The following is a 113,598-nucleotide window of genomic DNA, read 5'->3' on the forward strand; positions in this document are numbered from 1 at the left end:
CCTCGATGTCAGGCAACGCCCGCTACCGCCTCTTCTTCCGCGTGCCAGGCCGGCGCTGCGCGCCGCCGGTGACCCGCTGCTGCCTGGTGACGGCGCGCGGCGTGGAGTCGCTCTGCCTGCCGGCGGCGGCGGACACCGCCACATCGTCGTCCGTCTTCTGGTCCTCGGCGCTGTCCTCGGCCTCGGTGGGCTCGGCGGCTAGGTCGTCCGGCTCGCCTGGCCCGTTGACCACGCTGGCCGTCACGGGACCGCTCGCCGTGGGGGCCGGGCGCTTGGCGGCCGGGGCCGTGGCGCTCGCCGCCCCGGTGCTCGCCGACTCAGCCGGGCTCGCCGTTCCGCCCGCGCGCTGCGCCGAGCGGCCGCCGGCCACCCGGCGGGCCACCTTGGCGGCCAGGTCGCGGTACTCCGGCTGCCGCTCCTTGAGGTCGGCGAGAACCGGGGTGGCGATGAAGATCGAGGAGTACGTGCCGGACAGCATGCCGACGAACAGCACGAGCGACAGGTCCTTGAGCGTTCCCGCGCCGAGCAGGCCGGCGCCGACGAACAGGATCGACGCGACGGGCAGCAGCGCGGTCAGCGACGTGTTGATCGATCTGACCAGGGTCTGGTTGAGCGCCATGTTGGCCGCGTCGCTGTAGGTGGATTTCTGGGTGGTGAGCAGGCCCGCGGTATTCTCCCGCACCTTGTCGAACACCACCACGGTGTCGTACAGCGAATAGCCGAGGATGGTGAGCAGTCCGATGACGGACGTCGGGCTGACCGTGAAGCCGGTCAGCGCGTACACGCCGGTGGTGATCACGATGTCGTGGATCAGCGCGATGAACGCCGCGACGGCCATCCGCCACTCGAACGCGATCGACAGGTAGATCACGATCACGATGAGGAAGATGATCAGGGCCTCGACGGCCTTGGAGGTGATCTGGCCGCCCCACGTCGGCCCGACGACCTGGATCGACATGTTGCTCTGCGCGATGCCGAACGCGTGCTCGAGCGCCGCCGCCACCTTCGAGCTGGCCTGCGCGGTCAGCGTCGAGGTCTGCACCGTCCACTGGTGCAGCCCCGAGATGAACTGCACGGAGGAGTCGCCGCCGCCCGCCTTGGTCACCTGCTGGGAGATGGCGCCCTGGGTGACGTTGCCGGTCGCCGGGAAGGTGAAGCTCGACCCGCCCTTGAACTCAAGCGAGAAGTTCAGCCCGCGTACCCACAGCGCGACCGCGCTGACCAGCACGATGACGCCGGAGATGGCGTACCAGAGCCGCTGCCGGCCGACGAAGTTGATCGAGACATCGCCGCGGTACAGCCGCCCGGCGATCCCGCCGCCTGCCATCATGCCTCCCTCGAGGTCGAGGAGTTGGTGGTGGATCGTGCGGATGACGTCCGCTGCGTGCGGACCGTGCGCTTCGTTGAGGAGCGCCAGCGCGCATGGGCGCCCAGCCGCTCGGGATCGAGTCCTGACCACTTGTTGCCGCTCGAGAAGAACTTGGTCCCGGCGAGCAGCGTCACCATCGGCTTGGTGAACAGGAAGACCACAATCACGTCGATGAGCGTGGTCAGGCCGAGGGTGTAGGCGAAGCCCTGCACGTCGCTGACCGCGAAGTGGTAGAGCAGCAGCGCCGCGAGGAACGACACAGTGTCCGACACCAGGATCGTGCGCCGCGCCCGCTTCCAGCCGGCCTCCACCGCGGGGCGGAGCGTCTTGCCGTCCCGCACCTCGTCACGGAGCCGTTCGAAGTAGACGATGAACGAGTCCGCGGTGATACCGATCGCCACCACGAGTCCGGCGATCGCCGACAGCGACATGGTGAAGTTCTGGTACCTGCTGAGGATGACAACCGCCAGGTAGGCGAGCAGCGCCGCCATCAGCAGGCTGGACACCGACACCAGGCCGAGGCCGCGATAGTAGTAGAAGAGGTAGATGATCACCAGGGCCAGGCCGAGGATGGCCGCGATCAGGCCCGCGTCGAGCGAGCTGTGACCGAGCTGCGGCGAGATCGACGACACGGTCTGGGGAGTGAAGTTCAGCGGCAGCGAGCCGTACTTGAGGATGTTGGTGAGCTGGTTCGCCTCGGCCTCGGTGAAGCCGTTCGGCTGCGGGCCGCTGATGGTGAACTGGCCGGAGGTGAGCGCGCCCTCGGTCATCGGTGCGGACTGCACGTTGCCGTCGAGGACGATCGCCGTGGAGTCCAGGGCCACCGAGGTCTGGTCGCCTGCGACCGCCTTTGTGTAGTACGTGCTGTACTGGTTCGTGGTCAGCGTGCCGAACGCCTTGGCGGCCGCGCTGTTCAGCGTCAGGTTGACGACCCACTGCGTGGAATTCTGCTGCAGGCCTGGCGACACCGCGGTGAGCTGGGTGCCCTCGAAGACGGACGGGGCGAGCACGTACTTGGTGCCGTTGGCGTCACAGGAGACGATCTGGCCCGTGTTGTTGTCCCACTGGTCGCCCGACTCGGTGTAGCCGACGGTCTTCTTCCAGCTCTCGTCGACGGTGTTGGCGTTCGGGCCCGGCTTGCAGACCATCTTGTTGAACAGCTTGAGCGTGGCCGCGTTCACCTTCGACGCGTCGCCGTAGGTCAGGGTCGACGACCCGGTCGGGGTGGGGGTGGCGGTCGCCGACGCGGTGCTGCTCGTGGTCGGCGTGGCGGTGGCGCTGGCACTCGTGGTGGGCGTGGCCTTGGCCGTGCTGCTCGCCTTGGCGGTGGAGCTCGCCGTGGCGAGCGGGCTCGCGGCGACCGCCTGGCCAGAGGCCTTGGGGGTGGCGCTGGTGCTCGCGCTCGTGGTCGGCGTCGCGCTTGACGAGGCCGAGGGGCTCGCGGAGCCGCTGGCCTTGGCCGACGGAGTGGCGGACGGCGTGGTGGCGGGCCCCGTGTACGGGGCCTCAAGCAGCACCGCGCGGAATGCCAGCTTGGCGGTGGAGCTGACCAGGGCGACGGTGTCCTGCGCGGCCTTGCCTGGCACGGTCACCGTGATCAGGTCGGCGCCGGTCTGCTGAACCTGGGCGCCGGAGTTACCGGTGCCGTTCACCCGGGATTCCAGGACCGAGATGGCCTGCGTCATCGCGCCGGGCGACGGCGTGCCCTTCGCCGTCTGCGCCTTCAGCACGACCTCGGTGCCGCTTGACAGGTCGAGCCCGAGGCCCACCTTGAACTGTTTGTGCCAGTTGCCCGGGCTGAACGTTTCCTTGCCGGTGATCGAGATCAGCATGATCAGGATCAGGACGGCCAGCGCGGCCAGCGCGCGGCCCGGCCGCGAGCCGCTTCTGCTTGGGGGTGCCACTTGTCGCCTGCCTCTTAGCGTGCGTTATAGCGTGCGTTATCCGCGGAGCTAGTCGCCCGTTAGTCCTTCTTGGTGCCGGTCGCCCGCTCGTACGCCGTCTCCTCGGCGTCATCCGAGCTGGCGGCGTCCGGGTGGCCCACCGTGTCCTGCGGCTCGGCGTCCTCGTCGTGGCCGTCGTGCTCGGCGGTGAGATCCTCGGTGTCCGTCTCGTCGTCCGGCGCCACGTCTTCGTCCACCGTGTCACCCGGTGAAACCACGTCCATGACGGCGCGCTTCATGTAGCGCACCTCGACACCCGGCGCCACCTCGAGGATCACGTCGTCGCCGTCGACGTCGACGACGGTGGCGTACATGCCGGCGGTGGTCCGTACCCGGGCGCCCGGCTGCACGGAGCTCTGCTTCTGCTGTGCCTGCTGCGCCCGGCGGCGCTGCGGCCTGATCATCAGCATGTAGAAGGCCACCACGACGACCAGAATGAGGATCAGCGTCGAGGGGTTGAAACCGCCCGACTTGGCCGGTGTGGCTGCTAGTACGTCCATCCCCAGCATTGGGGCATCCTTCCAGTTGACTTTCCGCTTGCCGGCTGGCTCCGTCATGAGGATGGCGGGCACGTGCCAACCTGCGCAGTGTAGCGGCGCTATGAAAAACGCATAACCACACTACGGGGTTCCGTCTGCGATCGTTACCTTGCCGGCTCGGCGGAAGGTCCCGGCCCCCAAGAAAGCCGGGAGACGCACGCTGACATGGAAGCCCGCCCTTTCTCATAAGCCCTCGTCAGGCGGGTCCGCTTACAGGGAACGCGATCGCGGCGGGCAGCGTTCCCTCGGGCCTTCTTCGCTACCATTTGGCAACTGATTCGCCACCTCGGGTAGCGGCAGCTGTCCGAAATATTCTTTATCGGATGTTCACCGGGTGTCATGACCGGTCGAAGGCGGTCATGGTCAGTCGAAGAGGGTGCCTGGCAGGTCGAGGGACGCCGGCGGGGTGAGACCAAGGTGCTCCCAGCCCGCCCTGGTGGCGACCCGGCCGCGCGGCGTGCGGGCGAGCATGCCGTGCCTGACCAGGAACGGCTCGGCGACGACCTCGACCGTCTCCGCCTCCTCGCCGACCGCGACGGCCAGGGTGGACAGGCCGACCGGGCCGCCGCCGAAGCGCCTGATCAATGCGTCGAGCACGGCGCGGTCCAACCGGTCCAAGCCGAGCTCGTCGACCTCGTACAGCTCGAGCGCGGTCCTCGTCAGCTCCTTGGTGACCACGCCGTCGGCGCGCACCTCGGCGTAGTCGCGCACCCGGCGCAGCAGCCGGTTGGCGATTCTGGGGGTGCCGCGCGAGCGCCGTGCGAGCTCATCGACGCCGCCATCCTCGATCTTCACGCCGAGCAGGCCAGCCGAGCGGCGGACGATCACGCCGAGTTCTTCCGGCTGGTAGAGGTCCAGGTGCCCGGTGAAGCCGAATCTGTCGCGCAGCGGCGCGGGCAGCAGGCCGGCCCTGGTGGTCGCGCCGACCAGGGTGAACGGCGCGATGTCGAGCGGGATCGCGGTCGCGCCCGGCCCCTTGCCGACAATGATGTCGACGCGGAAGTCCTCCATCGCCAGGTAGAGCATCTCCTCGGCGGGGCGGGCGAGGCGGTGAATCTCGTCAATGAAGAGCACCTCGCCCTCCTGCAGCGTGGAGAGCACGGCGGCCAGGTCTCCCGCGCGCTCGATCGCCGGGCCGCTTGTCGGCCGCAGCGGCGCGCCGAGCTCGGCGGCGATGATCATCGCGATCGTGGTCTTGCCCAGGCCGGGCGGGCCGGAAAGCAGCACGTGGTCCGGCGGCCTGCCGCGCCGCAGCGCGCTGCGCAGCAGCAGGTTGAGCTGCTCGCGGACCCGGGGCTGGCCCACGAAGTCATCGAGACGCTTGGGACGCAGCGCGCCCTCGATCACCCGCTCCTCGCCGTCGGCGAGCGGCGAGACCACGCGGCCGTCCCACGGGTCATCGCGGCCTGCCGCACCGCCGCCCGCGCGGCGGGTGAGCTCGGCCTCTTCCGCCCTGGTCAGGTAGTCGTTGGAGTCACTCACTGGCGAGACAGCTTCCGCAGGGCGGCACGCAGCGCGGTGGCCACGTCGGGCACCTGGCCGTCGGATTCCGCCTCGACGGCGGTGACGGCGGCATCGGCGTCGCGGGCGGACCAGCCGAGGTTGACCAGGCCGGTCGTGACCTGGTCCCGCCACGAGGCGGCCGCCCGGCGCGCGGGAGCGATCCCGTTTGCTATCGCCGTGTCGTTCGGCGCGCCAAGGCGGTCCTTCATCTCAAGGACGATCCGCTGCGCGCCCTTGGTGCCGATACCCGGGACCATGGTGAGCGCCTTGATGTCCTCGGTGGCGACCGCGCGGCGCAGCGCGTCGGGTGAGTGCACGGCCAGCATGGCGAGCGCGATCCGCGGGCCGATGCCGCTCGCGGTCTGCAGCAGCTCGAAGACGTTGCGCTCGTCGTCCGTGCCGAAGCCGAACAGGGTCAGCGAGTCCTCCCTGACCACCAGGGAGGTGGCGACCCTTGCCTGCTCACCGGGCTTGAGATGGGCGAGGGTGTCGGGAGTGCAGTGCACCCGCAGTCCCACGCCGCCGACCTCGATGACGGCGCCGTCCAGGCCGACGGCGGCCACCAGGCCATTCAGGTGCGCGATCATGCTGTACCTCCAGCTACTCGTGCCCGCTGTGCTCCAGCGGCCCTGGCCTGGATCGCGGGCACCCGCCACAGGTGGCAGATCGCCAGGGCCAGGGCGTCGGCGGCGTCCGCCGGACGGGGCGCCTCGGTCAGCCGGAGCAGCCGGCTCACCATCAGGGTCACCTGGTCCTTGTCGGCACGGCCGTTCCCGGTGACCGCCGCCTTGACCTCGCTCGGAGTATGCAGCGCCACGGGCAGGCCACGGCGCGCGGCGCAGACGATGGCGACCGCGCCTGCCTGCGCGGTGCCCATCACGGTGCGCACATTGTGCTGGCTGAACACCCGCTCGACGGCCACCGTGTCGGGCTGGTGCTCGTCAAGCCACCGTTCGATCTCCTGCTCGATCGCCAGCAGGCGGAGGGCTATGTCCGCGGCGGCGTCGGTGCGCACCACCCCGACGGCGACGAGCTTCGGCGGGCGGCCAGGCACGCCCTCAACCACGCCGAGTCCGCACCGGGTGAGGCCGGGATCGATGCCGAGAACGCGGGCGGGCGGCTGCTGTGCGTACGCCGTCACCGTGACTGCCTGGCCATCGCGCGCCCCATGTCCCGAAATCCGTCCGCCAGCGAACACCTGTTCGCCAACCTTACAACGCTGGACACGCGCCGCGCGCGCATCACGGACAGGTGTCGCGCTGTCGCGGCGTCTTCCGGCTCCGGTGCCGGCCCGGCCGACTGTCACCCGGGCCACCCGGCGAGGCGAGCGGCCTGCCCGGCGCGGGCCAGAGTTAGTGGCGGACGCGGCGCAGCGCCAGCAGCCCGGAGACGCTGAAGTCGGCCGACTTCGCCCAGCGGACCACCCGCTGCTCGTCCTCACGGATCAACGCCGCCTTGGCGAGGATGCCCGGCAGCGCCGCGGCCGGAATGCTGAGCACGCCGTGCTCGTCGCCGTGCAGGATGTCACCCGGCTCCACCCGCAGGCCCGCCACGGCGACCGGGCCGCCGACCGCGGTGAGCCGCATGTGCGCGCGGGCCACGCACAAGCCGGCCGCGTACACCGGGTACGGCAGCCGGCGCAGCTCGCCGACGTCCCTGACCCGGCCGTTGGTGACCAGGCCCTGGACGCCGAGCGCCGCGAGCAGGCTGCCGTTGACCTCGCCGAGGAACGCGCCGGCGCCGGCCGGCTGGTCGAGATCCTCGATGACGACCACGACGGGGCCGTCCAGCTCGCTGACCGCCTCGTGCAGGCGCGGCAGCGGGATGCCCTCGTCGCCGGGGTCGCGGGCGACCATGCGGGCGGTGACCGCCCGGCCCGCCATGACAGCACCGCCGGTGATCCGCGCGACCGACCCGTCGGTGTGGCCGGTGTGGAACGGGCGCAGCCGGAGGGCGTCCAGGGCGTTGCTGAGTGCCGGGGTGTCCCAGGCGGCTAGCGCGCCGATGTCGTCCGCGAGCGTCATCGGGCGGTTACCCGAGCGGTTAGCGCGGGCGCCGGAAGGGGGAGGCTGGCGAGCGGCACGTGGTGCTGCCCGGCGTGCATGTCCCTGTCGTGCAGGCCGCCCTGGGGCACCGGGCGCGGGAACGACACCTTAACGACCCTGAGCTGCGGGATGCGGAAGATGCGCAGCGACTCCCGCGGCACCTGGTAAAGCTCGGCGACCACCTCCGGGGTGATCATCGCGTCGGCGATGCGGTAGGCCGCGTCGTCCGGCAGGAAGACGTCGAGAGTCATCCAGAACGGCCCGGCGTTCTTGCACCGCACTTCAAGCGCGAGGTCGTCAAGTGTGCGCGGTTCTTCGCTCGCGTCAGGCATCGGCAGGCTCCGGGAGTTCGAGGCGGAATAGCTCGGCAGGCGCGGCGACATCGACGACGTGGTTGAGCATGAACTCATAGCCGGCTCCCCGGTCAACGTGGGCCGGCGAGGTGGCGAACGCGAAACTCGGCAGGTAGTGCATGCCGGGCAGCGGCAGGTGGAGCAGCAGCGGGTTGGCGATCTTTGAGATCGCCGTCGCGGTGTGCTGGTCAGCCGCGGAGACCACGAGCATTACCCCGACCTCCCTGGGGGTGGGGGGCGCCGGTTCCAGGTCACCGAGGATCGCGTTGTAGCCATAGACCCGCAGGTCGGCGTCCCAGGATTCGGCGGGCAGGCCGAGCACCACATCGACGCGCTCGGCCAGGGCCTTGCGCAGGAACTCGGTCCATTCGTCGAGGGACGCGAGGATGCGCGGGTCGCGGATGCCGACGAAGGAGACAGTCTCGTACCCGGTCAGCGCGGCGCCTTCAAGCTTGACCGTGTACTGGGCGGCGGGCTCGAACCGGGATCCTTCGACGCGGACGACCCGCTCGCTGAGCGCCGTGTAGCGGGCGTCGGACACCTCGATGGTGCCGCCAGGCTCGCGCATGGTGAAGGGGTTGGCGGTCTCGTAGAGCATGTGCGCCGCGACCGAGGTGGGGGTGCAGGCGGTGCCTGGATCCAGCGGCTCGACGGTAAAGCCCTCCCGGTCGATCCTGGCGAAGACCCCGCCGGTCCGCGGGTCGGTCGTGCACTGCCCGCCGCATTCGACGATCTTGGCCGCGTGCCAGGTGGGGCCGGGCGGCATCCCGCACATGAGCGGGAACGCGGCGGACACGGCGGTGTCCGTGGCCCGTCCGGCGAGCACCACGTCGGCGCCCGCGCGCAGCGCCTGCTCGATCGGCTCGTGACCCATCATGGCGACGATGTGCGTGCACCGCTCGAGCGTCGCCGCGTCAAGCGGGCCGCTTGGCGGGAGCGGGTGGATGCGCCCGTCCCGCAGCCGGGGCAGCAGCCCCGTGGCGGACTGCTCGCTGTAGATCCGCGCGACCCGGAGGTTCAGCCCGTCTGCCGCGCAGATCTCCGCCACGATGCCGGCCACCCAGCGGACTCCGGAGTCGGTCCCGCTTGTGCCGCAGGAGCCGACGATCAGCGGGATGCCGGCCTCGCTGACGGCGGTCAGCAGCATCCGCAGGTCCCGGCGTATCGCGTCATCCGCCGTTTTCGCCTCGCCCGCGCCGAGGTAGTAGGGGCCCGAGTCGGTGGATCCCCCGTCCACGGCGATAACATCGGCGCCCAGCGCCAGGCCGCGGGCGATCGTCGCCTGATCGAAGCCCGCGCCGAGCATGCCGGTCGGCACCAGGATCCCGACGCTCTCCGTCGGGGCACTGACCCACCTGCTGCCATTTTCAGGCATGAATGACTCCCTGTGATCCTTGTCGGTGCTGCGTGATGACATCTACGTAGCCGTCGGCGTGGCGGGCGCCCGGTCGTCGGTTTCCCTGGCCGGACGGCGCTGCGGATGCTCAAGGATCCAGCAGGCCTCGGGCGGGATGCGCACGGAAAGCAGCGAGCCGGGAAAGCGCCGCGGGCTCGTCGCGATCAGCGGCAGCCCCCCGGCGTCGAGTTCGTAGACGTAGTGGTCGCCGAGAAATGAGGCCGCGCGTACCACGGCAGGAAGGACGTTCCCGCCGTCAAGCGAACGCTCGCTGAGCTCGATCGCCTCGGGCCTGACCGCCATCTCCACGGTGCCGCCCACCGGAGGATCCTGCGTGACGGCAAGGGGCGTGGCGGCGGGTCCCGCCGCCACCCGCGCCGCGCCATCGGCCGTGGGCGGCAGCACGCGTCCGGTCACGATGTTGCACTGGCCGACGAAGTCGGCGACGAACCGAGAGCCTGGCCTGCGGTAGATCTCCTCCGGGGTTCCGGCCTGCAGGATCCGCCCGCGCTCCATCACGACAATCGTGTCGCTCATGCTGAGCGCCTCATCCTGGTCGTGGGTGACGAAGATCGTGGTGAGCGCCAGTTCCGTTTGCAGGCGCTTGAGCCAGGTACGCGCTCGTTCGCGCAGCTTGGCGTCGAGGTTGGAGAACGGCTCGTCGAGCAGCAGTACCGACGGCGAGTAGACGAGTGCCCGCGCCAGCGCCACGCGCTGCTGCTGACCGCCGGAGAGCTCGTGCGGGTACCTGGCGGCGTAGTCACCCATTTCCACCAGCTCAAGGGTCTCCCTGACGCGCGTCGCTATCTCCCGGCGGCCCGCTTTCCTGACCTTGAGCGGGAAGCCCACGTTCTGGGCGACGGTCATGTGCGGCCAGACCGCGTATGACTGGAACACCATGCCGAGATTGCGCGCCTCCGCGGGACGGCTGAGCCAGGCGGCCCGATCGAAGAAGGGCAGGTCGCCGCAGGTGATGCGGCCAGAGTCCGGCTGCTGGAAGCCGGCGATTGACATCAGGGTCGTGGTCTTGCCACATCCGCTCGGCCCTAGCAGGGTGAGCAGTTCACCGTCGTGGACGGTGAAGGACACATCGGCAAGCGCGGTCTCGTCGCCGAAAGACTTGCCGATCCCTTCAACGGTGATCTCAGGCATTGGCTCTCCTCGCGACGCGTGCGGCGAACAGGCGGCCGCCGATGACGATGGCGGCGATCGTGATGGCCACCTGGATCATGGCCATGGCCGCGACCGGTCCGTTGACGCCCTGTGCCTCGGCGTTGAGCATGGTCACGCCCATGATCGTGTTACCGGGGGTGGCAAGGAACAGGGCTGGGTCGTAGTCGTTGAGTATGGAAATGAACATCAGGATGAAGGCGACGAATAGCGCCGGCCGCAGAATCGGCAGCGTGATACGCGTGATTGTCGTCCACCATCCGGCGCCGGCCGAGCGGGCGGCGTCCTCGAGCGAGGCGGACACCGCCGCGAAGGCTGCGGCAAGCACGAAGTAGGCCAGCGTCAGGGAACGGATGCTCAGCGCCAGCGTCATTCCCCAGGCGCTGTTGAGCAGCGCGTGGCCGGGCGGGTTGACGAGCAGGAACGACCAGAAGAACCCGATCCCGATGATCAGGCCGGGGATGGCGCGCGGGAACAGCAGCAGGAACGGCAGCGAGCGGCGCAGCGCGAACCGTGAGCGGTGGGCCACCGCCGTGGCGAGCGCCACAAGGACCGTGGTGGCGACCGCGCCGGCCAGTGCGATCTCGGCCGAGTTGCGGATCGACTGGATGTATTCGCCGTGGGTGATCGCGGTCCAGTTGGCACTGGTGAGCAGATGCCAGGGGGCGATGAGCGGCGTCAGCTGGGAGACCACCGAGTTCAGCGCGAGGGCGAGCAGCGGCGCGAAGGTCGTCGCGACGAGGTAAAGGGCCATCACGCAGCCCAGCACCACCCGGGTCGGCCAGCCAAGGGCAACGGTGCCGCTCGCGCCGCCGCGGCCGCCGATGGAGACGAAGCGGGCCTCATCGCCGAGCAGCCGGGAGCGCAGGAACAGCAGCGCGCAGGCGGCGGCCAGCAAGACGGTCGCCCCGGCGCTGACCGCGGGCGGGTCGGGCGTGAGCGCGCTTGACCAGGCCGTGTAGAGGTAGCTGGCGATGAAGTCGTGCCCCTGCGGCGACCCGAGGACGAGCGGGATCCCGAGTGACTCTATCGACAGGGTGAAGACCAGCAGCACCGCGTTGATCAGCGCCGGGCGCAGCATCGGCAGCGTGATGCGTGAGAGCACGCGCAGCGGTGGGGCGCCGACGCTGCGCCCCGCGTTCTCAAGCGAGGCGTCCATGCCGCCAAGCGCCGCCTGGCAGACAAGGAACACGACCGGCACGGCGGTAGCGGCGCCGAGCATCGCCATGCCAGGCACGCTGTTGAGGTTGAACGGGATGCGCAGGGTGCCGGTGACGAACGTGCGGGCGTATCCGCCCGGGCCGTACAGCGCGTTCCAGCCCAGGATGACCCCGAGCGGCGGCAGCAGGACCGGAATCGCGAACAAGCGGGCGTAGGCGCGGCCGCCGAGGACGTCAGAGCGCGCGCACAGCACCGCGAACACCGATCCGAGCGCCACCGAGCAGGCCGTGGTGATCGCGGCGAACTCGAGCGTGTTGCGCGCCGCGGCCCAGAACGCCGGATCGGAAAACAGCTGCTGGTAAGCGGACAGCGTGAACGAGCGTCCGGCGTCATAGATCGGCTTGCTCTGTACCGAGGCGTACAGCAGCGGCAGCACCGGCGCCAGCACGCAGGCGAGCACAAGCACCCAGACGAGCGCCTGCACGGGGGTTTCCGCTGCGCCGCTCCGGCGCGCCATGGCGGTGCGCCGGAGCGGGGTACGGGTCGTCGAGATCACGACGGGCTCTCCACTGGCGCGACGGCCGTCACTGGTGGAACGCCTGGCGGAACCGGGCCGTGAACGAGGCCTGCGCGCCGGCCACGGCCGCGCTGAACGGCGTCATGTAGACGTTGGCCTCCGGCACGGCCGCGTACAGGGCCTTGAGCGTGTTAGCGCAGCCGTTGCGCGGCGTGAACGTATTGCTCGTGGCCTCGAACCCCGCGTCGCAGAGCGCCTGCTGGCCGGCGCTCGAGAAGACGAAGTTCAGGTACAGCCTGGCCGAGTCGGGACTGGCCGCGCCGGCCGTGATCCCGATGCCACGCGGGATCAGCGGCGTGAAGTCCTTGGTGTACTCCCAGCCCAAGATCTTGCCGGCGCTTGTCGTCTCGATCGGCCCGCGCGCGAGCCCCGACTCGAAAACCGCGACCCCGAAACCGCCCTGGGCGACGTCCTGGCCGAGCACGTCGCCGTCGCCGGGCGTCGCCGCGGTCTTGCCCATCTGGTCAAGGGCCGCCCAGCCCTTCTGGTGGACGTAGGCGTAGAACGCGGTGTAGCCGAAGTTGTTGGAGATGGTGTAGGTCGCCACCTTGTACTTGCCCGCGATGCCGTTGGCGACGATCTGGCTCACGGTACCCGGGGCGGGGTGTCCCTTGAGCACGAGCTTGTTGTAGATAGTGATCGCCGGGTCGGGCGAGAAGATGTACAGCCCCTTGCCCTGGCTGACGAAGCTCGGGAAATCCGACATGCCCGGCGGCGTGTAGGGCTGGATGAGGCCGTTCGCCACCGCTCCCACCCAGAGGCCGGGCGCGCTGGCGAGCAGCAGGTCAGCGGTCCGGGTGCCGGTGGCGTGCTCGGCTGTGTACTTGGAGAACACCACCGGATCCTCGTCGTCCTCCGCGGTGACGTGGATCCACGGGTACTGCTTCTGGAACGCCTGGTCGACGGCCGTCATCTGGCTCGACAGCGCATTGCTGAAGATCAGCAGGCCCTTTTCCTTCTTCGAGCCAGCGACCAGGGACGCTTGGCTCACCGGCGCGGAACTGCCAGGTCCGCTCGGGCTCACCGAATTCGGTGGCGGGGAAGAGCTGCCGCAGGCAGCGATCAAGAGCGCGGCGGCACTCGCGGCCACCGCCGCCGAGCCTGCCCGAAACAGCGACGTCTTTGTCATCACGATCCTCCGTCTGGCTATTTCATGCCGACTGTAGCCATTGCTATAGCATGTTGCAAGCAGCAAATTTCGGACCAGGAAGAGCCACCCACAGCCTCCAGCGGCCGAGCACGACGGGTTGCGATACGCTATAGCACGTGGAGAAACATGCATCCGCCCAAGTCGGCGCCGCCGGGCACGGTAGCGGTTCACGTCAGGACCGGGCATGACGAGCAGCGATCACTCTGTCGTCACCGTGCCGTCGCTCGGCGATCAGTCCTACCGGATCTTGCGCGGCATGGTGACCTCCGGCGAGCTGGCGCCGGGCGAACGCGTGACCGAGCGCGGCCTGGCCGCCCGCCTGGGCGTGAGCCCCACCCCGATCCGGGAGGCGATCTCCCGGCTGACGCACGAGCGACTGCTGCTCCGGGTGGACGGCCGCACGCTGCAGGTCGCCGCCCCCAGCCTGCGCCGCCTGCGTGAGATGTCACTCATCCACGCGGCGCTTTCCGGCGTCGCCGCCCGGCTGGCCGCGGAGTACGCCAGCAAGGAAGAACTCGACGAGATCGCGCGCGTACACGGTGCCTCGCTGCCCGGTTCTGGCGGTATGGTGCGGGCCGGCGCGATCGACGCGGGGGCCACTGAGGCAGGGGCGCGCCTGCGGCATGAGTTTCACGAGCTCATCATCGCGGCCTCGCGCAATCCGAGCCTGATCGACATGATCGACACGGCCGACGCGTTCGGGCGCCCGCTGCGGGTGGGCGCCCAGCTCAGCGAGGGCGCGGCCGAGAGCATCCAGCACGCCGCCAGGGAACACGAGGACATCATCGCGGCGCTGCGCGAAAGAGACGGGGTACGCGCGGAACAGCTGATGAGCGCGCATGTCACCTGGATCGCTGAGCGCTATCTCAAGTTCGCGGCAGACCGGGGCCTTGTCGCGGCGGATGAGTTAGAAGTCGTCAACCATGAACGGGGTGGCGGCGAACGCGGCGTCGAGCTGCGCGCCGGCCTCCGGCGTGCCGCCCGACGCGAGGCCGGACATGTGCAGCGTCGCAACCGAGACGCCCGCGTACAGGGCCGCAATGCCGCGCGGGCCCAGGGTGAGGGGGTCGGGCGAAGACAGGGAACCGTTCGGGATCATTGTTCCCTTGCCGTCGGCGACGGTCAGCAGCCAGCGGCCGGCGTTGGCTGGGCGCGCCCAGTCATTGGTCCGCATCGGCACGCTGGCGGAGACGCCGGGCGGGAAGCCGCGGGCCGCGATGGCGGCGGGGACGTCGACCACCCGGAGCATCCACATCGCGCGGCGGCTGATGGTGGCGTCGCGCTCGGCGGTGAGCCACCAGAACGGGTCGCCAGGCGCGGTCCAGCCGCGCACGGTGCGGGTTACCGAGGCGTTCGACGCGATCACCGACCACAGGGCGCGCAGCGCCTGCGGCGTCGTGGCGTGCACGCGCTCGACCCACAGTTCGCGAGTGTCGCCGCCGGCCCAGCGGTAGGCGGCGAAGCCATCTCCTTCTTCCACGCCCGCTGCCAGGTAGGCGTACAGGTCGGGACGTTCGAGCCACTGTCTGGCGGGGCCTTCGTCCCAGGTGATCGGGCCCGCGTCGCGGGCTGCCAGGTGTGACCGGCCGATCGCGTTGATCACTCTGCTGACGTCGTCTGGTGTCGCTCTTGTGATTCGCGGGGTCTGCTGTGACTCCGTGGCGGCCTGCGGGTCTGGCGGCTGGAGTTCGCGCAGCGAGCGGGCGGCGATAGTGAACTCGTGCTTGGCGCCGGCCAGTTCCCAGCCGAGCGAGCGGTAGATCGGCACCGTGGCGGGATACAGGGCGGACAGCGGATAGCCGCGATCGGCGATCAGGCCGAGCAGTTCGGTCATCAGCTGGCGGCCGATGCCCATGCCCCGGTGCTCGGGCGCCACCTTGACCGAGGCCACGCCGGCGCAGTCGACCGGGTTGCCGAGCCAGTACTGCCGCATGTCGTGCAGCATGGCGGCGCCCGCGGGCACTCCCCCGGCAAACGCGCCGAGGAACAGGCCCTCGCTGGCCCGGAGCCTGGCCACGCGCAGCCAGCCCTCCTTCTGCTGTGTCGAGTAGACGCCGAAGGCACGCTGTCCCAGGTCTAGCTGCGCGTCGAAGTCGTCGTCCGGGGTGATGGGGCGTATCTCTACGTCAGTCACGGCGCCCAAGCCTATGACACGGCGTTTAAATTGAGCGTTCGTTCATTTTCCGGTGGTACGCTGGGACGATGACCGCTGCCACCTCAGGCACCTCGGGCACGTCGGGCACCTCGGGCACCCCGGGCACGTCAGGGCGCCGGCGCGGGCGGCCGCCGAAGTCGGACGCGGCCGACACCAAGGAACTGCTGCTACAGGCGGCCCTGGCGCTGTTCGCGGAGAAGGGCTTCGAGGGAACGTCGGTCCGCGACATCGCCCGCTCAGTCGGGCTGAGCGAGAGCGTGCTCTACGCGCACTTCGACAGCAAGCGGGCGATCTTCGACGCGGTCTTCGCCAGGCTCGGACCGCTGAGCGCCACCGCGGCGCTCGGCGACCTGCTGGCGGACGCGGACGCCGATCCGCCAGGCTTCCTGCGGTCGCTCATCGAACGCCTCATGACGGAGTGGTCCTCCCCCGCCGCCCGCCAGCTCATCAGCCTGATGTCGCACGACAACATGCTGCACTCGACCCAGCTGCGCGAGGGGATCACGGCCTCGCTCGGCGGTCTCGCCGAGGTCTTCGCGCGCTGGATGGCCGACGGACGGGTGGATCCGGGCCTCGGGTCGCCCGCTGACCTCGCCTACGCGCTGATCGCCCCGGTGGCGCTGGCCCGGGTGCTTTGGCTGCACGACGGGGCGACGCCGCAGGAGATCCAGGCAGCACGCGAACAGGCCGCCCGTCACGGCGACCTGTTCATCAGTGCGGTGTTCCGCTAGGTGCTGTTGCTCGCGTGCTAGGCGCCGCCGGCCATCGTGTCGGCGGTGTCGAGGCGGACCTTAGGCAGCCGGCTGGCCAGGACCAGGGCGAGCGCGAACACGGCCACCTGCCACCACAGGGTGCTGCGCATCGACTGGGTGAAGTCGTCGAGCCTGGCGGCGGGCACCGCGTGGCCGTCGATGGCCTGTGCCACCGCGGTCTTAACCGCGGCGGGGGCGGGGCTTGCCGCGAGCTGCCGCTGCGTCTGCTGGCAGACGGCGGGTGTCGCCGACGGGTCGGTGGAGTGCGCGCGGGCGGAGAAGCAGGCGTCGAACTTCGCCACAATGACCGGCTGCTGCTGCTCGGGCACGCCGGCCACGGTGAGCTCGTTGCGTAGCTGCGGGACGGCGGACGCCGACGAAGTGCTGGCGTTGGTGCCGAGCAGCCCGAAGAAGATCACGCCGACCACCGCGATACCGAGCGCCGCGCCGACCTGCTGCACGGTCGCCAGCGCGCCTGAGGCCGCGCCCGAGTCCTTGGCGGTGATGCCGGCCAGCACCACGCTGGTGACCGGGGCGATAAAGAAGCCGCCGCCGAGCCCGGCCACGAACATCGGGGCGAGCAGCTGCCAGCCCTGCAGGCCGGTGCCCGCCCCGTCCATGACGGCGATGACGCCGAGCTGCCCGATGATCATCAGCGCGCAGCCGACGATGAGCACCCGGGTGCCGAGCCGCCTGGTGACGGCGGCGGAGCGGGCCGAGCCGATGGCGAGCGCGACGGCGAAGCCGAGGGTGACCGCGCCGGCCTTGACCGGGCTGTAGCCGAGCCCGGCCCGCAGGGTGAGCAGCAAGATCATGAAGAACGACGGGATGCCGGTGAAGAACACCAGGCAGACGATGAGCCCGACGGTGAACGGCCGCAGCCGGAACAGCGTGGTGTCGATCAGCGGTCCCGCGTCCTGATCTGTCCGCCGCCGCTCGTAGAGCGCGAACGCCACCAGCACGAACGGGCTGACCGCGAGGCAGGCGAACGACCAGGCGGGCCAGCCCTGGTCGCGGCCGATCACCAGCGGCAGCACGAGCAGGAACAGGCCGGTGCCGAGCAGAGCGGCACCGGGCAGGTCGATGCGGCGGTGGCCGTCCTGCCGCGATTCGGGGATCATGAAAGCGCCGAGGGCGAGCGCGGCGAGGCCGATGGGCACGTTGACGAAGAAGATCGAGCGCCAGCTCCAGCCCGCGATGTTCAGGTCGATCAGGCCGCCGCCGGTGACCGGGCCGAGAATGGTCGCCAGGCCGATGGTGGCGCCGTACAGGCCGATCGCCCTAGTCCGCTGGTCCTTGCGGAACACGACCTGAATGATGCTCAGCACCTGCGGGAACATCAGCCCGGAGCACATGCCCTGCACCACGCGGGCGACGATCAGCGTGAGCGCGTCCGGCGCCGCGCCGCAGGCCGCCGAGGCGATGGTGAAGCCCGCCATGCCCCACAGGAACATCCGCTTGCGGCCGTAGCTGCTGCCGAGGCTGCCGCCGGTGACCAGGACGCACGCGAAGGCGAGCATGTAGCCGGCCACTACCAGCTGAATCTCGCCGAACGAGCTGTGCAGCGACGCCTGGATCGACGGGACGCCGACCATCGTGATCGTCGTGTCAAGCAGCTGCATGAAAACCGCGGTCAGGATGATCGCGAGCACCGCCCACGGGCTCGCGCCGGTCCGCCGCTCGCCGGTGTTCGCGGTCGCCGGGTGGTTCGCCGTCTGGCCCGTCCGCGCCGGCTGGAAGTGAGCGTCCATGGTGTCCTCCATCGCTCCGTAAGCTGCGTAAGCTCTGTGATTTCAAAAATAATCGATCGTTCGATTATTTTCAAGAGCCAAGTGCCCCGAAACCTGGAGGAGCAACAAAACGCCCCTGAGGCGAGGCCTCAGGGGCGTTGAGCAGCGGAAGGGAGTAACGGAAGCTAGCCGAGCTTCTCCATGATGTCGTCGCTGACGTTGTAGTTCGCGTACACGTCCTGCACGTCGTCGGAGTCCTCGAGTGCGTCGATCATCTTGAGAACCTTGCGTGCCTGGTCCTCGTCGAGATCGATCTCGGAGCTGGGCAGGAACGCCATGTCGGCCGACTCGTAGTCGATGCCCGCGTCCTGCAGCGCCTTGCGGACCGCCACCAGGTCGGTCGCCTCGGAGATGACCTCGAAGCTCTCGCCGAGGTCATTGACCTCTTCCGCGCCCGCGTCGAGAACCGCGAGCAGGACGTCGTCCTCGGCCATGTCCTTCGTCTTGCTGACGATGATGACGCCCTTGCGGTTGAACAGGTACGAGACCGAGCCCGGGTCGGCCATCCGGCCGCCGTTGCGGGTGAACGCGACGCGCACGTCGGAGGCGGCGCGATTGCGGTTGTCGGTCAGGCACTCCACCAGCACCGCGACGCCGCCGGGACCGTAGCCCTCGTAGGTGATGTTCTCGTACTGCGCGCCGCCGGCCTCCTGGCCGGAGCCGCGCTTGACCGCGCGGTCGATGTTGTCGTTGGGAACCGACGACTTCTTGGCCTTCTGGATCGCGTCATAGAGCGTCGGATTGCCGGCCGGGTCGCCGCCACCAGTGCGGGCGGCCACCTCGACGTTCTTGATCAGCTTGGCGAACAGCTTGCCGCGCTTAGCGTCGACCACCGCCTTCTTATGCTTGGTGGTGGCCCATTTGGAGTGGCCGCTCATGACGTTCCCTTCACCATCTTGACGAAAAACTCGTGGATCCGCGTGTCCGGGGTCAACTCCGGGTGGAAAGCCGTCGCGAGAAGCGAGCCCTGCCGGACGGCGACGATCCTACCGTTATCCTCGCCGAGGACGGTTACTTCCGCTCCCGCGCGTTCCACCCAGGGCGCGCGGATGAATACCGCGTGGAATGGCGTGCCGTGCTCGCCGTCCCCGCTGTCCTGGCCGTCCCCGCTGTCCTCGCCGTTGAGGCGGAGGGTGACCTCGCGCTCGAAGGAGTCCACCTGTCGGCCGAAGGCGTTGCGGCGGGCGGTCATGTCGATGCCGCCGAACGTCTGCTGGCCCTCGGCCCCGTCCACGAGGCGGTCGGCGAGCATGATCAGGCCCGCGCAGGAGCCGAAGGCGGGCATGCCGCTGGCGATCAGCTTGCGCAGCGGGTCCATCAGCTCGAACGCGGTGGCGAGCTTCCACAGCGTGGTCGACTCACCGCCGGGGATGACCAGGCCGTCCACGGCCTCGATCTCGGCCAGGCGGCGGACCGGCGTGGCGGTCGCGCCCGCCTCACCGAGCGCCCGCATGTGCTCCCGGACATCGCCCTGCAGGGCGAGTACACCAATGACCGGCAAGTCGGATTCCTCCCCATAGCCGCTGCACCGAGGGCGCGCGTCAGCGCCGCCCGGTGCAGAGGATTTGGTTGTTATAACACGCTATCCGCGCGGCATCTTCCCGTGGAATGAGCGTGGACCACCTGCGGCGACATGCGCCGCGGATGGTCCACGATCGGGTAAGGGCGAACGCCTTACCAGCCGCGGGAGGCGTAGTGCTGGTCGGCGGGCAGCGTGTCGATGTTGATGCCCACCATCGCCTCGCCGAGGCCGCGGGAGACCTTGGCGATGACGTCGGGGTCGTCGTGGAACGTGGTCGCCTTGACGATGGCGGCGGCGCGCTTGGCCGGGTCGCCCGACTTGAAGATTCCGGAGCCGACGAAGACGCCCTCGGCACCGAGCTGCATCATCATCGCCGCGTCGGCCGGGGTGGCGATGCCGCCCGCGGTGAACAGGACGACGGGCAGCTTGCCTGCCTTGGCCACCTCGGCGACAAGCTCATACGGCGCCTGGAGTTCCTTGGCAGCGGTGAACAGCTCCTCGGGGGGCAGGCCCTGCAGGCGGCGGATGCCCTGGCTCAGCGAGCGCATGTGCCTCGTGGCCTCGACCACGTTGCCGGTGCCCGCCTCGCCCTTGGAACGGATCATCGCGGCGCCCTCGGCGATCCGGCGCAGCGCCTCGCCCAGGTTGGTCGCGCCGCAGACGAAGGGCACGGTGAACTTCCACTTGTCGATATGGTGCGCCTCGTCGGCGGGGGTGAGCACCTCGGACTCGTCGATGTAGTCGACGCCGAGGGACTGCAGCACCTGGGCCTCGACGAAGTGGCCGATCCTGGCCTTGGCCATGACGGGGATGGACACGGCGCCGATGATGCCCTCGATCATGTCCGGGTCGCTCATCCGGGCGATGCCGCCCTGGGCGCGGATGTCCGCGGGGACCCGCTCGAGCGCCATCACCGCGACGGCGCCGGCGTCCTCGGCTATCTTGGCCTGCTCCGGCGTCACCACGTCCATGATCACGCCGCCCTTGAGCATCTCCGCCATGCCGCGCTTGACCCGCGCGGTGCCCGTTGCGGGCTGGGAGCCGGTGGTCGTGCCGTCAGTCTGGACGTCGGCGGTGGACACTGTGAACCTCCTGGTACGGGATGCACGTCCGCTCGCCACGGTCAGCGGCGACGCTCGCGAGCGTCGCGCGGTGGCGCGGACGGCTTGATCCTCTCCATGGTATGCCGTTACAACGCCGCAGGCTGCGCGCCAGGACCAGCGCGAGCCAATTGGGAAATTGGCTCGTGTGCTTGGGGCGCCCGACGGCAAACCGCCACCGGATCGGGCGCCAAGCACACGTGCACGCCCAGGGGGGCGAGCCCCGTACCCTCGTGGCAGCGCAGGAACCCGTTATGAGTGGCGGTGGTTATCCGTCGCCGTCGGTGAGTGTGTCGTCCATGTCGAAGAACTCGGGCTGCTTCGCGCTACCGGACAGCCGGAGCACGCGGGCGAGCGGGCGGCGGCGGGCGTCGATGGTGCGGCCGGCGACATCGTTGTAGAACTTGCGGGCGATGAAGACCTGGCGCGCGGCCTTCTCCACCTCGTCGAACAGCTCCTCGGCGCCTTCCTCCTCCGGAGGGCCGTCCTCCTGCGGTATGGCACGCACCGGCCCCGCGCTCGCCGCCATGGCGCCCGGCTGAGCGGCGCCGGCCGCGGTGCCGGCGCCCTGCCGGGCGGCGGCGCCCGCGGCGGCCGCCGCCGTGGCTGCCATGGCCGCCGTGCCGTCGCGCGTGCCGTCGCGGTGGCCGGGAGCGCGATCGCCCGCGCCGGGCGAGCCGTCCTCGAGTTCGGCGCTGTCGCGCTGCTCGCCGAGGGTTGCGCGCAGCGCCCGGGTCAGGTCGCTCTCCGCCAGGTCGCGCTCGGCGGGGTTGGCCAGCCTTGCCCGGCGCACCGCGTCGGCGAGCAGCAGCGATGTGGCCGGGTCGACCAGTCCAGACGAGGCGAGGTCAGAGGCCGCCGAGGCGCGCCTGACCAGGGCGAGGTCGAGCGCGGTGCGTGCTGCCTCCACCCGGTTGTGCAGCCGGTCGAGGCGGCTGGCCCGCCAGGAGATGTAGAAGCTCCACAGCACCAGGGCGAGGATGGCGAGGACGATGATGGTCCAGGTCACTGGGGCCCCCTCACTGGGCGATGCCTACCGTGGTGCGGCCGAGTACGACGGTCTCGTAGACGCTGACAACGTTGCCCGCGACGATGCCCCAGTCGTAGTCGGCCACCGCGTCGAGCGCGGCGACGGACAGCTCGGCGCGCCGGGCCGGGTCGTCGAGCAGGCGGCCGGCCGCCTTGGCGAGGTCGTCGGCGTCGCCGGTGGCGAACAGTTCGCCCGCGCGTCCGTCGCGCAGCACGTCGCGGAACGCGGGGATGTCGCTCGCCACGATCGGCACGCCCGCCGCCATCGCCTCCGCGGTGACGATGCCGAAGGACTCGCCGCCGGTGTTCGGCGAGCAGAAGACGTCGACGGAGTGCAACAGGCGGACCTTGTCGTCCTCGGACACCTCGCCGAGGAACACCGCGCGGTCGCGGAGCTCCTCGGGAAGCCGTTCGCGCTGCTCGTCGATGTCACCGTTGCCGGCGATGAGCAGCCGCAGTCCCGGCCGGTCGGCGGCGAGGAGTTCGAAGGCCTGCAGCAGGATCGCCAGGCCCTTGCGCGACTCCTCCATGCGGCCGAGGAAGCCGATGGCGCCGCCGGTGCCCGGCCAGCCGTCGAAGGGCTCGGCGTGCCGGTAGCGGCGGGTCGCGACCCCGTTCGGTATCAGCACCGCGTCGCCGCCCAGGTGCTCGACGAAGGTCGACCGCGCCGCCTCGGACACCGCGATCCGCCCGTCGATCTTCTCAAGCGCGGAGCGAAGCACGGGCTGGCTCGCGAGCAGCCACCGGGATTTGCGCATCGCGGTGTGCACCGTGGCGACGATCGGTCCCGATGCCACCCAGCAGGCCAGCAGCGACAGGGAGGGCACGGAGGGCTCGTGCACGTGCAGCACGTCGAAGGCGCCGTCGCGCAGCCAGCGGCGGACCCGGTTCGCCGACAGCGGGCCGAACGCGAGCCTGGCCACCGAGCCGTTGTACGGGACGGGCATCGCCTTGCCGGCGGGGACCACGTAGGGCGGCAACGGCCGGTCCTCGTCCGCTGGCGCGATCACCGAGACCTCGTGGCCGAGCTCGATCAGCGCCTCGGCCAGGTCCCTGATGTGCTGCTGCACGCCGCCAGGCACGTCCCAGGAGTAGGGACAGGCAATGCCTATCCGCAGCGGCACCGTCTCCGGTGAGCCCATCAGGACGCACCGCGAGCCGTGCTCGCCTCGCTCGCAGCCCCACCGTCGCCGTCGCCGTTGCTGTCGCCGTTGCCGTTACCGTTGCGGCCGTTGCCGTTCACGCCGCGGGTGCGGCTGCGCCCGAGCCGCTCGGGGTCGAGATCGGCGACGAAAAGCTTCTGGAGCATGTGCCAGTCTTCCGGATGCTCCCTGATCCCCTGCTCGAAGGCCCGCGCCATGGCCTGGGTCATCACGGCGGCCTTCTGCTTGCGATCGCCCTCGGCGGGGACCGGGATCTCGTCGTAGATGTGCGCGCCCCACTGGTCCTCGCCGACGAACCAGCAGGACACCGGCATCAGCGCGGCGCCTGTCTGGATGGCTAGCGCCGCCGGACCGGCGGGGAACAGCGCCTTCTCGCCGAAGAAGTCCACCTCGACGCCGGTATCCGACAGGTCTCTGTCGGCGACGATGCAGGCGAGCTTTCCCGCCCGCAGCCGCTGTGCCACCACGCCGAACGGGTGCGGGCCGCCCGTGGTCGGCAACACTTCCATGCCGAGGCCCTGGCGGAAGTTCAGGTACATCTGGAACACCGCCTCCGGCTCGAGCCGCTCGGCGATCGTGGTGAACGAGCCGGCTCCAGCCAGCACAACCCACCGGCCCGCCTGCTCGAAGTCGCCCTGGTGCGGCAGCGCGTAGATGACGCCGCGGCCGTTCCTCATGTACTCCAGTGTCAGGTCGAGCTGCTCCATGTTCACGTGCATGCCGGACAGGATCCGCTCGTCCGGGATGATCTGCAGCCGGAAGGTCTCCAGGTAATAGCGCGCGTATGAGCGCATAACCGCGCGCGACAGCGAACGCAGTTCCTTGCCGTCGACCTCCCCGTCGGCGGACTCCGCACGCAGCACCCGGACGAGGTTGCCCTCGAGGGTGAGCACGCCAGGCCCCTGCCTGCGCCAGGCGATGTCGGCCCCGGTCTCGAACAGCCAGCGCGCCGTCGACTCGGGCAGGCGGCACACCAGGCTCCAGCCCGCGCCGAAAGCCGCGCTCACCAGGCGGTCCTGCAGAGATCCCATCACACGTCCTTTGACTGCGCCGGGGCAGGGTCGTCGGCCGGCGGCAGTACCGCTGAGGAGGGGGCCGCTGAGGAGATGGCCGCTGAGGAGGCGTTTTCCGCGGGCTGGGCCGCCCTCTTGGCCTTGGCGTCCTGGGAGACGCAGCGTATCCGCTGGCCCAGGGTGATCGCGGACCCCGCGGCCACCGCCCACATGCCGATCGGCAGCACGTAGGGGATGCCGAGGCCGGAAAGGCCGATGGCGGTGAGGCCGATAAGCACCCGTTCCGGACGCTCGATGAGGCCGACGTTGGCGTTGAGGCCGAGACCTTCGGCGCGGGCCTTGACGTAGGACACGCTCATCCCGCAGGCCAGGCAGAACAGGCTGACCACGGCGAGCAGATGATCGGACCGCATGAACCAGATGGTGATGCCGCCGAAGATGGCCGCGTCGCCGAGCCGGTCCATCGTCGAGTCGAGGAACGCGCCGAACGGCCCGGAGTCGCCCTTGATCCTGGCGAGCTGGCCGTCGAGCATGTCGGTGAAGATGAACACGGTCGCGGTCGCGGCGCCGGGGAACAGCCAGCCGATCGGGAACATGCCAAGGCACGCCGCGGCCACGCCAAGGGTCCCTCCGACGGTGATCATGTTCGGGGTGACCGGCGTGCGGGCGAGCGCCTGAATCAGTGGACTGAACAGGCGGGCGAAGAAGGGACGGAGAAAGTTCAGCATGGCCGGAAAGAATCTTAATGCGACGTTCCCTGCGAGGCGGACCGCCCCCCGCGTCCCGGTGGCCACAGCCTGCGGATGACATCTTGCTTGATGGCTGTCGCGAGAGTGGTCACGTCCCTACCATCGGTCCATGGGGATCAGTGATGAGAAGTACGTCGCTACGACGACCTTCCGCAGGTCGGGGACGCCCGTTCCGACGCCAACCTGGATAGTCGCGCTCGACGGAGACCGCGTCGGGTTCTGGACATCATCGAAATCAGGCAAATACAAGCGCCTGCGCAATAATCCGCGGATCATGCTCCAGGCGTCGGATGCCCGCGGCCGGGTCAAGGCCGGATCACGGGCAGCGGACGGCACGGTGGAGCTGGTAACGTCCGGCGCCGACTTTGACGCGATACAGCAACGGGTCCGCGCGAAGTACGGCGTGATGGTGCCGATGTCCAAGTTCTTCAACACGCTGGGCCACATCGGCAAGGGAAAGTTCCCTTACGGCGACGTCGGCGTGGTAGTCACCATCAGCGATCCGGCCCAGTGACCGCCAAGTCAGCCGGTTTAGGCCGCTGCTCTTTCGTTGTCATTTCGACGCCATCTCTCGTATTCCGTGAGGGGGTCTTGTGGTAACCGGGCCACCAGGGCCACGCTGAGCATACGGAAGCTCATCGAGCGCGAGGAGGCGACGAGAGTGACGGACGCAGGCAGCTCAGGAGGCATAGGACCGGCAGGCGCGGGCAGGGTATCGGGGGCCGATCAGGCGGCGCGAATGCGCAATGTCGCACTGGTTGGCCATTCCGGGAGCGGTAAGACGACGCTTGCCGAGGCGCTGCTCCTGCACACGGGCACCATCGCCCGGGCGGGACGGGTCGAAGAGGGCACCACGACGAGCGACTTCGACGAGATTGAGATAAAGCAGAAACGATCGGTCAACCTGGCCCTGACGCCGTTCACCTCCGACGGGGTGACCGTGCACATGCTGGACACGCCCGGGTACGCGGACTTCACCGGTGACCTGCGGGCGGGCCTGCGCGCGGCGGACTGCGCGCTCTTCGTGGTATCCGCCACCGACGGGATCGACGGGGTCACGCGGCTGCTGTGGGAGGAATGCGCCGCGGTGAGCATGCCCCGCGCGGTCGTCGTCACCAAGGTCGACCACGGGCGCGCGGACTTCGCCACGGTGCTCGCCGAGTGCCAGGGGGCCTTCGGCGAGGGCGTACTCCCCCTCTACCTGCCGGTAGCCGGTCCGGACGGTACCGGCGTGAGCGGGCTGATCGGGCTGCTGTCCGAGACGTTCTACGACTACTCGTCCGGCAAGCGGGAGGCATCGGCCGTGTCCGAGGCCGACGCGGAACTGATGGGGCCGGCCCGGGACTCGCTCATCGAGGGGATCATCACCGAGAGCGAAGACGAGACGCTGATGGAGCGCTACCTGTCCGGCGAGACGGTGCCGGTGGACGTGCTCATCTCCGACCTGGAGACCGCCGTGGCCCGCGGGTCGTTCTACCCGGTGCTCGCCGCCGCCGCGACGCACGGCATCGGCCTGGCGGAGCTGCTCGAGATCGTCACGCAGGCATTCCCTTCGCCGCTCGAGCACCCGCTGCCGCCCGTCGTGTCCGCCGACTCCGGCAAGCCCGTCACCGGACTGACCTGCGATCCTGACGGCCCGCTGCTCGCCGAGGTGGTGAAGACCACCTCCGATCCGTACGTCGGGCGGATCTCCCTTGTCCGCGTCTTCTCCGGCACGCTGCGGCCGGACATGTCGGTGCACGTCTCCGGGCACGGGCGGGCCGAGCGCGGCCACCCGGACCATGACGACGACGAACGGGTGGGTGCGCTGACCTCGCCGCTCGGCAAACAGCAGCGGCCCATGCAGGCCTGCCCGGCAGGCACCGTCTGCGCTGTGGCGAAGCTGTCCACCGCGGAGACAGGCGACACGCTCTCCTCGCGTGAGCAGCCGCTGCTGATGGAGCCGTGGTCGATGCCCGAGCCGCTGCTTCCGGTGGCGATCGTAGCCAGGTCCAAGGCGGACGAGGACAAGCTGTCCGCGGCCCTCGCCCGGCTGGTCGCGGAGGACCCGACGATGCGCCTGGAGATCAACGCGGAGACGCACCAACTCGTACTGTGGTGCATGGGCGAGGCCCACGCCGACGTGCTGCTCGACCGGCTGTCCTCGCGATACGGGGTGGCGGTGGATACCACGCCGCTGCGGGTGCCGCTGCGCGAAACCGTGTCGCTCGCCGCCCGCGGGCTCGGGCGGAACGTGAAGCAGACCGGCGGGCACGGCGAGTACGGCATCTGCCACATCGAGGTCGAGCCGCTGCCGCCAGGCGAGGGCGACGGCTTCGTGTTCGTCGACAAGATCGTCGGCGGCGTGGTGCCGCGGCAGTTCATCCCGTCGGTAGAGAAGGGCGTCAGGTCTCAGATGGAGGCCGGGGTGCTGGCCGGCTACCCGATGACCAATGTGCGGGTCACATTGTTCGACGGTAAGGCGCACCCGGTCGACTCCTCGGACATGGCGTTCCAGAAGGCGGGACGCGCGGCGCTACGCGACGCCTGCGAGAAAGCGGCGCCGATGCTGCTCGAGCCGGTCGACGAGGTGTCCATCCTGGTGCCCGACGACTATGTCGGCGCCATCATGTCCGACCTGTCGGGACGGCGCGGGCGAGTGATCGGGACCGAGGCGGTCGGCATCGGGCGGACGCTGATCAGGGCCGAGGTGCCCGAGCTCGAGATGACCAGGTACTCGATCGACCTGCGTTCGGTGTCCCACGGGACAGGCTCGTTCACCCGCGGGTACCTGCGTCACGAGCCGCTGCCGTCGCACCTGGCCGCCAGGGTGGCCGGCGAATCCAAACCGTAGCGGATAGAACTCCCGGGGGGTGGCTGCGCCGGCCACTCCCCGGTTTTACGTCCGGGCCGTAGTACGGGAGACATGTACTGACTTTGAGGGAACAAAACATGCGAAATCGGGCGGGATTTTCCCCCAAAGTCAGTACATGTTGTCTTAGCCCGGCGGCCCGGTGAGGGGGGCGGGAGTCGCGGGGGGTGAGCCGGGTTAGGGCTCGGGCCAGGCGTCGGCTAGGAGCTTGCGGGTGTCGGCCAGGAGTTGCGGCAGCACACGGGTGTGGCCGACGACCGGCATGAAGTTCGTGTCGCCGCCCCAGCGAGGGACCACGTGCTGGTGCAGGTGGGCGGCGATGCCCGCGCCGGCGACCGTGCCCAGATTCATCCCGATGTTGAAGCCGTGCGGTCCCGATACCTTGCGCAGCGCGGTGACCGCGCGCGCCGTGTAGTCGCTGAACTCGGCGGTCTCCTCGCCGGTCAGCTCCGTGTAGTCGGCTAGGTGCCGGTACGGGCAGATCAGCACGTGGCCGCTGTTGTACGGGTAGAGGTTCATGATCGCGTAGACCAGGGCCCCGCGGGCGACGATCAGGCCGTCCTCGTCGCTCAGCGTCGGCGCGATGCAGAACGGGCAGCCCTCGTGCGCGCCCGGGCCGGTCGGCTTGCCCTCGCCCTTGATGTAGGCCAACCTGTGCGGCGTCCACAGCCTGCCGAACTCGTCCGGCGTCCCCGCGCCGGGCTGCGGAACCTCGGGGGGATCGCCTCCCATGGCGAGCAGGGCGGGCACCGGCGCCGGTGCCGCGTCGGAAGACGCGGCCTGCGGCGGCTGGTCCGGGCTCGGCTGATCCGCACTGGGCTGGGCGGCGGGCTCGTGCGTTGGCTCGGGCGGGGTGGGCGGCAGGGGCACACCTGCTCCTTTGACGACGGGGAGAGGTCCGTTACCGATGTTATCCGTGCCGCACCTGGGTCAGCGGCGGCCGGCCATGTCCAGCAGGTCGTCGAGGATGTCGCCGATGGCGGTGACCGTCATCGTGAGGTGGCCCGCGCCCGGCTCCAGGTGGACGCGGGCGCCGGGAAGGTGCGCGGCAAGCCAGCGGCCGTGCGCGAACGGGACCATGTTGTCCTGGTCGCCCTGCCAGATCGCCACCCGGCCGCCGAGGTCGGCGAGCGGGAATCCCCAGTCGGCGAGGAACGCCAGGTCGTCGTCGCGCCATCCGGCGATGCCGTTGCGGATCGCGCCGTTCAGGCTCTCGGCCATGTCGTCGGCGTACTCGCCGGTCAGCACCGCCTTGTCGGCGTCGGAGACGAGGCCGCCGAACGCGGCGACGATCTGCTCTCCGGTGACTCCGGCGAGCGCGCTTGCCTCCTTGTCGAGGTACTCCGACAGCGCTTCCCACCCGCGCGCGGCGCTGCCGAACTCCGCGATGTTCTCCGGCCCCATCCCGGCGAGGAAGTCCAGGCCCTCGGCCGTGTACGGGGCGACCCCCGCTACCGACGCGGCGGCCAGGCAGCGGTCGGGGAGCAGCGCGGCGCAGCCGAGCGAGTGCGGGCCACCGCCGGAGAAGCCGACCGCGACGAATTCGCCCGCGCCGATCGCGTCGAGGACAGCGGCCACGTCGGGGATGAGGTCGCCGACCGTGCGGCCGGGTCGCGGCGTGGAATCCTCGTAGCCCGGCCGCGCCGCTTGCAGCACGCGCAGGCCGCGCTCGATGGCCGCCTCCCGCACCTTCGCGTTCAGGACCAGGCCAGACGGCGTGCCCGCGTGCACCACGAGGGTGAGGCCGCCCTCCGGGCCGGTCACAAGAAACTCAACGTCCCGGCCGTCTGCCAGGCTGACCTTCCGTCGCTCGATCGCCATGCTGGCAGCATAGACCGACCCCTGCCGGGCGCCGGGCGAACCTATCTTTGCGGATTTCCGTAGACCCGGTCGGGGTGCACGAAGACGGCGGTGCGGCGCTCTTCGCGCATCACCCGGTCATAGGTCGCGAAGTCGTCGTGCGTGCCGCCCGCCGCGGTGAAGATCTCCCGGAGCAGCAACCGCAGCCGCTCCGCGTCGAAGCCGTCGCGCGGGTCGTCGGGGCCGAGCAGGTCCACCCGGCCCTCGACAGCGGCCCACACCCAGCCGGCCCTGATGACGACGTTCGCGTACGGGCGCTCGCGCCAGTAGGCCAGCTTCTTCGTGCCGCCGCGCACCACCATGCCGACCACGGCGTCGCCGGTGGCCGGATGCGGCAGCACGCCGGCGTTCACCACCGTCGCCGAGATGCTGCCGTCGTCGCGCAGCGCCGATACGGTCACCAGGCCGTGATCGCCGGCGACCAGCCGTCCGAAGTCCTCGATGTCAGCCATGAGGACATTCAACCGCTCCGGCACGCGTCATGGGCGGCCGGAGCCCCGGTTCCGCGTGGCGGAGCCGATGCACCACTTGCCTGCGGGTTAGGGGCGGTCTGAGCGGCGGTCCTGCTTGGCGGAGCCGCCGTCCTTGTCATTGAGCAGGCCGGCGCGGCGCAGCGCGTCGGCCATCGCGCTGTTGGCCGGGGCAGCGGGCGCGGGCCTGCTGCCCTGCTGGCCTCCCCTGCCCCTTCGGTCAGCGGACTGGCCTGGGGCGCCGCCACGACGCTCGCCGGCACCAGCGCGGTCGCCGGGGTTGCCGCCCCTGCGGTCGCCCTGGCCGGCCTGACCGCTGCCGTGACGCTCGCCAGAAGCGGGGCCGCCGCCGCGCTGGCCCTGGTTGTGGCCCTGACCCCGGCCGCCGCCGTCGCGCGGGCCGCGACGCTCACCAGAAGCGGGCGCGCCGCCCTGGGCGCCCGCGCTGCCCGGCCTGTCAGCGGGGCGGTCGCCGCCCGGCCGGGCGGCGGAGCGGCGGTCGCCGCCTGGGCCGCCGCGGCGCTCGCCACCCGGCCTGGCGCCACGGTCGCTCGCCGTGTCGGCCGAACCCGTTCCTGATGACTCGCGCGGGACACGGTTGGACCTGCCGCCGGCCGCACTCCCGCCACCAGTATGGGCCTCGCCCTCGTCCTGCAGGCGCATGGTGAGCGAGATGCGGTTGCGCGGGATGTCGACGGACAGCACCTTGACCCGAACCACGTCGCCGGACTTGGCGACATCGCGGGGGTCGGCGACGAAGTTCTGGCTCATCGCGGAGACGTGCACCAGGCCGTCCTGATGCACGCCGATGTCGACGAACGCGCCGAACGCGGCGACGTTGGTGACCACGCCCTCCAGCACCATGCCTGGCTCGAGATCGCCCAGGGTGTGCACGCCCTCGGCGAAGGTCGCGGTCTGGAACTCGGGGCGCGGGTCGCGGCCCGGCTTCTCCAGTTCCTTGAGGATGTCGGTGACCGTGGGGAGACCGAAGGCCGCGTCGGTGAACTCCGCCGGGTTCAGGCTGCGCAGCGTCTGCGCGTTGCCGATAAGCGTGGCCACGTCGGTGTGCGTCTTGTCCATGATGCGGCGGACCACCGGGTAGGACTCCGGGTGCACGCCAGAGGCATCGAGCGGGTCGGCGCCGCCGCGGATGCGCAGGAAGCCCGCGCACTGCTCGAACGCCTTCGGGCCGAGCCTGGGCACGGCCCGCAGCTGCTCGCGGGCGCCAAACGCGCCGTTGGCGTCGCGGTGCGCGACGATCGCGCCCGCCAGGGAGTCGGTGATGCCGGACACCCGGGAGAGCAGCGGCCTGCTCGCGGTGTTGACATCGACGCCGACCGCGTTCACCGCGTCCTCGACGACGGCATCGAGCGAGCGCTCGAGCTTGCTGCCGCTGACGTCGTGCTGGTACTGGCCGACGCCGATGGACTTCGGGTCGATCTTGACGAGCTCGGCCAGCGGGTCCTGCAGCCGCCGCGCGATCGACACCGCGCCGCGCAGCGACACGTCGAGGTCGGGCAGCTCGCCGCTTGCGTACGCGCTCGCCGAGTAGACGGACGCGCCCGCCTCGGAGACGACGACCTTGGTCAGGTTGAGCTCCGGGCTGGCCTGGATCAGGTCGAGTGCCAGCTTGTCGGTCTCGCGGCTCGCGGTGCCGTTGCCGATCGCGATCAGCTCGACGTCGTGGTCTTTGGCCAGCTTGCCCAGGGTGTGCAGCGACTCGTCCCACTTGTGGTGCGGCACGTGCGGGTAGATCGTGTGGGTCGCGACGACCTTGCCCGTCGCGTCGACCACGGCGACCTTGACGCCGGTGCGGAAGCCCGGGTCAAGGCCCATGGTGGAGCGCTGGCCGGCCGGGGCGGCGAGCAGCAGGTCCTTGAGGTTGGCGGCGAAGACGTTGACGGCCTCTGCCTCGGCGGCCTGCCACAGCCGCATCCGCAGGTCGATGCCGAGGTGGACGAGGATCCGGGTGCGCCAGGCCCAGCGGACCGTGTCGCACAGCCAGCGGTCGGCGGGGCGGCCCTCGTCGCTGATGCCGAACTTGTCGGCGACCGGCTGCTCGTAGGACGCGGAAAGGCCACTGGCGGTGGGCTCGTAGCCCTCGTCGCTCGGGTCGAGGGTGAGGTCGAGCACCTCCTCCTTCTCCGCGCGGAACATGGCGAGCACCCGATGCGCCTTCAGCCTGCCGAACGGCTCGGCGAAGTCGAAGTAGTCGCTGTACTTCCTGCCGTCGGCTTCCTTGCCCTCGCGCACCTTGGCGATCAGGTTGCCCCGCGACCACATGCGCTCGCGGAGCTGCCCGATCAGGTCGGCGTCCTCGGCGAAGCGCTCGACGAGGATCGCGCGGGCGCCGTCGAGCGCGGCGGCCGCGTCGGCGACGTTCTCGTTGAGGAAGCCTTCCGCGGCCGCGCGCGGGTCGGTGGCCGGGTCGCTCAGCAGCAGCTCGGCGAGCGGCTCAAGGCCGTTCTCGCGGGCGATCTGCGCCTTGGTGCGGCGCTTGGGCTTGTAGGGCAGGTAGAGGTCCTCGAGGCGCGCCTTGGTGTCGGCCGCGCCAATCTGCGCCCGCAGTTCGTCGGTGAGCTTGCCCTGCTCGTCGATGGAGACCAGGATCGCGGTGCGCCGCTCCTCGAGCTCACGCAGGTAGCGCAGCCGCTCCTCCAGCGTGCGCAGCTGCGCGTCATCCAGGGTGCCCGTCGCCTCCTTGCGGTACCTGGCGATGAACGGCACCGTCGCGCCGCCGTCGAGTAGGTCGACCGCCGCGGCGACCTGGTGGTCGCGCACGGTCAGCTCGGCCGCGATCCGCTTGATGATCGACGCGGTGCTTGCCGGGGCTGTGCTGGTCTCGATGCTCTGGCTCGTCACGTTCGAGTGTGGCCTTCCTGCGTTGCCTTGGTCTGCGTAGTGAGCCTAGTGCAGTTGCCCGTAAGTCCTTGACGGGTTGTCTCAGGCTTGCGTGCTCCTCGCGGTTTCCGTGAGCGACTCCCTTAGCGCCGGTGGCGAGGGGCGGGCCGCTGCCGGCCAGGTGCCTCCGGGGTGCGGCGTGATGGGGGCCTGCGCCGGGGGTCACGCCGCGCGTTGGGTCCTGCGCCTGGCAGGTTCCGTCCCGCGCGACGGTGCGTGGCCCCGGTCCCGCGGGGGACTGGGGAGCACCACACGTCGCCTGCCGACCGCAGCAGCGCGAACAGCCGCCCCCGCTGGGCGGGAGTGACGCGCAGCCCGCACCGGGCAGTGCGGAGCACCACCTTCGGGGCGCCCGCCTCGCGTTTCCTCGGCATGCCCACGACGGAACCACGGCCCACTGACATTCCAGCCACCCCGCCTCCGCCGCCCGCCGCAGCCGGGAGAACGGCGTCACCGTCCTGGTGAACGCTTTCTGAGATAAGGCTCCCGGGCCGCCGGTGTCCCCTGGCCGTCCCGGCCTTATCTGCCCGGGGCCTTAATTCGTCTGGGGCTTGACGCGGGCGCACTAGGCTTGCTACATGACCGATACCTTCCCGCAGCCGCGCGCTGCCACCATGCCAGACAAGCCCGTGCTCGACGGACTTGAGGCGGTATGGAGCGTACGGTGGGAAGAGGGTCAGGTATACAGGTTCGACCGGTCCCGGCCGCGGTCCGAGGTGTTCGCGATCGACACCCCGCCGCTCACCGTGTCCGGATCGCTGCACGTCGGGCACGCGTTCTCCTTCACGCACACCGACATCATGGCCAGGTACCGGCGGATGACCGGCAAGGCAGTGTTCTATCCGATCGGCTGGGATGACAACGGGCTGCCCACCGAGCGCCGGGTACAGAACGTCTACGGGGTGCGGTGCGACCCGTCGCTGCCCTATGACCCGGGCTTCGAACCGCCTGAGCAGCCGGGCAAGCAGGAAGTGCTTGTTTCCCGGCGGAACTTCATCGAGCTGTGCGAGCGGCTCACCGCGATCGACGAGCGCGCCTTCGAGGAGACATGGCGCCGGCTCGGGCTCTCGGTGGACTGGTCACTGCTCTACACCACGATCAACGACGACAGCAGGCGCGTGTCGCAAGCCGCGTTCCTGCGCAACCTGGCGCGCGGCGAGGCGTACCGCGCCGAGGCGCCGACGCTCTGGGACGTGTCGTTCCAGACCGCGGTCGCCCAGGCGGAACTCGAGGACCGCGACGCGCCCGGCGCGTTCTACCGGATCTCCTTCCACGCGCCTGACCTCGATGACACTGGTGGCTCGCCGGTGTGGATCGAGACGACGCGGCCCGAACTGCTGCCCGCCTGCGTGGCGCTCGTCGCGCACCCGGACGACGAGCGGTACCAGCCGCTGTTTGGCGCCGCGGTGACGACGCCGGTGTTCGGCGTGCCCGTGCCGGTGCTCGCGCACCCGCTCGCCGAGCCGGACAAGGGGTCGGGCATCGCGATGGTGTGCACCTTTGGCGACCTGACCGACGTGACATGGTGGCGCGAGCTCGACCTGCCGACCCGGGCGATCGTCGGACGGAACGGACGGCTGCTGCCCGCACCCCCGGACGGGGTGCCCGCGGGCGCGTACGCGGAACTCGCGGGCAAGACCGTGTTCTCGGCGCGTGCGCGGATGGCGGAGCTGCTGCGGGAAAGCGGCGACCTGGACGGCGAGCCACGCCCCGTCACCCGGCCAGTGAAGTTCTACGAGAAGGGCGACAAGCCGCTCGAGATCGTCACCTCCGGCCAGTGGTACATCAGGAACGGGGGGCGCGACGCACGAACCCGTTCCGAACTACTTGACCGGGGCCGGGAGCTGCACTGGCACCCGGCGCACATGCGGGTGCGGTACGAGAACTGGGTGGCGGGGCTGGCCGGCGACTGGCTGATCTCGCGGCAGCGGTTCTTCGGCGTGCCGTTCCCCGTGTGGTACCCGCTGGACGCGGCGGGCGAGCCCGACTACGCGGCGCCGATCGTGCCCGCCGAGTCCGCGCTGCCCGTCGACCCGGTCGCCGAGCCCGCGCCCGGGCACGCCGAGTCGCAGCGCGGCGTGCCCGGCGGGTTCATCGGCGACCCGGACGTCATGGACACCTGGGCGACCTCGTCGCTGACGCCGCTGATCGCCGGCCGCTGGGGCACCGACGGCGACCTGTTCTCCCGGGTGTTCCCGATGGACCTGCGGCCGCAGTCGCACGAGATCATCAGGACCTGGCTGTTCTCCAGCATCACCAGGGCGCACCTGGAGTTCGGCACACTGCCCTGGTCGGACGCGGCCATCTCCGGCTGGATCCTGGACCCGGACAGGAAGAAGATGTCCAAGTCCAAGGGCAACGTGGTGGTCCCGACCGACCTGCTCGACCAGTACGGCTCGGACGCGGTCCGGTACTGGGCGGGCAGCGGGCGGTACGGGGTGGACACCGCGTTCGACCCCGGGCAGCTCAAGGTCGGGCGGCGGCTCGCGATCAAGATCCTCAACGCGTCCAAGTTCGTGCTGTCGCTCGAGGGTTCCGTCGGCGAGGTGACCGAGCCCGTCGACCAGTCGATGCTCGCCGCGCTCGGCACGGTTTCCCTGGAGGCGACCGCGGCGCTTTCCGGCTACGACCACGCCGGGGCGCTTGAGACGATCGAGCGGTTCTTCTGGATGTTCTGCGACGACTACCTGGAGCTGGTCAAGGCGCGGGCATACGGGCCCGGCGCGGCCGGCGACTCGGCGCGCGCCGCGCTGCGCGAGGCGCTGTCTGTGCTGCTGCGGCTGTTCGCGCCGTTCCTGCCGTTCGTGACGGAGGAGGCGTGGTCGTGGTGGCAGGAGGGTTCCGTGCACCTTTCCGCGTGGCCGGCCGGGACATCGGCGGGCTCTGCTTCCGGTGACCCGGCGGTGCTCGCGGCCGCGGGGGCGGTGCTCGCGCAGGTCCGCAAGGCCAAGACGGCGGCGAAGCTGTCCATCAGGGCCGAGGCGTCCTCCGTGGTGGTGCGCGGGCCGTCGGAGTCCGTCGTGCGCGCGAGCGAGTCCGACCTGCGGGCGGCGGGGAACATCGGCGAGTTCTCGTTCGAGCACGTGCCGGGCGGCGAGCTGACGGCGGAGGTCACGCTGGCGGAGCCGGTCGCCTCCTGACGCCGGCGGCTACCAGCTGCGGCGGAGCCTTGGCAGGCGGGGCAGCGGTCCCGTGGGCATCCTGGGCATCGGGCCGGTGGTCCGCAGTCGCGGCGCCGGGCCGGTCGCCGGGCCGAAGCGGAGCACGGTGCGCTCGCCGACAAGCTGGTAGCCGGCCAGGCCGCCCCAGTGCTCTGGGCGGTTCCTGTCGGTGATCATCACGATCTCGCGGACGCTGGCCCGCGGCTGGCCGGCGGCGGGGCCGCTCGGGACGCCGGGTGCGTCGGTGTCACCGAGAACGAGGGTGCCGGTCAGCACCGCGCGGCCGACGGCGATCGTCACCGCGGCTGCGTAGCCGTGCCGGCGGCGCTCCGGCGGTGTGTACAGCGCGACGATCCGCACGGTGCCCGCCACCGGCCGGGACAGGGTCGCGAGGGCGACCGGCTGTGGCGCGGGCTCGGCGGCCGGCCCCGCGTCGCGATGGCTGCCCGCGTCCCGGTGGCCCGCGTCCCGGTTGCCCGCGTCCTTGTGCCCCGCGTCCCGGTGGCCGGTGTCCCGGTGCGGGAAGGGCAGGGAGCGCGTGGGGTCCCAGCGCCTGGACGGCCGCGGTACGACCTCCCAGAAAATGGCGCCGCCATAGCCGATCAGGTCGGCCGCCATCTCGTGCGGCGAGCCGATGCGCTCGACGGACTCGGCGGAGAAGGCCGCGAGCCAGTCGGCGAGCAGGGACAGGTCCTGGGCGGTGGCGACCCGGAGCCGGCCCGCCGGGCCCGGCGTCTCCGGCGACGGCCAGGGCGTCGCCTGCTGGCCGGATGACGCCGGCTGACCTGGGGCCGCCGCCGGCTCGCCGGACAGCGTCGCCGCCAGCCGGTAGACGCGGCAGTGCTTGTGCATGCGGACGGCGGTGCCCGCCCGCTGGCTCCACGCCGCCGCGAACGCGTCCGCCGCCTCGGTGGGCGCGTCGACGCCGCTCACCGTCCTGCCCATCTTGGCCAGCGTCGCGGCAAGGGTGGCGGCCATCTCCGGTGCACGCCCTGAGATGAGCAGCGGCCACGCCGGGTCGTGGACGAACGCAGCCCGCGGCTCGCCCCCGTCCGGCGGCTCCCACCAGCCGAACAGCGGCTCGGCGGCCGAGGCGGCGTCTGGCCAGTGGCCATGAGCGTGGTGGCCGGGCTGCTCGCCGGCCAGTTGCGGTCCTGCCCGGTGCTGCTGCCAGCCGGATGGCGCGGCGGCCGGCAACAGCAGGGTGTTCTCTGCCGCCCGCGACCTGAGGTAACCGCCAGCCGCCGCGGCGAACCGGTCCGGGTTGGAGGTGGTGTACCAGCCCATCAGGTCATGCTTCCCGTTGTGTTCATGCCTGCCCCTCGTTTCTGCGGTGTCTTTGGCACGGCCGTCAGGGAAATCGAGGCACGTGAGCGCTCCTGGGCGGCCAGGTAGATAGCGGGGCGGACACGAGGACAGCCTATTAACGAAGCGGAAAAAGTCCCCGATCGGTTACATAATGCCTTCAAGTATGCATCCACGGCGGGCGATGGCAAGCGTGCACGCACGACCGTCAGCCGACGGAAAACCCCAGGACGGCGCGGTCTTCGACCGGGCGGTAGCCGATGCGCTGGTAGATGGAATTGGACACCGGGTTCGCCAGGTCGGTGTAGAGCAGGACCTCTTCGGCGCCCGCCCGCAGCGCGCGTTCGCTGACCGCGGCGGTGACCGCGCTCGCGTAGCCGTGGCCGCGGGCCTCCCGCGGGGTGTAGACCGGGCCGACCCGGATCATGCCGGCCACCTGGCGCGTGACGCAGGCGATCGAGACCGGGGCGCCGTCCGCCTCCCAGACGAGCACGCCGCCATAGCTGAGCCTGTCGCGGACGTCGGCTGACCGCTCCTGCTCGCCCTCCGCCTCGCCCACCTCCCAGGCGAACGCGGTGAACCAGTCGCTCACCAGCGGCACGTCGCCGTCGTCGGCGGCGCGCGGCGCGCCGTCGGGCGCCGGGTCTGGCCAGGCGAGCTCGTCCAGCCGGTACAGGCGCATCCTGCGGTGCACGGCGGAGTGCTGCCCGGTCGCGTCGGACCACCGGGCGGCGAACGCCTGCGCCGCCTCGGCGTAGGCGTTCACCCCGGCGAGGGGGCGGCCGGCCAGGGTCGCCGCCAGGTCCTCGGCGGCGTGCGCGGTGACGGCGGTGAGCAGCAGCGGGTACGGCGGCGTGTGCAGGAACGCGCCCGCGACCTCGCCGCCGGGACCCGTCTGCCAGCCGAACAGCGGCGCGGCCGCGGAGTCATCGCGAGACGGGGCGTACTTGGCGGGGTTGACCCGGATCTGTTCGGACACCGTCAGCGGGACGGTGTTCCGCGCGCGCTCACGCCGCAGGTAATCGCCGGCCGCCGCCAGAAACTCGGCCACGTCGCCGGTCGTCCGCCATCCCATGGCCGTCATGCTGTCACGCCGCACGCGCGGATCGCAGCTCAATAAACGCCGGAGCGTCACCGGACTCGCGCCATCCGCCAGGCGACCACCGGGATGATAATCGCGCCGGCCATCAGGTGCGCGGCGGCGAGGGTGAACTTGGTGGAAAGCGCCGTGTCCGCGGCGGTGAAGGGGACGAGGAGGGAGAGCGCGAGCAGCGGCAGCACAGTGCGGAGGTAGGCGCGCCCTGGGTTCTTCGCGAACCGGGCGATCGCGATGACGGCGAACGTGAACCAGAACGTGACGACCATCGTCCCCATCGCGAACATGCCGACGTAGATTGTGGACGCGTGCTGCGCGCCAAGGCCCGCGGCGCGCATCGGCACGCCCGCGGCGCGTGAGATGAGCCCCCACACCTCCACGAGGACGGCGGCCGGCAGGGCGGCCAGGTAGCAGACCTGCCAGACACAGCGGCGGGCAAGGAAAGACGCGAGCGGCGTGGCGGGCGCTTGCGCGGCAGCGGTGGTAGTCGACATGATGATCCTCCTGGATCCTCGGTTTCGGTGCCTTCGCAGGAGGTACGAGGCCGGTCCGCGCTTCTCGACACCGGCCGCCGGCCCGCTGGCGGAAAGTTTCCGTGTTCGGGCGGTGGCGCAATGGGGTCAGCACTGATTAGTCCGCGCCCGGGTTTGTGTGTCCGCCCAGGCACGCAAGGTGGGGTCGGGCGGATTGTTGACAATGTTGTTCGGTATTCGTAGCGTTCCAGGCATGTCAGCAGAAACGCCCGGCGGCCTGCGGGCGGGCGAGGCGGCGCGTACCCACGCCTTCGCGGCCCTCCGGCAGGCGATACTCAGCGGGGATGTCGCCCCTGGCCAGCGCCTTGTCGAGGAGGAGCTGGCCGGGACGCTCGGGGTGACACGGCAGTCGCTGCGCGCCGCGCTGCTCGACCTGACCACCGAGGGGCTCGTCGAGCGGATTCCCAACCGGGGCGCGCGGGTCAGGGTGATCTCCACCGAGGAGGCCGTGGCCATCACCGAGTGCCGCATGGTCCTGGAGGCACTGTGCGCCGCCAAGGCCGCGGAGCGGATCACCGACGAGGAGGCGGCGCAGCTGCGCGAGCTCGCCGCGAACCTGAGCCGCGCGGTGGCCGACCGGAACCCGCTGAAGTATTCCGAGCTCAACAGGGAGCTGCACCGCCGGGTCGGCGTCATCTCCGGGCAGAAGGTGGCGCTCGGCCTGCTCGACCGGCTGCACGGCCAGCTGGTGCGGCACCAGTTCCAGCTCGCGCTGCGGCCCGGCCGTCCCGACGTGTCGCTCGGTGAGCACCTGGCGATACTCGACGCCGTCGCGGGCCACCGCCCCGCCGACGCCGACGCCGCGGTCCGGGTGCACCTGGCCAGCGTCATCAGGGCGCTCGTCGACAGCAACTTCGATTGATCAAGGGAACACCTACCGTGCTGAACGTTATCGTCACCGACCCGCCCCGCGCCGACCTGGCCGAGGTGAGCAAGCTCGCGGAGTACGGCGTCGCCACCGTGCACGAGGCGATCGGCCGCACCGGCTACCTGGGCCCGCAGCTGCGGCCGAACCAGCAGGGTGCGCGGATCGCCGGCACGGCGCTCACCGTGGTGTGCTGGCCAGGTGACAACCTGATGATCCACGCCGCCGTCGAGCAGGCTAAGGCCGGCGACATCATCGTCATCACCACGACGTCGCCGTCAAGCGACGGCGCGTTCGGCGAGCTGCTCGCCACCTCGCTTGTCAGCCGCGGCGTCCGCGGCCTGATCATGGGCGCGGGCCTGCGCGACACCCAGGAACTGCGCGACATGGGCTTCCCCGCCTGGACCGCGCACGTGTCCGCGCAGGGCACCGTCAAGGAGACGGCCGGCTCGGTCAACGTGCCCGTCACGCTCGGCGGCCAGGTCATCAGGCCGGGCGACGCCATCGTCGCCGACGACGACGGCGTGTGCGTGGTGCCCAGGCTCGACGTGCCCAGGGCGGTCACCGCGTCCGCGGCCAGGATCGCCAAGGAGGACGCCAACCGCAAGCAGCTCGCCGACGGCGTGCTCGGCCTCGACATGTACAACCTGCGCCCGAAGCTGGCGAAGGTCGACTACATCTCCTACGCCGAATATGTGCGCCGTTCCGGTGAAGGTCTCTAAGAGCAAATCGTTATCCCGAACGGGTGCGGGCCTCGCCTACCCGCACCAGGAGACAGGAGGTGCGGCGTGAGCGACATCCGCTACAGCGACCCTTGGCATGGGGGCATTCGCGCCATGCAGATGCGCGGCGGCACGTCCAAGGGGCTGTACTTCCTGGCCGAGGACCTGCCGGCCGACCCGGCCGAGCGGGACGACCTGCTGCTGCGGGTCATGGGGTCGCCCGACCCGCGGCAGATCGACGGGACGGGCGGCGCGCACCCGCTGACCTCCAAGGTGGCGGTCGTGTCCAGGTCCGAGGTCACCGGGATCGACGTCGACTACCTCTTCCTCCAGGTCATGGTCGACAAGCCGGTCGTCACCGACAAGCAGAACTGCGGGAACATCCTGGCCGGGATCGGGCCCTTCGCGGTCGAGCGCGGCCTCGTCGCCGCGCAGGGTGAGCAGACCCGGGTGCGGATCCGGATGGTGAACACCGACGGGATCGTCACCGCGACGTTCCCCACACCCGGCGGCCTGCCGCGCTACGACGGGGACACGGCCATCGACGGCGTGCCGGGCACAGCGGCGGGAATCGTGCTCGACTTCGAGGACTCCGGCGCCGCGGCTGGCGTGTTCCCGACGGGGAACCTCACCGATGTCTTCGGCGGCGTCGAGGTGACGTGCGTGGACAACGGGATGCCGGTCGTCGTGGTCGCCGCCGCCAGCCTCGGCGTGACCGGATATGAGACGGTCGCCGAGCTCGAGGGCGACGAGGAACTGAACAAGCGGGTGCAGGAGCTGCGGCTCGAGGCGGGCAAGGCGATGGGGCTCGGCGACGTGAGCGCCACCACCGTGCCGAAGATCTCGCTGGTCGCGCCGCCTGCGCACGGCGGGACGATCAGCACGCGGACGTTCATCCCGGTCCGGGTGCACGAGTCCATCGGAGTGCTCGGCGCGGTCAGCGTCGCCACCGCGATCGTGCAGCCTGGCGCGGTCGGGCACGACCTCGCGGTGCTCGGCGGCGGGCCGCGGCTTTCCGTCGAGCACCCGGGCGGCGCGCTCGAGGTCGAGGTGGAACTGGACACGTCCGTGTCCCCGCCGGCCGTGGTCAGGTCCGGCGTGGTGCGCACCGCGCGAAAGCTGTTCGATGGTGTTGCCTTTCCCCGCTGAGTTCCGGTTCCCGGTTCCCGGGTCGACGGGTGTCCACGCGCGCTCGTCTGTCCGGCCCAGTTAAAACGTCTGGGCCGGACAGAAGGCGCGCTGAGACACCCCGGTCGCCCCCGTAACCTCGCCAGCGGGGTCTTGGAGGGCTCTGGATATGGCTCTCGGGGAGCTGCCGCAGTGCCCCCGGGCTACGCGATGCGTCGTGGGGGCTGCCGCAACCGTTCAGGGGCTGCCGCAACGCCTCCAGGCAACGCGGGGCTTTGGGAGGCTGCCGCAACCGTTCGGGGTCGGGCTGGTTTTGGGTTTTGGGTTTTGGGTTTTGATTTCTTTATTCGTCGGCGGGGGTGGAGATTAGGCTGAAGACTGCGCCCTGGTCGTCGGCGACGACGGCCATCCGGCCGTACGGGCTGTCGCTCGCCGGGCGCACGACGCTGCCGCCGTGGGCGGTGGCGAGGTCGACGGACTTGTCGGTGTCCGCGGTGCCGAAGTACACGCCCCAGAACGCGGCGTGGCCCGCGGTCTCCTCCGGGTAGGCGCCGATGCCGCCGACGACCTGCTGGCCGTTGATGAGCAGGGTGGCGTAGCTGAAGCCCTCGGTCGACATGTCGCCGTACTCATAGCCGAATACCGCGGCGTAGAATGCCTTGGCGCCCTCGAAGTCGCGGCTCATGTGCTCGCTCCAGGTGAAGGCGCTCGGCGCGTTCGCGACCTGGACCCCGGTGTGGTTGCGCGCCTGCCATGCGCCGAAGGCGGCACCCGTCACGTCGGTGGCGACCAGCATCCGGCCCACGTCCATGACGTCCATCGGGCCCATCACCACCTTGCCGCCCGCGCCGGTGATCTTCACCGCGGTGGCGTCGACGTCGCTCGAGGCGAAGTAGGTGCTCCAGGCGCTCGGTGCGTCCGGATTGCTCATATTCGGGCCGATGCCCGCCACGTTCCTGCCCTCAAGGCGGGCCATCGAGTAGCCGCCCATTTCCGGGCCGCCCTGCTCGATGTCCCAGCCGAACAGGCTGCTGTAGAAGCCGACCGCCTTCGGGATGTCGCCGGTGCCGAGATCGACCCAGCAGGGCGTTCCATCCGGCCAAGGGGTATCACGGGTAACCAAGGCTGTCACCTCCGTGTTGTGAGCAGCACGCTCCGTTGCGGGCCACGCTACCGCAGACGGTACACCTCGGCATGCGCGACTCTCGCGCGACATCTGCCTGTAACAGAGGGTTCCTACACTGAGCCCACTATGAATGGGGCAGCAGCGATGTACAGCAAGACCCGCCTCGGCACCGACCAGATCGAGGGCGCGCTGTCGCTCACACCGCGCGCCAAGCGCATCGTCTGGCTCATCGTCGCCATCGTTGTCGCGACTTGTGCGGCGGTCGGCGCGTGGAGCGCCGTCAGCCATGATCAGTACGCCACGTCGGGCAACGGGTGCGTGAGCGTGACCGTGCCAAGCTCGACCGGCGGCGGGGTGCTGCACTACTGCGGCGATCAGGCCAAGTCGTTCTGCAGGAGCGCGTTCGCGCACGCGGACCAGGTAGCGCTCGCCGCGCAACCGCAGTGCGTGCTCGCGGGACTGACCAAGGCGAAGGTTTCCGCGGGCTGAGCCGTGCTTACAACTCGATGATGATCGTGACGGGGCCGTCGTTGACCAGGGCCACCTTCATGTCGGCGCCGAACTCGCCGGTCTCCACGCGAGCGCCGAGGTTTTTCAGCTCGGTTACCACCGCCGTCACCATCGGCTCGGCGACCGGGCCGGGTGCCGCGTTGTTCCAGGTGGGTCGCCTGCCCTTGGCGGTCTCCGCGTAGAGGGTGAACTGGCTCACCACGAGCAGCGGCGCGCCGATGTCCGAGCAGGACTTCTCGCCGTCGAGTACCCGAAGGCCCCACAGCTTGGCCGCTAGCTTCTTCGCCTTGTCCGTCGTGTCGTCGTGGGTGACGCCGACGAGGACGAGAAGGCCGGGCTCTTCGATCGCTCCGATGACACGGCCGTCTACCGTGACGCTCGCCTGGGTGACCCGTTGCGCTACCGCTCGCATGACAGCACAGCCTAATGGCGGGTCCGCGGTGCTGTTCGCGGTGTTGTTCACGATGCGGTTCTCGATGCGGGCGGCTTCGTATCGGCGGTTAACGGACTTGGAGGCACTTATCGCCCGATATGGGCGGCGGAACCGCATCGACCGGCCATAATGTCTCGGGTGACCCCTTTGGAGCAGTTGTCGGTGAGCGACGTGGTAGCCAACCCCGTGCTCGCCGAGGTGATCCGGTCCGGGTTCGTCGAGTCCCGGCACCGCGGCAGCATCGTTGCGCTCACCCACGACGGCCTCTTCGCCTTCACCGCGGGCAGCGCCAACACGCCGGTCTATCCGCGCTCGGCCAACAAGCCGCTGCAGGCCGCAGCGATGCTCCGGGTGGGCCTGCCGCTCGAGGGGGAACTGCTCGCCCTCGCCGCAGCCAGCCATTCCGGCGAGGACTACCACGCGCGCGGCGTCAACGACATCCTGGACACCGCCGGGCTGACCGCCGAGGACCTGCAGTGCCCGCCAGCCCTGCCGATCGACGAGGCGACAGCGCGGCGGCTGATCAGGGAGACACCTGACGGGGTGGCGCCGGAGTCGCGGGTGCTTTACAACTGCTCGGGCAAGCACGCGGCGATGCTCGTCACCTGCATCGTCAACGACTGGCCGACGGAAACCTACCGGTCACCGGAGCACCCGCTGCAGGTGCATATCCGGCGGACCATCGAGGAACTGGCCCGCGAGCCGATCGCGGCGGTGGGCGTTGACGGCTGCGGCGCGCCGCTGTTCGCGCTGACGCTCGGCGGTCTCGCCCGTGCGTTCCGCGCGCTGGTGCTCGCGGAGCCCGGATCCCCTGAGCGTAAGGTCGCCGACGCGATGCGGAAGTTCCCCGAGTGGACGAGCGGGACGACGCGGGACGAGAACAAGCTGATGACCGCTATCCCCGGGCTGCTGCTCAAGGGGGGCGCGGAGGGCGTCGACGCGTTCGCGCTGCCGGACGGGACCGCGGCCGCGGTAAAGATCGACGACGGGAACGCGCGCGCCCGCACTCCGGTCTCTGTCGCGATCCTTGCCATGCTCGGCGCCCAGCCGCCGGTCGAGCTCGCCACCGCCGAGGTGACCGGGGGCGGTCAGCAGGTCGGCGTGATCCGGGCGACGCGGCTCTCCTAGCCGTCCGCCGCTGTCCGCGGCCAAGAATGTACGTTCAGGCCGGCTCTGGCCGGCGCAGCGGTACATCCGTAATCAAAAAGGCCGCCTCGCACGTTGGCACTGCGGCTAGCGGGCGAGGTGGGCGGCCAGGGTGAAGCGGTGCTCGGCGGCGGGCTCGCCCGCGGCGAGTCCCGCGATGATCTCGCCGAGCAGCGGCGCGAACTTCGCGCCGTGGCCCGAGCAGGGCGAGGCGATCACGAACGGGCCGCTGCCCGGCCGGTCGAGGATGAAGTCCTCGTTATCGGTCGAGGTGTAAAGGCAGGTCACCTCGTTGACGGGCCGCGCGTCGAGGCCGGGCACCCGCCTGGCCACGAAGCCTCGCACCCGGTCGCGCGACGCGGGGTCGACGCGGAAGTCGCGGCCGGCCGCGGTGGTGATCGTGCCAGGGCTGTGCTCGCCAATCTTGATCGCGCCGGGCACCTCACCGTCCCTGCCGCCGGGCAGGCCGTAGCAGTTGTCTTCCTCGTCCTGGACGATGAAGACCGGCCACGGCTGGCCGGGCGGCTGCTCGGCTGGCCGGCCGGCCGATCGGTCTGCTGACTGGGCGGCCGATGCGTCTGCTGGCCGGAGTGGTGCGAAGTGGAAGACCTGCTGCTGCGTCACGGTCAGCGGCGGCAATTCCGCCAGGCCGCTCATCAGCGGCGCGATCCAGGCGCCGGCCGCGATGACGGCGACCGGGGCGGTGAACGTCTCGCCGCCGGTGTGCACGATCGCGCCGTCGCCGCCTGGCTCGAGGCGGGTGACCGGGGTGTCGAAGCGGATGTCCGCGCCCTTGGCGGCGGCCACCCGCAGCATCGCCGCGATGGCGCGGTCCGGGTCGAGGACGCCGCAGTCTTCGTGGAACATCACCGGGCCGGCACCGGCGAAGTCGAACTGCGGCCAGCGGCGCGCGGCCTCTCGCGCGGGTAGCAGTTCCGCGGCCACGCCGTTTCCCGTCAGCACGGCGTGCAGGTGTTCCGGGTCTCGCTTGACGCCGAAGTCGATCCCGCCCGTCAAGGTCAGCAGATGGTCGGCAGCCTCCCACTCGAGTGCGTGCCACTGTTGTTTCGCTTCGCCGGTCAGCCGCACGTACAGCGGGTCCGGATAGGCGCGGCGGAAGATCCGCGCGCTCCCGTGCGAACTGCCGTTCCGGTGTGCCGGGCCGAACTGCTCGAGCACCACGACGCTCGCGCCGCGTCCCGACGCGCGCCAGGCGGCCGCTGCGCCCGCCAGTCCCGCCCCGACGATGATCAGGTCCGCGCGCACCGTCACCCGGTGACCTCCATCCGCTGTCCGGCCTGCCATGCAGAGGCAAGACCATGATCATTATCCCGAACGGCGGCGAAACCAACTCGGCGGAATTGGCGGCGGGTTGGAGGCGTGGGGGTAGCCGACGTGAAAGGGTGGTGGAAGGGTGGAACAGGGAGGTCGTTGAGGATGAAAATCGGGCTGCAGATTCCGGACTTCAGCACGCCGCGGGGGCCGGAGAGGCTGGGGAGAGAGCTGGCCAGGGTGGCGCGGACCGCCGATGAGGCCGGGTTTGAGTACATCGCGGTCATGGACCACTTCTTCCAGATCGGCGCGGTGGGGCCGGCCGAGAAGGAGATGCTCGAGGGGTACACCACGCTTGGGTACCTGGCGGCGTGCACGTCGCGGGCGGCGCTTGTCACGCTGGTCACCGGGACCATCTACCGGGAGCCTGGCATCCTGGCCAAGATCGTGACCACCCTTGACGTGCTGTCGAACGGGCGGGCCTGGCTCGGCATCGGCGCGGCGTGGAACGAGGAGGAGTCGCGCGGCCTTGGCATCCCGTTCCCGCCGGTCGCCGAGCGGTTCGAGCGGCTTGAGGAGACGCTGCAGATCTGCCTGCAGATGTGGCACGGGGACGAGAAGCCGTACCAGGGCAAGTACTACAACCTGGAGCGGCCGCTGAACTCGCCGCAGTCGCTGTCCCGGCCGCACCCGCCGATCATGATCGGCGGCGGCGGTGAGAAGAAGACGCTGCGCCTGGTGGCCAAGTACGCCGACGCCTGCAACCTGTTCGCCGGCCGGGACGAGGCACGCAAGCTCGACGTGCTGCGGCAGCACTGCGAGGCGGTGGGACGCGACTACGACACCATCTACAAGACGGCCTATTACCCGTTCGACACGTCGCGCGGCACCCAGCGGATCATCGACGAACTCGGCGCGCTGGCCGGGCTCGGCTTCCACGCCGCGATCGGGGCGGTGGCGAACGTGTGGGACGTGACGCCGCTCGAGGTCATCGGGGCCGACGTCATCCCGCGGGTGGCGGACTTCTAGCGGCGCTGACTTCCGCCGGCCTGGGCGAGGCGGGCGGGGTTAGGCGGCCAGCCGCCGGCAGGCGGACTGGAAGTCGTTCTCGGAGCCGTACCTGATCGTGGTGGTGGCCGTGCCCATGTTGGCGGTGGAGATGTCGGGGCGGATCGCCCCCGCCGGGGTGAAGGCCTCGGTCCATGAGTTGTCGGGGCTGTGCAGCTCAAGGGCGGGTCCGTGCCAGGCGCCGTGCAGGGCGACCACGATCCCGTCGCCCAGCGGGCTGCCGGTCAGGTCCACCGAGGTGGCGGCGCCGTCGGTGGACCACCAGGAGTGCACCGCGCCGCTGATGGCGAAGGTGTAGGTCTTGCCGGCCGTGCCGCACAGCTTCGCGCTGCCCGCGAGGGAGTCGCATCCCGTGCCGCTGCAGCTCGCACGGCCGTGCTCGCCGGCGTTGAGCAGGCCGCCGCGCAGGTCGAGGTAGAGCTCGTAGTGACCGCCATTGCTCGCCGTGACGGCGCCGAAGCCCTGCCAGCTCTCGGAGGGGGTGAACCGGCCGCCGATGTGCAAGGCCCACGGGTTCGGCACGATGTAGGTCACGGCGAGCACGATGACGATAAGCACCAGCAGCGCCAGACAGCCGAACCGGCCCCGTGGCCGGCGCAGCCGACGCATGCCAGGCAGGTTGGGTATCCGGCCGTACGGCCCGGTCAGGCCGCCGCCTGCCCCCGGTGCCCCGCGCCAGCCGCCACCAGAGCCCGCGCCGTAATCGGGAGAGGAAGGATCTGAATCCGGATCGAAGGTGCTCACGCGGCCCTCCTTCAGCGCGATTGACGCGAAGATATCACCGGTGAGCGGCGGTCAGGCGGGCGTAGACGACAATGTTGTCGAGGTAGCCGCCGGGGGCCGGGTCGAAGTCGCCGCCGCGGGTGATCAGAAAAGAAATGGTGGCGGGGAAAGAGGCAGCCGAACCCGTTATGGATGATTCTTGAAGTCAGCCGCGAGAGAGGAATTCCTCGATGGACATGGCGAGGGCGACCGGGGTCTCGAACATCGGGTAGTGGCCGGTGCCGCGGAGCACCTCGAGCTCGGAGTTCGGGTAGACCTGCAGCCACGCCTGCTCCATGAACTCGGCGGGCTGGGTGGGGTCGTACTCGCCGGTGATCACCTTGACCGGGACCTCGCTGCCCTTGATCCGCGCGACGAGGTCGGCGCGCGCCCAGGACTGCAGATAGATGCCGAACGCCTGGGCGTCGGAGTTGTCGAGCGAGTGCCGCACGATGCCGTCGACGAAGCCGGGGACGAGACGGCTGCCCGTCGCGTAGTTGACGATCATCGCGCGGCTTGCCGGGCTCCCCGCTGCTGAGACGAACAGTGACCACTCGGACTCGCCGAGCGGCAGGCCGCTCGCCGGGACCGGCGCCACGCCCACCAGGCGGCGCACGCGGTGCGGCGCCTGGTCGAGCACGTGCTGTATCGCCACGCCGCTCATCGAGTGGCCGACCAGGCTGAACTTCTCCCAGCCGAGGGCATCGGCGAGTGCGAGCGCGTCGGTGGCGGCCTCGGCCATGGTGAACTCGCCTGGCTCGTCGCGGCGGGAGCCGTAGCCGCGCAGGTCGGGAAAGACGTAGGTGAACTGCGCGGTGTTCAGGTAGTCGGCGAGGTGGCCCCAGCCGAGGGCGGAGCCGAACCAGCCATGCAGCGCGATGACGTGGTGGTCGCCGGACCCGACCGTCACATAGGAGCCAGTCATGACCGTAACTTAGCGGAAATTCCGCTGCAATCCAGACCAGACGTCGTCGTAATCGCGCTGGCGGAACGGCGCGCTCATCGCCTGTGCGGTGGGCAAGATCGTCCAGCGGCTTTCGAACATGAACGCTAGGGTTCCGTCAAGTTTCTGCGGGGTCAGCTCCTGCGCCGAGGCCCGCGCGTAGGTGTCCGCGTCGGGACCGTGGCTCGCGTAGGTGTTGTGCAGCGAGCCACCGCCGGGGACGAAGCCCTCCGCCTTGGCGTCGTACTGTCCGGCGACCAGGCCCATGTACTCGGACATGATGTTGCGGTGGAACCACGGCGGGCGGAAGGTGTCCTCGCCGACGAGCCAGCGCGGCGCGAAGACCACGAAGTCCACGTTAGCGAGGCCCTGGCTGTCGCTCGGGCTGGTGAGCACGGTGAAGATCGACGGGTCCGGGTGGTCGAAGCTGATCGTGCCGATCACCATGAAGTTCGCGCTGTCGTACTTGTACGGCACGTAGCTGCCGTGCCAGGCGACCACGTCGAGCGGCGAGTGATCGTAGTCCGCGGCCCACAGGTTGCCGCCGAACTTGTTCACCACCTGGACCTGGTGATTGCGTTCCTCGAAGGCGGCGTGCGGGCTGAGGAAGTCCCGCTCGTTGGCCAGGCCGTTGGCGCCGATCGGTCCGCGCTCGGGCAGGGTGAACGCGGCGCCGAAGTTCTCGCACACGTAGCCGCGGGCGACCGCGTATCCGCTGTCCGCCTCGGGAAGCTCGACGCGGAACCGGATGCCGCGGGGAACGACGGCGACCTCGCCCGGGTCGACGCGCAGCGGGCCGAGTTCGGTGTGCAGGATGAGCGCGCCGAATTCCGGCACGAAGAGCAGCTCGCCGTCGGAGTCGACGAAGTACCGGTCGACCATGGACTGGTTGGCCGCGTACAGGTGGATCGCCATGCCGTCGCGCGTCTTGCTGTCGCCGTTGCCGCCGAGCGTGAACAGGCCGTCGATGAAATCTTTAGGGTTGTTTTCCGCCGGCAGCGGCAGCGGGTCCCAGCGCAGCCGGTTCGGGTCCGGTTCGAGCTCGTCGAACGGTGTCCCGCTCAGCTGCTTGTTTTCGATTCTTCTGAACGAGGGGTGCTTCGCGCTCGGCAGGATCCGGTACACCCACGTCCTGCGGTTGACCGCACGCGGCTGGGTGAACGCGGTACCGCTGAGCTGCTCGGCGTACAGGCCGAGCGGTGCACGCTGCGGCGAGTTCCGCCCGGCGGGCAGCGCGCCTGCGACTGCCTCGGTAACGAATTCATTCCCGAATCCGCTGGAGTAGTGAAACTCGTCGTCGGCCATCGGGCTGCCTCCTCGCTGCTTCGTCCGTCCCTTCACGATCATGCCCCGCGCGCGGCCGCTGTTAGCCGTGACGGGCGGCATTGGCGGATTCGATGCGAATTCATCACTCAAAAACAGTTAACAACAGTTACTGTAGAGATCGGCTGCTACAGGTGTTCGAGTAGGGAGGTTTGATGCCCGGAACCCGTTGGCTGACCTTCGATTGCTACGGCACGATCGCGGACTGGAATTCCTGCATGCTCGGCGCGCTGGAACCGGTCGCGGGGCCTCGGGCAGGCGCCCTGCTCGCCGCCTACCATCGGGCCGAGTCGATGCTCGAGGCCATGCCCTCGTGGCGGCCGTACCGTGAGGTGCTCAGCGAAGGGCTGGTGCTGGCCGGACGGCGGACCGGGATCTCCGTCGGCGAGGGCCACACCTCGGCCTTCGTCGCGGCGTGGCCGTCGATGCCGCTATTCGACGATGTGGCGGAGGCGCTTTCCACGCTCATTTCGTTCGGCTGGCGGCTCGCCATCCTGACCAACTGCGACGACGACCTGTTCGCCGCGACGGCTGAGAAGCTGCCCGCGCCGTTTGAGGTTGTGGTGACGGCGGAGCAGGTGCGGTCGTACAAGCCGGACCTCGGGCACTTCCGCAGGTTCGCCGAGCTGACGGGGGCGACGTCGGAGAACTGGATCCACGTGGCCAACAGCTGGGTGCACGACGTGCTGCCCGCCGCGCGAATAGGGCTGCGCTCCGTCTGGGTCGACCGCGACCACACCGGGCACCCGGCGAAGTTCGCCGAACGGCGGGTCACCTCCATGCGGCGGCTGCCCGAGACCGTGACCGACGTGAGTGCGCTGCCGGCCTGGCCGGTTCCCTGAACCTTCTTCCCTGACCTTCTTCCTTGACCTCTCCCGCTGGATTGTCGGCTCTGCTCGTAATAATGGGGCCCATGGCTACTACTGCGGACTTGCTTGCCGACGGGTTCGGCCGGATCAGGGAGAACGTCGCCGAGGTGCTCGACGGGCTGACTCCGTCCCAGCTCAGCAGCCAGCTCGACGCCGAGGCCAACTCGGTCAGCTGGCTGATCTGGCACCTCACCCGGGTGCAGGACGATCACGTGGCCGCCGCGTTCGGCGTGACCCAGGTGTGGTCGGCCGACGGGTGGGCGCGACGGTTCGGGCTGCCGGCCGCCACCATGGACCACGGGTACGGGCAGACGCCGGAGCAGGTCGCCGAGTTCGCGAAGGCTACCGCGTCGGCGGAACTGCTCGGCGAGTACCACGAGGCGGTGCACGCGCAGACGATCAAGCTCCTCTCCCAGGTGTCCGACGCCGACCTGGACCGGATCGTTGACAAGCGGTGGACGCCGCCCGTGACGCTCGGCGTGCGGCTGGTCTCGGTGATGGACGATGACATGCAGCACGTGGGGCAGGCGGCGTTCGTGCAGGGAATCCTGCTGCGGCGCGGTTAGCTCGGGTCGGCGCAGATGAGGCCCCAGGGCTGGTTGTTAACCCTGGTGATTACTACCGTGGCGCGGGTTTTACCGGAGAGCTTGAGGCGGCGGCGGATCTGGTCGACGTCGCCCGCCAGGCCGCGGCGGCGGATGTCGACGGCGCCGATGCCGAGGTCGCGCAGGCGCTTCGCGAACTGCTTCTCGTGCCAGGGGGCCGAGTGCAGGACGCGGAGGGTGCGGGCGAACGGGGTGGCGACCAGGCGGTCCATGGTGAGGAACGCGATCTGCGGGTCGATCTTGGCGATGTCGCCGGCTGGGTTGCCCGCGAGGTCGCGCGCTAGGTCCTCGACCAGGCCGGCGCGGGTGACGGCCGGGTTCGGGTCGAGCAGGTACTCCCCCGGTTCGCGCAGCGGGACGGGGTCGCCTGGGTGCGGGAGAAGGGTGCCGGCGTGGGCCGGATGTCCGGGGGAGGCCGCGGCGAGCACGGTGGCGCGGCGCGCGGCGGGCCGGTGATCGCGCGCGGCCCCTGACGAAGCGGCTGGCCGGGCGGCCGCTAGGGCCGGGGACCAGAGGACAGCCTCCTTGAGGTCGCGGCCCTCCGCGATGAACTCGGCCTCCCAGCCCGGTGGGATCAGTTCCTCAGGGATGCCGGGCGCCGCCTTGACGCAGACGGCCTGGACCGTCTCGGTTAGCCGTGCGCACCAGCCGAGCGGGGGCTCGGAGAAGCCGGCGCGGAACCTTTTTGCGCCGGCCGCCGAGGCGGTGCCCGGGCCGGAGCGGCGGGCCGGGTCGATGAAGACCGCGTCGATGCCGGTCAGCGGCACGTCCCTGACGTCGGCGACGACCGCGGTGACGCGGTCCGCCTCGCCGTAGACGGCGGCGTTGTGCAGGGCTAGGCGCGCGTGCGTCTCGTCGCGGTCAACGGCGACGACCTGAGTGCTTGATGCGAGGGCGATGAGGTCGCCGCCGATGCCGCAGCAGAGATCCGCGACGCGGATGTTTTCACCGAGGTCGGCGGCGGTGAGGCGGGCGGCTCGGTAGCGGGCGATCGCTTCCGATGACGACTGCTCGTAGCCGGCGCGGGTGAACAGCATGTCCGGCGCGCGGCTGAACTTGGCTTCCGCGGTCCTGCGCAGTTCTTGCTGTGCCATCGCCAGGGCGACCAGGTCCGCCGGGTACTCGCGGCGCAGCCGCTCAGCGAGCGCGAGATGGTTTCCTGCCCGGGTGGTTTCCAGGCGGGCGAGAAGCTCGCGGCCTTGCGGTGTGAGCAGGGCGGTCGGGTCGGCGGTCACCCGCATGAGGCTAGTGTCCCTGGCGGGGAGCCGAAGCCCGCAGCCGGACGAGTCCGTGAGAAGTAGCCTGGGTGAGGTAGCCCAGCGAGGCGGGAGGAGCAGGTGGAGGCGGAGCAGGATCAGCAGGCGGCGGAGCCGTCGGAGGAGCCGGTCGAGGCGGAGCAGGATCAGCAGGCGGAGGAGCCGGCGGAGGCGGACCAGGATCAGCGGGCGGATGGACCGCCGGAGACCTGGCAGGAGCACTGGTTCGACCATCGGCAGCTGCTGCGGCTGTCCTACAGCGACGACGACTGCGCGATCTACCTGGACCCGGACGTCCGGGCGGCCGAGGCCGGGTGGCTGCCCGCGTACATCGGGGCGGTCTGGCGGTACTCGAAGGCGACGTACGGGGAGGCGTTCGGGCCGGATGCGCGCATCTACTCCATCCATCACGCGGGGCGGCACGGCGGCGGGCACGCCGGGTACTACGTCAGCCCGGTGCACGATCATCACAACGTCAGCGACTGCGGGCTCGGCAGCTGGCGGCAATCCGACACGCTCGCGCCCGAACTGCCCTGCCATGAGATCGGGCACACCGTCGAGAGTGCCAACAACGGGCGCCATGGCTCCCCCGCCTATGAGATCTGGGGCGACAGCAAGTGGGCCGAGTTCTACATCTATGACGTGTACACCGCGCTTGGCATGACCAGCCACGCCAAGAGTGTCTACCGGCAGTTCATGGGCAACCGGGACGACTTCCCGCGGCGGGGCACGCGATGGTTCCGCGACTGGTTCTTCCCGCTGTGGCGAGAGTGCGGGCAGGCGGCGGTTATGGACCGGTTCTTCCGGCTACTCGCCGCGCACTTCCCGTCTGATTCCGACGGTACATATGACCGGCGGATGAACTGGGGCGAGTACGTGCACTTCACCAGCGGCGCCGCCGGGGCGGACCTGTCTCGTCAGGCTTCCCGCGCGTTCGGCTGGCCGCGCGAGTGGACAGCGCAGCTCGAGGCGGCGCGCGACCAGTTCCCCGACGTGACGTACTGACCTTTTTCGCGTTATTTGCCCTCTCGGGCGGCATTTCGCGGTTGACGATCACGTTTTCGAGGAACACCCTAAGTGTGAGCGTCGCCGACGTGACGCGCGCCGACCGCGCACTGCTCGGATCGGCGCTGGCCGCAGCCGAGCGCGGCTGGCACGTGTTCCCTTGTGTGGCGGATGGGAAGCGGCCAGCGTTGCGTGGCAACTGGCAGGAGATCGCCACTACCTCCCCGGCGCAGATCCGCGACTGGTGGTCGCGCGCACCGTTCAACATCGGGATCTCCTGCGGGCCGTCGCGGCTCGCCGTCATCGACCTCGACATGCCCCGGCCCGACATGGCCTGGGAGGACGCGGGCGACGGCACGCTGTTCCCGCTGTCCGGCGCGGACATGCTGTCGATGCTCGCCAGGCAGCACAGGCAGCGGTACCCGGCGGGCACGTACGTGGTCGACACGCCGTCCGGCGGCTGCCACCTGTACTTCACCGCGCCAGCCGACCGGGTGAAGAACTCCGCGGGGTCGCTCGGGCCGCTCATCGACGTGCGCGCGGACGGCGGGTACGTGATCGGCGCGGGGAGCAGGATCGGCGGCAGGCCGTATGCCGCGCGCGGCGAACCGGCGCCCGCGCCGCTGCCGTCCTGGCTTGCTTTGCTGCTCAGAGACGATTACGCGCCGCCCGTGGTGCCCATGCCGCGGTTCCCCATCGAGGACGACCGCGCGCAGGGCAGGGCCTACGCGATGGCGGCACTGCGCGCGGAGACTGAGCAGGTCGCGGCGGCGCGGCCAGGCACGCGCAACGACACGCTCAACCGCGCCGCGTTCAGCCTCGGGCAGCTCGTCGCCGCGGGGCTGCTGCCGCCGATCCCGGTGATCACCGGGCTGATCAGCGCGGCCGTGCATGCCGGGCTTTCCGAGTACGAGGCGTCACGCACCATCCGTTCCGGCCTGGCGGGCGGTGCGCGCAAGCCGCGCGGCTGGCAGCCGTCCTGAATTTCGGATGGCGTTCCCCGGGGTCACGCGCGCTACGTGGCCTCGCGCTCGCGCCGCGGGTTGTCGTGCTAGCACCCGCGCGGCGGGGCGTCCGCGGCGGGACAATCGCAGCACTGTTAGCGGGTGCGGGTAGGGGTGGGCGCTGATGAGACCGGTGTGGTGGTGCGTTCGTGCTGGGCTCCGGCGGGACTGGCGCGGGCTTGCCGTGCTGACGCTGATCACGGCCATGATGGGGGCAGTGGTGCTCGCCGCACTGGCGGGCGCGCGCAGGACCGACACGGCGGTGACCCGGTTCCTGCAGTACGCGGGCCCGTTCCAGGGACAGGTGGCGGCCGACCCGGCCACGATGGACAAGATCGCCGCGCTGCCTGGCATCGCTTACGCACAGCAGGGCGCGTTCATGCTGGCCTTCCCGGAGTCCGTCGACGGACGGACGGCGCCGGAGAGCCAGGTGATCACGGAGGCGACGATCACCCGCACACCGCAATCGCGGGCGATCATCCTGGCGGGCCGGTTCCCGCTGCAGTCACGCGCGTACGAGGTGGCGCTCAACGAGTCGGCAGCCCAGGGACTGCACGCGCACATCGGGTCGGTGATCGGGATGGCCGGGTACGCGCCGGACCAGGCCCAGCAGGCGCTGAGCGGCACCACGGTCCCGCCAAAGGCGGTCGGCAATGTCCTGGTGACCGGGATCGTCAGGCTGCCCACCGACCTAACCGACCTTCTCGACGCGCCCACCGACGTGACGTACTTCGGCCAGGGCGACATCCTCGCGCCGGCGGCGTTCTACCAGAAGTACGCGGCGACCGTCGGGAACTTCACGGGGATATCGTTCCAGCTCACGCGCGGCACGGCGGGCCTGGGGGCGTTCGAGGCCCAGGTGAAGCGCATCGCGGGCAGCGGCGCGCAGGTCGAACTCGGAGACGACAACTCCGCCGCCGGAGCCTTCGCACAGCGGGGAACGACGCTTGAGGCGCTCGCGCTCCTTGTGTTCGGCGTCATCATGGCGCTCGCCGTGCTCGTGGTCGTGGGGCAGAGCCTCGTCCGCCAGGCGTAAGCCGCGGCGGGCGAGTTCCCCGCCCTGGCACCGGGCGCGCTTGTCGCCGCGGCCGGGATGGCGCTCGCGGTTCCCGGCGCCTACGCACTGTCGGTGTTCACGCCCATCGGGCTGGCACGGCGGGCGGAGGTCTCCCCCGGGTTCAGCTTCGACGCAGCGGTCGTGCTTGGCGGTGCCGCCGTGCTCGCGCTGCTGCTCGCCGGGCGGGTGGCGCTCGCGGCACCCCGCGCGGCGCGGGCGGGCACTCGCGGTTCTCAGGGGGGCCTGTCCGGCGCGGACGGCGGGGTTGCTGACCGGCCGTTGGCTGTCGCCGGTCGCCGCGTCGGGAATACGGCTGGCATTCCAGCCAGGCCACGGCAGGGCGGCCGTTGCCGTGCGCCCCGCCATTGTCGGGATGGCGGCGGCGCTCGCTGCGGTGCTCGCCGCGCTCGTGTTCGGTTCCAGCGTGTCCCACGTCGTTGGCGATCCGGCGGTCGCCGGCTGGGACTGGGACGTGACGGTGGGCAACCCGCACTCCGCTGACGTCTACTCGCAGGCCGTGCCGCGACTGCGCGCGGACCGATTCGTCTCCGGGTTCACCGTGACGGCCATGGGCGACGCGGTGCTTGACGGCCGGGACGATGTCACCATCGTGGGCCTGCAGAACGTCACCGGCCACGTGGTCCCGCCGGTGCTGGCTGGCCGGCTCCCGAGCGCGCCGGACGAGATCGCGCTCGGCGGCAGGGAACTGCGGGCGCTCGGCAAGAGCATCGGAGACACCGTGGCGGCCCACGGTCCGGACGGGCCGGTCGCCTTGCACATCACCGGAGAGGTGGTGCTGTCGCCGGAGATCACTAACGAGCAGACTCAACTCGGCAGCGGTGGGGTGATGACGCTTGGCGGCGCGGACGCGCTGAGCGGGTCAATGCCGCCACGCAACGTGTTCCTCGTGGCGCTGCGCAAGCCGGTGCGTCCGGTGGCCATGGCGAGCCTGAAGCGGCAGTTCCCCGGCAGCGTGCTGTCATCCATCCCGCCGCCTGAGGTGCGGGACCTGTCGGGCGTCAGCGGCCTGCCGCTCGTCCTCGCCTTCGTGCTCATGGTGCTCGCCTCGGGCATCATCGCGCACACGCTGCTGACATCGGTGCGCAGGCGGCGCAGGGAACTGGCGGTGCTCAAGACGCTCGGGTTCGTGACCCGGCAGGTGCGGGCCACGGTGGCCTGGCAGGCGACCGCACTCGTCGGGGTCGGCCTGATCGTCGGGGTGCCGCTCGGGCTGCTGGCGGGCCGCTGGGCCTGGATCCTGTTCGCCGGCCAGGTCGCGATCGTGCCCGCCCCGGTCGTCTCGCCGCTGACGCTGCTCGCGGTGCCCGCTGTCCTCCTGCTCGCCAACGCGATCGCGGCGATTCCCGCCAGAGCCGCCGGGCGCACTCAGCCCGCCGTGATCCTCAGAACGGAGTAGCACAACGCGTGCCATGAATGACATTCAGCATGAGGAATGATGGCACCGCCACTCCCCGAGGATTTCTTAATCTAACGGTCACGTTCCTATTGGTCCGGGGAACCGCCCTTTCACGGAAACGGCCTATTGCAAGCAATTCTTCGGATAACGCGGCCAGGCCGGGACGAGCTGAATTGGCTCAATTTAGTGCGCAAGTCAGCTGGGGTTGATGGCGTCGAGGGCTTATCGGAGGTCGTCGGGGATGGGGTCGGCTGCGGTGATGACGTGCTGGCCGGCCTGGATCTGAATGGTGCGGCAGCGGCGACGGTGCGGACGAATTTCCTGATTGACCAGTAGCGAAGCGAGGACGTACGACCTTGCCCTGCGGCGAGCGAGCGTCGGCCACGCTGAGACAGCGAGGGAGGACAGGTGGGCCCAATTCAAGGCGCCACCCGATCCCTCAGGTGGAGCCACTGCAGCCGCCAGGGTGGCGCCAAATGGAACCGCCCTAGCCGCGTAACCTGGAGGGGGGAGGGGTTCCGGATGGCGGACAACTGGCTCCAGGATTCCACGGGACGCGCCAGGGCGCTGCTGATCGACACTTCGGTCCCGAACGCGGCCCGCGTCGCTGACTACCTGGTGGGCGGGCGGGACAACTTCGAGGCCGACCGCCGGGCCGTGCGGTTGCTGACCGCGGCCGCGCCGGTCATCGGCACCAGCTTTGCCGCGGCGTGCGCCTTCCACCAGCGCGCGGTGCGCTATCTGGTCGCCGAGGCCGGGATCAGGCAGTTCCTCGCCATCGGTACCAGCGCGACCCTGACGGGCAATACCCATGAGGTCGCGCAGTCGCTGGCGCCGAAGTGCCGCGTCGTGTACGTGGACAGCGACCCGATGGTGCTGGCGCACGCCCGGGCACTGCTGACGTCCACGCCCGACGGCGTGGTGGCCGCCGTGGACGCGGACGTGACCGATCCCCGTGCGATCGTCTCGGGCGCGGCCGAGACCCTGGACGTCGGCCGGCCGGTCGCGATCCTGCTGATGGCCACGCTCGGGTATGTCCTCGAGGACGCGGCAGCGGCCGAGATCCTGCTGACGCTGGCCGGGGCCGTGCCAGCCGGCAGTCATGTGGCGCTCTACCACCAGGCGAGCGACCTGGACCCGGCGATGGCCGTGACGACGCAGAGGTGGAACGCGTTGTCCGGCCAGCCGGTCACGCTCCGCTCCCGCGCGCAGCTCACCGCGTTGCTGGCCGGCCTCGAGCTGGTCCCGCCCGGGCTCGTCCCGGTCACCGACTGGCAACCCGCCCCAGACGATCCCCGCTTCGAGCGCGCTGTCCCGGTCTACGCCGCTGTAGCCCGCAAACCGTAGCGTCCGCTTACGGCACCGGCCCACTCCACAGGCCATCGTTAGTGCGCAAATCCGCTCGCGAAAACCCGAGAACCAGCAGGTCAGCGCGACGCACCACCCCTGACTCTTATCAACTTAGTGCGCACCAGTTAGCCATGATGAACTCGTAGGGTTCAGTGTTCACGCCCTGCCGGGCGTACCTGGCTTAGCTCCGTGACCGCTTGGGCTGGGCAGATCCTGCTCGGCTGTCGTCTTGCGTTGCGCCGGAACGCCCGTGGGCCGTCCCGGCGGCGTTTTGGCGGTGCGCTTGGCGAGCAGGCCGGCGAGGAGCATGACGAGTACGCCGATCGCCACGCCGCACAGCGTCCACAGCAGCCGGTAGCCCTCGGCGCTGTAGTTGGTGGGCTGCGGAAGGTCGATCAGGGTCAGCACTCCCGCCGCGATGGCCGCGGTGTAGAGCGCGTAGTTCCAGAAGCGGATCGCTACCCCGTGCATCAGCAGGACGATCGCGACCACTTCGAGTCCGATCGTGATCGAGAGCAGTCTGAGTCCGTGTTCGTTGGCGGGTATCAGCAGCAGCAGCGCGGCTGCGACGGCGCCGATCAGCGTGCCGGCCAGGCGCTGCACGGCGATGAGCGTGGCCTGCTGCAGGCTCGGCTTCATCGCGATCATGGCTGCGATCGGCATCCAGTAGCCGTACGACAGGTTCAGTCCGAACGCGAGCGCGACGGTGCCGGCGATGACGAGGGCGCGGATCACCGCGAACATGACCACCGGCCGGGTCAGTGTCCGCCGCGAAGTGTCGCCTGGTATCTCCGCGATCGGCTGGGGCCGGTCCTGGCGCCCGCGGATCAGCCACTCGATGAACGTCGCCGCGATCCACAGCGCCGCGCCCCCGGTCCAGGCGAGCACCTGAGCCCAGGTGTAGCTGGTGATGCGGGATTGATGATGGAAGCTGAACGCGACCCCGAGGGCGACGATGAACCAGATGTTGAGGAGCAGGGCCGCGACGAACCGGTGCACTCCGAACGTGACCGCCAGGCCGCCCGCCAGCGTGACCGCGAACGCCGCGAGCACCAGCCAGCCCCAGGCGTCCCCGCCGATGCCGAATCCCAGCGCGGTCAGCCCCGCGCCGATCAGCGCGAAGACGGCGATGCGCGACGCGCGCTGCCCGTAGCTGCCTCCCGGGTCGGCCAGCCACGCGCACAGCGCACCGAACAGCGCGCTGAGCAGGTACTGCTCGTACCCGATCGCCCAGAAGACGACCAGCGGCACCAGCGCGACGTCCAGGAACAGCACCGCCCGCGGCCAGTTGAGCCCTGCGGGGTTGAGCTCGAACACCTTCGACAGCCAGCTCACGATCTTCCTGCTGTGAACGGGCTGTCCTTCTCGTGCGCTTGCACTGGCCATGGTCGCCTCGCTCGCCTTAGTCGCCAGGCATGCCGCTCCGGTCTCGCGTTCTGCGATCGGGCCGGGATCGCGATGAAGTGACCTGCAGGTCCCGCGCGATCTCGCTGATATCGTCCCCGCGGGCGAACCTCCCGGATGCCTCCAGCCGCGGCCGCTCACGCCGCCGCTGCTGCCCGGCGGGCGTGCACCGCCCCTGTTGCGCATACCGCTTGCCCCGGTCCTACCCCGGCAACCACCCGGCGTCACCGCCTGCTCTCTGCGAGTTCAACTTGGTTAGTCACTTGGTGCCCGCAAGGGCGTCGCGCAGGCCCGGTGGCAACGGGTCCTCGGCGGTGACGGTGTGGTGGTCGGCGCGGATCTGGATGGTGCGGTAAGGCAGTCTTCACGGAGCGGACGTACGCCACCAGACGAGACTACGAGCCACGGTTTAGTGCGCAAATCTGCCCACCACCACCGTCAACCCTGCAGCTCACAGCGCTACAACCGAGCGGGCCCCGACCCGGTGATAAAAGTCAGGTTAGTGCGCAAATCCGCTCGCGAAAACCCGAGAACCAGCAGGTCAGCGCGACGCACCACCCACTTATCCGCAAACGTGAGCCAAGTCAGGTTTCACGGAAACGGCCTATTGCAAGCAATTCTTCGGATAACGCGGCCAGACCGGGACGAGACGGTAGCGCGCCATAGCTGACCTATTCGCAGCCATTTTGTCCGCTATTACACCCCATCTGAGCTGGGCTTTTACCATCTACATCTCCAGTAAGCAACTCTGGCGCCAAGGGCGACGGCAAGACCGACGACACGTCCTCGATCCAGTCCGCGATCGACTACGCGAACGGGATCGGCGCGGCCGTCTTCTTCCCGTCCGCCAACTACCGGGTCAGCCAGCTGGTGGTGCGCGCGGGGACGATCCTGCACGACGCTGCCGAACTTCGCCCGTGGCAACAACCAGATCGGCGGCGCCTTCCTCAACGCGGGCCTGACCGCTAACTTCCGTGTCGCCACGGCGAACACCGGCCTGACCGGCAGCCCGCCCGCGACCCTTGGCACGCTCATCGCGGCGAACACCGCGTGGTGGCTTGCCTTGTCCTGAGATCGGCGAAATGGAGTGGGACAGATCGCGCTGATCGCCGCCATCGTCGCCTGGGTGGCCGACGCGATCGTGCTGATTCTTGTCGCGCTCGGTTTCTGGCACCGGAGCCGCACCCCAGCGGAGGCGGAGCTGCGGGTCTGAACAATTCCGGATTCTGCCGAAGTTCCCGCCCGTAGCATGGCGTGCGATGAGCGCTATTTCTGACGGCCAGTCGACTGTAGACCCGGGACTCGGCGACGCGAACCGGGTCAACGATACCGCGGCCGATCGCATCGCGAAGCTACGGGCCAGGCTGATGACACCGCTGCCCGACGACGGGATCTGGGGCTGGGTCTGGCCGCTTCTCATCACGGTGTTCGCGGGCGTCCTGCGGTTTATCCGGCTGTCCAGCCCGGATTCGGTCGTCTTCGATGAGACGTACTACGCCAAGGACGCCTGGTCGATCCTGAGGCACGGGGTGGAGTGGAACTGGGTCAATCCCGCGACCCCGGCGAACTACGTGAACAACCAGATCATCGCCGGACACTTCAGCGACCACCTGTTCCAGGCCTGCTCCGGCACCGGCTGCGGCGAATACGTGGTCCAGCCCGAAGTCGGCAAGCTGCTGATCGCCGTGGGCGAGTGGATGTACGGGCTGACCACGCTGGGCTGGCGGTTCGCCTCGGCGGTAGTCGGCACGCTGGCGATCCTGGTCATGTGCCGGGTTGCCCGGCGGCTGACCCGCTCTACCCTGCTCGGCTGCACCGCCGGGCTGCTGATGTCCTTGGACGGCCTGGAGTTCGTGCTCAGCCGCACCGGCATCCTCGACATCTTCCTGATGTTCTTCCTGCTGGCCTCGTTCGGCGCGCTGGTCGTCGACCGGGATGTATCCCGCGCGAAGCTGGCCGAACTGGTGGTGCTGCAGCCAGGCGACCCGGCCGGCCCGGCGCTGGGAATCAGGAAGTGGCGGGTCATCGCGGGGGTCATGCTTGGCCTGGCCTGCGCGTCCAAGCAATACGCCGCCTGGTACGTCTTCGCATTCGCCGGGCTGTGCATCGCGTGGGACCTGGGCGCGCGCCGTACCGCCGGTCTGTACGGGTACCGGCGGGGTGCCTGGATGCGGGACGGGAAGTGGCTGCCGCTCACCCTGGGTGTCATTCCGCTGGTGACGTATGCGCTGACCTGGATGAACTGGATTGTCTCCGGCACCGGCTACGACCGCGACTACGCCAGGCAGCACGGGGTCGGCATCCCGCTCATCTCCCAGCTGTACTCGCTGTATGAGTACCACAAGGAGATACTCAAGTTCGGGGTGGGCCTGAACTCCGGGCATCCGTACATGTCCCAGCCCTGGGACTGGTTCGTCATGAGCCGGCCGGTGGCCTTCTACTGGGTGAGCTACAAGGACGCGGCCGGGCTGCACGCCGAGCCGTCCGGGACAGTCGGACCGTACGCGTCCGCGGTGACGGCTATCGGGAACCCGGCCATCTGGTGGGTATCCATTCCCGTGATCTTGTTCTGCCTCATCTGGTGGCTGACCCGACGGGACTGGCGAGCCGGATCGGCCTTGCTCTGCATCGCCGCCGGGTGGGCCACCTGGCTGCCGTTCGTCTCCCGGACGAAGTTCTTCTACTACGCCCTGGAGTTCGAGCCGTTCCTCATTGTCTGCATCGTGCTCTGCCTCGGCCTCATCCTCGGCCCGGCTGGCGCATCGCTGAAACGCAGAGGGACCGGAGTAGTGATCGCCGGTGCCTACGTTCTGGGAGTCTTGATTTTGTTCGGGTACTTCTACCCGATCATGACGGGCGTGGTCATCCCTTACGGGGACTGGCTGGGTCACATGTGGTATCAGGGCATACTCGGCCCCGCAAAGGGCTGGATCTGACAGCAGAGGTTGCGGCGCGGACGTGCCTACCGGAGCGGGATGGTGTAGACGGGCTCCTGGCCAAAGGACGTGAAGCCCGCCTTACGCAGGATCGGGCCGGACGTGACCACGTTGCCCTTGACCAGGGCCATCGTCGCCCCGTGCGTCACCCCGTAGGACAGCCTTGCGTCGAGCACCGCCCGGTACACCCCCTGGCCGCGCCTGGACGGTACCACCACCCCGCCCCACAGCCGCGCGACGCCGTCCGCCATCGTGACGCCACCGCAGCCGGCGGGCACATCGTTCACGTAGGCGACGACCATGCCGCCCTCGCCGGCCGGAACGGACTTCGCGTCTCCGGACGCGACCACCTCGACCCGGTCGTCGGGCGGAAGTTCGCCGCCGAACCCGGTGACCCCGACCGTCGCCCCGTCCCGCGCCGTCGCGAAGTCCGTTGCCCAGCGGAGCGATAGGTCCGCCGTCGGCGGCGGCAGCGGTGGTGCGCCCTGACTCAGGTCCGCGGCCAGGACGTCTAGGTCGATCTTCACCCGCCCGCCGCGCGCGGACAACTCGGCGGCCAGCCCGGCCGGGGAGTTGAGCAGCACCTGCCAGTCCAGTGCGGGCAGCCCGAACGCGCGCGCCCGCTCAAGCACCGCGTCAACGGCCGTGTCGAGCGGGCCGGCCGGCATGAAGGAGACCACGGAGAGGTCGAAGTCGAAATACTCGGGCAGCCGCAGGATGGTGTACTCGTCATCCTGGATGACCTCGGCGTCGTCCGGTCTCCACACCCAGGCCGCGCTGGCGGCGGCGACGGCAGCAGCTGACAGGCCCATGTGGGGCATCCTAGCTGCGGGGCTCGGAGTGCAGCGCTGCACCGGGTCGGGCTAGCCGGCAGCGGCGGGGCCGGCCGGGTCGGCGGCGGCTGCGACGGGCTGCCGCATGATCTCTCCAGCGGGGACGGCTCGCAAGCGGCCGGAGCGCTTCGGCGAACCGCGAGCGCGCCAGGGCGGTCGCCGGTTCTGCCACTTATCCTCCGCTTTGTTCCTCCGCGCGACTGGGCCACCCTATCTCGGCCACCCTTAAGTCAACCCCCGATTATGCGGATGCGCGGCTGGCTGATTACTCATCGTGCTAGACACGCTGCCCATCAGCCAGCGCGAGGGCCCTGGATCCTGGACAGGCTTACACTCAGGGCGTGGCTGGGCTAGCCGCCGCAGGCCATCAGGAAGGAACGCCATGCCGCAGCTCACTGCCGACCAGTACGTCGCCGAGATCGAGGCAAGCACGGCAGGGCTGGCGGAGATCTTGGCTGAGCATGATCAGAGCCTGCCGATCCCCACCTGCCCGGAATGGACACTGCGTCAGCTTGTCACGCACATCGGTAGGGCGCACCGGTGGGCGGCCGAGATCACGCGTACGAGGTCTAAGACGTTCATTCCGTTCCGTGAGGTACCGGACGGCAAGCTGCCGGATGATCGCGCCGAGCAGCGCGCATGGCTGCATGCCGGCGCGGCGCGGATCGTCGACGCTGTGCGGGAAGCGGACAGTGATCTCGTCTGGTCGTTCACCGGGCCGGTGCCTGCCGGTTTCTGGATACGCCGGATGGCACACGAGACGCTGGTCCACCGGGCCGACGCTCAGCTCGCTGCGGGTGCCGAGCCCGAGCCAGTCATTGCAGCGGAGGTAGCTGCCGATGCCATCGACGAATGGCTGATGCTTCTAACCAGCGGCCTCGGCGACGCCGATGGGCGGACCACGGTGCTGCCCGCCGGGGCTGGCCTGCACATACACGCAACCGATGACGGGCTTGGCGGCCGCGGCGAGTGGATGATCCGGCAGGACGCGGGTGGTCTGACAGTTGAGCCAGGTCATGGCAAGGGCGATGCCGCCCTTACCGGCCCGGCCGTCAGCTTGCTGCTGGTGCTGATGCGGCGAAGGCCGGTTTCCGATCCGGCAGTGACCGTATACGGGGACGGCGCCGTGGTTGATGGCTGGCTGGCAAGCACCGCGTTCTGACGACTGACCTTCCCGCGACGACGGCACGACGTTCGTCTCCCTCGCCTTGGGCCGTCTCTGGCGATAGCCGCGAGTTGGGCGGACGGATGGTGCGTTGACACTTCCAGGCTGGCTGACTCGATTACGCACTTCCTCGCTTGCGAGCTATCCGAGCTTGTCGATGGCCTTACCCCAACGTTACTGTCTCGTAACCGATATTTGACCTTGGCGTACAAAGGAGGCATGGTGATCAGGAGCGAAGTGGCCATCTGTTCAACCTTTGGCCACTGCTGATCGAAAAGAGGGGGCGGGTATGGCCGACACGGAGACCAACGATGATGAGCTGATCAAGATAGTCAGCGACGCGGGCCACTTGCACGGCCCGGACATCCTGGCCGAGTCTAAGCGCGCGGGACTCCCATTCGCTCTTGCGCTCGCTCTAGTCGAGCAAGAATCGGGATTCCAAACATCTTCGGCTGTGACCTTGGCCCCCGGGATACCGCGCCCTGGTGTCATCAACCCGTGACGCGCGATCGTGTTCAGGCGCTCATTGCGCACGTCGAAGGCGGCGGCACCTCGAATGGGGTGGGTCTGACCCAGCTCACTTCGATCGGCTTCATCCAGCAGGCTGAAGCCGAAGGCGGCGCCCACAACGTCGGCCCCCAGTGCCGAGTCGCATTCGGCCTCCTTCACGGCCTGATCCAGCGGCACGGAGAGCTAGACGGAATCGGCGCTTACAATGGCGGCGAGAGAAACCCGCAGCTGGACTACGCGAGATCGGTCATTGCCCTTCGCGACAAATGGCAGGCTCTTATCAACACCGCGCTCCGCGCCGAGAAAATACCTGAAAAGCTGCCCGTCGAACCGGGCGGAAAATTTGATGCGGCGGTCGAGGCGCACCTGTTGCACATCTGGCACGAGGTACACATCAACCCGGAGGTCTCCCAGGCCGTCAAGGACGAAGTCGCCGCGTGGAAATCGTACTTCCGCCAGCTCGACCTGTGGAGCAGCAAACACGATATCGACGCACACCACCAAGACGAGCTGACCTTCGGCCGCAGTCGGCTCCATGTTATCTGAACCCGACCGTCGGTACCCGCGTGGCCTGACTAGGCCTTTTTAGTGCGCAATTCAGTGGGGTGCTACGCGATATCCAGGCGGCGCGATATGGCGACTACCCGGACGTGTGCGTTCTGATGTGCATTCGTTGCTGTCTGGTGCCTTGCGGCACCGGGTCCGGCAACGCACGCTGAAGGCGTGAGCAAGTACCGGGCCGGAGCGGTTAGCGGCACCTCCTTCGCCCTTGCCTGTTGCCTCGCCGTGGCCGGCAGCCGGTGGCGAGAGAGCGGTGCCGTGTACGTGGCAGGTGTCGCGCTCGGCGGCCTGGTTGCGTTTATCGCCGCTACCCGGATGCACGGGCGTCGCGGCGGCCCCGGCGGCGCGGCACTGGCGAGCGCTGCGTTCGGCTGGGCGGCGGCGATCGCGGCAGTCATCTTCGCCGTCGCCACTTACGCGGTGGTCGTGACCGTAATGTCTGGTTACTGATTGATTTGAGACCGGGCTGGTCTTCACCACCCGGCACGGCACCCCGATCGAGCCCCGCAACTTCAGCGCAGCTTCGACCGCTGCATCACCGCTGCGCGCGTCCGCAGGATCACCGTGCACGGCACTCGCAAGACTTGCGCCTCGTTGCTAGCCGCCCTGGACGTGCATCCCCGTGTCGCCAGGCGCGTCTGCTGCTGCCAGAAGATCAAGAAGGCCGGTCCCGCGGGGGAACCGGCCTCCTGTGCTGCGTGGGCGATACTGGGATCGAACCAGTGACCTCTTCGGTGTGAACGAAGCGCTCTCCCGCTGAGCCAATCGCCCGCTGCTTCAACAGGTTAGCGCATCCGCTGGACTGCCGTGGGCATCGCCGGGGCCGGATTGGGCGTCGTGGGTGGCAGCACCACGGCAGCGAGGTTGCAGCCGGGTGGCAACCGGCCCAAAGGGCGAAAAACCTTGCCGAGCGTACTGACAGGTAGGGAGAGCGTCAGCTACTCTCAGCAATGCAATCGATAACAACGACAAGCGGCTCTATTGCTCTTAGTGATTGTGCTGCTACTTAGCGCAAAGCCTTACCACAGGCGGGATGCGAGGTAGCTCACAGATGGTGCAATCGACATGCAGGAACAATAGACTGCGAGCACGCTGTTACACAGTGACGGTGTCCGAATCAGGCGGACGCCCGACAAAATATCTCTGCGGCCGCGCAAGCCGGCAAACGTGCAAACAGAAGCAACCGGGCATTTCTATGCCTTACGCTCCGTATTGCCATTAGTCGTCTCTGGTCGCGTCACCGAAGAAGAGAGCCCGGGCCCTCCACCCGGGACCCCACCCCAGATTTGAGGTTGGCCTGACGATGAACAGCAGCAGCACGGTTTCGGCAGAACTCGGCCTACGGCTGGTTGTCCCACAGCAGACGGTCGTGCCCCTCGTCGCGAGCCTGTACTACTCCAAGGAAGACCCGTACGCGATCCGCATCGCGTTCCACGTCGGGCTCGACGAGCCGGTGGAGTGGATCTTCGCTCGCGAGCTGCTTGCCAAGGGCATCGAGGGTCGCGAGGGTCTCGGCGACGTCGTCGTCTGGCCGTCAGCCGTCTCCGCGGAAGGCGCGGCGGACGACGTACTGAACATCGAGCTCTCCTCGCCGTTCGGCCAGGCCCACTTCGAGGCGCCGATCAACGAGATCTCCGACTTCCTCAAGCGGACCCACGCGATCGTGCCGGCCGGCGACGAGACCGACTTCGTCGACGTCGAGGCCGAGCTCAACGACCTGATCCGCAAGGCGCAGTAACCCCTTAACCTCCCGGTCCGGTTCCCCCGTAACGGACCGGGACAGCCCCCCGAACAAAGCCCCCGGCAACGCCGCCGCGATCGGAGCCTTCCCCCGGCCCGGTACGCCTCCCCCGCGGCCGCCGGGGGCTTTGTTCATGCCGCGGCAGGCGCCGCGACAGGTGCGCGCCGCCTGACAATCCCCCGCGGTTCGACAGCCGGTACGGAACGGCTTGTTGCGCCTCATCGTCCGCCCGCGACGCGTGATGGCGGCGGGTACAGAGGGGCCAGAATCCGTTCGTGAGGTAGATTTTTTCTCGTAACCCCGGTTCCGAGTTGGTGGTTGCGCCAGGATCGGATAAAGTTCTGACGCAGCCGCCGGAGAGATCCGGCGGGCGGCCCGAGGTATCTCGGACCGGCATGCGGACGTGGCTCAGCTGGTAGAGCATCACCTTGCCAAGGTGAGGGTCGCGGGTTCGAATCCCGTCGTCCGCTCGGAGGCGCGGCTTGCGATGGGTGTCGGCCCTCGCAAGGCGGCATTATGGCCGCCCCGAAGCTCGCTCCTACGGCGGAGTGGCCGAGTGGCTTAGGCAAGGGCCTGCAAAGCCCTGTACACGGGTTCGATTCCCGTCTCCGCCTCACTGTGTTCGGTGCCTTCGGCGCCTTCCCGTGTTTCTGTATCTGCCCGGGGGGACGCCCCCCCGGAACCCCCCGGGGCCGCGCTGCGCGCGCAAGGCGGGATAGGCGAAGCCCATATAGGCGGGCGGGCGAAGCCTGCGAGGGCGACGGCGAAGCCTGTATCCGAATTTGTCCGCTGGCCTTCGGGCAGCTCACCCTCACCGGCGCGGCAGGCAGCTGCTGTGCGCATGCCGGCCGGCCGGTGCGGTCGAGGTCTCAGGACTCCGGGGTCTTGCCCTTCAGCGCTGGGTGGCCTGGAGTTCGCGGTCGATGGCGGACGTTACCCGCTCGTCGTCTGGGGTAATGCCGGGCGCGAAGCGGGCGACCACTTCCCCATCGCGGGAGACGAGGAACTTCTCGAAGTTCCAGAGCACCTCAGGGTCCTCGGTCGGGGTCATCCCGTAGCCCCTGAGGTTTTCGCGGAAGGCCTCCTTGTCCCCCTCCGCCTCGGGCAGCGCGCTCGTCAGCGCGGCGTACAGCGGGTGCTTGTCCTCGCCGGTGACCACGATCTTTGAGAACATCGGGAACTGGACGCCGTAGCTGGTGCCGCAGAACTCGCTGATCTCCTCGTTCGTGCCTGGCTCCTGGCCGCCGAAGTCGTTGGCGGGGAAGCCGAGGACCGCGAAGCCCTGGTCACGGAAGCGCTCGTAGATGCCTTCAAGCGCCGTGTACTGGGGGGTGAGGCCGCACTTGGACGCGACGTTGACGACGAGCAGCACATTGCCATCGAAATCTTCGAGGCTGGCGGCGGCGCCGTCGATCGTCTGCAGGGGGATCTGCTGAATCTTTGAGGTCATGGTTCCAGGATCCTCCGCGGGGTGCATGCGCGGCCAGGGTGGCGTTGCTCACCCCCGGCGCCGCCGGGATGATGGAACCACAGAGCCGGGGGTGGAGCGTGGGGCCTTGAGCAGTACTGAGGATGACCGCTTGGGTGACCCGCTGTCCCGGGCCGTGAGCTCCCCGGCCGGCGCGGGCCCCACCAACTCGCTGACGGACGTGCGCGGCCTTAAGGTCGGCCATGCGACGCTGGACGGGGATGGCTGGCTGACCGGTGTCACGGTCGTGCTGACGCCGCCCGGCGGGGCGACCGCCGGGGTCGATGTGCGCGGCGGTGCCCCGGGCACCCGCGAAACCGATCTCCTCGACCCGAGGAACAGTGTGCAGTGCGCGCACGCGATCATGCTAGGCGGGGGCAGCGCCTACGGCCTGTCAGCCGCGCACGGCGTGCTCACCAGGCTCGCGGCGCTGGGCCGCGGCGTCGCGGTGGGCGACGCCCCGTCCCACGTGGTGCCGATCGTCCCGGCGGCGATCCTGTTCGACCTCGGCCGCGGCGGCGTCTTCGGCAACTACCCGGGTGCCGAGGCGGGCGAAGTCGCGTTCGACGCGGCGCTGGGATCGGACGGCGGAACCCTCGCGGCCGGCAACGTGAGCGGCGGAACCGTCGCGGCCGGCAACGTAGGCGCCGGCACCGGCGCGGTGGCCGGGCAACTCAAGGGCGGCACCGGCTCGGCCAGCGCCGTGCTTGACATCCCCGTGCCCGCCATCCTCGGGTCAGGTCCCGCCGGCCAGCCGGCCCTGAAGGTCACCGTGGCCGCCCTGGCGGCGGTCAACTCGGCTGGCTCGGTGACCGACGAGCGGTCCGGCGTCCTGTACGGCGCGCAGTTCGGCCTGCCGGGCGAGTTCGACTGGCTGCGGCCGCCGGCTGGCGACGAGCTGGCCGCGGCGGCGTCCCTGCTGGCCGGCGGGGGCCTGTCCGGCGGGGGCCTGGCCGCCCCGCCGCGCCCGCGCCCGCTGAACACGACTATCGGCGTGATCGCCTGCGACGCGAGCCTGACGAAGTCCCAGTGCGCGAAGCTCGCCGGGGTCGCGCACGACGGGCTCGCCCGCGCCATCAGGCCCGCGCACTCCATGTTCGACGGCGACACGATCTTCGCCCTGGCGACCGGCGACGGGCCGCCGGCCTCGCCGCCGGAATTCCACGCCATCTTGACGGCCGCGGCCGACTGCTTCACCCGCGCGATAGTGCACGCGGTCCTGTCCGCCGGATCAGTGACCACGCCCGGTGGCCGCTGGCCGGGCTACCTGGACCTCTTCCCGTCGGCCCGCGGGCGCTGACCGCGCCCGCTACCGGCATCGGATCGTCCTTCGCAGAGGATTAAGTCACTCGGGCTATTGCCGTCAATGTGTGCCCCGGCGACTTCTGCTGTCCAATAGCAGCTACCGGTGAACTTCATCTGCTCTGGATATAGCTAGATTTCAGCCCGCAAGCGCGGCTAGCACTGTCGCGAGCGCGGCGGCCCCGGCGCGGCAGTCGTCATCGGATGACGACTCCGCCGGCGCGTGCGAGACGCCTGTCGGGTTGCGGACGAACAGCATCGCGGTAGGCAGTTCCGCGGCGAGCACGCCTGCGTCGTGGCCTGCCCCGGTGGCCAGCACCGGGACCTCGCCGAACTCGGGAACCGCCGCGAGCGCGGCGCGCAGGCTGTCGCGCAGCCCCGGGTCGAACGTGACCTCGGGCAGGTAGGACTCCCGGATTATCTCGGTGCGGCAGCCTTCCTTTCCTGCTGCGATCTGCATCGCGGCGGAGATCTCGGCGACCAGCGCCCGAGTCGCCGGGTCGGTGTCGCCACGCACGTCGAGCCACGCATCAACGCGGGAGGCAATGACGTTAGTGCCGCCAGGCACGGGGACGATCCTGCCAACGGTGGCCCGCGCGCTGACGCCGCCGCCGGGTTTGTCGGCGGCCGCGGCGACGTCCCTGGCGGCGAGAATGGCGGCGGATGCCGCCACCACGGGGTCGCGGCGGTCCGCCATCGGGGTGGCGCCCGCGTGGTTGCCCTCCCCGTGGAACGCGAGCCGCCACCTGCCGTGTGCCAGGATCGCGGACGCGACCGCGACAGGCGCGCCGATGTCGGTGAGCGCGCGGCCCTGCTCCACGTGCAGCTCGATGAAGCAGCCAAGCGAGGACAGGCGCTCGTCGTCCCGGCCGATCCCGGCGGAGTCCACTCCGGCCGCGTCGGCGGCCTGCGCGAATGTCACCCCTTCGGTGTCAGCGCGCGCCGCGATGGCGGCCGGGTCGACCGCGCCGGTCATCAGCTTTGACCCCAGGCAGGCGATGCCGAACCTGGAGCCCTCCTCCTCGGCGAACGCGATGACCGCGACCGGCCTGACCGGGACGAAGCCGTCCGCTTTGAGCCCGGCGACCGCGGAAAGGGCTGAGGCCACGCCGAGTGGGCCGTCGTACGCGCCGCCGCCAGGCACCGAGTCGAGGTGACTGCCCGTGCCCACCGTGCCGGGACCCGGCTCGCCCCAGTGGGCCCAAATGTTGCCGTTCCTGTCCGGCTCGACGGTGAGGCCCAACTGCTCCGCGCGCCGGGTGAACCAGGCGCGGAGCTCAAGCTCGGCCGGCTCGAACACGTGCCGCGAATAGCCGCCGCGCACCGGGTCGCGTCCCACGTCCGCGATCTCGGCAAGCAGGTCAACGACATCCCAGCTGTCACTCATGAAGTCAATGCTCCCTGCAGATGAGGCGTGCGTACGGAAGGCGCGCTCGGCGGTCGCCGCACAGTGTTCCATGACGAGCAGCGCATCACCACACTAGGATTGCCCTCCCGAGTGCATCTTCATGACTGATGCGCAGTGCGGATCGGTAGGGCGGATCGGAGCAGCGATGAGCCGTCGGCACGAGATCACCCTGACCCAGCTGCGCTACTTTCACGACGCGGAACCTGCTGGCGAGCGCGGAGGTGCCGCGGCTGATGGTCTCCGCCTGGCACGCGGGCGAGGGTCAAGCCGTGGAGACCCGGCTGCTCGACGCCTTCCGCGCCGCGATGGCGGCGGGCGGCGAGGCGGGTCCAGTGCGCTCGGCAGGTCTTTCCGTGGTCGCCGGGCACAGCTGGCGGGTCACCGACCTGCGTGTCGACTGGTCCGATGACCCGCTCGCCGCGCTGTCCCGGCTGCTCGAGGTATGGCTGCCGCAGCGCGCGGACTACATCGACCGTGCGCTGCGGCCGGAGAGCTCACCCGGCTTCGGCGTGCCGGGCGACGACCGCTAGAACTCGGTGATGCCGGCGTCCGGCGCCAGCTCGTGTGCGGTGATGAACTTCGACTCGTCAGAGGCGAGGAACAGCACGGTATCGGCGACGTCGGACGGCTGGGTCGTGTCGACGGGCAGCATGTTCATGAACATCGCGCCGAGCCGCTGGTCGCCTGCCATCGCCGCGCCGATTTCCTCCCGCATCCGGCCGGAGCCCATCGGCGTGGCGACGCCGGTCGGGTGGACGCTGTTGACCCGGACGTTGTCCTTGGCGAGTTCGGCGGCGAAGGCCTTGGCCATCCCGCGGACCGCGAACTTGCTCGTGGTGTAGGGCACCATGAACGGCTGCACCTTCAGGCCCGCCGCGGAGCTGATGATGATCACCGAGCCGCCGCCCGCCGCGACCAGGTGCGGCGCGCCTGCCATCACCGTGTTCCAGGTGCCGGTGACGTTGGTGCTCAGCGTGTCGTCGAAGATCTGCGGCGTGGTCTTGTCCCACGCCTTGGGCACGCAGATCCCGGCGTTGGCCACGATCACGTCGAGCCGGCCGAGCTCGCCGACGGCACTGTCCACGATGGCGCGCAGCGCGTCGAAATCGCGGATGTCCACTATGCCGCTGACCACCCGGCGGCCGGTCTTCTCCACCTCACGGACGGTCTCCTCGAGATCTTCCGGCGTCGCCGAGTCGTAGGCGACGCTCGGCAGCGGCGCGCAGACGTCGACGACGATCACGTCGGCGCCCTCTTCCGCGAGGCGCACCGCGTGCGCGCGTCCCTGTCCCCGTGCCGCCCCGGTGATCAGCGCGACCTTGCCTGCGACCCGGTTTCCCATTGCCCGCTCTCCCTCTGTCTGGCTGCCCATGTTCGTGCGCTGCCTGGTGAGATTGCCTGGTCAGGCAAGCTTACCTCTACCGGACAATGTTGTCCGGTAGGCATGGCTATATGCTACCCGCATGCCGCAAGCCCGCCGGGCAAGCTCCGCGGCGAGCGAGCGCGCTCCCCGCGATGCCTCAGGCGCGCGTGGGGTTTCCGGCGCCGCTCGCGGCGCGGGCGGCGCGGGCGCGGGCGGCGCGCGTAAGGGGAACCGCGGGCCTGGCGCGGCGGCGGAGAACCGCGCCGCGCTGGTGGCGGCGGCGAGGGAGGTGTTCGGCCGCGATGGCATCGACGCGCCGCTGAGCGCGGTCGCGCGGCGGGCCGGGGTCGGGCAGGGCAGCCTGTACCGGCACTTCCCCGACCGGCTGAGCCTGGCGCTCGCCGCGTTCGCGGAGAACATCGCCGCGCTTGAGGCTTCCGCCGGCCGGCCTGATTCCACGCTTGACGACCTGATGGCGCTGCTGACCGACCAGGTCATCGACGCGGCGGCCTTCCTCGACATGCTGTCGGGCCACGCCGATGACCCGCGGGTCGCCGCGATGTCCGAGCGGGTGACCGCGGTGCTCGCCGCCAAGCTGCCCGACGCGCGACGCGCCGGCGGGTACGGCGCCCACGTTGAGGCGTCGGACCTGCTGCTGGCCATCGGCATGCTGTCCGGCGTGGTCGCGAGGACACCTGCCGCCCAGCGCCGCGCCACCGCCGAGCGCACCTGGTTCCTGCTCCGGCGCGCCCTCGCCTGACGTCATGGCACTCCCGGGCGCTCTCGGGGCACCCCGACAGACATGTACTGACTTTGAGGGAACAAATCGGGTGAGAACCGGCGCATTTTTGCCCACAAGTCAGTACATGTTGCGTACATGTTGCCGCGCGAGGTGCGTGGGCCGCCGATTCCGCGCACGGCCCCGGTATGGATGAATCCCTGAGGGTCCAGACGTGGCCAGATGGTTGAAAGGTGCTCAGTCGATGGCCGAGGTACGCGTCCGGGTGGCTGCTTACGTGGTGCGCGCCGCGCCGTCCGGGCTTGAGCTGCTTGTGTTCGACCACGCCGGGCTTCCGGAGGCCGGCAGGCAGGTTCCCGCGGGCGGCGTGCGGGCCGGGGAACCGCTCGAGGAGGCGGTGCGGCGGGAGGTGGCCGAGGAAACCGGGCTCGCGGATGTGACGGTGCTGACGAGCCTGGGCGTTTCGCAGCGGCCGCATCCGCAGACCGGCGCGCCGCGGGTCACGGCCTTCTATTACGCGACCACGGGCGAGCCGCGCGGCCGGTGGGAGCACGAGGTGACGGGCGACGGCGAGGACGAAGGGCTGCGGTTCGACTGTTACTTCCTGCCGCTGTCTCAGGTGGCCGGGTCGCTGACGGACCGGCAGGACGAGTTCATCCCCGCGCTGGTCCGCGAGGCCAGGCAGCGGGCGGCGCCATTGTTCGTGCCACGTCTTGATGCCGGGCCGTTCGTGCTCCGGCCGTTCGCGCTCGATGACCTGGACGTGGTGCGGGAAGTGTCGGCCGATCCGCACATACCGCTGATCACCACCGTGCCCGCGGTGTTCACTGCCGACGACGGTCGGCGCTTCATCGAGCGGCAGTGGAGCCGCGCGGAGCGGGGCACCGGGTACTCGTTCGCGATCGCCGACGCTGAGTCCGGTCGGGCTGTCGGGCAGGTGGGGTTGTGGCTAAAGGACGTGGCCGAGGGGCGCGCGTCGGTGGGCTACTGGCTGGCCGGTTCAGCCCGGGGACGTCGCGCCGCAGCGTGCGCCGTCCGCGCGCTGGCCCGGTGGGCCCACGATGAGCTGCGGATTCCGCGGGTTGAGCTACAGGTGGAACCGTGGAACTCGGCGTCGATCCGCACCGCGGAGCTGGCCGGATTCCGCCGGGAGGGGCTAATGCGGGGGTGGCGGGAAATCGGCGTCGAGCGACGGGACCTGCTGCTGTACGCGCGTCTCGCCGACGACCCGATGCCTGGTACATGATCGTTTAGCGAATGCCCTTTTCGTTGCCGGGACTATCACCCCGGTAATGAAAAGGGCAACGCAGGGATGATCTTCGCGAGGCGACGCGGAATAATTGCCGCGACTCGGGATGAGTCCCGGGGATAGGGTGCCGGGGTGAATCACTCTGAGGCGATGGCCTTCGCGGAGCGCTGGGTGAAGGCATGGAACGACCATGATGTCGAGGCGGTGCTCGCGCACTTCGCCGACGACGCGGTGTTCACCTCGCCGCTCGCGACGCGGATCTTCCCCGACTCCGGCGGCGTCGTGCGCGGCAAGGACGCGCTGCGCCAGTACTGGACCGCGGGGATTCAGGGAAATCCCGCACTGCGTTTTGAACTGCTCGGCGTCTACGCCGGCGTGGACACGCTGGTGATCAGGTTCCGCAACGAGCAGGGCGCCGACCGGCTCGAGGTGCTCACCTTCGACGGCGATCTGGTGCGGACCGGGCACGGCACGTTCCTGGCCAGCGCAGAATAACGAAATCGCGGGCGGGACTAGGGGCAGCCGAACCCGTTCGGAATAGAGAATCTTGAATTAATGCGACCGTAGACTGGCGGCATGGAGGACCCCTTCGCCGTCAAGGAATTGCGGATCCGCCAGCCCGCGAAGATGATGCCCGGCCGTGCTCACTACGACATATTCGATTCGAGCAGGAAGCTGCTCGCGGTCGTCTCCGAGACATCGCCGCGCAGCATGCTGCAAACGATGGCCGACCTCGTGCCCAAGACCCGGTCCCTCGCGGTGCGATCGGCCTCCGGCGAGCCGATGCTGACCATGGTGAAGAGCGACAACGACTGGCTGGCGGTGGTGACCGACCCCGACGGACAGCTCGTCGGGCAGATCCAGATCGGCGGGACCCGAAGGCACTACACGCTGCTCGACGCCGCGGGCGAGGTCACCGGGCAGGTCGTCGGCGACCTGGCGGTCAGGCAGTTCACCATCGCCGGGCCGGACGGCGAACGGTACGCACGTCTTGTCAAGACCTGGGCGGGGCTCGGCAAGGAGCTGCTCACTTCGTCCGACCACTACACGATCACGTTCATCGGACCGGTGCCGCCGCAGGTCAGGCCGGTGATCGTGATGGTGCCCATCGTCCTCGACATGACCAGGCACGGGCCGTACTAGCCGCCCGCCCGGTTAGCGCACCGGTGCCGGGGTGTCGAGCGGGATGGCCTGGAACATGACCGGCTCCTGCTCCGGGGTGAGCGCCGTGATGCTGTAGAGCCAGTCGACGAAGGTGTAGTCGGTGGCTTCGCGGGCGCGGAGGATGTCGTTGCGGCGCTCGCGCTTTTCGCAGTCCAGGTGCCAGAGCTTGCCCCAGGCGCGGGAGGTGAGGACCACGCGGCGGCAGTGCTCGGGGCGGACGGCCTGGTAGGCGGCGAGGGCTTTGTCGACGCCAGTGCCGTGGCGCGCCAGGTGCTCGGCCAGGACGTAGCCGTCTTCGATCGCCATGATGGCGCCCTGGGCGATGTACTGCAGCGGCGGGTGCGCGGCGTCGCCGAGCAGCCCGATGCGGCCGTAGACCCAGGTCATGATCGGGTCCCTGTCGAACATGCGCCACCAGCGGTCGCGCCCCATGAGCGGCAGGCCGTTGCGGATGTTGCCCGTCATACCGGCGAACGCGGCGTCGAGCTCGTCGGGTGTCCCCCAGTCCTCCTCGCCTGCCAGGGCTTTGCGCGACTCGAAGACGGCGACCTGGTTGAACATCTCGCCGCCGCGCAGCGGGTACTGGACGAAGTGGCAGCCGGGGCCGACGTAGACCACCACGTCGGTCTCCGAGATGTCGTTCTCGCGGACGCGTCCGATCGGGACCGTGCCGCGGTAGGCGACATACGCGGAGCTGACCGGCTCGTCGCCGACGAGCTGGGCGCGGGCGCCCGAGTGCAGGCCGTCCGCGGCGATCACCAGCGACGCCTCGTGGACGGCGCCGCCGGCAAGCGTCACCCGGGCGCCGTTTTCCGTGTTCGCGTAGGACGTCACGTCCTGGCTGGTGCGCAGGTCTACGCCGGCCTTCCGGCAGGCCTCGAGGAACAGGCCGTGCAGGTCGGAGCGGTGGATGACCATGTACGGTGTGCCGTACCTGCGTTCGGCGTCCTTCAGGTCGAGGCTGGTCAGCACGGTGCCGTCAACGGCGTCCTTCATGACCATGGCGGCCGGCAGCACGCCGAGCCGCTTGGCCTCGTCAAGCAGGCCGTAGGCGTCGAGTATCCGGGTGCAGTTCGGCGCGATCTGCATGCCCGCGCCGACCTCGCCGAACTCCGCCGAGCGTTCAAGGACGCGACGGTGCGGCCCTTCCTGATCAGCGCGAACGCCGCGGACAGGCCGCCGATGCCGCCGCCGACCACGATCACATCGGGCGTTTGGCGGCCGGCCGTCACGGTGCGGCCTCCCTGACGACCCGGCTGAGCTTGAGCGCCTCGAAGACCGGGGAGTCGCTGAACCGGAACAGGTCGAGCGCGCCGGAGTCTGAGTCGCTGTCGCCGGCCTGCGACCTGGCGGAGAACGGCTGCCAGGACGGGACGACGAACAGGTCGCCGCGGCCCACCGACCAGGTCTTCTCCCCCACGGTGACGGTGCCTGAGCCGTCGAAGACGGTGTACACGCTCGATCCGGTCTCCTTGACCGGTTCCGTCTCGGCGGTCCGTGCGATGCGGTGGAACTCCACCCGGATCGTCGGCAGCACGTCGGCGCCGGTCGCCGGATCGGTGTAGCGGACCGCGGCGTGGCCTGGCTCAACGGTCCCGCCGTAACCCTCCTTCTCCAGCGCGAGCTGGTCGGTGAGTGCCCGGTCGGTGGCCTCCCAGCGGTAGGCAAGCAGCGGGCTGCCCGGGGTCGCGGGGCGCGCGGACGCGGCGAGCGGGCGCAGGCCCGGGTGTCCCCAAAGCCGCTCGGAACGGGACCGCTCCGGCGTGGTCTTCTCCGCGTCGCTGATCTCGTCGCGGCCGTACTCGAAGAACTGGGACTCCGTCAGGTACTGCAGCGGGATGTCCAGGCCGTCGATCCACGCCATCGGCTCGGTGGTCGCGTTGTGGTGCGCGTGCCAGTTCCAGCCGGCCTGCGGCAGAAAGTCGCCGCGGCGCATCGCCACCGGGTCGCCGTCGACCACCGTCCACACGCCCTCGCCCTCAAGGACGAAGCGGAAGGCGTGCTGAGTGTGCCGGTGCTCCGGCGCGTTCTCCCCCGGCAGCAGGTACTGGATCGCCGCCCACAGCGTCGGAGTCGCGAACGGACGCCCGGCCAGGCCCGGGTTGGCCAGCGCGATCGCGCGCCGCTCGCCGCCGCGGCCCACTGGGACCAGGTCGCCGGCCCGCGCGGCGAGCGCGCGCAGGCTGCCCCACCGCCACCGGTGCGGCACCGCCTTCGACCGGGGCGACAGCGGCATCAGGTCGCCGATCTCCGTCCACAGCGGGATGAGCAGTTCCCGCTCGAATTCCCGGTACAGGTCCTCGAGGTCGGGTGTCACGGCCGGCAGGTTGTCCGCCGCCACCGCCGTGAGATGGACAGGGGACTGGACGTCAACCGAGGTGGTCATGCCTCTAAGCCTGACCCGTGTCCCGCCTTGCCTAACAAAAAATTCTGCTATCCAGAACGGGCTGGGCTGACTCCGGCCCCCAGCATTACCCCGCCGTGCCCGGCTTGCCCTCGGCGAGCAGGCCTGACCAGCTGGTGGCGAGCACCTCGAGCATCGGCTCGAGGTCGGTGTCCCAGCGGCCGGGCGTCCAGTTCCGCGCCAGGTAGTCGAGCTCGGTCATCGCCAGGACGGCGCGCAGCCGCCTGGTCTGCGGCGCGAACCGGCCGGCCCGTTCCAGGCCCTCGGCGACGTCGCCGATCGCCTCATCGAACCAGCCCTCGACGAGGACACGGATCTCCCGGTCCACCATCGCCGCCTCGAACGCCGCCTTCGTGTACGGGCGGATCTCGTCCCAGCTCTTGGCGGTCTCGCGGAGCCACTCGGCGATCTTGCCCGGGTCACCGCCAGCGACGACATTGACGAGCGAGGCCGCGGTCGACCCGTGCGTCGGCGAGCTTGTCCGGCCGAGCAGCTCGTTGAGCTGGCCGACCAGCGCCTTCATCAGATCCGCGCGGGACGGGAAGTACGCGTAGAACGTGACCCGGGTGGTGCCCGCGGTGGCGGCGATCTCGTCGATCGTCGTGGCGGCGTAGCCCTTGGTGTTGAACAGCTCGAGCGCCGTGGACATCAGCAGCCGCCGCGTCATCTCCTTCTGGGCTTTCCGCAAGCCGGCCATGTCCCCATCTTAGGCGTCGGCAAACACAACTCCCTGCCCTCGTCGGACGCCTTCCACGGCTGGCCGTCGCCTGCTAAATCGATGTCGCCGAACGGGTTCGTGGTTCTACCGTTGAGCCATGGTTACCGCCGACGAGCTGCTTGCCGGACCGCGCGGCCGGCTGCTCTGCTGGGCGGTCCTGCAGGTCGGGCTGGCCGACGATCTTCGGGACCTGCCGGCCTGGCCGCGGGCGTGGGAAGGGCTCAATGGAGGAGACCTGTCCGGTCGCGTTGACGCGCTCGCTTCCATCGTCGCGCGCACGGATCTTGCCTCGCTCGCGGCCAGCTCGGGCACGGTGCTCGAGGCGCTTGGCTGGACCGTCGACGCGGCCGGGTACTGGGGACAGCCCGGCCCGGAAGACCGGGCGCTCGCGTCCGATGCCGCCGCCGAGGCGCTGCGCCCGGTCGCGGCCGCGCTCGCGGCGTCTCCGGCGTCCCGCTGGTGGGATACCCCAGTGGACCTGGCGCGGCAGCGGTACGCGCAGTACCTCGACAACCGCCCGTTCGACGAGCCGATGCTCTCTGGCGCGGCGGGCCGCGTCGCCGCCTGGGTGACGGACACCGCCAGCAGGGAGTCCGCGCTGCGCGGCGAACCGGAAGAACCACTCGGCGCGTGGAGCGGCGAATGGTGGTCTGACCCGGCCCTGTCGGGGCTGCCCGTGACCACGCGTGCCCTGCCCGGCCTCGGCGCGGTGCGGCTGGCGCTGGTCGAGGACGGTCTCGGCTGGAAGCTGGCCCGGTGCTGGCCGCTGCGGCCGCGAGCCGGCGCGCGGATCTACGAGGTCGACGGGCCTGCGGGGTGGGCGTCGCTTGTCGCCAGGTTCCCGCTCGAGGTGACCAGGTCCCGGCGCCATGACTGGTGGGGGGCGACGGGCTGGGCCGGGCGCTGGCTGATTCCTAACTATCAGGCCGTCGCCACGGAGTATGACGCGGTGCACGTGTCCGTGCTTGGGTACCTGACCACGGCGGGGGTGGCGGTCCCGGTGCCGGCCTCTTCCGCGGGGGCTCCTTCGGCACCTTCGGTGGGCCCTACTGGCGGTGAGGCATCCTCCGGCCGTGAGGCACCTTCGGGCAGTGAGGCACCCTCCTGTGGTGTGGCACCTGCCGCCGGTGAGGCACGGACGCTGCTCGCGGGCTGGGATCCGGACGCGACCTGGTGGCTGACCGACGTGCTGGCCGCGGACGGGCCGCCGGAGGACTGGGCGGCGGACGAGGGCGGCGGAGCCGGCTGGCACCTCGTGGGCACGCGGTAACCCGGCGCCGCGTGGCCCCCAAACGCGATTGTGGCCATACCGGGGTCTGAGCCGCCGGCCTGTGGTTGGTGAGGTGGGTGGGGCTTGTTTGGCGCGTCAGCCGACGGCGCGGGGGCGGAAGGCGGCGAAGGGGTTGGTGACGACCAGTTCGCGGGCCGCGAAGCGGTAGACGCTGGCCGGGCGGCCGCCGGTGGAGGCCGGGCGGGATACGTCGCTTGTCGGCTCGATGACACCGCGCCTGGTGAGGATGCGCTGCAGGTTGGTGGCCGAGACGGGGTGGCCGAGCGCGGCGGCGTAGGTGTCGCGGAGCTGAGAGATGGTGAACGACTCCGGCGCGAGGGCGAAGCCGATGTTGGTGTAGGAGAGCTTGGCGCGCAGCCGGTTGCGCGCCGAGCCGATGATCGAGCCGTGATCGAAGGCGGTCGGCGGCAGCCTGTCCACCGGGTGCCAGGTGGTGTCGGCCGGCAGGAGCGGCCGCGCCTCCGGGGGGACGAGGGCGAGGTAGGCAGTCGCGAGTACGCGTCCGCGCGGGTCTCGGCCCGGGTCGCTGCGCGTTTCCAGCTGCTCCAGGTGAGCGATCTCCGGGATGTTGACCTTGGCTGCGAGATGCCTGCTCGCGGCGGCGCCGAGCCGCTCACCGTCGGCTAGCAGCCCGCCCGGCAGCACCCAAGCGCCGGCGAACGGCTCCTCGGCCCGCTGCCACAGCAGCACCATCAGCTTCTTGCCTTGCACCTGGAACACGACTCCGAGCGACTCATGGCGGAAGCTGTCAGCAGGCACACGCCCATGGTAGGGCGCGGCTCAGCCTTGCGTGGCAAGCATTGTGTCGTGCGTCACAAGTTTTCGCCCAAGAGTTGAAAACCGGTGGTTTTAAACCTATGGTCGGAAACATGGCAGACATCAATGGGACGGCCCTGGTTCACCAGGCCGACGCGCAGTGGGCGGACCGGGTGCGCCGGCTGGCAGCGGACCGCGGCGCGGTGATCCTCGCGCACAACTACCAGCGGGCCGAGATCCAGGAGGTCGCCGACCACGTCGGCGACTCGCTCGCGCTGGCCAGGCTCGCCGCGGCGAGCTCGGCGCGGGAGATCGTGCTGTGCGGCGTGTACTTCATGGCGGAGACCGCGAAGATCCTTTCCCCCGAGCGCACGGTGCTGATCCCGGACGCCGGCGCGGGCTGCTCGCTCGCCGACAGCATCACCGCCGACCAGCTCCGGGCCTGGAAGGCGGAGCACCCCGGCGCGGCGGTCGTCGCGTACGTGAACACGAGCGCCGAGGTCAAGGCCGAGTCCGACGTCTGCTGCACCTCCGCGAACGCGGCCGAGGTCGTCGCGGGGATCCCGGAGGACCGTGAGGTGCTGTTCCTGCCCGACCAGTTCCTCGGCGCGCACGTCAAGCGGGTCACGGGGCGTGCGAACCTGAAGATCTGGGCCGGCGAGTGCCACGTGCACGCGGGCATCTCACCGCAGGCACTGCGCGAGATGGCCGCGGCGCGGCCCGAGGCCGAGCTTTACGTGCACCCGGAGTGCGGGTGCGGGACCTCCGCCCTGTGGCAGACAGGAACCGGGGACCTGCCGGCGGAGCGCACCCGCGTGCTGTCCACCGGCGGGATGCTCGAGGCGGCGCGGACCACGAAGGCGCCTGCCGTCCTCGTGGCGACCGAGACCGGGATGCTGCACCAGTTGCGCAAGGCCAATCCCGCGGTCTCGTTCGAGCCGGTGAACCCGCACGCGACCTGCCACTACATGAAGATGATCACCGCCGAGTCGCTCGAGCGGTGCCTGCGCACCGGGCAGAGCGAGGTGCACGTCGACGACGCGGTCGCGGCGCGAGCGCGCCAGGCGGTCGAGGCGATGATCGCCGTCGGGCCGGCGCCGGTGACGGCGGGCGCGCGGTGAGCGGCAAGGCCGCTGGGATGGCTGGCTTCGGGGCCGTGTGGCGGCGGGAGACGGATGTCGTCGTCGTCGGGTCCGGTGCTGCCGGGATCTCCGTCGCGCTGACCGCGGCGGCGCGCGGGCTGCGGGTGCTGCTGGTCACCAAGGACCTGGCGGGCGGGGCAACGCCGCTGGCGCAGGGCGGGCTCGCGGCGGCGCTTGGGGCTGGTGACACGCCCGCGGCGCACGTATTGGACACGCTGACGGCGGGGGCCGGGCTCTGCGAGCCGGACGTGGTCGCGGCGCTCGCCGCTGGCGCGCCCGGCGCGATCGGCTGGCTGACCGGGCTCGGCGCACAGTTGGAGACCAAAGAGCTGCGGCTCGAGGGCGGGCACAGCGCGAACCGGATCGTGCACTCCGGCGACGACGCGACGGGGGCCGAGGTACACCGGGCACTGCTCGCCGCGCTGCTCGGCAGCGAGGTCGAGATCCTGGACCGGACGGTGGCGCTGCGGCTGCTGCCAGGCGGCTTGACCGGGAACCCTTCCGGGCCACGGGGGATGGATGCGGCGGGGACCCCCGCGGGAGCGCGCGTTGCGGACGCGACGGCGGCTGCCAACGCCGGCCCGGCCAGCGCGCTCGCCGGCGAACTGGTCCCCGCCCTTCCGGGGGGTGACGAGGCCGGCGGGCCGACCGCGGGCGGCGCGCTGCTTAACGAGCCATTGGCGGACGGGGTTCTCGCGGGCGGCACGGTCGCGCGGCCCGCGGACAATGCCGACGGCGAACCTGGCGTGGCGGGGCTGCTCGCCGGCGCGATCGGAGCCGACGGGCGGCTGACGCCTGGCGTGATCGCGGCACGGGCCGTGGTGATCGCGGCCGGCGGGCTCGGGCAGGCATTCGGCACCACCTCTAATCCGGCTGGGGCGACCGGCGACGGGATCGCGATCGCGGCATGGGCCGGGGCGGTGATCAGGGACCTGGAGTTCGTGCAGTTCCACCCGACCGTGCTGTGGCTGCCGGACGCGAGCGGGCAGTGCCCGCTGATCACCGAGGCGCTGCGCGGGGCCGGCGCGGTGCTCCGCGACCTGGACGGCACGCCGCTCATGGCGGGGCACGACCCGCGCGGCGACCTCGCGCCGCGCGATGTCGTCGCCGCCCGGATGGCCGAGGTCGTCGCCGGGGGCGACGCCGGGCACGTGTGGCTCGACGCGACCGCGCTCGGTGCCGACACCCTGGAGAACGGCTTCCCCACCGTTACCGCCGCGTGCCGCAAGCACGGCATCGACCCGGTGACCGCGATGATCCCCGTCGCACCCGGCGCGCACTACTCGTGCGGCGGCATCCTGGCCGACCTGGACGGGCGGACCACGCTGCCCGGGCTGTACGCGGTCGGCGAGGCCGCCTCCACCGGGGTGCAGGGCGCGAACCGGCTCGCCTCCAACTCGGTCACCGAGGCCATCATCGCCGGGCGCCGGACGGGAGAAGCGATCGCGGCCGCCGTGGCGCCGGATGGTTGTGACAATCATCCGGCTACGGGCGGCTCGTTGGCACAACCATCGGTCTCGATGGCGGCCGGCGCGGCCGCTTCTTTCGCCGCTGTCAGGGCGGTGCCGGACGCTGCGGAGGGGCGGCGGGAACTCGCGGCGGCCATGTCGCGGTGGGCCGGGGTGCTGCGCGACGCCGACGGGCTCGGCACCCTGCTCAAGGAGATCGCGGGGGGCGACTTGGAGTCGGCCGCAACCGTTCTGGATCCGGATGATTTGGATCTTGATCTTGCGTCGGTCGAGGCGGCGAGCCTGCGGGCAGTGTCGCTGCTGATCGCGGCTGGGGCGCTGCGGCGGGCGGAGAGCCGCGGGTGCCACCGGCGGCGGGATGCGGCCGAGCGGGCCGCCGCGCCGTGGCACACGCTGCTGCGCTGGGACGGGCGGGAGCTTCTGGTGACCGAGGAGGAGATGTGACTACTGGGACTGCGGGAACGCTGGGCGGGCCGCTGTCGGCGGCCGCGCCGGTGACGCCGGCGGAGTCTGAGACGTCGCTCGCCGCGCCGGTGACGTCGGCGGCGGCGTCGGTTGCGGGGCTGACCTGGGAGACCGCACGGGCCCTTGAGGCGGTGGGGCTTGACGCGGCGGATGTGGTGCGGGTGGTCCGGGCGGCGCTGGATGAGGACTTCCGGTACGGGGCGGACATGACGTCGGTGGCGACCGTGGCGGGGCGGACGGTGACCGCGGAGGTGGTGGCGCGCGAGGCTGGCGTGCTGTCCGGCGGGCCGGTGGCGCTCGCGGTGCTCGAATTGATCGCGGACTACCTCGGCGAGCGGGCGGAGTACCCGGGCGGTCCGGCTGTGAACGGGGCAGCCGGACCGACGACCACCGGCGGCGACGGCAACGGGGCAGGTGAGCCGAGCCGGAACGGGGCAGGTGAGCCGAGCCGGAACGGAGCGGGTGAGCCGGAGTCGGACGGGGCTTGGGCAGCTGGCCCGCTCGTGGCGGGGACGGCGCTGGTCGCGGACGGGAGCCGGGTGGCGCCAGGGACGGCCGTGCTGCGCGTTTCCGGCGATGCCGTCGCGGTGCTCGGGGCGGAGCGGACGATCCTCAACTTCCTGACGCACCTGTCCGGCATCGCCACGGCCACCAGGACCTGGGCGGACTCCGTGGCGGGAACGGGGGCCGTGATCAGGGACACCCGCAAGACACTGCCGGGGCTGCGGGGGCTGGAGAAGTACGCGGTGCGTTGTGGCGGCGGCCACAATCACCGGATGGGACTCGGCGACGCCGCGCTCGTCAAGGACAACCACGTCGCGGCGGCTGGCGGCATCGGGGCGGCGGTGCGCGCGGTGCACGCGGCGGCCCGGCCCGGCCTGGTCATCGAGGTCGAGTGCGATTCCGTCGACCAGGTGCGCGAGGCGCTCGCGGCGGGGGCGCGGTTCATCCTGCTCGACAACATGCCGGTGCCGGTGCTGCGCGAGGCGGTGGCCGTGGCGCGCGGGTATGACGGGGTGCGGCTCGAGGCCAGTGGCGGGCTTTGGCTGTCCAACGCGCGGGCGGTAGCCGAGACCGGGGTGGACTACCTGGCCGTGGGGGCGCTTACGCATTCCGCGCGGGTGCTCGACCTGGGGCTCGACTACTCCGGCTCTGAAGATCGTTAGCAGAATTCCCTTGCTAGTTCCGGGGTCAGGACCCCGGAACTAGCAAGGGAACCGGGTAGTTGATCTCGGCGGGGGCTGGCCGGGCGATCGAATCCATGTCAGTGCCGAACTTCTGGTAGTCTCTGCGCGTGGCAATGAGCCGGGCTGGAGAACCGGCCGCTCGTTGCGACGTCCCGGGCGATTAGCTCAGCGGGAGAGCGCTTCCCTGACACGGAAGAGGCCACTGGTTCAATCCCAGTATCGCCCACCATCTCTGACCTGGTCTTCTAGATTCGCTGGCCCTAGAAGACGAGGTTCGTGGCCCTACAGGTTGTAGGGCCAGCGCCACGTTCGACCCCTAGGAGCCTAATTCCTGGGGGTCTCTTTCGTCTTCTCCCTTGGGGCGATGGCAGCCGAAACGTTCTGGTTAGACTGTGGTGCGTTGCGGGCGTTCCGGCCCGCCCGTTGATGGTCCCGGCGTACCGATGAACGTCGTCAGCATGAACGACGCGCAACTCTCGGCCAGAGGCGGACTCTCTGTCTTGTCCCTACAGTTCCAGGTGATCGACGACCGCCCGGACTGCCCGGTCGTCCGTGTGCAGGTCGACGGGCAAGATCCCTTCGCGGCGGTCGCGCCCGACTGGCGCGGCTTCGATCCGGTGGAGATACTCGGCCCTCGATCGCCGTTGCTTCCCGTCGACCAGGGGCGGCGCGTCGCGGTGTACCGCTGCTCGTGCGGGGAGCCTGGGTGCGGTGTCATCGCTCCCGCGGTCGTTCCCTCACCCGATGGGCAGCGCGTCTCATGGGTCGATTTCCGTGACTACGTCGGTGTCTTCGTCGGCCCGGTCGCCGAGTCCGTCAGCGACGACGGGACGCCATGGGGGAGAACCCCAGGACCCGGTCTCCCCCAGGTTTCCCGGCACCCCCTTCGTGCCCCCATCCCCCGCCCTACAGGTCGCTCCGCTCCAGGAACACGGTGGCGCGCGTCCCCGTCGGCAACGACGGAACCCGCCAGCGCAACCGCTCAGCGGCCGGGGCGGGCACGCAACCCACGCATCGCAGCACCCGCCCGACCGGTCGCGCAGATGACGTGGAAGCGGACCATACCCCCAGCTCACGATACGATCACCTCCGTCCGAAGCCTCTTAAAGGCGCAAGTCCCGGAGGCTGAACATGCACTTCTTCCTGGTCCTGGCCGTGATCGTGTGCGTGGCGGCGGCCCTCCTGATCCGGCAGAGCCGCGAACGCGCCAGGAACGCCCCGCTGCGCAGCGAGATAAACACGCAGGTGCACTTCGAGACCACCCTCGGACTCCGGCATACCTTCATCCTCAGGGACGGCTACTGGCAAACAGAATGGGGGCAGGCGCGGCTGACCGTCGGCACTGATGCCTTCATCATCTCCGCACCCCAGGCCCTGCGCGAGTACGCATTCAGCGGATGCCAAACGTCCATCACGCGGACCCAGATGCAGTTCGGCCCCGTCGGCCGCGACTGGATCGTCATCACCGGACCAGCTGGCGGCCGCCAGATCCAGCTGGCCATCATGCCCGACAACCTGCCCGGCACCTGGAACGCTCTCGCGGCAACCGGTGCCGCGCTCACGCCCTGAACAGCCGCCCCGCACGCACAAGGAGACTTGACGATGAAGCGCACGAGGAGCGCGGCGAGCGGACAAGAGCCCAGCCTGGCAGGCGCCGATTCTGCGGGCAGCACCGCAGAAGGCACAGCGGAGGAAGACAAACCGGGGAACGCGCCCGACCGGAGATCGGGCGCGTGTTAGTGGCTACGATGCGTGAAGGGACTATTCAGGCATGGCAGCAGGATCGGGCCCGAAAGCTGGCGCACTCAGCCCGCCAGCGCTGGATGCAGCTCAGGATCAGTTGCCAGGTTCGTACTTGAATGAGAGCTGGAGCTTCGTGCGATAGGTGATCGCCCCGCTCTCGTCCAGGTGGATGTCCTGCTTGACGACCTCGGCTACCCGCAGGTCGCGGAGCGTCCCGGCGGCCGTCCTGATCGCCTCCGCTGCCGCGTCTTCCCACGAAGTGCTGCTTGTCCCGATGATCTCGGTCACCCTGTACACGCTCATGACGCTCTCCTTTGAGCACGTGAGGCCCGCTACGACCGGGCCCGGACCAGCCTGGACCGGCACGCGACCTACATCGTCGCCATCTACATCGCTGGCGCGGCGAGATAACCCGCAAAGCGGATCCCGGAAGGCGGCCTGGCCACCATCGGTGGCCAGGCTGCCGCAAACCCTCGAGCTCAGCCGAGGTATTGCCGAACGTGACCGCCGACAGCGATCGTGAACCGCCGTTCTGTGTGGTTCAAGCGGCATGCTGGTGTCGGTGGTATCGGGCGCAGAATGGATGATCTGTGCTCGTCTGTATTGCTTAATCCTGCGAGTCTCGCTCGACCGTAATCGGCGCCATTACTGTGAGGACGGCGGACGGTCTGCGGTGACTCTCGGTAATGGATGTCATTGCAGCTCGCAGGAGCTGGTGGGTGCGCCGCCGTTGGGTTGGCCGCTTCGGGCGAGGACTCCGCCATGGCTGTTCCAGCTGTAGCTCGCCTGCCCTGTGGCTTCCGGGGCTGTCGCTTCCTGCATGGCGCACCCCGGACAGGCTGGGCCGCGGCCTGCGGCCCAGCTCAGCCCGCGGGAGGGCACGATGCGGCTTGACTGGCATCGCCCGCCGGGCAGCGGCAGCCCTCCTTGTCCTCGGGTTACCTGCGGGTAATACTGGGTGCAACTCAAGGCGGCTGATCAGTGACGCGGCATCGGTTCGCAGAAGGGGGCGAGGCGTCATGGGTGAGCGATCTGACATCCCCACCCGGCAGTCGGGCACGGGAAAGAGTACCGGAACTCCCGCGGCGGACCCCGCGCGGGGAAGTGTGCCGGAGCAAGCGCGGATGACCGGGCCCGGCCAGCCATCGGCGCAGGCCGGAGCCGGCACTGGAAGCGCGCAGGTAGGCGAGGCCGAAGCGAGGCGGGTCGCGGAGGAGGCACGCGAGGACGCATGGCTGCGGCCGAGCTTCGGCAAGCAGCTCTTCCTCGGCGACTTCCAGCTTGGGCTGATCCATCCCTACCCAGCGCCGGACCCGGAGCTGGAGGAACGCGGCAAGGCGTTCTGCGAGCGACTTACTGAGTTCTGCGCCCGGGTTGTGAACGGCGCGATCATCGAAAATGACGCCAAGATCCCGGACGAGGTCCTGAAGGGACTCGCGGCCCTGGGCGCGTTCGGCATGAAGATCGCGCCCGAGTACGGCGGCCTCGGCCTCTCCCAGCTCTCCTACAACCGCGCGCTGATGATCGTGAGCTCGGTCTCCCCGGCGGTGGGCGCCCTGCTGTCGGCCCACCAGTCGATCGGCGTCCCCCAGCCGCTGGCGCTGTTCGGCACGGGGGAGCAGAAGCAGCGCTTCCTACCGCGCTGCGCCCGCGGCGAGATCAGCGCGTTCCTGCTGACCGAGTCCGACGTGGGATCGGATCCAGCGCGACTTGGCACCACGGCGGTCCCGTCCGAGGACGGCGCCGAGTACACACTGAACGGCGTCAAGCTGTGGACCACCAACGGCGTAGTTGCTGATCTCCTCGTCGTCATGGCCCAGGTGCCGAAGTCTGACGGGCACCGCGGGGGCATCACCGCGTTCGTGGTGGAGGCCGACGCCGAGGGGATCACGGTCGAGCACCGCAACGCGTTCCTCGGGCTGCGCGGGCTGGAGAACGGGGTGACCCGGTTCCACGATGTGCGAGTCCCGTCCGCCAACCGGATCGGCAAGGAGGGGCAGGGGCTGAAAATCGCCCTTGTCACCCTGAACACCGGCCGGCTGTCGCTGCCGGCATCCTGCGCCGCGACCGGGAAGCTGGCGTGCAAGATCGCGCGGGAGTGGTCCCAGGAGCGGATTCAGTGGGGCAGGCCCATTGGCGAGCACGAGGCGATCGGGAAGAAGGTCGCGTTCATCGCGGCGACGGCCTACGCTCTCGACACGATCGTCGACCTGTCCAGCCGGCTCGCTGACGATAAGCACAACGACATCCGCATCGAGGCGGCGCTGGCCAAGCTGTACTGCTCGGAGATGGCCTGGCAACTCGCCGACGAGCTTGTTCAGGTGCGCGGCGGGCGCGGCTACGAGACCGCAGCCTCGCTGGCCGCCCGCGGCGAACGCGGGGTGCCCGCCGAGCAGATGCTCCGTGACATGCGGATCAACCGGATCTTCGAGGGCTCGACCGAGATCATGCACCTGTTCATCGCCCGCGAGGCGGTGGATGCGCACCTGGCGGCGGCGGGCGAGCTGATCGAGCCGGGCATTCCCGCGGGCAAACGAGCCAGGGCGGCGGGCCGGGCCGGCGCCTTCTACGGCCGCTGGCTGCCTACCCTGGTCGTCGGTGAGGGGCTGCGACCCAGCGGGTACGCGGAGTTCGGCCCGCTGGCGGAGCACCTGCGGTACGTGGAGCGCTCGAGCCGGAGGCTCGCCCGGGCAACGTTCTACGGGATGGCCCGCTGGCAGGGAAAGCTGGAGCGCAAGCAGGGCTTCCTCGGCAGAATCGTGGACATCGGCGCCGAGCTGTTCGCCATGAGCGCGGTGTGTGTCCGGGCCCATGACGACCCTGCGGCCGGCCTGACCGACGGAGCACCGGACCAGGAGGCCGGGACGGCGGCCGAACTGGCCGCGGCGTTCTGCGTTCAGGCGCGATCTCGTGTCGAGGAACTGTTCCGCCAGCTCTGGCACAACACCGACGCGGACGACGTACGGCTCGCCCGCCGCGTGCTGTCGGGCAGCTACGCGTGGCTAGAGGCGGGCATCATCGACCCGTCACTGCCCGGCCCGTGGGTAGCGGACGCCGAGCCCGGCCCCTCGAAGCTGGAGAGCGTGCACCGGCACATCCGTTAACCCGATCCCGCCCCGGCGAGTCCCGGGCATGCTGAATGCCAAGTTGTGCGCTGGCGCTGGCGCTGCCGCCGAGGTCGCGGCGCGCGTCGGCGCTGCACCGCACTGCCCAGCCCAGGCCCCGGATGTCCCCGGTGTGCGGAAGGTTTCCCTCGGCGTGGACGGCAAGCGGACATGCATCGTGGGGGCGTCCGTCCAGCAGGGCGATCGCGGCGAGCATCTGGTAGGCCAAGTCCTGGCCACGGGACAGCCGGCGATGCTCGTGGGCCGCGCGGCACGGGGCCCTGAGTTCGTTAAGGTGCAAGGTTCACGGCGGAGGTGTCCCGCCCGATCCTGGCGTTGCCGGGGGAGTATTCTCCGCCGTCCGGGTCGGGGACGGCCGCGACCAGTTCCAGCCTGCGGGCGCCTGCAGCGTCCCAAAGAGGCGAAGTATCCGCCGTAGCTCAAGCCCGGATTTGGGTATCTTCGCTGTAGCCGCCGCGCGTGTTTTGTGTGCTTTTGCTCGGGGCGGCGGACGCATTACCTTAACAGTGTCTCCGCCGCAGAGCCGCACTATTCCGGGAGCTTACCGGGCCGAAGTTCGTGTATGACTTCACTGAGGGCAACAAGGACCTCAAGGACCTTCTTGGCGGCAAGGGGGCATTACCTGCGCACGGAAGCACGCCGGATGGGCTCGAGGAGGAGGTCACCGGCCACCTCGCCCTCAGGCTCGCGGTAAGGAAGGGCCGGGCAGCCCGGCCGGGACTCGTGATCGGAGTCTGCGGCGAGCACGGCGGCGACCCGGATTCCGTTCACTTCTTCCACCAGGCAGGCCTGGACAAACGTGTCTTGCTCGCCGTTCCGCGACTGCCGCGCGCCCCGCCTCGAGGCGGGGCGCGCGGCAGTCGCCAGTGGCGGCAGCGATACACACGCTCGGCGCTCCCGCCCGGGTGCCGGTCACGGCGGTTAGACCGACGGGACCGTCACAACGGGGCCGTGCGCGTGGTTCAGGACAGCGTGCCTGACCGCGCCCGCACCGGACCGGGCACCGTGCGTTGTGTGCCTTCCGAGGACCACAAGGTCGGCGCGGGCCGACAGGCCGACCAGGGCCCGGCCCGGGTGGGCGTGCACAAGGTCGTGGCTGACCTGGACATCCGGGTACTTGGCGTGCCAGTCGGCCAGCAGGCTGTCCAGTTGCCTGGCAGTCTCCTCCTCCAGGGCCGGCCTGCCCGGCGTGGCGAGAGCCCACGTGGCCTGCCCGATCTGGGTGTAGGGCGAGTCCCACGCGTGCACAGCGACCAGGCTGGCCTTGCGCAGTGCGGCCTCCTCGAACGCGAAGGCAAGCGCGGCGCCGCTGCGGGACGGGTCACCGATGCCCACGACGACCTGGCGGTGAACTGCTGTCGTCTCCTCACGGACGACCACCACCGGGCAGGTCGCGTGCGCGGATGCGTACTGGCTTACCGAGCCGAGGATCATCGCGGTGAACTCGCCGATGCCACGGGCGCCCACGACCAACATCGCCGCACCTGAGCCGGCCTCGGTGAGGGCGTAAGACGGCGCTCCGTCCAGCTCATCGACGTCGACCAGCAGGTCAGGGGCGACTGCCGACACCCGTTCGGCTGCAGCGGCCAGGGCACGGTCCCGTGCCTTCCGCAGCATGTCGGACACGCTGTCGACGCCGGGCACGGGCTCGCTGTCGTTCATCCGTGGCGGCAATGCCATAGCGGACACGATCCGCAGCGGCAGGCCGCGGAGCACGGCCTCCCTGGCGGCCCAGTCGACCGCACGCAGCGACTCCGCCGAGCCATCGGTACCGGCAACGACCGGCTTTACTGTCATGATGAACCTCCATGCCGAGTCCGGCCACGCCGGATAACCTGCGGGGGCACCGCCTGCCTCCAGCATGTTCTCCATTCCGCCTGCCCCTCAGGGGCATTCGGCGACCTCGATAGGGACTAAGGTCCCGTTCCGCGAGAGCCTGGCGCCTCAGGATTTGCGCCGTGTCTGCTCGGTGGCTGAGGTGCCCGGAGCGGGGTGGCCGCAGTCGTCCCATCCTCCGGACCGAATGCGTACCGGCCGCTACAGACGCAGGCCGAGCGCGTGCGCGGACTCCCGGAGCTGCTCGCGCACCGACGGGTGCGCGACATGCTCGATGATCTGTTCCCCCTGGCCGGGCTCGTCGTGACCCCAGATGTCGGCGGCTCCCTGCTCACTGACGATGTAACTGTGCTGAAAGGACGTCACCGGCCCGTCGAGCCGGGAGACCACGGTGGACACGTCCGCCTTGGGGTGCCATGACGGCAGCGCGATGATCGCCTGCCCGCCTGGGGAGTGCAGTGCTCCGACCACGAAGTCGGTCTGGCCCCCGAAGCCCGAGTGGATCCTCCCGTTGACCCAGGTCGCGTTGGCCTGGGCGAACAGGTCGACCTGGAGGGCGCTGTTGACGGAGGCCAGCCGCGGGTGACGGGCGATCTGCGCCGGGTCGTTCACCGTCTCGGTCCGCAGCATCCGGACGTCCGGGTTGCGGTCTATCCAGGCGTAGAGGTCGGCGCTGCCGAAGGCGAACGACGCGGTGACTGGCTGCGCCGGGTCTAGCGCGCTGGCCTTGGCCAGGCCGAGCACGCCGTCGCTGAACATCTCCGACCAGACGGCAAGGCCGCGCCTGCCGTGCAGCCCGGCCAGGACGGCGTCGGGAACGGCGCCGATGCCGGCCTGGAGAGTCGCGCCGTCGCCGATCAGCGCGGCCACCCGGTCGCCGATGACAGCAGACGAATCCGTCACGCGCCATTCTTGCGGGGAAGGCAGCGGCGCTTCCGTCTCGATCGCGTAGTCGATGACCTCGCAAGGCAGCTCCGCGTCGCCGTAGGTGTACGGGACCCGCGGGTTGAGCTGCGCGATCACCAGCCCGCCATGAGCCCGGACGGCCTCGATCGCCGCGGGAAGGACGTTGACCTCAGTCCCGAGCGACACACGACCGTCAGCAGGCATCGATGTCTGCACGAGCACGACGTCGGGCGGCAGGGCACTGGCAAGCAGCGTCGGCACCAGCGACAGCCGGCACGGGAAATAGCGCAGCCTGCTCCGTCCCCGCATCCCAGGGCCGACGAACGATGACTCAAGCGTCACGCCCTCTCGGTCCGGCATGCCCGGCTGTGCGTTCAGCGCAAACAGCCGGTACACGGCGACCGAGCCGTCAAAGACGGCCAGGGCCCGCCAGGGCGTAGCGAAATTGCCACCGACGACGATCCTCGGCGTGCCTGGCAGCGCGCCGAGCACGCTCGCAGCTGCCGCTCAGACAGGACCCGCATCGCCGTCCCTTATCAGCCGCCGGGCGGCGACCCGCCGCCCGTTCACGAATGTCGGGGAGATCCGGATGAAGTGGTCACGCTCCCCCGGTGCCCACGGGTCGAGGCCGGTTTGCTGCAGGCGGAGGATCTCCTCGCCGTCAGTCACCGCTCGGGAGCACCCGACGACGGTCACGCTCCAGCCGCCGTGCGCGGAGATGTCCAGGCTGTCAGCCTCGAAGGCAACGACCGAGCCCTGGGTCGCGGCGGCGAGCTTACCGCCTGAGTCCGTCCTGATGACGATGTCGCCGTCGACCAGCGTGAAGTTCACGAGTTCCACTGCGGGCAGCGCCTGCCGGGTGTAGACGATCCTGCCCACGGGCACCTGTCCTACCAGTCGCAGGCACTCATCTCGTGACAGCTGCTCGAGCGTCGTGCCGTTGAAGTCCATACCATCCAGGATGCCTGTGACCTGGGCTGCGGGACGAGGGAACAAGGTCCCTACCTTGGGGACTTCTGCCTTCATTCATCTTGCCGCGGAGTCGCCAGACATGTGGCGCGCAGGCGTGATGACCGGCAGCGCCAGGCTGACGGTCTCAGCCCACCGGACGCGAGGGTCGGGAAGATCGGGCAGCAGCGCTTCTGGCGTGCTTCCCGTCAGTCCCGGAAGTTCGGTGATCGTGGCATTGGCGGCGGCAATCGCATGGCGCGAAACTCGGTAGTGATGGCCGCATAGCAGCAGTTCGGTGCGGTGGGGACGGGCCTCGATCGCCGGCATAATCACCCGCACCACCGGATTGGCGGGGCAGCAGCAGGCCGGCCCGAGTACGGCCGGGCCGCCGGCCTCAATGGTGTCGTCATGCAGCCGCCGGGATGCAGTGCTCCTCTGGTCCGCTGCTGAGTACCGGGATCTCTCGTTCATGTATCCATGCTCGCTGGGGTCAGCGAACGGCCAGCAGAGACGAAGATCACTGTGGGAAAGGACGAATGTCCCGGACTTCTGTCATGGAGCGCTTGAGGCTCCGGGCGTCAGGACACCCTCCGGTGACGGAAGTCCCGGCGGCTGGGGACATTCAGCTGTGACGGCTGCCGCCGGTCGAGCGAGAGACTGGAATATGAGCGGGCCCAACCCAGATGGAGGCACTCGATGAACAGCCCCAAGTATCTGCCGCGGGTGCTGATAGCCGCAGCTTCCGAGCACGGCTCGACGACTGAGATCGCTCGCCTCATCGGCGATGCGCTCATCGTCAACCATTTGGCCGTCGACATCGTCCCGCCCGCAGCCGTTGATTCCATTGAGGACTACGATGCCGTGATCCTCGGCAGTGCCATCTACGCGGGTCGCTGGCTTGCCTCGGCAAGGGACTTCGCAATCCGGTTCCGCGACCCGCTGGCCGCCCGCTCCGTCTGGCTGTTTTCCAGCGGGCCGGTGGGTGATCCTTCCAGCAAGCTCGTCCGGTTGATGGAGAAAGACCCTGTCGATGTCACCCGGATCCAGCAGGACATTCAAGTCCGCGGCCACCGGATTTTCGCCGGCAAGCTCGACTCGAAAGCTCTGAGCGTCGCGCAGCGAGTCTCACTCCTGGTGTTTCGCGGCCTGAACGGGGACTTCCGTGACAGGGCCGCCATCATGCAATGGGCAGACAGCATCGCGGCAGACCTGGCAGCCCAGCCACAACGGTGACCTGGTGAGCTTGCCCCCGTTTCCCGGACACGATAGAAACCACGGTGGACCTCTGACCTGGCCTTCTTGAACGGTCGCGTCTCCTTATGGGGAAAGCAGGTCCGTCAGGGTGACAGCGCGCAGTCCCCGGCTGGCCAGGCCGCGCACGATCGCGGGCAGCGCGGTCACCGAGCCGGGATGCCCGAGGTGCAGGCTTACGATCGAGCCTGGCCGGGCCGATCCGAGCACCGTGGATACGATCGCGTCCGGTCCCGGGTCGGTGTAGTCGAGAGAGTCCACGTCGTAGGACACGCACGTCTGGTATCCCGCCTTGCGGGCCTCCGCCTCGATCAGCGGCGTCGAGTACCGCGTTTGCGAGGGCCGGAACCAGCGGCCGGCCGATCCGGTCAGGTCGTGCAATCGCTGCGCGCACCCCGCGATCTCCGCGTAGGCGGCGGAGGCGTCCATGGCCGTGATGTCCAGGTGATGCATGGTGTGATTGCCCAGGTCATGTCCCCCGCGCAGGATCCGCTCCGCGACCCGCGGGTACTGCCCGAGCCAGGTCCCGACGGCGAGCACCGTGACCCGCGCGCCAGCACGCTCCGCCTCGGCGAGCAGCGCGTCAGCCATCGACAGGGGTCCCTGACCGTGGAAGGTGAGCGCCACCTGGGACTGGTCCCGTGACCCGTGCACCACCTGCGGGCCCAAGTGCGTGCCCGCGTCTTTGGAATGGGTCTCCGTCGGCGACGGCACTGCAGCGGCCGATTTGGGGCCGGTTGCGTGCGGCTGCTCCGCGGCCGGCCGCGCGGTCGTGCACGCTGCCAGCCCGGCCCCGGTGACGGCCGCGCCGGCGAGCAGCAGGAATTCGCGTCGTTCGATAGGCACAGCAGAGCAGTACCCGCCCCCGGCCCATCAAGCACCCGGTGTCCAGGCATTCACGGAAGAGCTCGCGGCGGGCGGGCGGCCACGCTCTGCACATCACTCTCATATCCGGGCGGATTACCGTGGCTCCGGCCGCCGGATCATGATTATCCTGTGCCGCGGCCACCGCGGGGCGCCCCCAGGCCGCGCCCGGGACGATAGCCGCCAAGAGCGCTGAGAACGAGGTGTCCTGATGATCATTGAACGTCACGACGACGTCACTCCCGCCGTGCTCGCGGTCATGCGGCAGACCAGTGACCCGCGTCTGCGGGAGATCATGACGTCGCTTGTCTCGCACCTGCACGCGTTCGTTCGCGACGTCCGGCTCACCGAAGAGGAGTTCCAGTCGGCTGCCGCCATCCTCAACGAGATGGGCCAGGCCACGACCGACACCCACAACGAGGCGGTGCTGATGGCCGGGTCCCTCGGCGTCTCAACCCTCGTCTGCCTGCTGAACAACGGCGACCACGGCGCCACCGAGACGCAGCAGAACCTGCTCGGGCCGTTCTGGAGAATGCACTCACCGCCGACCGCCAACGGCGGGTCCATCGTCCGCTCCCCGACGCCAGGCCCGGCCCTGTTCGTCAACGCGCGGGTGCGGGACGCGAACGGCGCCTCAGTCGCGGGGGCCGAGGTCGATGTGTGGCATTCCTCGCCGGTCGGGCTGTACGAGCAGCAGGACGCCGGGCAGGCGGAGATGAACCTGCGCGGCAAGCTGATCACCGACGAGGAGGGCCGCTTCTGGTTCCGGACGGTGAAGATGGCCGGGTACCCCATCCCCACCGACACCGTCGTGGGCCGGCTGCTCGAGGCGCAGCACCGTCACCCGTTCCGCCCCGCGCACCTGCACGTCCTGATACTCAAGGAAGGCTTCAAGACCAGGATCTCGCAGGTCTACGTCGACGATGACCCGCACCTCGACACTGATGTCCAGTTCGGCGTCACCCGCGCGCTGATCGGCGACTTCCAGCGGCACGACGAACCCCGCCCGGACGACCCCGGCGTGCAGGCGCCCTGGTACTCGCTCGATTACGTGTTCACCCTCGAGCCCGGCGTGGCCAGGCTTCCCCGCCCGCCGATCAAGTAGAGCCGCCGGTCAAGTAGAGCCGGAGCCCGTATCAGGTCATTCCTTGGCGGGGCCGGCTTCATCTGGGTCGCCCGCGGGCAGTTCGGGGGTCGCGGGCGGGGCGGCGAGCTTCGCCTTGAGTGCGGCCAGCTGGCTTTCCACGTCGGCGGCCCGTGCGGCCTCGTCGAGTTCTTCCTGGGTGCGGGCCGAGTTGCCGCTTGCGTCCTCGAGCGCGCCTGACTGCATCAGTTCGTCCGTGGCGCCCGCTCTGGCCTGCATGGTGGCGATCTTGTCTTGCGCGCGCACCAGCGCGTCGCCCGTGCCGCCGTAGTCGTCGGCCTGGGCGACGGCGTAGTCCGCCTTCATGACTTCCTTCTGCGAGCGGAACTGGCTGACCCGCTGCTGCAGCTGGGCGAGAGTCTGCTGGAGCTGCTGTTCCTGCCTAGTCAGCTCTTCGTGCTGCGCCACCATCTCGTCGGCCTGCTGCCTGGCGGCGGCCTGGCGGGACAGCGCCTCCGCAGCCAGGTCATCCCTGCCCTGTCCGCGCGCCGCCTCGGCCTGGTTCCCCAGGTGATCGACCGATTGCCGCAGCTGCGGTTCCTGAAGCTCCAGCCGCTTGCGCTCGGCGGCGATCTCGACAAGCGCCTGGCGGACGCGGGTGATGTACTCGAGCATCTGCTGGTAAGCGTAGTCGAGCTGCTCATTCGGGTTCTCGACAGAGTCAAGCGCCTCGTTTGCCTTGGCGGCGAGGATGTCGTGGGCTCTGGAGAAAAGGCTCATGATTGCACCCTACGCCGCCTACGGAATACGGGCTGCCGCCAGTTGCGACCGCAGCAGTTCGCGGGCGGTGACGAGGGAGGGGCCGTACCAGGTCAGGCTGCGGCCCTCGACGAGGGCGACCCGCCTGCCGGGGAACATCTCCGGGCCGTCGGCGGCGGTGAACTGGTACGGCTCGTCGGGCAGGACGATGATGTCCGGCTGGCGCTCGGCGACGTCGTCCAGGGTGACGTGCGGGTAGCGTTCCTGGTGGTTTCCGTAGACGTTGCGCAGGCCGAGCCGCGCGGCGAGGTCCCCGGTGAAGGTCTGCGAGCCGACGACCATCCACGGGTCCCGCCAGACCGGGATGACCGCAGGAGTATCCCGAACGGTTGCGGGCCGTTGCCATTCCCGCTCGGCATCTGCGAGCCAGCTTGGATCCGGCCAGCCGAGTGCCTCTTCGAACATCCGGCGCAGGGCCGCGAACGCCTGGTCAAGCGTCCTGATCACGGTCACCCAGACCGGGATCCCCGCCGCGCGCAGGCGGTCCACGTCGATCCGCCGGTTTTCCTCCTGGTTGGCGAGCACGATGCCCGGCGACAACGCCGCGATGGCGGCCAGGTCGGGATTCTTCGTGCCGCGCACTCGCGGCACGTCGAGCCCCGCCGGATGGCTGCACCAGGTAGTGGCCCCGACGAGCGCCTCCTGGCGAGTGGCCGCGACCGACTCGGTGAGCGACGGGACGAGCGAGACAACCCGCGTCACGGGGCGATCGACCCTGACGGGGAAGCCAAGGTCATCGTGCGACGTGTTCACGCGGGCTGCCTTCGCTGTCAGACGTTGCGCCGGTACTGGCCGCCGACCTCGAAGAACGCCTCGGTGACCTGTTGCAGGCTGCATACCCGCGCCGCGTCCATCAGCACCGCGAACACGTTCTCGCCCTTCCTGGCCGCGGCCTGCAGCGCCGCCAGCGCGGCGGGCGCCTCGTCGGCGTGCCTGGCCTGGAAGTCGCGGACCCGCTCAAGCTGGGACTTCTTCTCCTCTTCGGTGGCGCGGGCGAGGGGTACCGTCACGGGCGCGGAGTCGGGATGCGGGTTGCGGAACGTGTTGACGCCGATGATCGGCAGGCTGCCGTCGTGCTTGCGGTGCTCGTAGAGCATGGATTCGTCCTGGATCCGGCCTCGCTGATAGCCGGTCTCCATCGCGCCGAGCACCCCGCCCCGTTCGCTGATCCGCTCGAACTCGGCGAGCACGGCCTCTTCCACCAGGTCGGTGAGCTCATCGACGATGAACGAGCCCTGCAGCGGGTTCTCGTTCACCGCCAGGCCCCATTCGCGGCCGATGATCATCTGGATGGCGAGCGCCCGGCGCACCGACTCCTCAGACGGCGTGGTGACCGCCTCGTCGTAGGCGTTGGTGTGCAGGCTGCTCGCGTTGTCGTAGATCGCGCACAGCGCCTGCAGCGTGGTCCTGATGTCGTTGAACGACATCTCCTGCGCGTGCAGCGACCGGCCCGAGGTCTGCACGTGGTACTTCAGCTTCTGCGAGCGCTCGTTCGCGCCGTAGCGGTCGCGCATCGCCACGGCCCAGATCCGGCGGGCGACCCGGCCGATGACCGTGTACTCCGGGTCCATGCCGTTGGAGAAGAAGAACGACAGGTTCGGCGCGAAGTCGTCGATCTTCATGCCGCGGGCGAGGTAGGCCTCCACGTAGGTGAACCCGTTGGCCAGCGTGAACGCGAGCTGGCTGATCGGGTTCGCGCCCGCCTCGGCGATGTGGTAGCCGGAGATGGAGACCGAGTAGAAGTTGCGCACCGCGTTCTCGATGAACCACTCCTGGATGTCGGCCATCATCCGCAGGCTGAACTCGGTGGAGAAGATGCAGGTGTTCTGGCCCTGGTCCTCCTTGAGAATGTCGGCCTGCACCGTGCCGCGCACCGCGGAAAGCACCTGCGCCCTGGTCAGGCCCTTCGCCGCGCCCTGCTCGATCGCCGTGTTGAGGAAGAACGCCAGGATCGTCGGGGCCGGGCCGTTGATCGTCATCGACACCGAGGTGTTCGGCGCGGTCAGGTCGAACCCGTCGTACAGGGCCCGCATGTCCTCCAGGGTGGCGATCGAGACGCCCGAGGTGCCGACCTTGCCGTACACGTCGGGGCTTTCCCCCGGGTCACGGCCGTACAGGGTGACCGAGTCGAACGCGGTGGACAGCCGGGTCGCCTGGCTGCCCTCGGACAGCAGCTTGAACCGGCAGTTGGTGCGGAACGGGTCGCCCTCGCCCGCGAACATCCGCGCCGGGTCCTCGCCCTCCCGCTTGAACGGGAACACGCCCGCGGTGTACGGGAAGTAGCCGGGTAGGTTCTCCGCGCGCAGGAAGCGCAGCAGCTCGCCGTGATCGGTGAACCGGGGCAGCGCCACCCGCGGTATGACGTTGCCGGACAGGGTTTCCCTGGTCAGCTCGGTTCGCAGCTCCTTGTCGCGGATCCGTACCACCTGCTCGTCGCCGGTGTAGGACGCGCCGACGGCCGGCCAGCCGTCGATCAGCGCGGCGCTGCCGGTGGTCACCTCGCGGCGCGCGCGGTCGAGCAGCGCCGCCACAGTGTCGGCTGCGGCGTAAGCCGCGGTGTCCGCCGCGGTGTTCGCGGCGGCTTCGGAAGCGCTGCCCTCGGCTGGCACGCCCTCGGGTGTCTCGTGGGGGGACGGAGTAAGCCCAACCCGTTCGGGATCAGCTAGAAGCTCGTCGCGGACGGCGGCGAGCCGCTGCACCCGCTGTACCGCCGCGGCCTGCCTGCGCGTCTCGTCGTGGTAGCCGCGCACGGTATCGGCGATGCCCGCGAGGTAGCCGGTCCGGCCGGCCGGGATGACGGACGCCGCGCTGGTGGACGCGTGCCCCGGCACGGCGGGCAGCACGCCATCCGCGAGCGGCAGGCCATGTCCGGCGAGCAGGCCCGCCAGGTGCTGGTACAGGGCGGTGACCCCGTCATCGTTGAACGTCGCGGCGCTGGTGCCGAAGACCGGCATGTCGTCCGGGCCAGCGCCGAACGCCTCCCGGTTGCGGATGAGCTGGCGGGCCACGTGCCGCAGCGCGTCGGCGCCGCCGCGGCGCTCGAACTTGTTCACCGCCACCACGTCGGCGAAGTCGAGCATGTCGATCTTCTCCAGCTGCGAGGCGGCGCCGAACTCCGGCGTCATCACGTACAGTGACACGTCCGCCAGCCCGGTCACCCCGGCGTCGCCCTGGCCGATGCCCGGCGTTTCCACGATCACCAGGTCATAGCCGGCCGCCTTGCACGCGGCGACGATGTCCTCGATGCCGTCCGGCAGCTCGCTGCGGCCGCGGGTCGCCAGGCTGCGGAAGAACACGTGGTCGCCGTCGAGGGTGTTCATCCTGATCCGGTCGCCGAGCAGCGCGCCGCCGCCCCGCCGCCTGGTCGGGTCCACCGCGAGGACCGCGATGCGCAGCTTGTCCTGCTGGTCGGTGCGGAACCTGCGGACCAGCTCGTCGGTGAGCGACGACTTGCCCGAGCCGCCGGTGCCCGTGATGCCGAGCACCGGGACGTTTCTGCTGCTCGCCGCCTCGGCGATGCGCTGGCTGATGCCGGCCGAGAGCCTGCCGGCCTGGAGGCAGGTGATCGCCCGGGCGAGTGCCTGCCGCTCCCCCGCGAGTATGGCTTCCGGTGCGGGCTGTTGTTCCGTGAGATCGGTGTCCGCCGCCCCGATCAGCTGGTTGATCATCCCCGGCAGGCCGAGCTGCTGGCCGTCCTCGGGCGAGAAGATCCGCACGCCCGCCGCGGCGAGGCGCTCGATCTCCGCCGGCACGATCACTCCGCCGCCGCCGCCGAAGATCCGCACGTGCCCGGCGCCTGTTTCCTTGAGGCGCTCGGCCAGGTACTCGAAGTACTCGACGTGGCCGCCCTGGTAGGAGCTGACCGCGACGCCCTGCGCGTCCTCCTCGAGCACCGCGTCGACGACCTGCTGCACGGACCGGTCGTGCCCGAGGTGGACCACCTCGGCACCCTGTGCCTGGAGGATGCGCCGCATGATGTTGATGGCCGCGTCATGCCCGTCGAACAGCGCCGTGGAGGTCACGAAGCGCACCGGGTTGACGGGGACATGCAGGGCATTGTTGCTGCGCGAAGCGGCTGCCACGAATCCTCCTGTTCGTCCTACCATTGGACGTTCAATATTTGGACGTTAAAGTTTCTTGGTGCATGATGTCAAGTCGGCCGGTGACGTCGGCGGCCGTTGTCACGTACCGTTAACCTCGTGCCCGACCACTTGCCCTTCGACCCCATCGCGGAAGCCCACCGGCAGTGGAGCGCCCGCTGGCCGGAGCACGCCGATCACATGGCCGCGGTCACGTCCGTGATGCGCGTGCAGCAGCTACTGCTGTCGCGAGTCGATGATGTGCTCAAGCCCTACGGGCTGACGTTCGCCCTGTACGAGGCGCTGCGGCTGCTCGCCTTCACCCGCGCCGGCTCGCTGCCGATGGGCAAGATGGGCATCCGCCTGATGGTGCACCCCGCGTCCGTCACCAACGCCATCGGCAAGCTCGAACAGCGCGGGCTCGTCGAGCGGAGCGTGTCCCCGGCCGACAGGCGGGTCGTTCTCGCCAGCATCACGCCGGCCGGCCGGCTGCTCGCCGAGGAGGCGACCGACGCGCTCAACCAGGCCGACTTCGGGCTGCCGGGGGTGGCGCCAGGGGCGGCGGCGGAGCTGGCGGAGACCCTGCGCGACATCCGCTTCCACGCGGGCGACACCGATGTGAACGGCTCGTAACCTGCCTTTATGAGCTCGCGGCCGGGGTGCTGCGCGTGTTGATCACCCGGTCGGGGCCGATGCCGAACTGTTCGGCGCGGCTGCAGCCGCCATCCAGCCAGTCGAGCTGACCTGGTGCGTGCGCGTCGGTGTCGATCGCGAACAGGCAGCCGATCTCGACGGCCAGCCGCAGCAGGTCATCGGGCGGGTCCTGGCGCTCGGGCCGGCAGTTGATCTCTACCGCCACGCCCGATTCGCGGCAGGCGGTGAACACCGCCTTGGCGTCGAACTCGGACTGCGGGCGGCCGCGGCCGGTGATGATCCGTCCGGTGCAGTGCCCGAGCACGTCGGTATGCGGGTTGCGCACCGCCGCGATCATCCGCCGCGTCATCGGCCCGGATTCCATCCGCAGCTTGGAGTGCACGCTGGCGACCACGACGTCGAGCCGGCCGAGCAGCTCGTCGGTCTGGTCGAGCGAGCCGTCCTCGAGGATGTCGACCTCGATCCCCGACAAGATGCGGAACGGCCCGAGGGTGGCGTTCAGCTCGTCAATGAGCTCAAGCTGGGCGCGGAGCCTTTCCACGGACAGCCCGTTCGCCACCGTGAGCCGCGGCGAATGATCGGTGAGGGCGAGCCACTCGTGCCCCAGGTCACGCGCGGCCAGCGCCATCTCGAGCGGCGGGCTGGCGCCGTCGGACCAGTCCGAGTGGGCGTGGCAGTCGCCGCGCATCGCCGCGCGCAGCGCGCTCGGCGGAGCCGGCTGACCGCCGCCGAGCAGCCGGGTCAGGTAGTCGGGCTGCTGGCCGGCGGCGGCCTGCGCGATCACCGCTTCCGTGGCCTCGCCGATCCCGGGGAGCTGGCGCAGTGTCCCGGCCCTGATTCGGCCCGCCAGTTCCTCCTGCCTCAGCCCGGCGACGACCTCGGCGGCCCGCCGGAACGCGCGTACCCGGTAGGTCGGCGCGCCGGACCGCTCAAGCTGGAACGCGATCTGCCGCAACGCCCACCCCGGATCCACACGGCCAGCTTACGGACCGCGACCGCCGGCATCGCATCTTCCTAACGGCGCCTAGTTGAAGATGTTGCTCTAGCACGGGCGTGGCGAAGATCATTTGGAAAATGTCCTTGTCACTACCGGGGTTATAACCCCGGTAGTGACAAGGGCAACGGCTTAACGATCTTGCGGGCGGCGCCAGAGGTAGCCGAGGACGGCGACGCCCACGACGACCGCCAGGGTGCCGAGGGTGAAGACCTCGAAGGTGGTCCGGGAGACGCCCCAGGCGTCCTCGAAGTCGTAGCCGATGCCGAACAGCCGCTCGAGCATGCCGGGGAACACCGCCACGAACGAGCCGAACGCCACCCAACCGAACACCAGGGCGGTGCAGATGCCGAGGCCGACGCGGCCGCCTGGTACCCGGAAGGGCCGCACCACGTCGGGCTGCGTGCGGCGCAGCGCCCACGCCGACGGCAGGATGATCAGGTAGCTGAGCAGCAGCGTGGTAATCGCGATGGTCAGCACGACCGCGAAGATCGCGCCGGCGCTGCCGTTGACCAGCGTGGTGGCCAGGACGCAGAACACGGTCGCGACGACGCCAGACAGCAGGTTGACGCGCACCGGCGTCTCAAGGCGCGGGTGGGGAGATCGCGGCGGCGAGGCGGCCGAAGGCGAGCTTCACAGCCTTTCTGGGGACCGCGCGGTCAGGACTGGATGAGCGGGAGCAGTGCGAGTTCGGTTACCTCGCGCCTGAAGGGCACGTTGTCGTTTGACGGCAGGACCGCGTCGAGTTCCTCGGCGTAGCGCCGGCCGGACCAGACAGCGGCGGCGATGGTGCCAGGCGCCCAGGCGTCGCCGATGCCGCGGACCGTCGGCCCGGTATCGGAGGCAGCAGCCTCGGTGAGGGAAAGCAGCAGCGATTCCTCGGGCAGCCGGGAGGTGACAAGCACGACGCTGTCGGCCGCCAGCTCGGTTTCCTGCCCCGTGTATGCGTTGGCGACGGTGACGTGGCCGGAGCGGACGGCGGTGACGGCCGTGTTGCAGTGCACGGTCACGCCGGCCTCCATGACACGGCGGTTGACCTTGACGACCTCAAGGGTGTGGAACGTCCACGACGAGACCTGCGCCGCGGGGGTGACCAGGCGGACCTCGTAGCCCTCCCTGGCCAGCAGTTCCGCGAGCACACCGCCCATGTAGTAGTGGTCGTCGTCGAACAGGACCACCCGCTGGCCGGCCGGCCGTGCGCCGGTCAGCAGGTCGTCGGGGGTGAGGATCTCGGCCGCCGGGTCGATGTCCATCGGGGTGGTGTGCCAGCGGGCCACGCCGTCGCGCCGCCACGTCGACCCGGTGGCCACGGCGATGTGCTCGAAGCCGTACTCAATGATTTCTTCTGCGGTCACCGGGTTCTGCCGGTAGACCGCCACGTTCTTCATGTCGGCGAGCGCCTGGGCGCGGTAGTCAAGCACGCGGATCCAGGCGGCCAGGCCGGGCAGCCGCGCCTCCTTGGCGACGCGGCCGCCGAGGTCGCGTGACGCCTCCATGAGCGTGACGTCGTAGCCGCGCACCCCGAGCGCGCGGGAGGCCTCAAGGCCCGCCGGTCCGGCGCCGACCACCAGGACCCGCTTGTCCGACTCCTTCGGGCGGATGAACTCGGGATGCCAGCCGCGCCGCCACTCCTCGCCCATGCTCGGGTTCTGCGTGCAGCGGATCGGCGACATGGTCATGTCGCCTGACACGCACATGTTGCAGCCGATGCACTCGCGGATCTTGTGCAGCTCGCCGTCGCGGATCTTGTTGGGCAGGAACGGGTCGGCGATCGACGGCCGGGCCGCGCCGATGAGGTCGAGGATGCCGGACTTCACCTGGCGGACCATCAGGTCAGGCGAGGTGAACCGGCCGACCCCGACGACGGGCTTGCTCGTCAGCGCCTTCAGGCCGGCGACGTACGGCTCCTGCTCGCCCTCCGGGCCGAACCGTGAGGTGTTGCTGTCGTCCTCCCAGCTGCCCATGACGAAGTCCCACAGGTCGGGGATCTCGCCGAGCGTGCCGAGGACCTCCTCGATCTCGGGACGGGAGATGCCGCCGGGTCCCGCCAGCTCGTCGATGGTGATGCGGCAGGCGACGGCCCCGCACCCCGCGACCTCTTCCTGGGTGTCCTCGAGGATCTCGCGCAGCAGCCGCATCCGGTTGCGCGCAGAGCCGCCGTACTCGTCGGTGCGCTGGTTGTACCGGGGCGACAGGAAGTAGTGCAGCCCGCCGAGCGCGTGCCCGGCGTAGACGTACACGATGTCGTAGCCAGCCCGCAGCGAGCGCCGCACGGCGTTGCGGTGCCAGCGGCGCAGGTCGGCGATGTCGGACTTGCTCATCGCACGGGCCTGCACCGGGTCGTTGAAGATCGCGGCGACCGGCAGGTGGCTAGGGCCCAGCGGAGTCTCGCGGCTGTACAGGTTGGGCGCGTTGGGCCCGTTGTGCGCCAGTTCGATGCCCGCGAGGGCGCCGCCGTCGTGGATGGCGTCGGCGATCCTGGCAAGCGCGGGGATGTCCTGGTCGTCCCAGATCCGCAGCTCGATGAACGGGGTGATGTCCGACGTCGCGTGGATCTCCACCTGCTCGGTGCACACCACCGCCCAGCCGCCCTCCGCCTTGGCGCGCCGCATGGCCGCCTCCGCGCTCGGGTCCCGGTAGCCCATGCCGTTGCAGTGCGGCACCTGGAAGAAGCGGTTCTTCGCGGTGAGCGGGCCGATCCGCACCGGCTCGAAGAGGATGTCGTACCTGCTGGCGTCGCCCGCGGGCGCGTTCTGGTCTGTCATACCTCTCTCCTCACTCGTCTCCCGGCACGCCGTAGGACGGCGCCGCCGTCGGGTCGATGCCGCGGGTCCGGTAGCCAGCCTTCTGCGGCAGCCACAGGACAAGCAGCCGCTCCAGTTCGGCAAGCGGGGCGTCATGGTCGTCGACACGCAGGTCAGTGACGCGCCACTCGACGTCCTCGACCACCGCGAGGCCGGCCGAGCGGACCGGGCCTGCCTCGCCGCCCGCCGCCGCGCCGCCGCGCAGCCCGTCGAACAGCCGCTGCTCGAAGGTCGCGGCGGTACTCGCCTCGTAGGCCGCGACCATCGCCGCGGGAACGTCCGGGTTCGCGAGCAGGTTGCCGGCGGCGGCGCACGCGGGGCCCTCGGCCACGTTGTGCACGCCGAGCGTCGCGGCGCCCTCGAAGGTCGCCACCTCGCCGTCGCGGTCGACGACGGCCAGCTGGCGGTAGGCCGGGAAGCGCTCGGCGGCGACCAGGCCGGCGATCACCTGCTTCGCGGCTAGCCCCCGGCCGAGCAGCGACAGCCCGCGGATGCCCAGCGCGGGATTGGTCACGTTCTGCGAGGCGACCGCGCCGGCGCCCGGTGCCAGGTGCGCGCAGCGGGCGGGCACGGCAATGCTGGACGAGCTGACGACGATGCCGAACGCCCCGGTCAGGGGGTCCCGGGCGGTCAGCGAGAACGTCATGCCTGCCCCGCGGGCAGGACCGCGGTCGCGTCGATCTCGACCAGCCATTCGGGGCGGGCGAGGGCGGAGACGACCAGCCCCGTGGAGACCGGGTAGACGCCCTTGAGCCACTTGCCCATCGTCCGGTAGACCGGCTCGCGGTAGCGGATGTCGGTCAGGTAGACGACCACCTTGACGATGTCCGCAAGCGAGCCGCCCGCCTCTTCGACGAGCATCTTGATGTTGGCCATCGCCTTGTCGGCCTGGGCCTCGACATCCCCGATGCCGACGCTCTCCCGGGTGTCGAGGTCCTGACCGATCTGGCCGCGGATGTAGACCAGCCCGTTGGCGACCACGGCCTGGCACAGGTCGTTGTCGAGGTTCTGCTCGGGGTAGGTGTCCTTGGTGTTGAACGGGCGGATGCGAGTGTGATGAGTCATCGACGTGCCGTCAACCTTCTTCGTGGGCGGGATGTGGCCAGTCTGAAGTGGCGGTGGCTGGCAGGCAAACAGCGAATTGCGAGCCTCTAATTCACTTTTCTTGATGTGGCGGGTCCGCGACATCCGTGCATCGCATCCCGCCATACGCTGAAGAGGTGCCCGACCTGCGCGATATCTCGCTCACCCAGCTCGTCTACTTCGCGCGCTGCGCCGAGTTGTCGAGCATGAAGGAGGCGGCGGCATCGCTGCACGTCGCGCAGTCCGCCGTGTCCACGTCGATCGGCAACCTCGAGCGCAGGCTCGGCACCCCGTTGTTCGTCCGCCGCCGGGCCAAGGGGCTGGTGCTGACCGCGGCAGGCGAGACGTTCCTGATCCGGACGCGCCGCATCCTGGCGGACATCGACGACGCCATGGCGGCGGTCGACCCCGGCCAGGTGTCCGGGGAGCTCCGGGTAGGGGTCTTCCCCACGCTCGCGCCGTTCTACCTGCCGGAAATCGCCCAGCGGCTCACCCAGGCCTACCCCGGCATCGACGCTCAGTTCGTCGAGCTTGGCGCGGACGAGGTGGAGTCCGCCCTGGCGGATCATGCCGTGGAGGTCGCGCTTACCTACGACCTCGGCATGGGGGCGTCGGTGCACCGGGAGCGGCTGCTCGAGGCGCCGCTGTACGTCGCCGTCGGGCCTGATCACCGGCTGGCGGGCCGCGACCGCGTCTACACCTTCGAGCTCGCTAACGAGCCGATGATCCTGCTCGACCTGCCGCACAGCAGGGACTACTTCACCGAGGTCTTCACCAGGCGCGGGCTCGCGCCCGTCGTGCGGCACCGGTTCACCAGCTTCGAGGCGGTGCGCGCCATGGTGGCGCGGGGACACGGGTTTACCCTGCTCAACCAGCGGCCGGTGCACGACCTCACCTACGACGGCGGCCGCCTTGTCGTCATCGAGCTGGAGGAGGAGGCAGGCAGCCTGGACATCGTGCTCGCCAGCGCCCAGCCGATGCGGACGCTCAGTCGGCGCGCCCAGGCGTTCGTCGCCCAGTGCCGGGCCGTCGTCGCGGCGCAGGCGACACACCCGGCCGATTAGAAGTCACGGCGGCCTTACTTCAAAAGAAGTGATGTTGCAGTCCGATTAGCTCTAATTGCATGTGCGGACGGGTGCGTTCAGCATTAGCCAAGGCCTCCCCCTAAGCAAGCGGGGCGCTCCCACCGGAAGGGTAACGATGGACATCGAAGAGGTCGAGGTCGTTGTCGTCGGCGGCGGCCAGGCCGGCGTGGCGATGAGCGAGCACCTGGGCAGCGCCGGCGTTCCGCACCTGGTCCTCGAGCGGGGACGCATCGCAGAGAAGTGGCGCTCCGGACGCTGGGATTCACTGGTCGCCAACGGGCCAGCCTGGCACGACCGGTTCCCCGGCCTCGAGTTCGACATCGACCGGGAGGCGTTCGTCCCGAAGGAGCGGGTCGCCGACTACTTCGAGGCCTACGCGCGGCTGATCGGCGCCCCGGTCCGCTGCGGCGTCGAGGTCACCTCCGTGCAGAAGAACCACGGTGCGCCCGGCTTTCGCGTGGAGACCTCGCAGGGCGCCATCGACGCTCGCTTCGTGGTCGCGGCGACCGGGCCCTTCCAGGTGCCCGTCATTCCGCCGATCGTCCCCGCCGACGCAGGCGTGACGCAGCTCCACTCGGCCGGCTACCGCAACCCGGAGCAGCTCCCCGCCGGCGGCGTCCTCGTCGTCGGCGCCGGGTCCTCCGGCGTGCAGATCGCCGCCGAGCTCGAGCAGTCGGGCCGACGGGTCTACCTGTCTGTCGGCCCGCACGACCGGCCGCCGCGGCGCTACCGCGGGCGGGACAACGTCTGGTGGCTCGGCGTCCTCGGCGAGTGGGATGCCGCGACGCCGCCCAAGGGCGCCGAGCACGTGACCATCGCGGTGAGCGGCGCGGACGGCGGGCACACCGTCGACTTCCGTGACCTGGCCGGCCAGGGCATCATCCTGCTCGGCAGCACCACGTCGTTCCGCGACGGCAGCGTGCGATTCGCGGCGGACCTGCGCGACAACATCGCGGCAGGCGACGCCAACTACCTGTCGGTGCTCGACGAGGCCGACGCCTACATCGCCCTCAACGGGCTGAACCTGCCCGAGGAGCCGGACGCCCGGGTGTTCGGGCCTGAGCCGGCCTGCGTGACGAGCCCGGTTCTCGAGCTCGACCTGGCCGCGGCCGGCGTCACATCGATCATCTGGGCGACCGGCTACGCCACCGACTTCGGCTGGCTCAAGGTCGACGCCTTCGACCCGAGCGGCAGGCCGCGGCACCAGCGCGGCGTGTCGAGCGAGCCGGGCGTCTACTTCCTCGGGCTGCCGTGGCTATCGCGGCGCGGGTCCAGCTTCATCTGGGGCGTCTGGCACGACGCGAAGTACATCGCCGACCAGATCGTCATCCAGCGCGGGTACGCCGCCCACGGGGACTGAACCCGGCCGGGCAGGCGGCGCCGCCTCCTGCAGGCCGAGGCGGCGGTAGACCGCGGCGAGCGGCGCGGGCAGCCACCAGTTCCAGCGGCCGAGCAGCCGCATCGTCGACGGCACCAGGATCATCCGGACAAGGACCGCGTCCAGGGCCAGGCCGGAGACCATGCCGACGCCGATCAGCTTGGCGATGACGAGCTGACCGCTGGCGAAGCCGGCCGTCACCACGCCGAGCAGCAGCGCGGCCGCGGTGATGACCCCGCCGGTGCGCTGCAGGCCGGCGGCGACGGCCGCCGTGTTGTCGCCCCTGCGCAGCCATTCCTCGCGGACACGGGACAGCAGGAAGACCTCGTAGTCGGTCGCCAGCCCGAAGAGCAGCGCGAGCACCAGCACCAGCGTGGTCGGCTCGAGGTACGACGTCGAGGTGAAGCGCAGGAACCCGGACAGGTGCCCGTACTGGAACCCCCAGACCAGGACACCGAACGCCGCACCCACCGACAGCACGTTGACAAGCACGGCCTTGACCGGCAGCACGACCGAGCCGAACGCGAGGAACAGCAGCACAAGCGTGACCACGGCCATAATGAGCAGCATCCACGGCAGGCCCGCGGCCAGGCTGTGCAACTGGTCGGCCAGCTCGGCCGGCGGGCCTGCCACCAGGACGGACACCCCGGCCGGGGCCGGCAGCGCGCGGATATCGCTGACCAGGGCCTGCGTCGACGCGGCCGCGGGCTCGCCGCGGTAGCCGACCTCGAGCAGCGCGTGCCCCGCGCGGACGGCGGTCACGGTCACGGACGACACACCGGGCAGCGCCCGGATGGCGCCCTCCAGGTGCACGGCCTGCGGCGCGCCGGCGCCTTCGGCCAGGACCTCGATCGGGAAGCTGGCGAGCCCGGGGAAGTCGCGCGCCAGGGCCTCGGCGGCGACGCGGGGGCCGGAGTCCGCGGGTAGCACCCGCTCGTCGAAGCCGCCGAACCGCAGGTGCAGGACGGGCAGCGACAGCACCGCGAGCACCACGACGACCGCGGTGGCGTAGCTCGCGGGCCGGCGCATCACGGCGCGCGCGATCCTGGCCCAGGCGCCCTCCTCCTCGCCGCGAGCGCGCAGGGTGCTGACGGCGCGCCTGCGGACCGGCAGCGCGTTGACCCGGTGGCCGAGCATCGCCAGCGCCGCGGGCAGCACGGTCAGCGACGTGACCATCGCGATGAAGACCGCGCTCATCCCGCCGAACGCCATCGAGTGCAGGAACACCTCGGGAAAGACGAGCATGCTGGCCAGCGACAGCGTGACGGTCAGGCCGGAGATGACAACCGTTCGTCCGGCGGTGAGGACGGTGTGCCGCGCCGCTTCCTGCGGCGAGTCGCCCAGGCGGAGCTGCTCGCGGTAGCGGTTGATCACGATGAGCGCGTAGTCGACGGCCATGCCCAGACCGAGCAGGGTGATCGTGTTGATCGCGAACGTGGACACCGTGGTGACCGACTCGATGGCCCGCGTCGCCGTGAGGGCGCCGAGTATCGCCACGATCCCGACGAGCAGCGGCATCAGCGCCGCCACCACGCTGCCGAAGATGACGGCGAGCAGCACCAGCACGACGGGGAGTGCGAACATCTCGCCGCGCGCCACGTCGCGCTTGGTCACGTCATCGCCCGCGGCCTGAACCGCGACGTCCCCGCCCACCTGCGACGTCAGGCCCGGGGCGGTCAGGTCCTGCTTAATCGTCTCGAACGCGCTGCGGCGCTGGCTATCGTCGGCCGCCCTGAGCTGGACGGCGATGTAGGTCGCGTGGCGGTCGGCGGACACGAAGCGGTTGTTCGTGCCGTCGTAGTAGCCGGTGACGCCGTCGACCACCGGCGTGGCGCGCAGCCGGGTCTCGACGCCCCGCACCGCGTCGCGAAACGTCGGCGTGTCGACCGACGCGGACCGGCTGCTGTAGAGGACGAGCACGTCCGGGGTGTGCTGGCCAAGTTCGGCCGGAATGCGCTGCGCGGCGAGCGTCGACTGGCTGCCCGGATCGTCGAACCCGCCCGCCGCGAGCCTGCCGAACGCCGCGGTGCCCCACAGGATGCCGATGACGACGAAGGCGCCCGCCGCGAGGAGCACGGCCAGGCGCCGCGTGACCACCTGCCTGGCGATCCACTGGAACATGATTTCCTCCATAACATGTACTGTTCTGTGCGAGTTATGGCCAGGCTATCTAACTCGTACAGTCGAGTACAAGTTAATTCTGAGGGGCAGGCATAACGGTTGGTGGTTTCACGGTTCGGGTGAGCGTGAAACCACCAACCGTTTCGATTACTAGTGAGTGGCCAGTTCGTCGGGACTCAGCCGTGCGTTGATGGTGAGTGCCGCGACGACGGCGCCTGCCGCGTAGATGGCGGCGCCGGCGAGCAGGCCAGCGGCGTAGCCGTTGGTCAGCGCTGCCATGGGGGTGTGCGCCGCCAGCTGGCTCCTAGTCACGGCCGAGGCGACGGCGGCCAGGGCGCCGAGGCCGAGCGCCGCGCCGCACTGGGTGCTGGTGTTCAGCAGGCCGGCCGCGACGCCTGAGTCGCGCGGCGCGACGCCGAGCATGCCGAGCGACGTGCAGCCGACGAACGTCAGGCCGGCGCCGACGCCGGCCGCCAGCATGGCGGGGACCAGCACCGCCCAGTAGTTCGACGTCGGGGACAGCAGCGCGGCGGCCCACGCCAGGCCGACAGCCGAGATGAGCATTCCGCTCGCCACGACGCCCCGCGCGGGCAGCTTCGCGAGCAACTGGGGACCGAGGCCGGCGGCCGCGATGCCCACGCCGACCACGTTCGGCAGGTAGGCCAGCCCGGTGTGCAGTGCCGAATAGCCGCGCACCAGCTGCATGTAGAGGGTGAGCAGGTAGTACATGGCGAGCATGACCGTGCCGAGCAGCAGCATCACCGCGTTGGCGCCGCCCCTGTTGCGGTCGCGGATCACGCTGACCGGCAGCATCGGCGCCCGGCTGCGCCGCTCGGCCACGGCGAACGCGCCGAGCAGGACGGCTCCGATGCCGAACGCGGCGAGGGTGCCCTCGTCGGTCCAGCCGTCGCTGCCGCCGCGGGTGAGCGCGTAGATCAGCGAGGCGATGCCGAGGGTCGCGGTGACCGCGCCGGGCACGTCGAGCCTGCCGCGCTCGGTGTCGCCGGGCACGAGCACGCCGGTCCAGGT

At 70.0% G+C, this 113,598-nt stretch carries 101 protein-coding genes, 4 tRNA genes and 4 pseudogenes (2 of these 109 running past the window's edge); 46 read left to right on the top strand and 63 right to left on the bottom strand.

The features are described 5' to 3' along the window. The 13 genes from EAS64_RS32185 to EAS64_RS32245 all read right to left on the bottom strand — a co-directional run. Positions 1–16 carry the beginning of an adenine phosphoribosyltransferase gene (locus tag EAS64_RS32185; protein ID WP_145859219.1) on the bottom strand. The gene continues 506 nt to the left of window position 1, outside the view, so only the first 16 of its 522 coding nucleotides appear in the window; its start codon is at positions 14–16; its stop codon lies off the left edge, out of view. Positions 17–22: 6 nt separating this feature from the next. Beyond that, positions 23–1,330, bottom strand: a complete 1,308-nt coding sequence (secF, locus tag EAS64_RS32190) for a protein translocase subunit SecF (protein ID WP_145859220.1) — start codon at positions 1,328–1,330, stop codon at positions 23–25. Then, complete coding sequence (gene secD, locus EAS64_RS32195; protein WP_145859222.1) at positions 1,327–3,273, bottom strand: protein translocase subunit SecD; 1,947 nt, start codon at positions 3,271–3,273, stop codon at positions 1,327–1,329. The genes secF and secD overlap by 4 nt, the downstream gene beginning before the upstream one ends. Positions 3,274–3,332: 59 nt before the next feature. Next, entirely contained in the window at positions 3,333–3,821 is a 489-nt protein-coding gene (yajC, locus tag EAS64_RS32200) for a preprotein translocase subunit YajC (RefSeq protein WP_246115960.1), read from the bottom strand. 393 nt (positions 3,822–4,214) lie between these two features. After that, on the bottom strand, positions 4,215–5,231 hold the full coding sequence (gene ruvB, locus EAS64_RS32205) for a Holliday junction branch migration DNA helicase RuvB (RefSeq protein WP_246116000.1): 1,017 nt from the start codon (positions 5,229–5,231) through the stop codon (positions 4,215–4,217). 98 nt (positions 5,232–5,329) lie between these two features. Next, positions 5,330–5,941, bottom strand: a complete 612-nt coding sequence (gene ruvA, locus EAS64_RS32210) for a Holliday junction branch migration protein RuvA (protein WP_145859223.1) — start codon at positions 5,939–5,941, stop codon at positions 5,330–5,332. Beyond that, entirely contained in the window at positions 5,938–6,495 is a 558-nt protein-coding gene (ruvC, locus tag EAS64_RS32215; protein ID WP_145859225.1) for a crossover junction endodeoxyribonuclease RuvC, read from the bottom strand. The genes ruvA and ruvC overlap by 4 nt, the downstream gene beginning before the upstream one ends. A 211-nt stretch (positions 6,496–6,706) precedes the next feature. Next, positions 6,707–7,378: an RraA family protein gene (locus EAS64_RS32220; RefSeq protein ID WP_145859226.1), complete on the bottom strand. Its 672-nt coding sequence runs from the start codon at positions 7,376–7,378 to the stop codon at positions 6,707–6,709. Continuing rightward, on the bottom strand, positions 7,375–7,731 hold the full coding sequence (locus tag EAS64_RS32225) for a DUF4387 domain-containing protein (RefSeq protein ID WP_145859228.1): 357 nt from the start codon (positions 7,729–7,731) through the stop codon (positions 7,375–7,377). The genes EAS64_RS32220 and EAS64_RS32225 overlap by 4 nt, the downstream gene beginning before the upstream one ends. Next, positions 7,724–9,127, bottom strand: coding sequence for an acyclic terpene utilization AtuA family protein (locus tag EAS64_RS32230; protein ID WP_145859229.1), 1,404 nt, complete (start codon positions 9,125–9,127; stop codon positions 7,724–7,726). Before EAS64_RS32230 ends, EAS64_RS32225 begins: the two co-directional genes overlap by 8 nt. A gap of 42 nt (positions 9,128–9,169) precedes the next feature. Further along, the gene (locus tag EAS64_RS32235; protein ID WP_145859231.1) at positions 9,170–10,300 is read right to left on the bottom strand and encodes an ABC transporter ATP-binding protein; all 1,131 of its coding nucleotides are present in this window, start codon (positions 10,298–10,300) and stop codon (positions 9,170–9,172) included. Beyond that, on the bottom strand, positions 10,293–12,035 hold the full coding sequence (locus EAS64_RS32240) for an ABC transporter permease (RefSeq protein WP_145859232.1): 1,743 nt from the start codon (positions 12,033–12,035) through the stop codon (positions 10,293–10,295). The genes EAS64_RS32235 and EAS64_RS32240 overlap by 8 nt, the downstream gene beginning before the upstream one ends. A 28-nt stretch (positions 12,036–12,063) precedes the next feature. Further along, complete coding sequence (locus tag EAS64_RS32245; RefSeq protein ID WP_187366334.1) at positions 12,064–13,185, bottom strand: ABC transporter substrate-binding protein; 1,122 nt, start codon at positions 13,183–13,185, stop codon at positions 12,064–12,066. Between the two features lie 277 nt (positions 13,186–13,462). Between EAS64_RS32245 and EAS64_RS47705 the strand changes: the two are divergent. Then, positions 13,463–13,990 (top strand): annotated as a pseudogene (locus EAS64_RS47705) (GntR family transcriptional regulator); the annotation flags it as partial. Between the two features lie 123 nt (positions 13,991–14,113). Here EAS64_RS47705 and EAS64_RS32260 read toward each other — a convergent pair. Further along, entirely contained in the window at positions 14,114–15,340 is a 1,227-nt protein-coding gene (locus EAS64_RS32260) for a GNAT family N-acetyltransferase (RefSeq protein ID WP_145859235.1), read from the bottom strand. A 68-nt stretch (positions 15,341–15,408) separates the two neighbouring features. Here EAS64_RS32260 and EAS64_RS32265 point away from each other — a divergent pair, with 68 nt between their 5' ends. Continuing rightward, positions 15,409–16,092 (top strand): TetR/AcrR family transcriptional regulator, encoded by a 684-nt coding sequence (locus tag EAS64_RS32265; protein ID WP_145859237.1) that lies wholly within the window; start codon positions 15,409–15,411, stop codon positions 16,090–16,092. 17 nt (positions 16,093–16,109) lie between these two features. Here the strand turns inward: EAS64_RS32265 and EAS64_RS32270 are convergent, their stop codons facing one another. From EAS64_RS32270 to pgsA, 8 genes are all read right to left on the bottom strand, one after another. Further along, a complete protein-coding gene (locus tag EAS64_RS32270; RefSeq protein ID WP_187366335.1) occupies positions 16,110–17,864 on the bottom strand; it encodes an MFS transporter in 1,755 nt (584 codons plus the stop codon). A 164-nt stretch (positions 17,865–18,028) separates the two neighbouring features. Then, complete coding sequence (locus EAS64_RS32275) at positions 18,029–18,781, bottom strand: YebC/PmpR family DNA-binding transcriptional regulator (RefSeq protein WP_145859240.1); 753 nt, start codon at positions 18,779–18,781, stop codon at positions 18,029–18,031. Continuing rightward, the gene (gene pdxT, locus EAS64_RS32280) at positions 18,778–19,356 is read right to left on the bottom strand and encodes a pyridoxal 5'-phosphate synthase glutaminase subunit PdxT (protein ID WP_439333635.1); all 579 of its coding nucleotides are present in this window, start codon (positions 19,354–19,356) and stop codon (positions 18,778–18,780) included. The genes EAS64_RS32275 and pdxT overlap by 4 nt, the downstream gene beginning before the upstream one ends. Before the next feature lie 221 nt (positions 19,357–19,577). Beyond that, positions 19,578–20,507 (bottom strand): pyridoxal 5'-phosphate synthase lyase subunit PdxS, encoded by a 930-nt coding sequence (gene pdxS / locus EAS64_RS32285; protein ID WP_145859243.1) that lies wholly within the window; start codon positions 20,505–20,507, stop codon positions 19,578–19,580. Between the two features lie 286 nt (positions 20,508–20,793). Then, positions 20,794–21,534, bottom strand: coding sequence for a hypothetical protein (locus EAS64_RS44025; RefSeq protein WP_187366336.1), 741 nt, complete (start codon positions 21,532–21,534; stop codon positions 20,794–20,796). A gap of 10 nt (positions 21,535–21,544) precedes the next feature. Further along, positions 21,545–22,672, bottom strand: a complete 1,128-nt coding sequence (locus tag EAS64_RS32295) for a glycosyltransferase family 4 protein (protein ID WP_145859952.1) — start codon at positions 22,670–22,672, stop codon at positions 21,545–21,547. 23 nt (positions 22,673–22,695) lie between these two features. Continuing rightward, entirely contained in the window at positions 22,696–23,748 is a 1,053-nt protein-coding gene (locus EAS64_RS32300; RefSeq protein ID WP_145859244.1) for a phosphatidylinositol mannoside acyltransferase, read from the bottom strand. Next, complete coding sequence (gene pgsA, locus EAS64_RS32305; RefSeq protein WP_145859246.1) at positions 23,748–24,458, bottom strand: phosphatidylinositol phosphate synthase; 711 nt, start codon at positions 24,456–24,458, stop codon at positions 23,748–23,750. The genes EAS64_RS32300 and pgsA overlap by 1 nt, the downstream gene beginning before the upstream one ends. A gap of 130 nt (positions 24,459–24,588) precedes the next feature. On the opposite strand from pgsA, the gene EAS64_RS32310 reads away from it, so the two are divergent. Both EAS64_RS32310 and EAS64_RS32315 read left to right on the top strand, forming a co-directional pair. Further along, positions 24,589–24,993, top strand: coding sequence for a PPOX class F420-dependent oxidoreductase (locus EAS64_RS32310; RefSeq protein WP_145859247.1), 405 nt, complete (start codon positions 24,589–24,591; stop codon positions 24,991–24,993). A gap of 147 nt (positions 24,994–25,140) precedes the next feature. Further along, positions 25,141–27,312 (top strand): elongation factor G-like protein EF-G2, encoded by a 2,172-nt coding sequence (locus EAS64_RS32315; RefSeq protein WP_439333634.1) that lies wholly within the window; start codon positions 25,141–25,143, stop codon positions 27,310–27,312. Between the two features lie 195 nt (positions 27,313–27,507). On the opposite strand, the gene EAS64_RS32320 is transcribed toward EAS64_RS32315, so the two are convergent. From EAS64_RS32320 to EAS64_RS32335, 4 genes are all read right to left on the bottom strand, one after another. Then, the gene (locus tag EAS64_RS32320) at positions 27,508–28,062 is read right to left on the bottom strand and encodes an HIT family protein (RefSeq protein WP_145859954.1); all 555 of its coding nucleotides are present in this window, start codon (positions 28,060–28,062) and stop codon (positions 27,508–27,510) included. A gap of 198 nt (positions 28,063–28,260) precedes the next feature. Continuing rightward, positions 28,261–29,151, bottom strand: a complete 891-nt coding sequence (locus tag EAS64_RS32325) for an alpha/beta fold hydrolase (protein ID WP_145859251.1) — start codon at positions 29,149–29,151, stop codon at positions 28,261–28,263. A 41-nt stretch (positions 29,152–29,192) separates the two neighbouring features. Next, on the bottom strand, positions 29,193–29,642 hold the full coding sequence (locus EAS64_RS32330) for a pyridoxamine 5'-phosphate oxidase family protein (RefSeq protein WP_145859252.1): 450 nt from the start codon (positions 29,640–29,642) through the stop codon (positions 29,193–29,195). Between the two features lie 87 nt (positions 29,643–29,729). Next, positions 29,730–32,522: a Tex-like N-terminal domain-containing protein gene (locus EAS64_RS32335; protein ID WP_187366337.1), complete on the bottom strand. Its 2,793-nt coding sequence runs from the start codon at positions 32,520–32,522 to the stop codon at positions 29,730–29,732. Positions 32,523–33,139: 617 nt separating this feature from the next. Between EAS64_RS32335 and valS the strand changes: the two genes are divergently transcribed. Further along, on the top strand, positions 33,140–35,701 hold the full coding sequence (valS, locus tag EAS64_RS32340; protein WP_145859254.1) for a valine--tRNA ligase: 2,562 nt from the start codon (positions 33,140–33,142) through the stop codon (positions 35,699–35,701). A gap of 9 nt (positions 35,702–35,710) precedes the next feature. Here valS and EAS64_RS32345 read toward each other — a convergent pair whose 3' ends face one another. The 3 genes from EAS64_RS32345 to EAS64_RS32355 form a co-directional block, all read right to left on the bottom strand. Continuing rightward, positions 35,711–37,009, bottom strand: a complete 1,299-nt coding sequence (locus tag EAS64_RS32345; protein ID WP_145859255.1) for a GNAT family N-acetyltransferase — start codon at positions 37,007–37,009, stop codon at positions 35,711–35,713. 226 nt (positions 37,010–37,235) lie between these two features. Next, a complete protein-coding gene (locus EAS64_RS32350; protein ID WP_145859257.1) occupies positions 37,236–38,102 on the bottom strand; it encodes a GNAT family N-acetyltransferase in 867 nt (288 codons plus the stop codon). A 56-nt stretch (positions 38,103–38,158) separates the two neighbouring features. Continuing rightward, positions 38,159–38,617 carry a DUF6069 family protein gene (locus EAS64_RS32355; protein ID WP_145859259.1) on the bottom strand — a complete coding sequence of 153 codons (459 nt, stop codon included), beginning with the start codon at positions 38,615–38,617 and terminating at the stop codon, positions 38,159–38,161. 232 nt (positions 38,618–38,849) lie between these two features. On the opposite strand from EAS64_RS32355, the gene EAS64_RS32360 reads away from it, so the two are divergent. The 3 genes from EAS64_RS32360 (at position 38,850) to EAS64_RS32370 (ending at position 41,392) form a co-directional block, all read left to right on the top strand. Next, on the top strand, positions 38,850–39,518 hold the full coding sequence (locus EAS64_RS32360) for a GntR family transcriptional regulator (RefSeq protein WP_145859261.1): 669 nt from the start codon (positions 38,850–38,852) through the stop codon (positions 39,516–39,518). Between the two features lie 17 nt (positions 39,519–39,535). After that, on the top strand, positions 39,536–40,243 hold the full coding sequence (locus EAS64_RS32365) for a 4-carboxy-4-hydroxy-2-oxoadipate aldolase/oxaloacetate decarboxylase (RefSeq protein ID WP_145859262.1): 708 nt from the start codon (positions 39,536–39,538) through the stop codon (positions 40,241–40,243). A 66-nt stretch (positions 40,244–40,309) separates the two neighbouring features. Next, complete coding sequence (locus EAS64_RS32370) at positions 40,310–41,392, top strand: 4-oxalomesaconate tautomerase (protein ID WP_246115963.1); 1,083 nt, start codon at positions 40,310–40,312, stop codon at positions 41,390–41,392. A gap of 322 nt (positions 41,393–41,714) precedes the next feature. On the opposite strand, the gene EAS64_RS32375 is transcribed toward EAS64_RS32370, so the two are convergent. Beyond that, positions 41,715–42,494, bottom strand: a complete 780-nt coding sequence (locus EAS64_RS32375; RefSeq protein WP_145859264.1) for a VOC family protein — start codon at positions 42,492–42,494, stop codon at positions 41,715–41,717. 129 nt (positions 42,495–42,623) lie between these two features. On the opposite strand from EAS64_RS32375, the gene EAS64_RS32380 reads away from it, so the two are divergent. Next, positions 42,624–42,986, top strand: coding sequence for a hypothetical protein (locus EAS64_RS32380; protein WP_145859266.1), 363 nt, complete (start codon positions 42,624–42,626; stop codon positions 42,984–42,986). Between the two features lie 7 nt (positions 42,987–42,993). Here EAS64_RS32380 and dtd read toward each other — a convergent pair whose 3' ends face one another. Then, positions 42,994–43,419, bottom strand: a complete 426-nt coding sequence (gene dtd, locus EAS64_RS32385) for a D-aminoacyl-tRNA deacylase (protein WP_145859268.1) — start codon at positions 43,417–43,419, stop codon at positions 42,994–42,996. Between the two features lie 159 nt (positions 43,420–43,578). Here dtd and EAS64_RS32390 point away from each other — a divergent pair, with 159 nt between their 5' ends. After that, entirely contained in the window at positions 43,579–44,568 is a 990-nt protein-coding gene (locus tag EAS64_RS32390) for an asparaginase (RefSeq protein ID WP_246115964.1), read from the top strand. 105 nt (positions 44,569–44,673) lie between these two features. Here the strand turns inward: EAS64_RS32390 and EAS64_RS32395 are convergent, their stop codons facing one another. Then, positions 44,674–45,858: an FAD-dependent oxidoreductase gene (locus EAS64_RS32395; protein WP_246115965.1), complete on the bottom strand. Its 1,185-nt coding sequence runs from the start codon at positions 45,856–45,858 to the stop codon at positions 44,674–44,676. A 165-nt stretch (positions 45,859–46,023) separates the two neighbouring features. On the opposite strand from EAS64_RS32395, the gene EAS64_RS32400 reads away from it, so the two are divergent. Beyond that, positions 46,024–46,887 (top strand): LLM class F420-dependent oxidoreductase, encoded by an 864-nt coding sequence (locus EAS64_RS32400; protein WP_145859271.1) that lies wholly within the window; start codon positions 46,024–46,026, stop codon positions 46,885–46,887. A gap of 39 nt (positions 46,888–46,926) precedes the next feature. On the opposite strand, the gene EAS64_RS32405 is transcribed toward EAS64_RS32400, so the two are convergent. The 3 genes from EAS64_RS32405 to hmgA form a co-directional block, all read right to left on the bottom strand. Beyond that, positions 46,927–47,670 (bottom strand): hypothetical protein, encoded by a 744-nt coding sequence (locus EAS64_RS32405; protein WP_145859272.1) that lies wholly within the window; start codon positions 47,668–47,670, stop codon positions 46,927–46,929. A gap of 184 nt (positions 47,671–47,854) precedes the next feature. Further along, a complete protein-coding gene (locus EAS64_RS32415) occupies positions 47,855–48,613 on the bottom strand; it encodes an alpha/beta fold hydrolase (protein ID WP_145859273.1) in 759 nt (252 codons plus the stop codon). A 9-nt stretch (positions 48,614–48,622) separates the two neighbouring features. Then, positions 48,623–49,936 carry a homogentisate 1,2-dioxygenase gene (gene hmgA / locus EAS64_RS32420; protein ID WP_145859274.1) on the bottom strand — a complete coding sequence of 438 codons (1,314 nt, stop codon included), beginning with the start codon at positions 49,934–49,936 and terminating at the stop codon, positions 48,623–48,625. A 173-nt stretch (positions 49,937–50,109) separates the two neighbouring features. Here hmgA and EAS64_RS32425 point away from each other — a divergent pair, with 173 nt between their 5' ends. Both EAS64_RS32425 and EAS64_RS32430 read left to right on the top strand, forming a co-directional pair. Next, positions 50,110–50,796 carry an HAD hydrolase-like protein gene (locus EAS64_RS32425; RefSeq protein WP_145859275.1) on the top strand — a complete coding sequence of 229 codons (687 nt, stop codon included), beginning with the start codon at positions 50,110–50,112 and terminating at the stop codon, positions 50,794–50,796. Between the two features lie 71 nt (positions 50,797–50,867). Then, positions 50,868–51,389 carry a mycothiol transferase gene (locus EAS64_RS32430; protein WP_145859277.1) on the top strand — a complete coding sequence of 174 codons (522 nt, stop codon included), beginning with the start codon at positions 50,868–50,870 and terminating at the stop codon, positions 51,387–51,389. On the opposite strand, the gene EAS64_RS32435 is transcribed toward EAS64_RS32430, so the two are convergent. After that, complete coding sequence (locus tag EAS64_RS32435) at positions 51,386–52,663, bottom strand: class I SAM-dependent methyltransferase (RefSeq protein WP_222849776.1); 1,278 nt, start codon at positions 52,661–52,663, stop codon at positions 51,386–51,388. The two genes, EAS64_RS32430 and EAS64_RS32435, sit on opposite strands and share 4 nt — an antisense overlap. A gap of 102 nt (positions 52,664–52,765) precedes the next feature. Between EAS64_RS32435 and EAS64_RS44030 the strand changes: the two genes are divergently transcribed. The 5 genes from EAS64_RS44030 to EAS64_RS32455 all read left to right on the top strand — a co-directional run bounded on the left by EAS64_RS44030 (position 52,766) and on the right by EAS64_RS32455 (position 58,514). Beyond that, on the top strand, positions 52,766–53,689 hold the full coding sequence (locus EAS64_RS44030) for a hypothetical protein (RefSeq protein WP_187366338.1): 924 nt from the start codon (positions 52,766–52,768) through the stop codon (positions 53,687–53,689). Positions 53,690–53,763: 74 nt separating this feature from the next. Next, positions 53,764–54,672 carry a bifunctional DNA primase/polymerase gene (locus EAS64_RS32440; protein ID WP_187366339.1) on the top strand — a complete coding sequence of 303 codons (909 nt, stop codon included), beginning with the start codon at positions 53,764–53,766 and terminating at the stop codon, positions 54,670–54,672. A gap of 145 nt (positions 54,673–54,817) precedes the next feature. After that, positions 54,818–55,729 carry a hypothetical protein gene (locus EAS64_RS32445; protein ID WP_145859282.1) on the top strand — a complete coding sequence of 304 codons (912 nt, stop codon included), beginning with the start codon at positions 54,818–54,820 and terminating at the stop codon, positions 55,727–55,729. A gap of 286 nt (positions 55,730–56,015) precedes the next feature. Then, positions 56,016–57,167: an ABC transporter permease gene (locus tag EAS64_RS32450; RefSeq protein ID WP_145859283.1), complete on the top strand. Its 1,152-nt coding sequence runs from the start codon at positions 56,016–56,018 to the stop codon at positions 57,165–57,167. A 522-nt stretch (positions 57,168–57,689) separates the two neighbouring features. After that, positions 57,690–58,514, top strand: coding sequence for an SAM-dependent methyltransferase (locus EAS64_RS32455; protein WP_145859285.1), 825 nt, complete (start codon positions 57,690–57,692; stop codon positions 58,512–58,514). Between the two features lie 159 nt (positions 58,515–58,673). On the opposite strand, the gene EAS64_RS32460 is transcribed toward EAS64_RS32455, so the two are convergent. Next, the gene (locus EAS64_RS32460; RefSeq protein WP_222849777.1) at positions 58,674–59,852 is read right to left on the bottom strand and encodes an FUSC family protein; all 1,179 of its coding nucleotides are present in this window, start codon (positions 59,850–59,852) and stop codon (positions 58,674–58,676) included. Between the two features lie 819 nt (positions 59,853–60,671). Between EAS64_RS32460 and EAS64_RS47710 the strand changes: the two are divergent. The 3 genes and pseudogenes from EAS64_RS47710 to EAS64_RS32470 form a co-directional block, all read left to right on the top strand. Beyond that, positions 60,672–60,890 (top strand): annotated as a pseudogene (locus EAS64_RS47710) (glycosyl hydrolase family 28-related protein); the annotation flags it as partial. A 118-nt stretch (positions 60,891–61,008) separates the two neighbouring features. Next, complete coding sequence (locus tag EAS64_RS46940; RefSeq protein ID WP_281283351.1) at positions 61,009–61,134, top strand: hypothetical protein; 126 nt, start codon at positions 61,009–61,011, stop codon at positions 61,132–61,134. Between the two features lie 46 nt (positions 61,135–61,180). After that, positions 61,181–62,857, top strand: a complete 1,677-nt coding sequence (locus EAS64_RS32470; protein ID WP_145859288.1) for a dolichyl-phosphate-mannose--protein mannosyltransferase — start codon at positions 61,181–61,183, stop codon at positions 62,855–62,857. A gap of 26 nt (positions 62,858–62,883) precedes the next feature. Here the strand turns inward: EAS64_RS32470 and EAS64_RS32475 are convergent, their stop codons facing one another. After that, the gene (locus EAS64_RS32475; protein ID WP_145859289.1) at positions 62,884–63,669 is read right to left on the bottom strand and encodes a GNAT family N-acetyltransferase; all 786 of its coding nucleotides are present in this window, start codon (positions 63,667–63,669) and stop codon (positions 62,884–62,886) included. A gap of 403 nt (positions 63,670–64,072) precedes the next feature. Between EAS64_RS32475 and EAS64_RS32480 the strand changes: the two genes are divergently transcribed. The 3 genes from EAS64_RS32480 to EAS64_RS32490 all read left to right on the top strand — a co-directional run bounded on the left by EAS64_RS32480 (position 64,073) and on the right by EAS64_RS32490 (position 66,376). Then, positions 64,073–64,852 carry a maleylpyruvate isomerase family mycothiol-dependent enzyme gene (locus tag EAS64_RS32480; protein WP_145859291.1) on the top strand — a complete coding sequence of 260 codons (780 nt, stop codon included), beginning with the start codon at positions 64,073–64,075 and terminating at the stop codon, positions 64,850–64,852. 501 nt (positions 64,853–65,353) lie between these two features. After that, positions 65,354–65,911 (top strand): lysozyme family protein, encoded by a 558-nt coding sequence (locus EAS64_RS32485; RefSeq protein ID WP_145859292.1) that lies wholly within the window; start codon positions 65,354–65,356, stop codon positions 65,909–65,911. 177 nt (positions 65,912–66,088) lie between these two features. Further along, positions 66,089–66,376, top strand: coding sequence for a hypothetical protein (locus tag EAS64_RS32490; RefSeq protein WP_145859294.1), 288 nt, complete (start codon positions 66,089–66,091; stop codon positions 66,374–66,376). 249 nt (positions 66,377–66,625) lie between these two features. On the opposite strand, the gene EAS64_RS32495 is transcribed toward EAS64_RS32490, so the two are convergent. After that, positions 66,626–66,697: transfer RNA gene (locus tag EAS64_RS32495), tRNA-Val, on the bottom strand. Between the two features lie 532 nt (positions 66,698–67,229). Between EAS64_RS32495 and EAS64_RS32500 the strand changes: the two genes are divergently transcribed. The 3 genes from EAS64_RS32500 (at position 67,230) to EAS64_RS32510 (ending at position 68,281) form a co-directional block, all read left to right on the top strand. After that, entirely contained in the window at positions 67,230–67,664 is a 435-nt protein-coding gene (locus tag EAS64_RS32500; protein ID WP_145859296.1) for an SsgA family sporulation/cell division regulator, read from the top strand. Between the two features lie 400 nt (positions 67,665–68,064). Then, positions 68,065–68,137, top strand: a tRNA-Gly gene (locus tag EAS64_RS32505). 72 nt (positions 68,138–68,209) lie between these two features. Beyond that, positions 68,210–68,281 (top strand) — tRNA-Cys (locus tag EAS64_RS32510). A gap of 278 nt (positions 68,282–68,559) precedes the next feature. Here EAS64_RS32510 and EAS64_RS32515 read toward each other — a convergent pair. Then, on the bottom strand, positions 68,560–69,117 hold the full coding sequence (locus EAS64_RS32515; protein ID WP_145859297.1) for a glutathione peroxidase: 558 nt from the start codon (positions 69,115–69,117) through the stop codon (positions 68,560–68,562). Between the two features lie 106 nt (positions 69,118–69,223). Here EAS64_RS32515 and EAS64_RS32520 point away from each other — a divergent pair, with 106 nt between their 5' ends. Continuing rightward, entirely contained in the window at positions 69,224–70,435 is a 1,212-nt protein-coding gene (locus EAS64_RS32520) for a P1 family peptidase (protein ID WP_246115966.1), read from the top strand. Positions 70,436–70,576: 141 nt separating this feature from the next. Here EAS64_RS32520 and EAS64_RS32525 read toward each other — a convergent pair whose 3' ends face one another. Further along, the gene (locus EAS64_RS32525; protein WP_145859299.1) at positions 70,577–71,824 is read right to left on the bottom strand and encodes an allantoate amidohydrolase; all 1,248 of its coding nucleotides are present in this window, start codon (positions 71,822–71,824) and stop codon (positions 70,577–70,579) included. A 227-nt stretch (positions 71,825–72,051) separates the two neighbouring features. On the opposite strand from EAS64_RS32525, the gene EAS64_RS32530 reads away from it, so the two are divergent. Continuing rightward, entirely contained in the window at positions 72,052–72,375 is a 324-nt protein-coding gene (locus tag EAS64_RS32530; RefSeq protein WP_281283362.1) for a DUF1028 domain-containing protein, read from the top strand. Here the strand turns inward: EAS64_RS32530 and EAS64_RS32535 are convergent. Next, positions 72,372–73,187 carry a mycofactocin-coupled SDR family oxidoreductase gene (locus EAS64_RS32535; protein ID WP_145859302.1) on the bottom strand — a complete coding sequence of 272 codons (816 nt, stop codon included), beginning with the start codon at positions 73,185–73,187 and terminating at the stop codon, positions 72,372–72,374. The two genes, EAS64_RS32530 and EAS64_RS32535, sit on opposite strands and share 4 nt — an antisense overlap. A gap of 121 nt (positions 73,188–73,308) precedes the next feature. On the opposite strand from EAS64_RS32535, the gene EAS64_RS32540 reads away from it, so the two are divergent. From EAS64_RS32540 to EAS64_RS32555, 4 genes are all read left to right on the top strand, one after another. Beyond that, complete coding sequence (locus EAS64_RS32540) at positions 73,309–73,968, top strand: TetR family transcriptional regulator (RefSeq protein ID WP_145859303.1); 660 nt, start codon at positions 73,309–73,311, stop codon at positions 73,966–73,968. Between the two features lie 223 nt (positions 73,969–74,191). Then, positions 74,192–75,193 carry a GNAT family N-acetyltransferase gene (locus EAS64_RS32545; RefSeq protein ID WP_145859304.1) on the top strand — a complete coding sequence of 334 codons (1,002 nt, stop codon included), beginning with the start codon at positions 74,192–74,194 and terminating at the stop codon, positions 75,191–75,193. 135 nt (positions 75,194–75,328) lie between these two features. Continuing rightward, complete coding sequence (locus EAS64_RS32550) at positions 75,329–75,691, top strand: nuclear transport factor 2 family protein (protein WP_222849778.1); 363 nt, start codon at positions 75,329–75,331, stop codon at positions 75,689–75,691. A gap of 81 nt (positions 75,692–75,772) precedes the next feature. Then, on the top strand, positions 75,773–76,339 hold the full coding sequence (locus EAS64_RS32555; RefSeq protein ID WP_145859306.1) for a phospholipid scramblase-related protein: 567 nt from the start codon (positions 75,773–75,775) through the stop codon (positions 76,337–76,339). Positions 76,340–76,351: 12 nt separating this feature from the next. On the opposite strand, the gene EAS64_RS32560 is transcribed toward EAS64_RS32555, so the two are convergent. The 4 genes from EAS64_RS32560 to EAS64_RS32570 form a co-directional block, all read right to left on the bottom strand. Continuing rightward, entirely contained in the window at positions 76,352–77,449 is a 1,098-nt protein-coding gene (locus tag EAS64_RS32560) for an FAD-dependent monooxygenase (protein ID WP_246115967.1), read from the bottom strand. Beyond that, complete coding sequence (locus tag EAS64_RS47715; RefSeq protein ID WP_369333571.1) at positions 77,353–77,592, bottom strand: FAD-dependent oxidoreductase; 240 nt, start codon at positions 77,590–77,592, stop codon at positions 77,353–77,355. The genes EAS64_RS32560 and EAS64_RS47715 overlap by 97 nt, the downstream gene beginning before the upstream one ends. Further along, positions 77,589–78,746 carry a cupin domain-containing protein gene (locus EAS64_RS32565; protein WP_145859307.1) on the bottom strand — a complete coding sequence of 386 codons (1,158 nt, stop codon included), beginning with the start codon at positions 78,744–78,746 and terminating at the stop codon, positions 77,589–77,591. The genes EAS64_RS47715 and EAS64_RS32565 overlap by 4 nt, the downstream gene beginning before the upstream one ends. 85 nt (positions 78,747–78,831) lie before the next feature. Next, positions 78,832–79,461 (bottom strand): TetR/AcrR family transcriptional regulator, encoded by a 630-nt coding sequence (locus tag EAS64_RS32570; RefSeq protein ID WP_145859310.1) that lies wholly within the window; start codon positions 79,459–79,461, stop codon positions 78,832–78,834. Positions 79,462–79,579: 118 nt separating this feature from the next. Between EAS64_RS32570 and EAS64_RS32575 the strand changes: the two genes are divergently transcribed. Continuing rightward, the gene (locus tag EAS64_RS32575; RefSeq protein WP_145859311.1) at positions 79,580–80,752 is read left to right on the top strand and encodes a hypothetical protein; all 1,173 of its coding nucleotides are present in this window, start codon (positions 79,580–79,582) and stop codon (positions 80,750–80,752) included. A 96-nt stretch (positions 80,753–80,848) separates the two neighbouring features. Here the strand turns inward: EAS64_RS32575 and EAS64_RS32580 are convergent, their stop codons facing one another. Further along, positions 80,849–81,532 carry an NUDIX hydrolase gene (locus EAS64_RS32580; RefSeq protein WP_246115968.1) on the bottom strand — a complete coding sequence of 228 codons (684 nt, stop codon included), beginning with the start codon at positions 81,530–81,532 and terminating at the stop codon, positions 80,849–80,851. A gap of 110 nt (positions 81,533–81,642) precedes the next feature. Between EAS64_RS32580 and nadA the strand changes: the two genes are divergently transcribed. The 5 genes and pseudogenes from nadA to EAS64_RS32605 all read left to right on the top strand — a co-directional run bounded on the left by nadA (position 81,643) and on the right by EAS64_RS32605 (position 87,361). Further along, positions 81,643–82,650 carry a quinolinate synthase NadA gene (gene nadA, locus EAS64_RS32585; protein ID WP_145859313.1) on the top strand — a complete coding sequence of 336 codons (1,008 nt, stop codon included), beginning with the start codon at positions 81,643–81,645 and terminating at the stop codon, positions 82,648–82,650. 17 nt (positions 82,651–82,667) lie between these two features. Continuing rightward, positions 82,668–84,584 (top strand): L-aspartate oxidase, encoded by a 1,917-nt coding sequence (locus EAS64_RS32590; RefSeq protein WP_145859315.1) that lies wholly within the window; start codon positions 82,668–82,670, stop codon positions 84,582–84,584. A 542-nt stretch (positions 84,585–85,126) separates the two neighbouring features. Continuing rightward, positions 85,127–85,771 (top strand): annotated as a pseudogene (gene nadC, locus EAS64_RS32595) (carboxylating nicotinate-nucleotide diphosphorylase); the annotation flags it as partial. 175 nt (positions 85,772–85,946) lie between these two features. Then, positions 85,947–86,021: transfer RNA gene (locus EAS64_RS32600), tRNA-Val, on the top strand. Positions 86,022–86,923: 902 nt separating this feature from the next. After that, entirely contained in the window at positions 86,924–87,361 is a 438-nt protein-coding gene (locus tag EAS64_RS32605) for a hypothetical protein (protein ID WP_145859318.1), read from the top strand. Between the two features lie 267 nt (positions 87,362–87,628). On the opposite strand, the gene EAS64_RS32610 is transcribed toward EAS64_RS32605, so the two are convergent. After that, positions 87,629–87,838 (bottom strand): dodecin family protein, encoded by a 210-nt coding sequence (locus EAS64_RS32610; RefSeq protein ID WP_145859319.1) that lies wholly within the window; start codon positions 87,836–87,838, stop codon positions 87,629–87,631. 821 nt (positions 87,839–88,659) lie between these two features. Between EAS64_RS32610 and EAS64_RS32615 the strand changes: the two genes are divergently transcribed. Together EAS64_RS32615 and EAS64_RS32620 are read left to right on the top strand one after the other, a co-directional pair. Beyond that, entirely contained in the window at positions 88,660–90,639 is a 1,980-nt protein-coding gene (locus EAS64_RS32615; protein WP_145859968.1) for an acyl-CoA dehydrogenase family protein, read from the top strand. Positions 90,640–91,338: 699 nt separating this feature from the next. Then, positions 91,339–91,585 (top strand): annotated as a pseudogene (locus EAS64_RS32620) (putative PEP-binding protein); the annotation flags it as partial. Here the strand turns inward: EAS64_RS32620 and EAS64_RS32625 are convergent. From EAS64_RS32625 to EAS64_RS44035, 4 genes are all read right to left on the bottom strand, one after another. After that, a complete protein-coding gene (locus EAS64_RS32625; protein ID WP_187366340.1) occupies positions 91,582–92,457 on the bottom strand; it encodes a universal stress protein in 876 nt (291 codons plus the stop codon). The pseudogene EAS64_RS32620 and the gene EAS64_RS32625 sit on opposite strands and share 4 nt — an antisense overlap. A 240-nt stretch (positions 92,458–92,697) precedes the next feature. Continuing rightward, a complete protein-coding gene (locus EAS64_RS32630) occupies positions 92,698–93,894 on the bottom strand; it encodes an acetyl-CoA hydrolase/transferase family protein (protein ID WP_145859322.1) in 1,197 nt (398 codons plus the stop codon). Positions 93,895–93,909: 15 nt separating this feature from the next. Continuing rightward, complete coding sequence (locus tag EAS64_RS32635) at positions 93,910–94,353, bottom strand: pyridoxamine 5'-phosphate oxidase family protein (protein ID WP_145859323.1); 444 nt, start codon at positions 94,351–94,353, stop codon at positions 93,910–93,912. A 75-nt stretch (positions 94,354–94,428) separates the two neighbouring features. After that, positions 94,429–94,824, bottom strand: coding sequence for a hypothetical protein (locus tag EAS64_RS44035; RefSeq protein ID WP_187366341.1), 396 nt, complete (start codon positions 94,822–94,824; stop codon positions 94,429–94,431). A gap of 225 nt (positions 94,825–95,049) precedes the next feature. Here EAS64_RS44035 and EAS64_RS32645 point away from each other — a divergent pair, with 225 nt between their 5' ends. Further along, positions 95,050–95,586, top strand: coding sequence for a flavodoxin domain-containing protein (locus EAS64_RS32645; RefSeq protein WP_145859326.1), 537 nt, complete (start codon positions 95,050–95,052; stop codon positions 95,584–95,586). Between the two features lie 84 nt (positions 95,587–95,670). Here the strand turns inward: EAS64_RS32645 and EAS64_RS32650 are convergent, their stop codons facing one another. Continuing rightward, entirely contained in the window at positions 95,671–96,450 is a 780-nt protein-coding gene (locus EAS64_RS32650; RefSeq protein ID WP_222849779.1) for a polysaccharide deacetylase family protein, read from the bottom strand. A gap of 229 nt (positions 96,451–96,679) precedes the next feature. Here EAS64_RS32650 and EAS64_RS32655 point away from each other — a divergent pair, with 229 nt between their 5' ends. Then, on the top strand, positions 96,680–97,573 hold the full coding sequence (locus EAS64_RS32655) for a dioxygenase family protein (RefSeq protein ID WP_145859327.1): 894 nt from the start codon (positions 96,680–96,682) through the stop codon (positions 97,571–97,573). Between the two features lie 36 nt (positions 97,574–97,609). On the opposite strand, the gene EAS64_RS32660 is transcribed toward EAS64_RS32655, so the two are convergent. Genes EAS64_RS32660 through EAS64_RS32670 form a run of 3 tightly spaced genes read right to left on the bottom strand, consistent with a single transcriptional unit; the run spans position 97,610 to position 102,453 of the window. Further along, positions 97,610–98,332: a PspA/IM30 family protein gene (locus EAS64_RS32660; RefSeq protein ID WP_145859328.1), complete on the bottom strand. Its 723-nt coding sequence runs from the start codon at positions 98,330–98,332 to the stop codon at positions 97,610–97,612. A gap of 18 nt (positions 98,333–98,350) precedes the next feature. Next, entirely contained in the window at positions 98,351–99,124 is a 774-nt protein-coding gene (locus tag EAS64_RS32665; RefSeq protein ID WP_145859330.1) for a helical backbone metal receptor, read from the bottom strand. A gap of 17 nt (positions 99,125–99,141) precedes the next feature. Next, a complete protein-coding gene (locus EAS64_RS32670) occupies positions 99,142–102,453 on the bottom strand; it encodes a methylmalonyl-CoA mutase family protein (protein ID WP_246115969.1) in 3,312 nt (1,103 codons plus the stop codon). Between the two features lie 117 nt (positions 102,454–102,570). Here EAS64_RS32670 and EAS64_RS32675 point away from each other — a divergent pair, with 117 nt between their 5' ends. After that, the gene (locus EAS64_RS32675; RefSeq protein WP_187366342.1) at positions 102,571–103,083 is read left to right on the top strand and encodes a MarR family transcriptional regulator; all 513 of its coding nucleotides are present in this window, start codon (positions 102,571–102,573) and stop codon (positions 103,081–103,083) included. A gap of 7 nt (positions 103,084–103,090) precedes the next feature. Here the strand turns inward: EAS64_RS32675 and EAS64_RS32680 are convergent, their stop codons facing one another. From EAS64_RS32680 to EAS64_RS32700, 5 genes are all read right to left on the bottom strand, one after another. Further along, the gene (locus EAS64_RS32680) at positions 103,091–104,077 is read right to left on the bottom strand and encodes a PHP domain-containing protein (RefSeq protein ID WP_145859334.1); all 987 of its coding nucleotides are present in this window, start codon (positions 104,075–104,077) and stop codon (positions 103,091–103,093) included. Positions 104,078–104,230: 153 nt separating this feature from the next. Beyond that, positions 104,231–104,674: an APC family permease gene (locus tag EAS64_RS32685; protein ID WP_145859336.1), complete on the bottom strand. Its 444-nt coding sequence runs from the start codon at positions 104,672–104,674 to the stop codon at positions 104,231–104,233. A gap of 83 nt (positions 104,675–104,757) precedes the next feature. Then, complete coding sequence (locus EAS64_RS32690) at positions 104,758–106,863, bottom strand: oxidoreductase (RefSeq protein WP_145859338.1); 2,106 nt, start codon at positions 106,861–106,863, stop codon at positions 104,758–104,760. 10 nt (positions 106,864–106,873) lie between these two features. Further along, complete coding sequence (locus EAS64_RS32695) at positions 106,874–107,548, bottom strand: DUF1028 domain-containing protein (RefSeq protein ID WP_145859340.1); 675 nt, start codon at positions 107,546–107,548, stop codon at positions 106,874–106,876. Further along, positions 107,545–107,967, bottom strand: coding sequence for a RidA family protein (locus EAS64_RS32700; protein ID WP_145859342.1), 423 nt, complete (start codon positions 107,965–107,967; stop codon positions 107,545–107,547). Before EAS64_RS32700 ends, EAS64_RS32695 begins: the two co-directional genes overlap by 4 nt. A gap of 155 nt (positions 107,968–108,122) precedes the next feature. Here EAS64_RS32700 and EAS64_RS32705 point away from each other — a divergent pair, with 155 nt between their 5' ends. Next, positions 108,123–109,049, top strand: coding sequence for a LysR family transcriptional regulator (locus EAS64_RS32705; RefSeq protein WP_145859343.1), 927 nt, complete (start codon positions 108,123–108,125; stop codon positions 109,047–109,049). Between the two features lie 136 nt (positions 109,050–109,185). Next, entirely contained in the window at positions 109,186–110,430 is a 1,245-nt protein-coding gene (locus EAS64_RS32710; RefSeq protein ID WP_145859344.1) for a flavin-containing monooxygenase, read from the top strand. Here the strand turns inward: EAS64_RS32710 and EAS64_RS32715 are convergent. Together EAS64_RS32715 and EAS64_RS32720 are read right to left on the bottom strand one after the other, a co-directional pair. Beyond that, on the bottom strand, positions 110,326–112,581 hold the full coding sequence (locus EAS64_RS32715; protein WP_222849781.1) for an MMPL family transporter: 2,256 nt from the start codon (positions 112,579–112,581) through the stop codon (positions 110,326–110,328). The two genes, EAS64_RS32710 and EAS64_RS32715, sit on opposite strands and share 105 nt — an antisense overlap. A gap of 138 nt (positions 112,582–112,719) precedes the next feature. Beyond that, a protein-coding gene (locus EAS64_RS32720; protein ID WP_222849782.1) for an MFS transporter crosses the window boundary here: on the bottom strand, positions 112,720–113,598 show its 3' portion. 603 nt of this gene lie beyond the right edge of the window; 879 of the gene's 1,482 nt are visible here — the last part of the coding sequence; the start codon falls outside the window, past its right edge — the gene reads right to left on this strand; it ends in the stop codon at positions 112,720–112,722.

The sequence above is a fragment of the Trebonia kvetii genome (assembly GCF_007827045.1).
Taxonomy (GTDB): Bacteria; Actinomycetota; Actinomycetes; order Streptosporangiales; family Streptosporangiaceae; genus Trebonia; species Trebonia kvetii.

Excerpts from the sequence above, each read along its gene's own strand:
- EAS64_RS32400 (WP_145859271.1), top strand. The coding sequence starts at position 46,024 with ATGAAAATCGGGCTGCAGATTCCGGACTTCAGCACGCCGCGGGGGCCG.
- EAS64_RS32235 (WP_145859231.1), bottom strand. The coding sequence starts at position 10,300 with ATGCCTGAGATCACCGTTGAAGGGATCGGCAAGTCTTTCGGCGACGAG.
- pgsA (WP_145859246.1), bottom strand. The coding sequence starts at position 24,458 with ATGCTGAACTTTCTCCGTCCCTTCTTCGCCCGCCTGTTCAGTCCACTG.
- EAS64_RS32660 (WP_145859328.1), bottom strand. The coding sequence starts at position 98,332 with ATGAGCCTTTTCTCCAGAGCCCACGACATCCTCGCCGCCAAGGCAAAC.
- yajC (WP_246115960.1), bottom strand. The coding sequence starts at position 3,821 with ATGCTGGGGATGGACGTACTAGCAGCCACACCGGCCAAGTCGGGCGGT.
- EAS64_RS32220 (WP_145859226.1), bottom strand. The coding sequence starts at position 7,378 with ATGACGCTCGCGGACGACATCGGCGCGCTAGCCGCCTGGGACACCCCG.
- EAS64_RS32275 (WP_145859240.1), bottom strand. The coding sequence starts at position 18,781 with ATGAGCGGCCACTCCAAATGGGCCACCACCAAGCATAAGAAGGCGGTG.
- EAS64_RS32445 (WP_145859282.1), top strand. The coding sequence starts at position 54,818 with ATGAGACCGGTGTGGTGGTGCGTTCGTGCTGGGCTCCGGCGGGACTGG.
- EAS64_RS32545 (WP_145859304.1), top strand. The coding sequence starts at position 74,192 with ATGGCCGAGGTACGCGTCCGGGTGGCTGCTTACGTGGTGCGCGCCGCG.
- EAS64_RS32605 (WP_145859318.1), top strand. The coding sequence starts at position 86,924 with ATGCACTTCTTCCTGGTCCTGGCCGTGATCGTGTGCGTGGCGGCGGCC.
- EAS64_RS32575 (WP_145859311.1), top strand. The coding sequence starts at position 79,580 with ATGGTTACCGCCGACGAGCTGCTTGCCGGACCGCGCGGCCGGCTGCTC.
- EAS64_RS32625 (WP_187366340.1), bottom strand. The coding sequence starts at position 92,457 with ATGACAGTAAAGCCGGTCGTTGCCGGTACCGATGGCTCGGCGGAGTCG.
- EAS64_RS32455 (WP_145859285.1), top strand. The coding sequence starts at position 57,690 with ATGGCGGACAACTGGCTCCAGGATTCCACGGGACGCGCCAGGGCGCTG.
- hmgA (WP_145859274.1), bottom strand. The coding sequence starts at position 49,936 with ATGGCCGACGACGAGTTTCACTACTCCAGCGGATTCGGGAATGAATTC.
- pdxT (WP_439333635.1), bottom strand. The coding sequence starts at position 19,356 with ATGCGGGCGCTCGGTGAGGCGGGCGCGACCGCCACGCCGGTCCGCCGC.
- EAS64_RS32350 (WP_145859257.1), bottom strand. The coding sequence starts at position 38,102 with ATGGGATGGCGGACGACCGGCGACGTGGCCGAGTTTCTGGCGGCGGCC.
- EAS64_RS32655 (WP_145859327.1), top strand. The coding sequence starts at position 96,680 with ATGATCATTGAACGTCACGACGACGTCACTCCCGCCGTGCTCGCGGTC.
- EAS64_RS32225 (WP_145859228.1), bottom strand. The coding sequence starts at position 7,731 with ATGCCTGACGCGAGCGAAGAACCGCGCACACTTGACGACCTCGCGCTT.
- EAS64_RS32515 (WP_145859297.1), bottom strand. The coding sequence starts at position 69,117 with ATGACCTCAAAGATTCAGCAGATCCCCCTGCAGACGATCGACGGCGCC.
- EAS64_RS44035 (WP_187366341.1), bottom strand. The coding sequence starts at position 94,824 with ATGAACGAGAGATCCCGGTACTCAGCAGCGGACCAGAGGAGCACTGCA.
- EAS64_RS32320 (WP_145859954.1), bottom strand. The coding sequence starts at position 28,062 with ATGGGAGGCGATCCCCCCGAGGTTCCGCAGCCCGGCGCGGGGACGCCG.
- EAS64_RS32525 (WP_145859299.1), bottom strand. The coding sequence starts at position 71,824 with ATGAGTGACAGCTGGGATGTCGTTGACCTGCTTGCCGAGATCGCGGAC.
- EAS64_RS32540 (WP_145859303.1), top strand. The coding sequence starts at position 73,309 with ATGCCGCAAGCCCGCCGGGCAAGCTCCGCGGCGAGCGAGCGCGCTCCC.
- EAS64_RS32300 (WP_145859244.1), bottom strand. The coding sequence starts at position 23,748 with ATGGGATCTCTGCAGGACCGCCTGGTGAGCGCGGCTTTCGGCGCGGGC.
- EAS64_RS32230 (WP_145859229.1), bottom strand. The coding sequence starts at position 9,127 with ATGCCTGAAAATGGCAGCAGGTGGGTCAGTGCCCCGACGGAGAGCGTC.
- EAS64_RS32415 (WP_145859273.1), bottom strand. The coding sequence starts at position 48,613 with ATGACTGGCTCCTATGTGACGGTCGGGTCCGGCGACCACCACGTCATC.
- EAS64_RS32570 (WP_145859310.1), bottom strand. The coding sequence starts at position 79,461 with ATGGCCGGCTTGCGGAAAGCCCAGAAGGAGATGACGCGGCGGCTGCTG.
- valS (WP_145859254.1), top strand. The coding sequence starts at position 33,140 with ATGACCGATACCTTCCCGCAGCCGCGCGCTGCCACCATGCCAGACAAG.
- EAS64_RS32270 (WP_187366335.1), bottom strand. The coding sequence starts at position 17,864 with ATGGACGCTCACTTCCAGCCGGCGCGGACGGGCCAGACGGCGAACCAC.
- EAS64_RS32325 (WP_145859251.1), bottom strand. The coding sequence starts at position 29,151 with ATGGCGATCGAGCGACGGAAGGTCAGCCTGGCAGACGGCCGGGACGTT.
- EAS64_RS32430 (WP_145859277.1), top strand. The coding sequence starts at position 50,868 with ATGGCTACTACTGCGGACTTGCTTGCCGACGGGTTCGGCCGGATCAGG.
- EAS64_RS32560 (WP_246115967.1), bottom strand. The coding sequence starts at position 77,449 with ATGCAGATCGCGCCGAACTGCACCCGGATACTCGACGCCTACGGCCTG.
- EAS64_RS32645 (WP_145859326.1), top strand. The coding sequence starts at position 95,050 with ATGAACAGCCCCAAGTATCTGCCGCGGGTGCTGATAGCCGCAGCTTCC.
- EAS64_RS32345 (WP_145859255.1), bottom strand. The coding sequence starts at position 37,009 with ATGGGCTGGTACACCACCTCCAACCCGGACCGGTTCGCCGCGGCGGCT.
- EAS64_RS32245 (WP_187366334.1), bottom strand. The coding sequence starts at position 13,185 with ATGACAAAGACGTCGCTGTTTCGGGCAGGCTCGGCGGCGGTGGCCGCG.
- nadA (WP_145859313.1), top strand. The coding sequence starts at position 81,643 with ATGGCAGACATCAATGGGACGGCCCTGGTTCACCAGGCCGACGCGCAG.
- EAS64_RS32610 (WP_145859319.1), bottom strand. The coding sequence starts at position 87,838 with ATGAGCGTGTACAGGGTGACCGAGATCATCGGGACAAGCAGCACTTCG.
- EAS64_RS32380 (WP_145859266.1), top strand. The coding sequence starts at position 42,624 with ATGAATGGGGCAGCAGCGATGTACAGCAAGACCCGCCTCGGCACCGAC.
- EAS64_RS32310 (WP_145859247.1), top strand. The coding sequence starts at position 24,589 with ATGGGGATCAGTGATGAGAAGTACGTCGCTACGACGACCTTCCGCAGG.
- EAS64_RS32590 (WP_145859315.1), top strand. The coding sequence starts at position 82,668 with ATGGCTGGCTTCGGGGCCGTGTGGCGGCGGGAGACGGATGTCGTCGTC.
- EAS64_RS32265 (WP_145859237.1), top strand. The coding sequence starts at position 15,409 with ATGACCGCTGCCACCTCAGGCACCTCGGGCACGTCGGGCACCTCGGGC.
- EAS64_RS32360 (WP_145859261.1), top strand. The coding sequence starts at position 38,850 with ATGTCAGCAGAAACGCCCGGCGGCCTGCGGGCGGGCGAGGCGGCGCGT.
- ruvA (WP_145859223.1), bottom strand. The coding sequence starts at position 5,941 with ATGATCGCGCACCTGAATGGCCTGGTGGCCGCCGTCGGCCTGGACGGC.
- EAS64_RS32565 (WP_145859307.1), bottom strand. The coding sequence starts at position 78,746 with ATGACCACCTCGGTTGACGTCCAGTCCCCTGTCCATCTCACGGCGGTG.
- EAS64_RS32695 (WP_145859340.1), bottom strand. The coding sequence starts at position 107,548 with ATGACGTTCTCGCTGACCGCCCGGGACCCCCTGACCGGGGCGTTCGGC.
- EAS64_RS32480 (WP_145859291.1), top strand. The coding sequence starts at position 64,073 with ATGCCGCAGCTCACTGCCGACCAGTACGTCGCCGAGATCGAGGCAAGC.
- EAS64_RS32690 (WP_145859338.1), bottom strand. The coding sequence starts at position 106,863 with ATGACAGACCAGAACGCGCCCGCGGGCGACGCCAGCAGGTACGACATC.
- secF (WP_145859220.1), bottom strand. The coding sequence starts at position 1,330 with ATGATGGCAGGCGGCGGGATCGCCGGGCGGCTGTACCGCGGCGATGTC.
- EAS64_RS32475 (WP_145859289.1), bottom strand. The coding sequence starts at position 63,669 with ATGGGCCTGTCAGCTGCTGCCGTCGCCGCCGCCAGCGCGGCCTGGGTG.
- EAS64_RS32425 (WP_145859275.1), top strand. The coding sequence starts at position 50,110 with ATGCCCGGAACCCGTTGGCTGACCTTCGATTGCTACGGCACGATCGCG.
- EAS64_RS32715 (WP_222849781.1), bottom strand. The coding sequence starts at position 112,581 with ATGGAGGAAATCATGTTCCAGTGGATCGCCAGGCAGGTGGTCACGCGG.
- EAS64_RS32470 (WP_145859288.1), top strand. The coding sequence starts at position 61,181 with ATGAGCGCTATTTCTGACGGCCAGTCGACTGTAGACCCGGGACTCGGC.
- EAS64_RS32710 (WP_145859344.1), top strand. The coding sequence starts at position 109,186 with ATGGACATCGAAGAGGTCGAGGTCGTTGTCGTCGGCGGCGGCCAGGCC.
- EAS64_RS32535 (WP_145859302.1), bottom strand. The coding sequence starts at position 73,187 with ATGGGAAACCGGGTCGCAGGCAAGGTCGCGCTGATCACCGGGGCGGCA.
- EAS64_RS32500 (WP_145859296.1), top strand. The coding sequence starts at position 67,230 with ATGAACAGCAGCAGCACGGTTTCGGCAGAACTCGGCCTACGGCTGGTT.
- EAS64_RS32330 (WP_145859252.1), bottom strand. The coding sequence starts at position 29,642 with ATGGCTGACATCGAGGACTTCGGACGGCTGGTCGCCGGCGATCACGGC.
- EAS64_RS32700 (WP_145859342.1), bottom strand. The coding sequence starts at position 107,967 with ATGACTCATCACACTCGCATCCGCCCGTTCAACACCAAGGACACCTAC.
- EAS64_RS32635 (WP_145859323.1), bottom strand. The coding sequence starts at position 94,353 with ATGGACTTCAACGGCACGACGCTCGAGCAGCTGTCACGAGATGAGTGC.
- dtd (WP_145859268.1), bottom strand. The coding sequence starts at position 43,419 with ATGCGAGCGGTAGCGCAACGGGTCACCCAGGCGAGCGTCACGGTAGAC.
- EAS64_RS32355 (WP_145859259.1), bottom strand. The coding sequence starts at position 38,617 with ATGTCGACTACCACCGCTGCCGCGCAAGCGCCCGCCACGCCGCTCGCG.
- EAS64_RS32615 (WP_145859968.1), top strand. The coding sequence starts at position 88,660 with ATGACCGGGCCCGGCCAGCCATCGGCGCAGGCCGGAGCCGGCACTGGA.
- EAS64_RS32555 (WP_145859306.1), top strand. The coding sequence starts at position 75,773 with ATGGAGGACCCCTTCGCCGTCAAGGAATTGCGGATCCGCCAGCCCGCG.